The organism is Kitasatospora hibisci (genome assembly GCF_043950205.1).
GTDB classification, from domain to species: Bacteria; Actinomycetota; Actinomycetes; order Streptomycetales; family Streptomycetaceae; genus Kitasatospora; species Kitasatospora hibisci.
On record NZ_CP171642.1, the window covers coordinates 5,585,515 to 5,699,061 of the forward strand.

Consider the following 113,547-nt stretch of genomic DNA (forward strand, 5'->3'; position numbering starts at 1 on the left):
GCTGGTCCGTGCTGGGCCGGGGGGCGCGCGGCTGGCGGCTGCTGGAGCACAACGCCGGCACCCTGCCGCAGCCGGTGATCGGCGACGACACCTGAGACGACACCCGGGTGGAGCGGTCGGCGGCACCCGGGCGGGCCGCCGAGGGCACCCGCACCGGGAGGCCGAAGGCGGCCCCCGAGGGGCCCACGGGGGCGGATTTCGCAGTTCCGGGCCTGACCGGCTAGAGTCTTCCTCGTTCGCACGGAGGGAACGCGGCCCGAAAGGGAAGCGGGAGATCCGGTGAGTGCGGGGCTGTAGCTCAGTTGGTAGAGCGCTTGCATGGCATGCAAGAGGTCCGGGGTTCAATTCCCCGTAGCTCCACTCCGCACCTGCGGTCCGCGAGGGCCGTGCGTGTCGCGGGGCTGTAGCTCAGTTGGTAGAGCGCTTGCATGGCATGCAAGAGGTCCGGGGTTCAATTCCCCGTAGCTCCACAGACCGTATGAAGGCCGTCACCCACCGGGTGACGGCCTTCGGCGTTACAGGTCCGGCGTGTCCGGTCTTCCCGGCGTAACCGGCCCTCGGCGTCCCCGGCCCGAGCCCTGCGGGAGGCCGGGGACGGCTCAGGCCCCGCCGCGCCCGGTGGCCTCGGCGGGCCCGTCCGGGCCCGGGCTGCGACCGTCCGGGTCCGGGTGGCCGCACTCGTGGCAGGGGTCCAGCCAGCCGCCGGGCGGCAGGGCGGCGAGCTGCTCGATCCGCTCCTGGTCCTGCGGCCCCTCCGGGAGGTAGACCACCACGTAGGTCTCCGGCACCCCGGGCATCGTCAGGTACGAGGCGTTCAGCCGCAGCGCCCCGACCTTCGGGTGCTTGAACACCCGCAGCCAGATCTCCGGCGGCGCCACCTCCTGGCGCTCCCACAGCTCCCGGAACAGCTCGCTGCGCGCCGACAGCTGCTGGACGTGCTCCTCCCAGGCCGGTTCGCCGACGTGCTTGCCGTACGCGGACCGCAGCACCGCCACCATCCGCGGCAGCGCCTCGGCCCGGTTCACGAACGGGTTGCAGCAGGGCGGCGCGAGCACCGTGCACCAGATGCTGTTGAACGATCCGCTGTCCGTCGTGACCCGGGCGGCGCCGAACAGCGACTCGTACGGCCGGTTGTACATCAGCACGTCGAACCGGGTGTTGGAGACCGCCGCGGGCAGCGGCGCCAGTGCGTCCAGGATGACCTGGGTGGACGGGTCGAGCACCGGCGGGTCCGGCTCCGAGAAGTCGGGGGACAGCCCGGCGAGCCGGAACAGGTGCTCCCGCTCGGTGCCGTCCAGCCGCAGCGCCCGGGCCACCGCCGCCAGCACCTGCTCGCTCGCGTTGATCGGCCGCCCCTGCTCCAGCCACGTGTACCAGGTGACGCCGACCCCGGCGAGCTGCGCCACCTCCTCCCGGCGCAGCCCCGGGGTGCGTCGGCGCAGCCCGGGCGGCAGACCGACGTCCTCCGGGGTCACCCGGGCCCGGCAGGCTTTCAGGAACCTGGCCAGCTCGGTCCGGCGGCGGTCCCTCTGCTCCCTGCGGCCCGGCCCGGCGTCGGCGGCGGTGAGGTCGTCCAGGACGGTCATGACACCAGCCTGCCGCAGAGCGCGGCGCGGAAACAGGTGCTGCCGGTACCAGGATCACCAGGCTCTAACCACCAGTACCAGCCCCGGGCGAGCCTGGGCTCCATGACGGACCTTCAGACCCGGCCCGGCGCGGTCGGCAGCAGTACCGGAGCCCGGGCGGTGCGCCCCGGACTGCTCCTCGCCCTCGTCCTCTGCGGCCAGTTCATGGCCATCCTGGACGTCTCCATCGTCAACGTCGCGGTGCCGACCATCCGCACCGACCTGCACGCCTCCGGCGCCGCCCTCCAACTGGTCATCGCCGGCTACACCATCGCCTACGCGGTGCTGCTCATCACCGGGGCCCGGCTGGGCGCCCGCCACGGCTACAGCCGGCTCTTCCAGATCGGCCTGGCCGGCTTCACCGCCGCCTCGCTGGCCTGCGGCCTCGCCCCCGCCACCGGCTGGCTGATCGCCTTCCGGCTGCTCCAGGGGGCCGGCTCGGCCCTGATGGTGCCCCAGGTGATGAGCCTGCTGCAGCGGACCTTCACCGGCGCGGCCCGGACCAGGGCGCTCGGCCTCTACTCGGCGGTCATCGCCGGGGGCATGGCGATCGGCCAGGTGCTGGGCGGGGTCCTGGTCGGCGCAGACCTGTTCGGCACGGGCTGGCGCCCGGTGTTCCTGGTCAACGTGCCGATCGGGCTCGCCCTGCTGGCGGCCGGAGCCCGGCTGCTGCCGAACCTGCCCGGCGACCGGAACCGCGGCTTCGACGTACCCGGCCTGGTGGTGCTCGGCGCGGCCCTCGGCCTGCTGGTGGTGCCGCTCGTGCTCGGCCGCGAACTGGGCTGGCCGGCCTGGGGCTGGGCGATGCTGGCGGCCAGCGCGGCCCTGTTCGCCCTGTTCGTGGTGGTCGAGCGCCGGATCGCCCGGCGCGGCGGACAGCCGCTGATCTCCGGCCGGGTGCTGCGGGCGCCCAGCCTGCGCCCGGCGGCCCTCTCCCTCTTCATGATCATGGCGGCCTTCGCGGGCTTCCTGTTCGCCTTCGCCCTGCACCAGCAGGCCGGCCTCGGCCACGAGGCGCTGCGGGCCGGCCTCTGCTCGGTGCCGGTCGCGCTCGGCTTCGGCCTCTCCAGCCTGCACTGGCACCGGCTGCCCGCGCGGCTGCACGGGGTGCTGCCGGTGCTCGCCGCCGCCCTGCTCGCCCCCGGCTACCTGCTGCTCGGCGTGGTGCTGCGGGACGGCGCGGACATCGGCGCACCGGCGCTGACCCTGACGGCGGTGCTCGGGCTGATCGCGGGCTGCGCGTACTCGCCGCTGTTCGCCCGGGCGCTGGCCGGGGTGGACCCGGTCGACGCGGCCGACGCCAGCGGGGTGATGGTGACGGTCGTCCAGCTCGGCCAGGTGATCGGGGTGGCGGTGCTGGGTTCGGTGTTCCTCGGCGGGGTCGACCTGCCGGCGCCCCCCGGGGAGTCCGGCCACGCGCTCCTGGTGACCACGGCCGCGATCGCGGCTGCCGTCGCGGTGGCCGCCGTCGCCGCCGGCCGGATCCGCAGGCCGGCGCGGGGGTAGCGGGGCGCCGGGCCGTGCAGGTGCCGCCGGGCTCCCGGCGGCACCTGCACGGTGCGGGGTGGGGCGGCCGGGCGGTCTCCGCCGAGGGGCGGCCGGTCTGCGCCGAGGGGCATCCGAATACGGATTCGTGGAGCACCCCTTCGACCGTGTAAAGTAGTCGATGTCGCCGAGGGAAACCGCAGGAAACCTCCGGTGACACTGCAGGTCAAGGGGCTGTAGCTCAGTTGGTAGAGCGCTTGCATGGCATGCAAGAGGTCCGGGGTTCAATTCCCCGTAGCTCCACAGGAATCGAGGGCCGCCTCCCGCTTCGGGAGGCGGCCCTCGGCGTTGTGACCGGTAGTCGGCCGGATGCGTGGGGCCGGTCGCGGCGGGCGGGTGGCGGCGGGGGCCCGGTCGGCGCGCCGCGGCCACGTCCCGGCCCCGGCCCGTTTCCCGGAGGCCCGGGCGGTCGGCCCCGGCGGACCGCTACCGTCGACCCATGGCCGACCTGGAGCGCAGACGCAACGAGGAACTGGCCCGGATACTGCACCAGCTCGGCTGGAGCCCGGAGCGCCTCGCCCGTGAGGTGAACCACGCCCTGCCGCCCGGCCTGGCGATCAGCTCCACCGCCCCCTACAAGTGGCGCGACCGCGGCATGGTGCCGCGCAGCCCGCACGACCAGACCGTCTGCGAGGTGCTCGGCCGCACCCTCGGCATCGCCGTCACCTACGCGCAGCTCTGGGGCCGGATGGGCGGCAACCGGGGCGCCAAGATCCTCTCCCCGCACCTGCTCACCGATCCGTGGACGGCCGACACCGCCCAGACCGCCCTGCGCGACGCGGCCGCCGACGCGGGTCCGGTCCGTCTGACCGACCTCTTCCGCGGCGCCGACCTCGACCGGGCCGCCGGCCGGCTGGCCACCCCGCCGCCCCCGGTCGGAGGGGGCGAGGGCGCGCTGAAGATCGCCCCGGCGCTGGTCCAGGAGCTCCGGCTCTCCCACCTGAGCAAGCTGCGGCTGGAGCAGGCCTGCGGCGGCGGGCTGGTGCTCGGCCCCGCCCGGGCCGAGCTGGCCCTCGTCGCCAAGCTGCTGGAGCTCGGCGCCTACGACGAGCCGCTCGGCCGTGCGCTGTACGGCACGGCCGGCCGGTTCGCCCGGCTGGCCGGCTGGGCGGCCTACGACCTCGGACACGACGCGGCCGCCCAGCGGGCCTTCGTCGCGGCGTTGCGGGCCGCCCACCTCAGTGGGGACCGGCGGCTGGGGGTCGGCGTGGTCGGCGGCCTGGTGGTGCTGGCCACCCAGAGCGCCGGCGGGCGGGGGCTGGACGCCGTCACCGCGCTGGCCGCCGCACTGGAGGCGGTCGGGGACGCCCTCGACCCGACCGACCGGGCGCTGCAGCTCGGGCGGATCGCACGTGCGCACGGGCGGCGGGGCGAGAAGGACGCGGTCCGGGAGGCTGCGGAGCGCGCGTTCGCGGAGCTGGACGCGGGAGCGGGCACGGCGGGCGGGACCGGGGCTGCCGGATCCGCCGGGGCCGGCGTCGAGGCGGGCGGCGGTGGAGGTGCCGAGGCGGGGGCCGCCGGATCCGCCGGGGCCGGCGGAGGTGTCGCGCCCGGGACCGACGCCGCGGACGTGGCCGGGGACCGCGGGGAGGTGCGGGCGGATCTCGCCGGCATGGTGGGGGAGGGCTACCTCTTCCTCGGCGACCACCGGCGAGCCCAGGCACTGCTCGCCGAGGCGGTGGCCGGCCTCGGCCCCGGGCGGGCCCGGGCGCGGGCCCTGCTGATGGTCCGGCTCGCCGACTCCCAGCGCCGCACCGGCCGCGACCGCGAGGCGGCCGCCACCGCCGACCGCGCCCGGGCGCTGGCCGCCGGCATGCAGTCCGAGCGGGTCGCCCGGGCCCTGCGCGACTTCGACGCGGCCTCCCGGACGGTATTGCCGGGAGGGGCCTGACGGCCTTGCGGTACCCTGAGCCCATGCGAACCGTGCGCCTGCTCCTTAGCCGGCCGCGCTGACCAGGACCGGCCCCGCTCTCGGGCGGCTGCCGGAGTCGGCGTGGCGTCCCCTCCTGCGAGGGGCTTTTTTGTTTTCCACCGCTTTCGCCGCCGCCCTCCCGGTCCGGCCGGCCGAGCGCGCGGTTCGCCCCCTACATCGACGGAGCCAGAAGGACCATGAGCGAGACGACCCCTGCTTCCGGCGCGGCCGAGGCCGCAACCGAGCCGTTCCGGTACAGCGCCACCCTGGCGGCGGAGATCGAGTCCCGCTGGCAGGACGTCTGGGAGAAGGAGGGCACCTTCCACGCCCCCAACCCCACCGGTGACCTGGCCGACCCGGCCGCCGGCGACGTCTCCGCGAAGCCGCACAGCTTCATCATGGACATGTTCCCGTACCCCTCGGGTGCGGGTCTGCACGTCGGCCACCCGCTGGGCTACATCGCCACCGACGTCTACGCCCGCTACCAGCGGATGACCGGCCACAACGTGCTGCACACCCTGGGCTACGACGCCTTCGGCCTGCCCGCCGAGCAGCACGCCGTCGCCACCGGCCAGCACCCGCGGATCACCACCGAGGCGGCCGTCGCCAACATGAGGCGCCAGCTGCGCCGGCTGGGCCTGGGCCACGACCCGCGCCGCTCGATCTCCACGATCGATCCGGAGTACTACCGCTGGACCCAGTGGATCTTCCTGCAGATCTTCAACTCCTGGTACGACGAGGCCGCGCAGAAGGCCCGTCCGATCGACGAGCTGATCGCCCAGTTCGCCGACGGCTCGCGGCCGACCCCGGACGGCCGCGCCTGGGCGGCGCTGAACGCCGCCGAGCGCGACGAGCTGCTGGGCGAGTACCGCCTGGCCTATGCCAAGGAGGTGCCGGTCAACTGGTGCCCCGGCCTGGGCACCGTGCTGGCCAACGAGGAGGTCACCGCGGACGGCCGCTCCGAGCGCGGTAACTTCCCGGTGTTCAAGTCCAACCTGCGCCAGTGGATGATGCGGATCACCGCCTACGCGGACCGCCTGATCTCCGACCTGGACCTGCTGGACTGGCCCGAGGCCATCAAGCTGCAGCAGCGCAACTGGATCGGCCGCTCCGAGGGCGCCCGGGTCGACTTCGCCGTCGACGGCGAGAAGATCACCGTCTTCACCACCCGCCCCGACACCCTGTTCGGCGCCACCTACATGGTGCTGGCCCCCGAGCACGGCCTGGTCGACTCGATCGTCCCGGCCGCCTGGCCGGAGGGCACCCGCTCGGAGTGGACCGGCGGCGCCGCCACCCCCGGTGAGGCCGTCGCCGCGTACCGCGCCGCGGCCGCCGCCAAGTCCGACGTCGAGCGCCAGGTGGAGGCCAAGGTCAAGACCGGTGTCTTCACCGGCGCCCACGCCGTCAACCCGGTCAGCGGCGAGCCCGTGCCGGTCTTCATCGCCGACTACGTGCTGATGGGCTACGGCACCGGCGCCATCATGGCCGTCCCCGCCCACGACCACCGCGACTTCGCGTTCGCCCGCGCCTTCGAGCTGCCGATGCGCTGCGTCGTGCGCCCGACCGACGGCCGCGGCGGCGACCCGGCCGCGTGGGACGACGCGTTCGACACCTACGACTCCGTCATCGTCAACTCGGCGCACGACGAGGGCACCGCCGACGGCATCTCGCTGGACGGCCTGAGCGTCGTCGACGCCAAGGCCGCCGTCACCGCCTGGCTGGCCGAGCGCGGCATCGGCGAGGGCACCGTCAACTACCGCCTGCGCGACTGGCTGTTCAGCCGTCAGCGCTACTGGGGCGAGCCCTTCCCGATCGTCTACGACGAGGACGGCGTCATGCACGCGCTGCCCGAGTCGATGCTGCCGGTGCAGGTGCCCGAGGTCGACGACTACTCCCCGCACACCTACGACCCGTACGACTCCACCTCCTCGCCGAAGACCCCGCTGTCGCGGAACGAGGACTGGGTCAACGTCGAGCTGGACCTGGGCGACGGGACGAAGACGTACCGCCGCGAGACCAACACCATGCCCAACTGGGCCGGTTCCTGCTGGTACGAGCTGCGCTACATCGACCCGACCAACGGCGCCGCCGTGGTCGACCCCGCCAACGAGCAGTACTGGCTGGGCCCGACGGCCGGCAAGCCGGGCGGCGGCGCCGACCTGTACGTCGGCGGGGCCGAGCACGCCGTGCTGCACCTGCTGTACGCCCGGTTCTGGCACAAGGTGCTGCACGACCTGGGCCACGTCGCCTCGGTCGAGCCGTTCCACAAGCTGTTCAACCAGGGCATGATCACCGCGGACGTCTACCGCGACGAGCGGGGCTTCCCGGTCCCGGCCGCCGAGGTCGAGGAGCGCGACGGCGGGTACTTCTGGCAGGGCGAGCGGGTCAAGCGCGAGGCCGGCAAGATGGGCAAGTCCCTGAAGAACGCCGTCGCCCCGGACGAGATCGCCGACGAGTACGGTGCCGACACGCTGCGCCTGTACGAGATGTCGATGGGCCCGCTGGACGTCTCCCGCCCTTGGGACACGCGTGCGGTGGTCGGTTCCTACCGCTTCCTGCAGCGCCTGTGGCGCAACATCGTCTCGGAGGCCACCGGCGAGCTGGTGGTCACGGACGAGGAGCCGGACGAGGCGACGCTGCGCGCGCTGCACAAGGCCATCGACGGCATCCGCGGTGACATGGCCGGGCTGCGCTTCAACACGGCCGTCGCCAAGGCGATCGAGCTGAACAACTACCTGGTGAAGCGCGGCTCCACCCCGCGCGCGGTGGCCGAGCAGCTGGTGCTGATGGTCGCCCCGCTGGCCCCGCACATCGCCGAGGAGCTGTGGCGCCGGCTGGGCCACGTCGACTCGCTGGCCCACACCGACTACCCGGTGGCGGACCCGGCGTACGTCGTCGACGAGGCCGTGATCTGCGTCGTGCAGATCAAGGGCAAGGTCAAGGCCCGGCTGGAGGTCGCGCCGTCGATCTCCGACGCCGAGCTGGAGTCGCTGGCGCTGGCCGACCCGGCGGTCGTCGCCGCGATCGGGGACGCGCCGGTGCGCAAGGTGATCGCGCGGGCGCCCAAGCTGGTCAACATCGTGACCGGCTGACGGTCGGCCGTTCACGGCTGACGGCTGACGGCTGACGGTCGGTGGCTGGTGGCTGGTGGCTGGTGGTCGGCGGTCTGCTGGGCGGGCGTTCCTCGGGGCGCCCGCCCTTCGGCGCTTCCGGGGGCAGACCGGCCGTGTACCGGCCCGGGCGGCCCTTGAGCGCGGCCCGCCGAGGCTCGGGGATTCCTCCGGGGCTCCCGGGGGAGATCCCCGATCTGTCCCTGATCTCGGGCGCCCGCGCCCGTCTGGCGATGCCGGAGGCCCGGTGGGGCGGATACCGTGGAACCCAAGGCGGTCCGGCCCGCGTTGGGCCCGGTGGGGGCCGGTTCGGCTGGCGGAAGGTGGCTCGTGATGGACGTGCTCGGCGTGATGGTCGGCCTCGCCCTGCTCTTCGGACTCGCGATGGTGGCGCTGGTGGTGGTCGGCGTCGTCAAGGCGGCGAAGGCGGTCGGCGAGAAGATGGAGCGCCACGAGGCCAACGCCCGGCGTGCGGTGGAGAACGCCACGCTCAAGGCGAAGACCTTCACCAAGCCGGGCCCGCAGGGCCAGATCTCATCGGTCCGGCTGGGCCTGCGCACCTCGCTCGACGGCACCCGGCAGGTCCTGGAGAGCGGCCTCGTCCAGGACAGCCAGCTCGGTGAGTCGCTCGCCCTGCTGCGCCGGCTGGACGCCCATGCGGCCGAGCTGGACGGTGAGCTGCGCATCCTGGAGCGCGAGCCGGACACCGGTCGGATCGCCGCCAAGCTGCCCGAGCTGCGGGAGCGGGCCGAGCGGATCAAGCACTCCGCCGAGACGATGCGCTGGGCCGCCCAGGACCGGATGCACCGCTTCGCGGACGACGAGCTGAACCGGCTCAGCCAGGAGTGCGAGAACGAGGCCGGGGCACTGCGGCACTGGGACGCCCCGGGCGGGGAAGGTGCTTCCCGTGGTGACGGGGCCGGTGGCGGGGCTGCTGGTGGGTCCGCGGCCGACGCTGCCGCATCCGGCCGGCCGTCGCCGCAGCGGGCCGGACTGACCGACGGGAAGAGCGGGCGGGCGAGCGCCGAGGAACTGCTGGGCCTGGGGGACCCGCTGGTGAAGCTGGCGGACCGGCTGCGGAAGCCGTCGGCGGGTCCGTCGGCCGGCTGAGCGCTCGGGGGCGGGGCGGTGGGGCGGTGAACCGCCCGCGCGCGCAACGCCGCCGGTGGGCCCGGGGTGACGCGGTCGGTGCGCTGTCATCCGGCCCGGACACGGAGTAACCTCCGCCTCATGCCCGCCGACCTCGCTCTCGTCACCGATTCCACGGCCTACCTGCCGCAGGAAGCCGTCGACCGCCACGGTGTCGCCGTGGTCCCGCTGAGCGTCGTGGTCGGCGACGTCGTGCTCACCGAGGGCGTGGAGATCTCGCCCAAGGACGTCGCCGAGGCCCTGCGCGGCAAGCAGCGCGTGACGACCTCCCGGCCCAACCCGGAGTCCTTCGCCGCCGCGTACCGGGCTGCCGCCGAAGCGGGTGCGCGGGGCATCGTCTCGGTGCACATCTCGGGCGAGCTCTCGGGTACGGCGGAGGCGGCCCGGCTGGCGGCCGCGGAGTCGCCCGTCCCGGTGCGGGTGGTGGACAGCCGGCTGGTCGGCATGGCCCTCGGGTACGGGGTGCTGGCGGCGGCCGAGGCGATCGCGGCCGGCGCGGAGCTCGACGAGGTGGCCGCTGCCGCCGCACGGCGGGCGGAGGCGACCACCGGGTTCTTCTACGTGGACACCCTGGAGTACCTGCGCCGGGGCGGCCGGATCGGTGCGGCCCGTGCGCTGCTCGGCTCGGCCTTGGCGGTGAAGCCGCTGCTGCACCTCGACGGGGGACGGATCGAGCCGCTGGAGAAGGTGCGCACGGCGTCGCGGGCGATCGCCCGGCTGGAGGAGATCGCCGTCGAGGAGGCGGGCGGTCGGGAGGTCGACATCGCCGTCCACCACCTGGCGGCGGAGGATCGGGCCGAGCCGCTCGCGGAGCGCCTGCGGGCCCGGGTGCCGGGGCTTCGCGAGCTGTACGTCGGCGAGGTCGGCGCGGTGATCGGTGCGCACGTCGGTCCGGGGCTGCTGGCGGTGGTGGTCTCGCCGCGCTGAGCGGCGCTCGCGTTGCGCCGGGTGCGGGTGCGGGTGCGGGTGCCGTCGCGGTGCGGTTCGTGGTGTCGTCGCCGTCGCCGTCGCCGTCGCCGTCGCCGGTGCCGCGTCCGTGATGACGGCCGGTCACCTTGCCGGGCGACCAGGTCAACCCCGGGTCGTTCTCCTCGCTCGTGTGAGTGACCTGAGTTATCCACAATCCCCGGGTTGTCCACAGAGCTTAGGCAATTCTTCCACCTGCCCTGGACGGCCTCCTAGCGTGCTCCGCATGACGAGCACGAGATTCAGCACGAGCAGGCGCCAGGCGATCAGCCGCACCGCCCGGGCGCGGATGGCAGTCCTGCTGCCGGGGGCCGAGAGCACCGAAGAGGGGCGGTCCACGGGGCCGGACACCACACCTGTTCCGTCGGCGGCCGGGGGAGTGCCCGGGGCGGGGTTGGACGTTCCGGCGGTGCCTGGCCCGGCGTCGGAGGGCCCGGCGGCGGGGGCTTCGGTGTCGCTCGCGCCGGTCCTGGGCGCGCCGTCGGCCGGAGGGTCGGCCGTCGGCGCAGGTACGGCGGGCGAGCCGTCCGCCACCGGGCCGCCGGGTCCTGGCCGGGAGTCCGCGCCTGGGACCGCGCCCGGCTCGGCGCCGGCCCCGGACGACCCGGTGTCCGGCCATCACGCCGAGCCGCTGCCGGGGCTGCCGTCCGACGAGGGCGCCGCGGTCGGGCCGCACGGTCGCGCACGGTTCCGCCTGGGAGCTGTGTTCGTGCCGGACCGCCGGGCCGTGGCGGGGCTGGCCGTCCTGGTGCTGCTGGCCGTCGCCTACGGCGCGCAGCACTTCTGGCTGGCCCGCCCCCGGCCCGTCGAGGTCCCGGCCGTGGCGATCGCAACGGCGGAGCCCGGTGCCGGCGGTCCGCGGTCGGACGCGGTTCCCGGTACCCGGTCGGCTGACGGCGCCGCCGAGCCGGCAGGCACGGTCGTCGTGGACGTCGGTGGCCGGGTACCCGCTCCCGGGCTCCACACGCTTCCCGGCGGGTCGCGGGTGGCCGATGCCCTGCACGCGGCCGGTGGCCCGCTGTCCGGGACGGAGACCAGGAACCTCAACCTGGCTCGGCTGCTCACCGACGGTGAGCAGATCCTGGTCGGGGAGTCCGGAGGGGCCCCGCCCATCGGTGGGCCCGCGGCGGTGACGCCGAAGCAGCCGGTCAGCCTGAACCACGCCACCCTCGAACAGCTCGACACCCTGCCGGGCGTCGGCCCGACGCTCGCCCAACGCATCATCGCCTTCCGCATGTCCCACGGTTCCTTCCGCTCCGTCGACCAGCTCCGCCAGGTCAACGGCATCGGCGAGCGCACCTACGCGGAGATCAGATCGCTGCTGACCCTCTGACCCGTCCGGGCCCGGCCCGGAATCCCCCGAGCCCACCGGCTCACCCCGTTCAACCGAGCCGGCCGACCCGCTGCGTGGACCGCCGGCCGGCCGCCCTCCGGACGTCCGCCGACCGCTGCCGACCGCTGCCGACCGCCCGCCGGCCGCCCGCCGTGAAGGGAGGTGCCGTCATCACCGGCCCGGCCGTGACCACGAAGCCGATCGCTCACCCGACCTCAACTCCGTTGACCGCCAACGACCTCCGGCTGTTGCTCCCCGCCGTCGCGGCGTGGGCCGTGACGGCGGCGGTGCTCGGGCTGGGCCCCGGCCATGGCGCTGTGCTGCTCGCCGCCGCGGCTGCCGCGGTACTCCTCGCAGCCGTCCTGCTCACCCGCCGTCCGGGCGGACGCCCCACCAGGGAAGGGGCCCGACGTCCCGAAATCGGCGTCACCGTGGGCGCCGTGCTGCTCGTCGCCGCCGCGGCGGCCATCGTGACCCTGCTGCACACGGCCGACCTCCACCGGGGGCCGGTGCCCGCGCTCGCCCGGGCCGGGGGCAGCGCGTCCGAGACGGCCGTAGAACTGACCGTCGCCGGCGACCCGAGGACGCGCACCTCCCGGCCCGGCGGGACGACTGCCGGGCAGACCGTCCTCACCGTGGACGCCGTGGTGGACCGGGTCACCTTCCCCGACGCGCCGGCATCCGTGCCCCGTGTGGCGTCAACCCGGACGCACACGCCGGTGACCGTGCTCGCCCGCGGTCCGGACATCGACCGGTGGCAGCGGGTGCTCCCGTCGACCCGGGTGGCCGTCGAGGCCGACGTCCGCCCGCCCGGGGCGGGGCACGACGACGAAAGCGCCGCGTTGCTGGTCGTGCACGGCCCGCCCCGTGAGCTTGAGCCGCCGAGCCTGCCCCAACGGATCGCCGGGCGGCTGCGCGAGGGCCTGCGGTCAGCCGCCGACGCGTTGCCGGCGGATGCGCGGGGGCTGCTGCCGGGCCTGGTGGTCGGCGACACCTCGCGCCTGCCCGTTGACCTCCTGGAGGCCTTCCGGGCCACCGACATGGCCCATCTGGTCGCGGTGAGCGGCGCCAACCTGGCGATCGTCCTGGGCGTCCTGCTCGGTGCGCCGGGCCAGGCCGCCACCCCTGAACGGCGCGGCCTGGCCGGGTTCCTCGGACTCCCCCTGCGCACGACGGCGCTGCTCGGCACCGGGATCACGCTGGCCTTCGTCACCGTCTGCCGGCCCGAGCCCAGCGTGCTGCGGGCGGCCGGCACCGGGCTGATCGGGCTGCTCGCACTGGCCACCGGCCGTCCGCGCCGGGCGTTGCCGGCCCTGTCGGGGACGGTGCTGCTCCTGGTGCTGCTCGACCCCTACCTGTCGCGCTCCTTGGGCTTCCTGCTCTCGGTGCTGGCCACCCTCGGGCTGCTGGTTCTCGGTCCGCACTGGACGGCGGCGTTGCGGGCGCGGGGCTGGCCGCACCACCTGGCGGGTGCCGTCGGGGCCACGGCCGCCGCCCAGGCGCTCTGCGCCCCGGTGACGGTGGTGCTGTCCGGACACATCAGCCTGGTCGCCGTTCCGTGCAACCTGCTGGCCGAGCTGGCGGTGGCTCCGGCGACCCTGCTCGGATTCTCGGTGCTGATGCTGGAGCCGCTCTTCCCGGCACCGGCCCGGCTGCTCGCCGAGGTGGCGGGGGTCCCGGTTGGCTGGCTGGCGGCGGTGGCCCGGCACGGGGCGGATCTGCCCGGGGCCCAACTGTCATGGCCGGGTGGGTTGCTCGGCACGGTGACGCTCGCCCTGGGGACGGTGGCGCTCTGTTGGACGCTGCCCCTGCTGGTGCCCCGGCGGGTCGCGGCGGACGGGCAGCGCCGCGGCGGGCGCCGGGCCAGGGCAGCGGTGGCTGGGCTGCTCTTCCTGGTGCTGCTGGCCGTGCTGCTGCGGCCGCCCGTGCTCACGCGGTTGGCCACGGGCTGGCCGCCGCAGGGATGGCAGCTGGTCATGTGCGACGTGGGGCAGGGCGACATGGTGGTTCTGCCGGCGAAGGGCTCGGTGGGTGATCCACCTGACAGCGCGGTCGTGGTCGACGCCGGGCCGGACCCGCACGCGGCCGATCGGTGCCTGCGGGAGCTCGGGATCACCCGGGTGCCGCTGCTGCTGGTGACGCACTTCCATGCCGACCATGTGGAGGGCGTGCCGGGGGTGCTGCGGGGCCGGACGGTGGGGGCGATCCAGGGGACCACGGTGGACGACCCACCGGGTGAGGCGGCCCGGGTGTCCGAGTGGGCAGCGGCTGCCGGAGTCCCGCTGCTGCGGGCTCGGCGGGGCGAGCGCCGGTCGGTCGGGCCGTGGCTGTCGTGGGAGGTGGTGTGGCCGGACGCCGTGCCGTCGCCGGAGGCGGCGGGCGCCAACAACGCCAGTGTGGCGCTGCTTGCGACGCTGGCGGGCGGGCTGCGGCTGGCGCTGTTGGGTGATCTTGAGCCACCGGCCCAGTCGGCGTTGCTGGGGAGATCGCGAGGTGGGGTGAAGGTCGACGTGTTGAAGGTGGCACACCACGGTTCGGCGCATCAGGACTGGGGCTTGGCCGCGCTGTTGGGCCCCCGGTTGGCTCTGATCTCGTGTGGTGAGGGCAATCCGTACGGGCATCCGTCGGCGCGGACGGTGGATCGTCTGCGCTCTCTCGGGGCCACGGTGCTGCGGACGGACACGGCCGGTGACATCGCGGTGACGGGCGACAGCCCGGCCCACCTCGGCGCGTCGGTGCACCCGCACGCCGTCCACGGCCCGCACGGTGCCCGTGCCGGCCGTGGTGTGGCAGGAGTCGGCGGGCCGCGTGGCCCGCCGGCCTGAGTGAGCCGGTCCGGCTCACTCGCCCGCCCTCCCCGCCGGGAGGAGGAGACGAGGTGGGGAGGGCGGGCGAGGGGATGCGGCCGGCGCAGGGCGCGATGAGGTCCGTGCATGCCGCTGCGCTCCGGGCCGGCACCCACGCACGAGAAGCCGGACCGGCCGACTTCTCGTGCACACGCCGTCAGCTCTCCTCGCGCCAGCCGTCGTACTCGGCGGCGACGGCGTCCAGGGCGCCCAGCAGGGCGGCGGTCCAGCCCTCCTCGGGCGGCTCGACGACCACGAGCCACTGGGCGTCCTCGGCGTCGTCCTCGCCGGCGAGGGCGTCCCGGACGATCTCCAGCTCGCCGAGGTCGGTGTGGTCGGCGCTGAGCTGCTCGGCGGCCTCCTCGGCGGCATCGCGGTCGGGCAGGACGAGCAGCTGCCGGGCGTTCGGGTCGAAGGCGTCCGGCTGGTTGGTGGTCTGGTCTTCGGTCACCTGGCCATTCTCCAGGGAGCGATCTTCCTCCTCACGCAGACCCCCGGGCCCGCGGCCGGCTCCAGGCACCCCACGGGCGCCGCACCGAGCAGGGCTGTCCGTGCCGCGTGGGATGCTGGTAGGCGATGGCCAGGAAGAGTGCACCCGACGACCTGCTCGCCCCGCTGACCCTCGCGGTCGGCCAGGAGGAGCTGCTGCTGGACCGCGCGGTAGCCCAGGTGGTGGCGGCCGCGAAGGCCGCGGACCCCGACACCGACGTGCGGGACCTCGCGCCCGGCGGCCTCCAGCCGGGCAGCCTGGCCGAGCTGACCACGCCCTCGCTGTTCGCCGAGCGCAAGGTGATCGTGGTCAGGGCCGCTCAGGACCTCTCGGCCGACTCCGTCAAGGAGGTCAAGGCGTACATCGAGGCCCCGGCCGAGGAAGTGATCATGGTGCTGGTCCACGCGGGCGGCGCCAAGGGCAAGGGGCTGCTGGACACCGGGCGCAAGGCCGGCGGCCGGGAGGTGGCCTGTGCCAAGCTGGCCAAGGCGTCGGAGCGGCTGGCCTTCGTCAAGGGCGAGTTCCGCACGCTCGGACGGTCCGCGACGCCGGAGGCCTGCCAGACGCTGCTGGACGCGCTCGGCAGCGACCTGCGCGAGCTGGCGGCCGCCTGCAGCCAGCTCACCTCCGACGTCGAGGGGACCATCGACGAGACCGTGGTGGCCCGCTACTACAGCGGCCGGGCCGAGGCGACCGGCTTCGAGGTGGCGGACCTCGCCGTCACCGGCCGGGCCGCCGAGGCGCTGGAGCGGCTGCGCTGGGCGCTGGCCGTGGGGCAGCCGCCGACCGGCATCACCTACGCCCTGGCCTCGGGGGTCCGCAGCATCGGCCGACTGGCGACCACCGGGCGGAACATGCGGCCCGCCGACCTGGCGCGCGAGCTGGGCATGCCGCCGTGGAAGGTGGACCGGGTCCGCCAGCAGATGCGTGGTTGGACGGGTGACGGCGTGGCCGCCGCACTGACCGCGATCGCCCAGGCGGACGCCGCCGTCAAGGGCGGATCCGACGACCCGGCCTTTGCGCTGGAGCGGGCCGTGGTCGCCGTTGCCCGCGCGGCCCGAGCCGGCTCCCGCCCGTACTGAGCCGGGACGGCAGGGAGCTCCGGCCGTACGGAGCCACGGCCGTACGGAGCCGTGGTCGCACGGAGCCACGGCCGCACGGAGCCACGGCGGTACGGCGAGCTCCGGTGGCCCGGAGCCCGGAGCTCCTACCCGCCCCACGCCGGCTACTTCCCGCCGATCGCCTTCAGGATGTCCCGGGTGTCGTCGAGCATGGCCCGGCGGACGCTGTCGCGGTCCAGGGTGTGGTCCTCGCCGACCTGGTAGTTGTCCGTCCAGTACAGCGAGTAGGTCATGCCCCCGTCGCGGACCTGCAGGTAGTGGTTGATGTCGTGGAAGCTCTTGTCGGAGCTGGTCGGCTCGTCGCCGTAGGCGTAGTAGGCCTCCTGGCCGAGGTTCGGCACATCGGCGATCTCGTACTTCTGCTGCTCGAAGTAGTGCCGGGTGGCGGCGTACTCGGGTGAGGAATCGACGGTTTTGTGCAGCTCGATGCGGATGTCCAGGGTGGCGTAGTCCGGGGAGTCGCTCCCGTTGACGGTCCGCTTCATCAGGGCGTAGCAGCGCATCATGTCCATCGAGTCGCTGCGGCCGGTGTGCTCCAGCGGATAGTTGTCGACCATCTTGTACTTCGCCCGGAACGCGGTGAGCCCGCCGGTGTCGCAGATCCGGTCGACGGCGTGGTAGCCGTGGAGGCTCTGCGCCGATGAGCGGCCGTGCACCAGGTCCGGGACGAGGGCCACCGCGCCGGACCAGACGATCGAGGCGAGGACGGCGCCGACGAACGCCCAGACGGCGTTCCGGCGCAGGCTTCGACCCTTCCGGCGGGGCTCGCCCGGCCCGCCGGGCGTCCCGCTGCCGCCGACCGGCGGCCGTCCCGGTGCCGGCGGCAGTCCCGGAGCGGTGGGCAGCCCTGGTGGCGGGCCGAATCCGGGGGTGTTCCCGGGCGGCGGCTGTTGCTGCTGCGGAAGTCCGGTGAAACCGGATCCGCTCCGGGACGGTGGTGGCGGTGGCGTAGCCATGGGTGATCCCCCCTCGGTCTTCGAGCCTCGGTCTTCGAGCCTCGGCCCTCGAACCGTAGCCTTCGACGAACGTCGCCGGTGAACGCGGCCGCGACCACCGGCACCGTGCCCACGCCCACCCGTCGGCGCGCGCCCAGCTGCCCGCTCGCGTACCCTCCCGCAGACGCGCCCGTCTGCCCGGGCCCACCGGTACGTGACCGGCGGCCGTGATCAGCGGCCGTGACCGACCATAGCGGTCGGAGCACGGAACGCGACAGGCGCCGCAGCAGCCTCCGGGGAAGAGGTCCGCTACGGCGCCTGCCGTACTGCCTGTGCACCGCACCCGCGTGGCGAACGCAGGCCGCGTGCGGTGCGAGTCTCGATCTCGCCTCGGGGGTCCGGGTAGAGGGCCGGTTCGTCCCGAGGGGGTGGGGCCGGAGCCCCGGTGGCGTCAGGCCTGGACGGCGTTGACGCGCTTGGTGATGGCCGACTTCTTGTTGGCGGCCTGGTTGGCGTGGATGATGCCCTTGCTCACGGCCTTGTCCAGCGCCTTAGAGGCGGCACGGGCCAGCACGACGGCCTTCTCGGTCTCGCCGGCGGCGGCGGCCTCACGGGCCTTGCGCAGAGCGGTCTTCAGCGAGGACTTGACGGCCTTGTTGCGCAGGCGCGCCTTCTCGTTGGTCTTGTTGCGCTTGATCTGGGACTTGATGTTCGCCACGAAAGTGCCTCAGTCTGTGTCATTTGGTTTGGAACGGGCTGCACCGGGCGGCCGTCGGACCAGCTGAGAGGGCATGCCGAGGCCAGGTGCAGCGCCCCACGCTACCAGGGGCGCGCCGTCCGCCCCAAACCGACCGGGCGCCGAGCGCGCGCCTGAAGGCGCCCGCTCAGGCGCTGAGCACCGGCTCGCCGTAGTGCTCCACCTCGGGGAACGGCGCGTAGTAGCGGTGCAGCAGTTCGCGCCAGCGCCGGTACTCGGCGGAGCGGCGGAAGCCCTCGGTGTGGTCGGCCAGATTCTCCCACTCCACCTGGAGCAGGAACCGCGAGCCGCGCCCCGCGTCCAGGCAGCGGCGCAGTTCCAGGGAGCGGAAGCCGCGTTGGACCGTGATCAGCGGTCGGGCCTCGGCGAAGGCGGCGAGGAACGCCTCCTCCTGGCCGGGGACGACGTCGAGCAGGGCGCTTTCCAGGATCATGCGACGGCATCCTGCCGCAGCGGCGGCGCCGGCGGCCCTTCCGGCTGCCCGCGGGGGGCGCCGGAGGGGCCGCCCGCGGACCCTCCGGCGCCGGTCCGCGGCGGGTGCGGAGAGCTGACCGGCGGCGCACGCCGCGCTCGTGGGAAGATGGGAGGGACTATTTCGATCGGACGACTGTCCGGTCCCCGGGAGGCCGGTCAGCGATGACCCGGACACCCCGGCCCCCGGACCAACGGAGAATCGGACCAAGGTGCCCGCGACCCCCAGCAATGTGCCAGAGCCCAGCCGTACCGACCCGGCGCTGATCCGCAACTTCTGCATCATCGCCCACATCGACCACGGCAAGTCGACGCTCGCAGACCGGATGCTCCAGATCACCGGTGTGGTCGACCCGCGGCAGATGCGCGCCCAGTACCTCGACCGCATGGACATCGAGCGCGAGCGCGGTATCACCATCAAGTCGCAGGCCGTCCGCCTCCCGTGGGCGCCGAAGACCGGGTCGAACGCCGGCACGACGCACATCCTCAACATGATCGACACCCCGGGCCACGTGGACTTCACGTACGAGGTGTCCCGCTCCCTCGCCGCGTGCGAGGGCACCATCCTGGTGGTCGACGCGGCCCAGGGCATCGAGGCGCAGACCCTCGCCAACCTGTACCTGGCGCTGGAGAACGACCTCACGATCATCCCGGTGCTCAACAAGATCGACCTGCCGGCCGCCCAGCCGGAGAAGTACGCCGCGGAGATCGCGCACATCATCGGCTGCGACCCGTCCGACGTGCTCCAGGTCAGCGCCAAGACCGGCCTCGGCGTCGAGGACCTGCTGGACCACATCGTCAACACCATCCCGGCTCCGGTCGGCGTCAAGGACGCCCCGGCCCGCGCGATGATCTTCGACTCGGTGTACGACGCCTATCGCGGCGTGGTCACCTACGTCCGTGTCGTCGACGGCCAGCTCACCAAGCGCGAGCGGATCGCGATGATGTCCACCGGCGCGACCCACGAGCTGCTGGAGATCGGCGTCATCTCGCCGGAGCCCAAGGTCGCCGACGGCCTCGGCGTCGGTGAGGTCGGCTACATCATCACCGGTGTGAAGGACGTCCGGCAGTCCAAGGTCGGTGACACGATCACCTCGCAGAACAAGGGCGCCACCGAGCCGCTCGGCGGCTACAAGGACCCGCGCCCGATGGTGTTCTCCGGCCTCTACCCGCTGGACGGCTCGGACTACCCGCTGCTGCGCGACGCCCTCGACAAGCTGCGGCTGAACGACGCCGCGCTGGTCTACGAGCCGGAGACGTCCGTCGCGCTCGGCTTCGGCTACCGCTGCGGCTTCCTCGGCCTGCTCCACCTGGAGATCATCCGGGAGCGCCTGGAGCGCGAGTTCAACCTCGACCTGATCTCCACCGCCCCCAACGTGGTCTACCGCGTGGTGATGGAGGACGGCACCGAGCACACCGTCACCAACCCGAGCGAGTTCCCCTCCGGCAAGATCGCCGAGGTGTACGAGCCGATCGTGCGCGGCACCATCCTGGCGCCCAACGAGTTCGTCGGTGCGATCATGGAGCTCTGCCAGTCCCGCCGCGGCAGCCTCCAGGGCATGGACTACCTCTCCGAGGACCGTGTCGAGCTGCGTTACACCCTGCCGCTGGCCGAGATCGTCTTCGACTTCTTCGACCAGCTGAAGTCCAAGACCCGCGGCTACGCCTCGCTGGACTACGAGCCCATCGGCGAGCAGAGCGCCAACCTGGTCAAGGTCGACATCCTGCTGCACGGCGACGCGGTGGACGCCTTCTCCGCGATCGTTCACAAGGACAAGGCCTACAGCTACGGCGTGATGATGGCCGGCAAGCTGCAGAAGCTGATCCCGCGCCAGCAGTTCGAGGTGCCGATCCAGGCCGCCATCGGTTCCCGGGTGATCGCCCGTGAGACGGTCCGTGCGATCCGCAAGGACGTTCTCGCCAAGTGTTACGGCGGTGACATCTCGCGTAAGCGCAAGCTGCTGGAGAAGCAGAAGGAAGGCAAGAAGCGGATGAAGATGGTCGGCCGCGTGGAGGTCCCCCAGGAGGCCTTCATCGCCGCGCTGTCCACCGACGCCGAGCCGCCGAAGGACAAGAAGTAGCGTCGGGAGGCGACGGCGGGAGGGCCCGGGGCGAACGGCCCCGGGCCCTCCCGCGTTCCGGTGCCGCGTGACCGCGGCCCGCACGCGCGCATTCCCGCTTCCGCGTATTCCCGCTTCCGCGCATTCCCGCACGCGGGCTACCGCAGCGACCAGATCACGGCGTTCACGATGAGGGCCTTGGTGAGCCGCCCGGTCCGGCCGGTGAGCACCCCCGGCCGCATCGAGTCGTCCGCGTGGATGAGCTGCACCAGCCCCTCCCGCCGGCCCAGGCTCAGGCACTGCACCGCGTACCGGAACGCGAAGGGCTTGCCGGTGCGCCCGGCGAGCAGCCCGCCGACGTAGCGGCCCATCGGCAGGGCGGTGGCGCAGCCCATCCGCAGGGTGCCGTTGTCGGGAACGGTGACCTCGGCGGCGTCGCCGATCACGTGGACGTCGGGGTGCGAGACCGACCGCAGGTACCGGTCGACCACTGCCTGGCCGGCGGCGTTGACGGTGAGTCCGGCCTCGGCGGCGAGGGGGAGCGGCTCCATGGAGGCGGCCCAGACCACGATGTCGCCCGGGATCCGGCCGGCGGTGGTGTCCAGGCCCTCCGGGTCGACCGCGGTGACGGTGGCCTGCTCGTGCACCTCGACGCCGAGTCCGGTCATGACGGCCAGGACGTGGGCCCGGCCGCGGGCCGAGAACCAGCCGCCGACCTGGTCGGCGGCGACGATCCGCACCTTCCACGCCGGGTTCGCCTCGGCGATCTCGGTGGCCATCTCGATGCCTGTGGCGCCGCCGCCGACCACGGCCACGGTGCCGGGGCGGTCCGCGGTGCGCAGCCGCTCGCCGACCTCGGCGGCCCGTTCGGCGCCGTAGGCGTGCTCGGCGGCGCCGGGGACTCCGTGCCAGGCGGTGCGGCTGCCGAGGGCGTAGACCAGGGTGTCGTAGGCGAGGGTCTCGCCGGTGTCCAGGAGGACCTTGCGGCCGGTGAGGTCGAGCTCGGTGGCCCGGGCCTGGACGTGCCGGACGCCGCGGCCGCGCACCACCTCGGCGACGGCGGGCCGGCGTGCGGGGTGGCCGGCCGCGGTCTCGTGCTGGCGGACCCGGTGCCGGAATCGGCTCTCGGGGGCGACGAGGGTCACCCGGTTGTGCTTCCCGGCCCGGGTGGCCGCGCTGAGGCCCGCGTAGCCCGCGCCGAGTACGACGATGTGCCTGCCGTTCGCCTTGCTGGTCATGGAGCTCGTCTCCCCTTCGAAGGGCCCGCGAGGGGCGCCCTTTGCGCCTGCTCGGGAAGGGGACGACGTCACCGGTCAGGATGTGACGGTGACCGGCGTCACACGGGCGAGCTTCTCCGGGTTGACCACCACGTAGGCGTCGGTGATCCGGCCGCCGGGACTGACGTTGAAGCCGACCACGCCGTCCACGGCGCCCGTGCCGGCGCTGTGGAAGATCAGTCCGGGCAGGCCGTTGACCAGGGCGGAGGCGATGCGGGTGTCGGGGGTGAGCCACTTGGCGACCAGTCCGAGCACCAGGCGGGCGACCTTGTCGGCACCGAACACCGGGCGGGCCGCGGCGCGGACGATGCCGCCGCCGTCCGCGTGCCAGACCACGTCCGGGTCGAGGACGTTCATCAGGCCCAGGATGTCGCCCCGGGCGGTGGCGGCCGCGAAGGCCTCGACCGCCTGCCGGTGCTCGGCGGGGTCGGCGGTGCTGCGTCGGCCGCCCTCCTTGACCCGGCGGCGGGCCCGGGAGGCGAGTTGCCGGGTGGCGTCGGGGGAGCGGTCGAGAGTGGCGGCGATCTCGTCGAAGCCGACCGCGAACACGTCGTGCAGGACGAACGCGGCCCGCTCGGCGGGGGTGAGCTGCTCCAGCACGGTGAGCAGCGCCATCGAGACGGACTCGCCGAGCTCGGCCAGCTCGGCGGGCGAGGCCGGGGCGGCCGTGGTGGAGACGGACGGCTCGGGCAGCCACTCTCCGAAGTAGGACTCCCGGCGGGCCCGGGCCGAGCCCAGCTGGTCGTAGCAGAGCCGGGTGACCACGGTGGTCAGGAAGGCCCGCGGGTCGGCGACGTCCGTACGGTCGGCGGACTGCCAGCGCAGCCAGGCCTCCTGAAGGACGTCCTCGGCGTCGGTGAAGGAGCCGAGCAGCCGGTAGGCGACCGAGCCCAGGTAGCGCCGGTTCGCCTCGAAGGCGTCCGGGTCCGGGGCGGCGGGGGCTGACGGCTGGTCACTCACAGTCCTACCGTAGCGTCCGCGGCCACCGGGGCAGAAAAGCGGGCGCCGGGGCCGGGGGCGAGCCCGAGCGGTGGGACGGGGTGACCCCGCCCGAGCCGCGCCGGCCCGGCCCGCCGGCCCGCCGGCCCGGCCGGAACGCAGGAGCCGGAGCGGGAATCGAACGCCCCCGCTCCGGCTCCGCGTGTGTCCGCCGCCGCGCGCCGGTCAGTCGACCTCGGCCACGGCCTCGGCGAACTGCGCCTTGTACAGCCGGGCGTACGCGCCGTCGGCCGCGATCAGCTCGTCGTGCGTGCCCTGTTCGACGATCGAGCCGCTCTCCATCACCAGGATCACGTCGGCGTCCCGGATGGTGGAGAGCCGGTGGGCGATCACGAAGCTGGTGCGCCCGGTGCGCAGCCGGGCCATGGCGCGCTGGATCAGCACCTCGGTGCGGGTGTCGACGGAGCTGGTCGCCTCGTCGAGGACGAGGATCGAGGGCTGGGCGAGGAACGCCCGGGCGATGGTGATCAGCTGCTTCTCACCGGCGCTGACGCCGGTTCCCTCGTCGTCGATGACGGTGTCGTAGCCGTCCGGCAGGGTGCGCACGAAGCGGTCCACGTGCGCGGCCTTGGCCGCCTCGACCACCTGCTCGCGGGTGGCGCCGTCCGCGCCGTAGGCGATGTTGTCGGCGATGGTGCCACCGAACAGCCAGGTGTCCTGGAGCACCATGCCGATGCCGGAGCGCAGTTCCTCGCGGGCCATCGCGGCGATGTCCACCCCGTCGAGGGTGATCCGTCCGGAGCTGACCTCGTAGAACCGCATCAGCAGGTTGACCATGGTGGTCTTGCCTGCGCCGGTCGGGCCGACGATGGCGACGGTCTGCCCGGGTTCGACCTTGAGCGAGAGGTCCTCGATCAGCGGCTTCTCGGGGTCGTAGCGGAAGGAGACGTCCTGGAAGACGACCCGGCCGCGGATGGCGTCGGGCCGCTCCGGCATGGCCGGCTCGGGGGTCTGCTCGGGCGCGTCGAGCAGTTCGAAGACGCGCTCGGCGGAGGCGACGCCGGACTGCACCAGGTTGGCCATGCTGGCGACCTGGGTGAGCGGCTGGCTGAACTGCCGCGAGTACTGGATGAAGGCCTGGACGTCACCGATGGACAGCGCGCCGGAGGCGACCCGCAGGCCGCCGACGACGGCGACCAGCACGTACTGGAGGTTGCCGATCAGCATCATCGCGGGCTGGATGATCCCGGAGATGAACTGGGCCCGGTAGCTCGCCTGGTAGAGGGCCTCGTTGTGCTCGCGGAAGGTCGCGGCGGACTCCTTCTGCCGGCCGAACACCTTCACCAGGGTGTGGCCGGTGTACATCTCCTCGATGTGCGCGTTCAGCTGCCCGGTGGACTTCCACTGCTGGACGAACTGCGGCTGCGCCCGCTTGCCGACCCGGGTGGCCACGACCACCGACAGCGGGACCGAGACCAGGGCGATGAGCGCCAGCAGCGGGGAGATCCAGAACATCATCGCCAGCACGCCGACGACGGTGAGCAGCGAGTTCACCACCTGTCCCAGGGTCTGCTGCATGGACTGGCTGATGTTGTCGATGTCGTTGGTGACGCGGCTGAGCACCTCGCCGCGGGGCTGCTTGTCGAAGTAGCTGAGCGGCAGCCGGGTCAGTTTGGCCTCGACGTCCTGGCGCAGCCGGTAGCCGGCCCGCTGGATGGCCTTGGTGGCGAGCCGGCCCTGGAGGACGCCGAAGACGGCGGCGGCGACGTAGATGGCGAGCACCCAGAGCAGGACGGTGCCGATGGCGCCGAAGTCCATGCTCTGGCCGGGGGTGAAGTCCGTGGCGGAGAGGAGGTCGGCGACGCCGCCGTTGCCCTGGGCGCGCAGGCCGTCGACCACCTGCTCCTTGGTGGTCCCGGGCGGGGTCTGCCGGCCGACCACGCCGGCGAAGATCAGGTCGGTGGCGTCGCCGAGGACCTTGGGGCCGGTGACGGCGCAGCCGATGCTGAGCACGCCGAGTGCGAGGACGCCGGCGAGCAGGGGGCGTTCGGGGCGCAGCAGGCCGAGCAGCCGCTTGCCGGAGCCCTTGAAGTCCATGGACTTCTCGACGCCCTGGCCGCCCATGAACCGGCCGGGGCCGGCCGGGCCGCGCCGGGCGGCGGCGGCCTGGGAGTCGCTGGGCAGCCTGCCGGGGCCGGTGGCGGGCTTCGCCGGTGCCTTCTTGTCCGCGGTGGTCACGCCGCCTCCTGCTCGGTGAGCTGGGAGAGCACGATCTCCCGGTACGTCGGGTTGTCGGCCATGAGCTCGCGGTGGGTGCCGCTGCCGACGACGGCGCCCTCGTCGAGGACGATGATCCGGTCGGCGTCGCGGATGGTGGAGACCCGCTGGGCGACGATCAGCACGGTGGCGTCGGCGGTCTCGCGGGTGAGGGCCTTGCGCAGCCTGGCGTCGGTGGCGTAGTCGAGGGCGGAGAACGAGTCGTCGAAGAGGTAGACGTCGGGTCGGCGGACCAGGGCGCGGGCGATCGCGAGGCGCTGGCGCTGGCCGCCGGAGACGTTGCCGCCGCCCTGGGAGATGGGCGCGTCGAGGCCTTCGGCGAGCTGTTCGACGAACTCCTTGGCCTGGGCGACCTCCAGGGCGTGCCAGAGTTCCTCGTCGGTGGCGTCGGGCCGGCCGTAGCGGAGGTTGCTGGCGACGGTGCCGGTGAAGAGGTAGGGCTTCTGCGGGACGAGGCCGACGGTTTCGGCGATCGCCTCGGGGGCGAGTTCGCGGACGTCGACGCCGTCGAGCAGGACGCGGCCGGAGGTGGCGTCGAAGAGCCGGGGGACGAGGCCGAGCAGGGTGGACTTGCCGCTGCCGGTGGAGCCGATGACGGCGGTGGTCTGGCCGGGGCGGGCGGTGATGTCGATGCCGCGCAGCACGGGGGCCTCGGCGCCGGGGTAGCGGAACTCGACGTCGCGCAGTTCGAGGTTGCCGCGGCGCAGCACCTCGGTGACGGGGGCGGCGGGCGGGACGACGCTGGAGCGGGTGTCGAGGACCTCGTGGATGCGTTCGGCGCAGACCTCGGCGCGCGGCACCATCATGAACATGAAGGTGGCCATCATGACGCTCATCAGGATCTGCAGCAGGTAGGAGAGGAACGCGGTGAGCGCGCCGATCTCCATGCCGCCGCTGTCGATGCGGTGGGCGCCGAACCAGAGCACGGCGACGCTGGAGATGTTGACCACCAGCATGACGGTGGGGAACATCAGGGCCATCAGCCGGCCGACCTGGAGGCCGACGTCGGTGAGGTCGTGGTTGGCGCCGGCGAAGCGGTGCTGCTCGTGGTCGTCCTTGACGAAGGCGCGGATGACCCGGATACCGGTGATCTGCTCGCGCAGCACGCGGTTCATGGTGTCGATCCGCACCTGCATGGCGCGGAACTTCGGGCGCAGCGCGCGGACCAGCAGCACGACGACGACGCCGAGGACGGGGACGACGGCGAGCAGGAGCGCGGAGAGCGGCACGTCCTGGTTGAGCGCCATGATGATGCCGCCGACGCACATGATGGGGGCGGCGACCATCAGGGTGAAGGACATCAGGACCAGCATCTGGACCTGCTGGACGTCGTTGGTGGTCCGGGTGATCAGGGAGGGGGCGCCGAACTGCCCGACCTCGCGGGCCGAGAAGCCCTGCACCCGGTCGAAGACGGCGGCCCGGACGTCCCGGCCGACGGCCATCGCGGTGCGGGCGCCGTAGTAGACGGCGCAGATGGAGCAGAGCGCCTGGAGGACGGTGACGCCGATCATCACGCCGCCGACGCGCAGGATGTAGCCGGTGTCGCCCTTGATCACGCCGTCGTCGATGATGTCGGCGTTGAGGGTCGGCAGGTAGAGCGAGGCGAGCGTCGCGACCAGCTGGAGCAGGACCAGCAGGGTGATCGGTCGGGAGTACGGGCGCAGGTACGCCCTGAGCAATCTGATCAGCACTGGCACACTCTTGTCGTCGGCGGTGGGATTCGCACCCCAATTCTCGGTCTTTGGTGGACTTCTCCAGGCCATTGGGCATGCGGCGACCGGAGGTTTGTCCAGTCCTTTGCCGAATGTTTCGGCGGGGGCGGAACGGGCCTGCACCGGGGGTACGGGTGTGTGCCAGCTGGCTCTGCCCCCTTACGCATCGACCGGTTTCCCCCTAGGCTGCTGGTGGCCCCTTTGTTACTCGCTGGTATCGAACCGGTGAACCCGGGGCCCGGCGACCGCCCCCACGGGCGCCGCGACCACCCCTCAGACGGCCACCCGCCACCGGAGGTCCTCGTTGAGTTCCGCGCAGTCCCTGATCGGCTCCGGCAGCGCCGACATCGTCACCGGGCGTCCGGCCTCCGTCGCCCACCTGTTCCTTGAGCGGGTCGCCGCCACTCCCGGCGCCGAGGCCTACCGCTACCCCGCCCCGGTGGACGAGCAGGCGGCCGACGGAGCCCCGGGCGCCGAGCAGTGGCGCTCGCTGACCTGGGCGCAGACCGCCGTCCGGGTGAAAGCGGTGGCCGCCGGGCTGATGGCGCTCGGCATCCGGCCCGAGGACCGGGTCGCCCTGGCCTCCTCCACCCGGGTGGAGTGGATCATCGCGGACCTCGGCAACATGTGCGCGGGCGCCGCGACCACCACCGTCTACCCGAGCACCAACGCGGACGAGACGGCGTTCATCCTCGCCAACTCCGGATCGAAGGCGCTGTTCGCGGAGAACGCCGCGCAGCTCGCCAAGGCCGTCGAGCAGATCGAGCAGCTGCCCGAGCTGCGCACCGTGATCCTCTTCGACGCCCCCGGAGAGGCCCCCGAGACGGCCGGCCTCGACCTGCTGACCCTCGCCGAGCTGGAGCAGCGCGGCGCGGAGTACCTGGAGCAGCACCCGGACGCGATCGAGAAGGCCGTCGCCGGGCTCGACAAGGAGCAGCTGGCCACCCTGATCTACACCTCGGGCACCACCGGCCGACCCAAGGGCGTGCGCCTGGTGCACGACTGCTGGGCGTACGAGGGCCGGGCGCAGGAGGCCAGCGGGCTGCTGCGCGCCGACGACGTGCAGTTCATGTGGCTGCCGCTGTCGCACGTGTTCGGCAAGACGCTGATCTCCGGCCAGATCTCGACCGGCCACGTGATGGCGGTGGACGGCCGGGTGGACCGGATCATCCACAACCTGCCGACGATCCGGCCGACCGTCATGGCGTCGGCGCCGCGCATCTTCGAGAAGGTCTACAACGGCATCGCCGGCCGGGCCAGGGCCGAGGGCGGGGCCAAGTACAAGATCTTCCTCTGGGCCGCCAAGGTCGCCCGCGACTACGCCCGGACGACCCAGGCCAACCGGATCGCCACCGGCCGCGACGGCGTCCCTGCCGCGCTGCGGCTGCAGCACGCGCTCGCCGACAAGCTGGTGTACGCGAAGATCCGGGCCGCGTTCGGCGGGCGGCTGCGCGGCGCGGTCTCCGGCAGTGCGGCGCTCGCCCCCGAGATCGGCTACTTCTTCCTGGGCGCCGGGGTGCCGATCCTGGAGGGCTACGGCCTCAGCGAGACCAGCGCCGGCTCGACCGTCAACCGCGCGGAGGACATCCGGATCGGCACCGTCGGCCGACCGCTGCCCGGCACCGAGGTGCGGATCGCCGGGGACGGCGAGATCCTGCTGCGCGGCCCCGGCATCATGCGCGGCTACCACGACCTGCCGGAGAAGACCGCGGAGGTGCTTGAGCCGGACGGCTGGTTCCACACCGAGGACATCGGCGAGCTCAGCCCGGACGGCTTCCTGCGGATCACCGACCGCAAGAAGGACCTGTTCAAGACCTCCGGCGGCAAGTACGTCGCGCCGAGCGAGGTCGAGGGCAAGTTCAAGGCGGTCTGCCCCTTCGTCAGCAACGTCCTGGTGATCGGCAACGGCCGCAACTACTGCACCGCGCTGATCGGCCTGGACGAGGCCGTGATCATGCCGTGGGCCGCCGAGCACGGACTGGCCGGCAGGTCCTACGCCGAGCTGGCCGTCGAGCCGCAGGTGCACCAGCTGATCGAGGGCTTCGTCAAGCGGCTCAACGCCGATCTGCAGCGCTGGCAGACGATCAAGAAGTTCCACCTGCTGCCGCGCGACCTCGACGTGGAGCACGGCGAGCTCACCCCGAGCCTGAAGATCAAGCGCCCGGTGGTCGAGAGGACCTACGCGGACGCCGTCACCGCCATGTACGCGGGGGCCAACGAGGCCTGATCCGCATTGCTCCGGTACGGCCCGCGGGCTTCCGCGGGCCGTACGGGACAATGGGGTCATGCCCTCCGCACTTCCCGACGGCGAACCCGTGCCGTCCGACGGTTCCCTGCCCGCGCACGCCCTCGCCGGGCTCGGGCCGCGGCCGTTCGGCTTCTACCTGCACGTGCCGTACTGCGCGAGCCGCTGCGGCTACTGCGACTTCAACACCTACACCGCCACCGAGCTGCGCTCCTCGGGCGCGGTCGCCTCGCAGGAGACCTACGCGGACAACGTGGTCGCCGAGATCCGGCTGGCCCGGAAGGTGCTCGGCTCCGCCGAGCTGCCGGTGCGGACGGTCTTCCTCGGCGGCGGCACGCCCACCCTGCTGCCCGCCCGCGACCTGGTCCGGATGCTGGCCGCGATCCGGGAGGAGTTCGGGCTCGCCGAGGACGCCGAGGTCACCACCGAGGCCAACCCCGAGTCCGTCGACCCGGCCTACCTGGCCGAGCTGCGGGAGGGCGGCTACAACCGGATCTCCTTCGGCATGCAGTCGGCCCGCCCGCACGTGCTGCAGCTGCTGGACCGCCACCACACCCCCGGCCGCCCCGAGGCCTGCGTCGCCGAGGCCCGCGCGGCCGGCTTCGAGCACGTCAACCTCGACCTGATCTACGGCACCCCCGGCGAGTCCGACGACGACTGGCGGGCCTCCCTGGACGCCGCGATCGGCGCCGGACCGGACCACGTCTCGGCCTACTCGCTGATCGTCGAGGACGGCACCCGGCTCGCCGCCCGGGTCAAGCGCGGCGAGCTGCCGATGATCGACGACGACGTGCACGCCGACCGCTACCTGATCGCCGAGGAGGCGCTCGCCGACGCCGGCTACTCCTGGTACGAGGTCTCCAACTGGGCCACCACCCCCGAGGGCCGCTGCCGCCACAACGAGCTCTACTGGACCGGGGCCGACTGGTGGGGCGCCGGTCCCGGCGCGCACAGCCACGTCGGCGGCGTCCGCTGGTGGAACGCCAAGCACCCCGCCGCCTACGCGCAGGCGCTCGCCGAGGGCCGCACGCCCGCGCAGGGGCGCGAGCTCCTCTCCGCCGAGGACCGCCGGGTCGAGCGCATCCTGCTCGAACTGCGCCTCGCCGAGGGCGTCCCGCTCGACCTGCTCACCGGCACCGGCCGGGAGGCCGCCGACCGGGCCCTCGCCGACGGTCTGCTGGCCCCCGGCCCGTACGCCGCCGGCCGCGCCGCCCTCACCCTCCAGGGCCGCCTGCTGGCCGACGCCGTGGTGCGTGACCTGGTGGACTGACGTTCGTTGGCGTGGTGTCAGCCGTCGGAGCGAGCGTGCGATGACCGCCGTCGATGAGCGGACGACCGGGATCTCCCGGAACCTGGAGGTACCGGAAGGCGTCAAGGCCGAGCTCATCCACCGTGACTACCACGTCGAGCGGGAGCTGTACGCGGGCGGGGCGGTCCCGGCCTGCCTGATCGTGGACCCGATCAAGGGGGGTGTGCGTGCTGCTCACCGAGCCGAGCCGGACGACGGCTTCCGGCCTGCCGGACGACCTGTCCGAGCGGACGAGCAAGTTCGGCGAGCCGGTCCCGATCGATCCGCTCGGCGTGACGCTGGACACCGTCGGGTTCCGCTTCTTCGGCCGACCGGGGTCACTCCGGCAGGGTGACGAAGTCGATCAGCTCCTCGACCCGGCCCAGCAGCTCGGGCTCCAGGTCCTTGTAGGAGTCGACCCCCGAGAGGACCCGCTTCCACGCGGCGGGGGTGTCGACCGGCCAGCCGAGGCGGCGGCAGGTGCCCTCCTTCCAGTCCTCCCCGCGCGGGACGGCGGGCCAGGCCGGGATGCCGACGCTGGCCGGCTTCACCGCCTGCCAGATGTCGATGTAGGGGTGGCCGACCACCAGGACGGCCTCGCCGGTGACCCGGGCCGCGATCCGGTGCTCCTTGGTGCCGGGCAGCAGGTGGTCGACCAGGACGCCGAGGCGGCGGCCCGGGCCGGGGGCGAACTCGGCGACGATCGCCGGCAGGTCGTCCACGCCCTCCAGGTACTCGACCACCACGCCCTCGATCCGCAGGTCGTCACCCCAGACCCGCTCGACCAGCTCGGCGTCGTGCCGGCCCTCGACGTAGATCCGGGACTCGCGGGCCACCCGGGCACGGGCCCCGGGTACGGCCACCGAGCCGGAGGCCGTGCGCCCGGGAGTCCGGGCGGGGGCCGGCCCGGCGGGGCGCACCAGGGTGACGGTGCGGCCCTCCAGCAGGAAGCCGCGCGGCACCAGCGGGAAGACCCGGTGCTTGCCGAAACGGTCCTCCAGGGTGACGGTGAAGCCCTCGGCGGTCTTCTCGCAGCGCACCACCGCGCCGCAGAAGCCGGTCGCCGCCTCCTCCACCACCAGGTCCCGTTCGGCCGGTACCTCGGGGGCGGGCTGCTGCTTCTTCCACGGCGGGGTCAGGTCGGGTCCGTACTGGCGGCTTCGCATGCAGGCGACTATAGGCAGCGCCGCCGCGCCGCGCCGACGGCCCGTCACAGGCCCGGCGCGCCCCAGACCGGGAACCAGCGGGTGAGGTCCTTCTCCAGCCGCAGGTCGTTCCCGAGCGAGGCGCTGACCTGCAGCTCCAGCGGGCTGTTGCGCTTCTCGCCGCCGCCAGGCATCGGCGCGAACGGGTAGAAGGTGCCGCGCTTGTAGAGGTAGACCAGCGCCAGCGAGCGGCCCTGTTCGTCCCGGAACCCGACCATCGAGCAGAGCAACTGCGGGCCGAAGCCGTTCCCCTCCAGCTCGCTGTTGACCGCGTGCAGGTCGGTGACCAGCTCCGGCAGCTCCCCCGGCGGGTGCCGCACCAGCAGCCAGGAGTAGCCGTACGCGTCCGTGGAGGCCTCCACCGGGACGCCGCCGCGCCCGGTGTCGGCGTCCAGCAGCGCCCGCACCTGCCGCTCGACCTCGACGAAGGCGCCGCCCTCGACGGAGGCGAAGCAGACCGAGCCGAGCCCGGTCGGGCGGAAGCCGGAGGCCGCCTCCAGGGTCAGCGCGGCCGACGGCACGCCGAACAGCTGGTCGAGGTCGGGCTTGACCGGCTTGGTGCGGCCGAACAGCGCGTCCAGGATTCCCACGGCGGTCCCTTCCGAGGCGGCGGTCAGCGGCCGAGCCGGGCCGAGATCCGGGCCAGCTGCTCCAGCCGCCGCTCCAGCGAGGGGTGGGTGGAGAACAGCTGGGTGGCGGTCTCCCGGGCGCTCAGCGCGGGGGCGAAGTAGAAGGCGTTGTAGGGCTGCGCCTGGCGCAGGTCCTTGGTGGGGATCGCGGCGATCTGCCCGGTCACCTTGGTCAGCGCCGAGGCGAGCGCGCTGGGCCGGCCGGTGAGCTGGGCGGCGGCACGGTCGGCGGCCAGCTCCCGGTAGCGGGAGAGCAGCCTGGTCAGCAGGAAGCTGATCGCGTAGACCACCACCGACACCAGCGGGATGATCAGTGCGACGATCGCGGCGTTGGAGTCGTTGTTGCTCCGGCCGCCGGCGAACCCGCCGTACACCGCGATCCGGGTCATCGCCCCGGCCAGTACCCCGAGGAAGCCGGCGACGGTCATCACCGCGACGTCCCGGTGGGCGACGTGCGACAGCTCGTGCGCGAGGACGCCCTCCAGCTCCTCCGGCTCCAGTCGCCGCAGCAGGCCGGTGGTGACGCACACCACCGCGTTCTGCGGGTTGCGGCCGGTGGCGAAGGCGTTCGGCATGTCGTTGTCGGCGACCGCCACCCGGGGCTTGGGCATGTCGGCGAGCGCGCAGAGCCGGTCGACGGCGCCGTGCAGCTGGGGGTACTGCTCGGGGGTCACCCGGTGGGCGCCCATCGCCCGCTCGGTGATCTTGTCGCTGAACCAGAACTGGGCGACGAACAGGCCGCCGGAGATCAGCACGATCAGCGGCCAGGCGCCGCGCAACAGCGCGATCAGCAGTCCGGTGAAGCCGACGTAGAGCAGGCCGATGAAGAACATCGTGGCGACCATCCGGCCGGTGAGGCCGCGGTCCGGTGCGAAGCGGGTGGGCTGGCCCGAGGTCGACATCGCTGTCCTCCGTTCGCCGTCTGTTGTCGATGCTCCCACTCGGACCGGCGCGGGGCATCATCCGGCGCGCGGCCCGCCGTCGCGGACTGCGGGCAGGATCACCCCGGCCGGGCCGTTCCTGCGGTGGGACCCGGGCCTTACACTGGCAGATACGGTTCTGGCACTCGTGTGTTCAGAGTGCCAGGAGCGGGGTCGCCCGGTTCGGCCCGGAACGTGCAGGTACGGAACACATGTCACAACGGACAACGTGCGAAGACGGAGGTGCGTGCCCCATGGCCGGTGAGGTCCGCCAGCTGGACGACCGCAAGCTCGCGGTGCTTCGCGCCATCGTCCAGGACTACGTGGGCACCGAGGAGCCGGTCGGTTCCAAGGCCCTGGTCGAGCGGCACAACCTCGGTGTGTCACCGGCGACGGTCCGCAACGACATGTCGGCGCTGGAGGAGGACGGCTACATCCATCAGCCGCACACCAGCGCGGGGCGGATCCCCACCGACAAGGGGTACCGCCTCTTCGTCGACAAGCTGGCCGAGGTCAAGCCGATGAGCGCGCCCGAGCGGCGGGCGATCCGGCACTTCCTGGACGGTGCCGTCGACCTCGACGACGTGGTCGCCCGCACGGTCCGGCTGCTCGCCCAGCTGACCCGCCAGGTCGCGGTGGTCCAGTACCCCTCGCTGTCCCGTTCCACCGTGCGGCACATCGAGCTGGTGGCCCTGGGCCCGGGCAAGGTGATGCTGGTGCTGATCACCAACACCGGCCGGGTCGAGCAGCGGATGGTCGACTGCCCCGGTGCCGTCGGCGAGGCGGTCCTCGCGGACCTGCGCGCCAAGGTCAACACGCGGGCCGTCGGCCGGCGGCTGCCGGAGGTCCCGGGGCTGCTGGAGGACCTGCCGGCGCTGTTCGAGGCGGCCGACCGGCCGACCGTCACCACCATCCTGGCGACGCTGTTCGAGGCGCTCGCCGAGCAGAACGAGGAGCGGATCATGCTGGCCGGCACGGCCAACCTGACCCGTTTCGGCCACGACTTCCCGCTGACCATCCAGCCGGTGCTCGAAGCGCTGGAGGAGCAGGTCGTCCTGCTCCGCCTCCTGGGTGAGACCGCGGACGCCGGGATGACGGTGCGGATCGGCCGCGAGAACGCCTACGAAGGGCTCAATTCCACTTCGGTCGTCTCGGTCGGTTACGGTTCGGGCGACGAGAGCGTGGCCAAACTGGGTGTGATCGGTCCGACCCGGATGGACTATCCGGGCACAATGGGGGCGGTGCGAGCGGTGGCACGGTACCTCGGCCAGATCCTGGCCGAGTCGTAGGAACGGCCGCCGTCGGGAATTCCGGCGGTGGTCCCAGTCGCAGGCACTTCTACAGGCGGAACAAGCGGAGCATTTGGTGGCCACGGACTACTACGCGGTACTCGGCGTCCGACGGGATGCGGGGCAGGACGAGATCAAGAAGGCGTTCCGGCGCCTGGCACGCGAACTGCACCCGGACGTCAACCCGGACCCGAAGACGCAGGAGCGGTTCAAGGAGATCAACGCCGCCTACGAGGTGCTCTCCGACCCGCAGAAGCGGCAGGTCTACGACCTCGGCGGGGACCCGCTCTCCCCGAACGGCGGCGCGGGAGCGGGAGGCTTCGGCGCCGGCGCGGCGGGCTTCGGCTTCTCCGACATCATGGACGCCTTCTTCGGCGCCGCCTCCGGCCAGCGCGGCCCGCGCTCGCGGACCCGGCGCGGCCAGGACGCCATGATCCGCCTGGAGATCACCCTGGAGGAGGCCGCGTTCGGCACCACCAAGGAGCTCCAGGTCGACACCGCCGTCACCTGCACCACCTGCAGCGGTGAGGGCGCCGCGCCCGGCACCTCCGCGCAGACCTGCGACATGTGCCGCGGCAAGGGCGAGGTCTCCCAGGTCACCCGGTCCTTCCTGGGCCAGGTCATGACCTCCCGCCCCTGCCCGCAGTGCCAGGGCTTCGGCACCGTCGTGCCGACCCCGTGCCCCGAGTGCGCCGGCGACGGCCGGGTCCGCGCCCGCCGGACCCTGACCGTCAAGATCCCGGCCGGTGTCGACAACGGCACCCGGATCCAGCTGGCCGGCGAGGGCGAGGTCGGCCCCGGCGGCGGCCCCGCCGGCGACCTCTACGTCGAGATCGCCGAGAGCACCCACACCGTCTTCCAGCGCCGCGGGGACGACCTGCACTGCACGGTGACCATCCCGATGACGGCCGCCGCGCTGGGCACCCAGGTGCCGCTGCAGACGCTGGACGGCCTGGAGGAGGTCGACATCCGGCCCGGCACCCAGTCCGGCCAGTCGATCCCGCTGCACGGCCGCGGCATCACCCATCTGCGCGGCACCGGCCGGGGCGACCTGATAGTGCATGTCGAGGTGCAGACGCCCACCAAGCTCGACCCCGAGCAGGAGGAGCTGCTGCGCCGCCTGGCGGTGCTGCGCGGCGAGGAACGGCCGGCCGGCCAGTTCGCGCCGGGCCAGCAGGGGCTGTTCTCCCGGCTGAAGGACGCCTTCAACGGCCGCTGACCCCGGTCCGACGGACGGTCGCCGACCGGGCCGTCGCCCGCACCGCCGGTGCCCGGTGATCCGCGAGGGTCGCCGGGCGCCGTCGTTCCCCCGCCCGTCCCACCTCCAGGAACCGCCATGACCGCGCCCGTGTTCGTCGTCGAGACCGCGCAGCTCGCCACCGCCGCACCCGGCGCGGTGGTCCGGCTGGACGGCCCGGAGGGGCGGCACGCCGCGGCCGTCAAGCGGCTGGAGCCGGGCGAGGCGGTGACCCTCGCGGACGGCCTCGGCCTCGGCGTGGACGGCACGGTCGCCGCGGTGCACGGCAAGGACGCCGTGGACGTGGCGGTGGCCGCCGTCCGCCGGGAGCCCGAGCCGGCCCCTCGGATCGTCGTCGTCCAGGCGCTGCCCAAGGGCGACCGGGGTGAGCTGGCCGTGGAGACCATGACCGAGGTCGGCGTGGACGCGGTGATCCCGTGGTCGGCCTCCCGCTGCATCACCCAGTGGAAGGGCGAGCGCGGCGCCAAGGCGCTCGCCAAGTGGCGGTCCACCGCGCGCGAGGCCGGCAAGCAGTCCCGCCGGCTGCGCTTCCCCGAGGTCCGCGAGCCGATGACGACCCGCCAGCTGGCCCCGGTGCTGGCCGCCGCCGCGTTCGCCGGGGTGCTGCACGAGGAGGGCGCCGAGCCGCTGGCCGGCGCCGCCCTGCCCGCCGCGGGGGACATCGTGCTGGTGGTCGGCCCCGAGGGCGGCGTCTCGCCGGAGGAGCTGGCCGCCTTCGCCGAGGCCGGCGCCAAGCCCTACCGGCTCGGCGCCTCGGTGCTGCGCACCTCGACCGCCGGGGTGGCCGCCGGCGCCCTGCTGCTGGGCCGCACCGGCCGCTGGGGCTGACCCGACGCCCCGGGGCGACGGCCGCCTCCCCGGCCACCGCCGTCGCCCGCAGGAGTCGGCTGTTGCCGAAAAGCCGGTGTGCCGTGCGCGTACGTGCCTAGGCTGGCGGCGTGAGCGAATCCCCGAGCACCTCCGCCGGCGCCTACCTGCGCCACCCGCACCTGCACGGTGACCTGGTCACCTTCGTGGCCGAGAACGACGTCTGGCTGGCTCCGGTGGACGGTGGCCGGGCCTGGCGGCTGACCGCCGACCACGCCCCGGTCCGCTACCCGCGCTTCTCCCCGGACGGCCGGCACATCGCCTTCACCTCCACCCGGGACGGCGCCCCCGAGGTGCACGTCGCCCCGGTGGACGGCGGCCCGTCCCGGCGGCTGACCTACTGGGGCAGCGGCCAGACCCGGCTGGAGGGGTGGACGGCCGACGGCCGGCCGGTCGCCACCACCACCGCCGGGCAGTCCACGCTGCGCCGCACCTGGGCGCACGCGGTGCCGCTGGACGGCGGCGAGCCGGTCCGGTTGCCGTACGGGCCGATCGGCGGGCTGGCGTTCGAACCGGACGGCGACCGGGTGCTGCTCTCCACCGTGAACAACCGGGAGCCGGCCTGGTGGAAGCGGTACCGGGGTGGCCGGGCCGGCAAGCTCTGGATCGGCCGCGAGGAGTTCGTCCGGGTCCACGAGGACCTCGACGGCCAGCTGTCCTCGCCGCTCTGGGTCGGCGACCGGATCGCCTTCCTCGCCGACCACGAGGGCGTCGGCGAGCTCTACTCCAGCCTCCCCGACGGCTCCGACCTGCGCCGCCACACCACCTCGCCGGACGGTTTCTACGCCCGCAACGCGAGCACCGACGGCACCCGGGTGGTCTGGCACGGCGCCGGCGACCTCTGGCTGCTGGACGACCTGGCCGGCGCCGAGCCGCGCCGCCTGGACATCCGCCCGGCCGGCCAGCGGGCCGGGCGCCGCCCCCGACCGGTGCACGCCGCGCACTGGCTGGAGACCGCCGCCCCCGACCGCACCGGCCGGGCCGGAGCCGTCGTCGTGCGCGGCACCGTGCACTGGCTGACCCACCGGGAGGGCCCGGCCCGGGTGCTGGACGAGACACCCGGCGTCCGTGGCCGGCAGGCCCGGGTGGTGCCGGGCGAGGACGGCGGGCAGGGCGTGCTCTGGGTGACCGACGCGGACGGCGACGACGCACTGGAGTACGCCCCCGCCGTGCTCGGCGCCGAGCGCCGCCGGCTGGCCGGCGGCCGGCTCGGCCGGGTCCGCTCGCTGGTCGTCTCGCCGGACGGCAAGCAGGCGGCGGTCGGCTCGCACGACGGCCGGGTGCTGCTGGTCGCGCTCGCCGACGGCACCGTGCACGAGCTGGAGCGCAGCACCGACGGCGAGGTCAGCGGCCTGGCGTTCAGCCCCGACTCGGCCTGGCTGGCCTGGTCCCGTCCGGCCCCCGGCATGGGCCCCTTCTCGCTGCGCCAGATCGTGCTCGCCAACCTGGCCACCCGCACGGTCAGCGAGGTCACCCCGCAGCGGTTCGTCGACACCTCGCCGGCCTTCACCTCCGACGGCCGCCACCTGGCGTTCCTCTCGGTGCGCAACTTCGACCCGGTCTACGACTCGCACGTCTTCGACCTGTCGTTCCCCAACGGCTGCCGCCCGTACCTGGTCACGCTGGCCGCCGACACCCCGTCCCCGTTCGGGCCGCAGCGGGCCGGGCGGCCGGTCGGCGGGGAGGACGAGGACTCCAAGGGCCGGAAGGCCGACGGCGAGGAGTCCGCCGGGGACGCGCCGCCGGTCACCCGGGTCGACCTGGACGGCATCGCCGACCGGATCATCCCGTTCCCGGTCGAGGGCGGCCGGTTCGGCGCCCTGCGCGCAGCCAAGGACGCCGTGCTCTGGACGAGGGTCCCGCTGATCGGTGAGCTCGGCGACGAGGCGGCCTCGCTGGAGGACGAGCGGCCGCGCCCGGCGCTGGAGCGGTTCGACCTGCGCAAGCGCCGGGCCGAGCAGCTGGTCGACGGCCTCGACGGGTTCGCGGTGAGCGGTGACGGCAGCCGGATCGCCGTGCTGGACGAGGGCGGGCTGCGGATCGTCCCGGCCGACCACAAGGCGGGCGAGGACGACGAGGTCGACGTCGACCTCACCCGGCTGCGGGTGACCGTCGACCCGGCGGCGGAGTGGCGGCAGATGTACGAGGAGAACGGCCGCCTGATGCGCGACAACTTCTGGCGCCCCGACCTCGACGGGGTGGACTGGGCCGGCGTGCTGGACCGCTACCGGCCGCTGGTCGACCGGGTCGGCTCGCACGACGACCTGGTGGACGTGCTCTGGGAGGTGCACGGCGAGCTCGGCACCTCGCACGCCTACGTGCTGCCGCACGGCGTCCACACCGAGGCCGCCCGCCGGCAGGGTCTGCTCGGCGCGGACCTCGTCAGGGACGGGGACGTCTGGCGGATCGCCCGCATCCTGCCGGGCGAGTCCTCCGACCCGCGGGCCCGCTCGCCGCTGGCCGCGCCCGGCGCCGCGATCCGGCCGGGCGACGCGATCCTCGCCGTCAACGGCCGCCCGGTGGACCGGGTCACCGGTCCGGCGCCGCTGCTGGCCGGCACCGCCGGGCAGCCGGTCGAGCTGACCGTGGCCGGCAAGGACGGCACCGACCAGCGCCACCCGGTGGTCGTCCCGCTGGCCGACGACGAGCCGCTGCGCTACCACGACTGGGTGTCCGGCCGGCGGGCCGCCGTGCGCGAGCTGTCCGGCGGCCGGCTCGGCTACCTGCACATCCCCGACATGCAGACCACCGGCTGGGCGCAGATCCACCGGGACCTGCGCTCCGAGATGGCCAAGGAGGGCGTGATCGTCGACATCCGGGAGAACCGGGGCGGCCACACCTCCCAGCTGGTGATCGAGAAGCTGGCCCGCCGGATCGTCGGCTGGGACGTCGCCCGGGACATCACCAGCCCGGTGCCCTACCCCGGCGACGCCCCGCGCGGGCCGGTGGTGGCGCTCGCCGACGAGTACTCCGGCTCGGACGGCGACATCGTCAACGCCGCCATCCAGGCGCTCAAGCTCGGCCCGGTGGTCGGCACCCGGACGTGGGGCGGGGTGATCGGCATCGACAGCCGCTACAGCCTGGTCGACGGCACGCTGGTGACCCAGCCCAAGTACGCCTTCTGGCTGGAGGGCTACGGCTGGGGTGTGGAGAACCACGGCGTCGACCCGGACGTCGAGGTGCCGTTCGCACCGCACCACTGGGCCGCGGGGGAGGACCCGCAGCTGGCGGAGGGCGTCCGGATCGCGCTGGCCGCCCTGGCCGAGACCCCGGCCAAGACGCCGCCGCCGATGCCCTGGCAGTAGCCGTGGGGGAACGGGGGGTCGGCCGGTCCGACCTCCCGCTCCGGGCCTGGGTAGGATGCGGGGCTGTTCTTGATCATCGGTAGGTACGGGGGCGGTCGTGGCACAGGGATATCCACCGGGTTTGTACGGTTCACAGCAGTACGCCCCGCAGCAGTACGCCCAGCAGCCGTACCCGCCCCAGCAGCAGTACGGCGGGCAGCCCCAGTCCTACGGGCACCCGCAGCAGTACGCGCAGGCCCAGCCGTACGGCCACCCGCAGTCCTACGGGCAGGAGCCGCAGCAGCCGCCCCACGCCCGGGTGCCCCGGCCGAAGGAGGCGAGCGGCTTCCGCCGCTACCCGGCGATCATCCTCGACTGGCTGCTCGCCGTCGTCCTGGGCGTCATCGCCGCCAAGGCCGTCGGCGGTCCGAAGAGCGACCACCCCGGCTCGTACTTCATGGCCCTGCTCGCCGTCGGCTTCGGCGTCTCCTACGTCAACCAGGTGCTGTTCGCCCGGCTCACCGGCTTCAGCGTGGGCAAGGGGCTGATGGCGCTCCGGGTGATCCGCAAGAAGGACGGCAGCCGCCCGCACACCTGGCGGCTCACCAAGCGCTGGGCGATCGGCTTCGTGATCATCGCGGTCTCGCTGATCACCGAGGACTTCGAGGACGGGGAGGTCTTCGGCGTCCGCGTGGTGCGCCGGAAGCATCTGAGCGACTACCAGCAGGCCGCGGCGCGGCTCGGCTAGCATGCGGCCGTACACCCCGACCGACACCGTGCGACACCGCGAGGAGACCCCGATGGCCGGCGAGCCGCAGTCCGACTGCCTGTTCTGCAAGATCGTGGCGGGCGAGATCCCGGCCACCGTGGTGCGCAAGACCGAGCGCACCCTCGCCTTCCGCGACATCGCCCCGAAGGCCCCGACGCACGTCCTGGTCATCCCGCACGTCCACTACCCGAACGCCGCCGCGCTCGCCGCGGCCGAGCCGGAGATCGCCGGCGAGCTGCTCGCCGAGGCCGGCCGGGTCGCCGAGGACGAGGGCATCCGGGACTATCGTCTGATCTTCAACACCGGTGCCGGCGCGGGACAGACCATCTTCCACGCGCACGTCCACGTGCTCGGCGGCATCCCGATGAACGAGCGCATGGTCTGACCGACGTGTCACAGCGCGAACTCGTCGTCCTCGGCACCGCCAGCCAGGTGCCGACCCGCCACCGCAACCACAACGGCTACCTGCTGCGCTGGGACGGCGAGGGCCTGCTGTTCGACCCGGGCGAGGGCACCCAGCGGCAGATGCTGCACGCAGGGGTCTCCGCCACCCAGCTGACCCGGATCGCCGTGACGCACTTCCACGGCGACCACAGCCTGGGCCTCGCCGGGGTGATCCAGCGGATCAACCTGGACCGCGTGCCGCACCCGGTGGACGTCTACTTCCCGGCCTCCGGCGAGGTCTACTTCGAGCGGCTGCGGCACGCCACCGCCTTCCACGAGACGGCCGTGCTGCGCCCCCGCCCGATCGACGAGCCCGGCCCGCTGCCGGCTCCCGGCGCCCGCTTCGCGCTGGACGCCGTCCGGCTCTCGCACCCGGTCGAGTCCTTCGGCTACCGGCTCACCGAGCCGGACGGCCGCCGGCTGGTGCCGGAGCGGCTCGCCGCCCTCGGCATCGCCGGGCCGGACGTCGGCCGGCTGCAGCACCTCGGGGCGATCGAGGTGGGCGGCCGGCAGGTGACCCTGGACCAGGTCAGCGAGCCCCGGCCCGGCCAGAGCTTCGCCTTCGTGATGGACACCCGGCTCTGCGACGGCGTCCACGAGCTCGCCGAGCGGACCGACCTGCTGGTCATCGAGGCGACCTTCACCGACGCCGACGCCCGGCTCGCCGAGGAGCACGGCCACCTCACCGCGGGCCAGGCCGCCAAGGTGGCCGCCGAGGCAGGCGTCCGGACCCTGGTGCTGACCCACTTCTCGCAGCGCTACCCGGACCTCGGCCAGCACCTCGCCGACGCCCGCAAGCACTTCGACGGCACGGTGGTGCTCGCCGAGGACCTCGCCCGGGTGCCCGTGCCGCCCCGGCGCCGGCCGTGACCGTCCGCCGCGGCCCGGGCCGGGACCGGGCGGCGACCGGGGCGCGGCCGACCGGCGGACCGGCCGCGGGCGGCCCGGAAAACCGCTCGCGCCGCCCCGCGATCTGCCGCAGCATCGTCGGGTGCGGCCCCGCCGCCCGCCGCGGCGATCACGCGCGCGGCGTACCCTGGTGCCCCGGAGAGAACCGAGCGGCCCACGAGAGACGGATGGGATGAGGCAGGCCTCAGCGCCGACCTATGAGTGACACATCGCAGACCCGTACCAACGGACAGTCGCGCCCCGAGACGGCCGGCGACGGCCGCGTCAGCGCCCGGATCGTCGTCCCCGAGAAGCACCCGATGGTCACCCTGCTCGGCACCGCCGACTCGCTGCTGCGGGTGATCGAACGGGGCTTCCCCGCCGCCGACATCCACGTCCGCGGCAACGAGGTGACCGCCACCGGAGAGCGCGCCGAGGTGGCCCTCGTCCAGCAGCTCTTCAACGAGATGATGCTGGTGCTGCGCACTGGCCAGCCCCTGACGGAGGACTCCGTGGAGCGCTCCATCGCGATGCTCCGGAGCGCCGTCGACGACCCTGACAGCCCGGCGCCGTCCCAGGTGTTCACCGCGAACATCCTGTCCAACCGGGGCCGCACCATCCGCCCCAAGACCCTCAACCAGCAGCGCTACGTCGACGCGATCGACAGGCACACGATCGTCTTCGGCCTCGGCCCGGCCGGTACCGGCAAGACCTACCTCGCGATGGCCAAGGCCGTCCAGGCCCTCCAGGCCAAGGAGGTCAACCGGATCATCCTGACCCGCCCGGCCGTCGAGGCGGGGGAACGGCTGGGCTTCCTGCCCGGCACCCTCTTCGAGAAGATCGACCCGTATCTGCGCCCGCTCTACGACGCGCTGCACGACATGATGGACCCGGACTCCATCCCGCGGCTGATGGCGGCCGGCACCATCGAGGTGGCCCCGCTCGCCTACATGCGCGGCCGCACCCTCAACGACGCCTTCATCATCCTGGACGAGGCCCAGAACACCTCGCCCGAGCAGATGAAGATGTTCCTCACCCGCCTCGGGTTCAACTCCCGGGTGGTCGTCACCGGCGACACCAGCCAGATCGACCTCCCGGGCGGCACCCGCAGCGGCCTCAAGGTCGTCCAGGAGATCCTGGCCGACGTGCCCGACATCCACTTCTCCGTCCTCACCAGCACCGACGTGGTCCGCCACAAGCTGGTCGGCCGGATCGTGGACGCCTACGAGCGCTGGGACGCCCGCCAGGAGGCCGAGGACACCGCTCCGACGGCCGCCCGCAAGCCCGCCCAGCGGCGTACCGGCAAGGCGACCGCGCCCCGCGCACCCCGACAGTCCCATCGCACCGAAAGCTGAGTAACCAGCCCGTCATGTCGATCGACATCGCCAACGAGTCCGGTTGGGACGCCGACGAGGAAGCCATCCTCGACGTCGCCCGCTACGCACTGGACAAGATGCGGATCCACCCGCAGTCCGAACTGTCCGTGATCCTGGTGGACGGTGCGGCGATGGAGGAGCTGCACATCCAGTGGATGGACCTCCCGGGCCCGACGGACGTGATGTCCTTCCCGATGGACGAGCTGCGCCCCGGCAAGGAGGGCGAGGAGCTGCCGCAGGGCCTGCTCGGCGACATCGTGCTCTGCCCCGAGGTCGCCGAGCAGCAGGGCAAGGCGGCGCCGTCCAAGCACTCGATGGACGAGGAGCTGCAGCTGCTGACCGTCCACGGCGTGCTGCACGTGCTCGGCTACGACCACGAGGAGCCGGACGAGGAGGAGGAGATGTTCGGCCTCCAGAAGGCCATCCTGGACGGCTGGCGGGCCGGCCGCGGCCTCGGCGGCATCTCCCCGGCCCCCACCACCCACTGAGCGCGGAGCCCGAACCCCTGTGAGTGGTGAGAGTACGAGCTTCATCCTCGGTGCCGTGCTGCTCGTCGTGCTCGGCTGGCTGGCCGCGTGCGCCGAAGCGGGCATCTCCCGCGTGTCGAGGTTCCGTGCGGAGGAGGCCGTCCGGGCCGGGCGGCGCGGGTCGGCCCGGCTGCTGACGGTGGCCTCCGACCCGATCCGCTACCTCAACCTGGCCACCCTGATCCGGGTGGCCAGCGAGATGGCGGCCGCGGTGCTGGTCACCGTGGTCTGCGTGCGCAACCTCGACGAGACCTGGCAGGCCGTGCTGCTGGCGTTCGGCGTGATGGTGCTGGTGTCGTTCGTGGCGGTCGGCGTCTCGCCGCGCACGATCGGCCGCCAGCACCCGCTGACCACCGCGACGGCGGCCTCCTTCGTGCTGCTTCCGCTGGCCGCCGTGCTCGGCCCGATCCCGAAGCTGCTGATCCTGCTCGGCAACGCGCTGACCCCCGGCAAGGGCTACAAGGAGGGTCCGTTCGCCTCCGAGGCGGAGCTGCGGGCCCTGGTCGACCTCGCCGAGAAGAACGACGTGATCGAGGACGAGGAGCGCCGGATGGTGCACTCCGTCTTCGAGCTGGGCGACACCATCGTCCGCGAGGTGATGGTGCCGCGCACCGACCTGGTGATGATCGAGCGGCACAAGACCGTCCGGCAGGCGCTCACCCTGGCGCTGCGCTCGGGCTTCTCGCGGATCCCGGTGGTCGGCGACAACGAGGACGACGTGGTCGGCATCGTCTACCTCAAGGACCTCGTCCGCCGCACCCACGTGAACCGGGAGTCCGAGTCGGACGAGGTCGGCAGCGTGATGCGGCCGGCCGTGTTCGTCCCGGACTCCAAGCCGGCCGCCGACCTGCTGCGCGAGATGCAGCAGATCCGCTCGCACGTCGCGATCGTGATCGACGAGTACGGCGGCACGGCCGGGCTGGTCACCATCGAGGACATCCTGGAGGAGATCGTCGGCGAGATCACCGACGAGTACGACCGCGAGATCGCGCCGGTGGAGGACCTCGGGGACGGCTCGTACCGGATCACCGCCCGGCTGCTGGTCGAGGACCTGGGCGAGCTGTTCGGGATCGAGCTGGAGGACGAGGACGTCGAGACCGTCGGCGGCCTGCTGGCCAAGCACCTCGGCCGGGTGCCGATCCCGGGCTCGTCCTGCGAGATCCCGCTCCCGGAGGACACCACCTCCACGCTGTCCGGCATCCGGCTCACCGCGGAGAGCTCGGCCGGCCGGCGCAACCGGATCGGCTCGATGGTCGCCCTCCCGGTCCGCCGGGCCGCCGACCGGCCCGTCGAGGAGGTCGGCGAGTAGCGCCCGGGCGGCGGCGGGGCGACGATGGCGTCATGAGTCATCTACTGCGTGCGGAGTACGGCCCGCAGGGTCGGTCGGCCGGGGCGAGGACCTGGCACGTCGTCCGGGCCTCCGATCCCGCGACGGCCCTCTGCGGCCGCACGATGGACACCGACGCCGAGACCCGGGCGGAGGAGGAGTGGGGCACCGGGCTGCGCTGCTGCCAGCAGTGCGGCTCGCTCTACATGCACGAGGTGCCGCACATGGAGGGGAGCCACCCCTACAGCTAGCCCCGGCCGGGCGCTCCCGGGATTCCGGAGTAGCGTGGACAAGGCCGTCCGACGTCCCCTGCGGAGGTCACCATGAAGCTGAAAGACGAACTGCCCGTCGACCGCAAGCTCGCCACGGTGTGGCGGATCGGAGCGGGGCTCGGGGGAGTCTTCCTGATCGTGTTCGGCTGCCTCGGGCTGGCGGACCACCCGGGCTTCCTGTCCACGGAGGGGAACGACGTCGCCGGGATGTCCACCAACGGTGCGCTGAGCATCCTCTCCATCGTGGTGGGCGGCGTCCTCGTGATCGGCGCCTTCATCGGCGGGAACGTCGCCGCCAACCTGAACATGGCGGCCGGGGTGCTGTTCGTGCTCTCCGGCTTCTACGGCCTGACGGTGCTCGGCAGGCCGGACGCCAACATCCTGAACTTCCGGATGGCCAACGTGCTGTTCGCCTTCATCTTCGGGCTGGTGCTCACCACCTTCGGGATGTACGGGCGGGTCAGCAGCCACCTGCCGCACGACAATCCGTACTGGCAGCGGCGCGCCGGCCACGAGGAGCCGCTGCCGTCAGGCCCCAAGACCTTCGTCAAGGTCATGCGGCCCGGCCCGCCGAACCCGATCGGCCACTGAGGCCGGCGCCGGCCGGCGGCCGGGACGGAACGTCTGGACGGCCGACCGGAGCGGCGTCCTATGCTCGGCGGCATGAGTGACATCGTCGAGATCGACCCCGAAGACAAGAAGATCATCACCCTGGCCCGCTCCGCCCGCGCCCGCAACGGCGTCCCGGAGGGGGCCGCGGTGCGCGACGAGACCGGGCGCACCTACGTGGCCGGGACGGTCGCGCTGGAGTCGCTGCGGCTGAGCGCGCTGCAGACGGCGGTCGCGATGGCGGTGGCCAGCGGTGCGAAGTCGCTGGAGGCGGCGGCCGTGGTGACCGAGGCCGGGGAGCCTGCCGAGGTCGACCTGGCCGCCGTGCGGGACCTCGGCGGGGCCGGGACGCCGGTGCTGCTGGCCGGTCCGGACGGCGCGCTTCGGCTCTCGGTCGGGGCCCGCTGACCGGCGACGCACCTCCGGGCGCCCGGGGCCGTGACCCGGGGCGCCCGGCCCGCGCTGTGTGGGCGCCTTCGTTCAGCCGATAATCTCACCGGAAGTTGGCGCGGTGAGAGGGCTGGAGAGATGGGGCCGTACGCGTTCTTCGCAGGGCTGCTGCTGGGCGTGATGGGCATGGGCAAGTGGCAGGAGACCGGCTCGCCGTTCTGGCTCTGGGGCTCGGTGGCCTTCCTGCTGATGGTGCTGATCATGGGGATCTCCTCGCTGGGCGGCGGCAAGAAGGGCTGACCCCGGCGGCGCGTCCGTCCCGGCTCGGGTGATCAGGGAGAATGGAGCCCATGAATGCCCCTTCCTCCTCGTACCGCTCCGGCTTCGCGTGCTTCGTCGGCCGTCCCAATGCGGGCAAGTCGACCCTGACCAACGCCCTGGTGGGGACGAAGGTCGCGATCACCTCCGACCGCCCGCAGACCACCCGGCACACCGTCCGCGGCATCGTGCACCGCCCGGACGCCCAGCTCGTCCTGGTCGACACCCCCGGCCTGCACAAGCCGCGCACCCTGCTCGGCGAGCGCCTCAACGACCTGGTCCGCACCACCTGGGCCGAGGTCGACGTGATCGGCTTCTGCCTGCCCGCCGACCAGAAGCTCGGCCCCGGCGACAAGTTCATCGCCAAGGAGCTCGCCGAGATCAAGAAGACCCCCAAGGTGGCCGTCGTCACCAAGACCGACCTGGTCGACTCCAAGCGGCTCGCCGAGCAGCTGATCGCGGTCCAGCAGCTCGGTGTCGAGCTGGGCATCGAGTGGGCCGAGATCATCCCGGTCTCCGCCGTCGGCGACAAGCAGGTCGACCTGGTCGCCGAGCTGATCACCAAGCTGCTCCCGGAGGGCATGCCGCTCTACCCGGACGGCGACCTCACCGACGAGCCCGAGCAGATCATGGTCGCCGAGCTGATCCGCGAGGCGGCCCTGGAGGGCGTCCGGGACGAACTGCCGCACTCGCTGGCGGTCGTGGTCGAGGAGATGCTCCCGCGCGAGGGCCGCCCGGCGGACCGCCCGCTGCTGGACATCCACGCCAACGTCTACATCGAGCGCCAGAGCCAGAAGGCGATCGTGATCGGCGCCAAGGGCTCGCGGCTCAAGCACGTCGGCACCACCGCCCGCAAGCACATCGAGGCGCTGCTCGGCACGCCGGTCTACCTGGACCTGCACGTCAAGGTGGCCAAGGACTGGCAGCGGGACCCGAAGCAGCTGCGCAAGCTCGGTTTCTGACCCGGGGCGGCACGCTCGGCTTCCGGTCCGGAGCCGCGACGGCGGCCCGCCCGGACGCTCCGGACGGGCCGCCGTTCCGCGTTGTCGGTCGGTCGCCCTAGGCACCCTCGCGCAGCACCAGCGAGACCAGCTCGCGCTGCGAGTCGGTGAGCTTGGGGTCGGCGCAGTGGACCGTCCGGCCGTCGACGGTGATCTCGTAGTGGAAGCCGTCCGGCACCCCGTACGAGGGTGCCCGCAGCCCGCCCGCGACGGCCTCGCGGGCGAGCGCGTGCACGTGCGGGGCGTCGATCCGCTCGGTGGTGTCGAGTTCCGCATGGCGGACCTGCCCCGCTAGGCCGCCGGTCCGGGTCACCTGGATACGCATGGTGTCCATGGTGATACGCAGGGATGGTGTTTGCCGGGGTTTTCCCGGACCTTGACCTTGCGGGATCCACCGCCCGCCCGGCGGATCCCGCCGGTCAGCCGGTGCTGACGCCGACCTGCGCCCAGGCCGCCGTCACGGTGTCGGCCACCGAGGGCTCGGGGTAGCGGGCCCCGGCGGCCGCGACGGTGGCCCGGGCGAAGGCGGTGAATCCGGCGTCGGAGGGGAGCCGCCGGCCGGTCAGCGCGTCGTACCAGATCCGCCCCGCCCGCTCCCAGGCGGGCCCGCCGAGTGCGGTGGCGAGCAGGTAGAACGCATGGTTGGGGATGCCGGAGTTGATGTGCACCCCGCCGTTGTCCCGGGCGGTGCGGACGTAGTCCCGCAGGTGGGCCGGTTGCGGGTCCTTGCCGAGCCGGGGGTCGTCGTACGCGGTGCCGGGGGCCTTCATCGAGCGCAGCGCGACGCCCTGTACGCCCGGGGCGAGCAGACCGGCGCCGATCAGCCAGTCCGCGTCGGCGGCGTCCTGGCGCAGCGCGTACTGCTTGACCAGGGAGCCGAACACGTCGGAGACGGACTCGTTGAGCGCACCGGGCTGGCCGCGGTACTCCAGGCCGGCGGTGAACTGGGTGACGCCGTGGGCGAGTTCGTGGCCGATCACGTCGATGCAGGCGGCGAAGTCGCCGAACACCTCGCCGTCGCCGTCCCCGAAGACCATCTGCCGGCCGTCCCAGAAGGCGTTGTCGTAGAGCACCCCGTAGTGCACGGTGGCGTCCAGTCGCAGGCCCTCGTCGTCGATCGAGCGGCGTCCGTAGACGTCTGCGAAGAGCGCGTAGGTCGCGCCGAGGCCGTCGTAGGCGTGGTTGACGGACTCGTCGTCGACGGGGTCCTCGCCCTCCCGGCGGACGGTGCGTCCGGGCAGGCGTTCGGTGTGCTCGGCGTCGCCGATCACCCGGTCGAGCCGGTCGGAGCCCGGCCGGGGCGGGGCGGCGGTGAGGCGGGCCGTGCGGTGCGCGGCGTCGAGGGCGAGGGAGCGGGCGGCGGGCTCGTGACCGTCCTCGGCGAGGCGGTCCAGGACGTACGGCGGAACGATCGCGCAGAGCGCCGGTTCAGCGGTCATGCGGCCAAGAGTGAGGCAAGCGTGACGTGTTGTCACCGGCGCGGACGAAATCGCGCGCCGTCTCAAGGAGTGGAATGTCCGCCCGGCCCGCTTCGGGGGCGCGCTCCGCTCGGTTACGCTGGAGCACATCATGCGCAACGGGCTGCTTCTTCTTAGCTGCCGCGTCGAGGGCCTGTAGTCCACCAAAGGGCCGGCTCCCTCGCCGCGGGGACTGTGCTGCGCTTAGGAATCGGGCGATCCAACGACGGGTCGCGAGCGGCAGCAGGCCGGCCAGTCGGGTGTCCACCTCACCCCGACACGCCCCGCATCCACAGGAAGCCGAGAGTCACCTCCATGACCGAGCAGAGCTCCGCCGCGTCCGTCCCCGCCGGTCGGGCCTTCACCGACCGTCCCACCCCGATCACCGCCGCGAGCGTCCGCCAGCAGTCCGCGGGCATGCGTCACGGCCGTTACCTGCCGTTCGGCACCGTCGACCTGCCGGACCGCACCTGGCCGTCGAAGGTGATCACCAAGGCGCCGCGCTGGCTCTCCACCGACCTGCGGGACGGCAACCAGGCGCTGATCGACCCGATGTCCCCGGCCCGCAAGCGGAAGATGTTCGACCTGCTGGTCGCGATGGGCTACAAGGAGATCGAGGTCGGCTTCCCGTCCTCCGGCGCCACCGACCACGCCTTCGTGCGGTCGCTGATCGAGGAGGGCGCGATCCCGGAGGACGTGACCATCTCGGTGCTGACCCAGGCGCGCGAGGAGCTGATCGAGAAGACGGTGGAGTCGCTGGTGGGCGCCCCGCGGGCGACCGTCCACCTGTACAACGCGACCGCGCCGCTGTTCCGCCGGGTGGTGTTCCGCAACGACAAGGAAGCCACCAAGGCGATCGCCACCGACGGGACCCGGCTGGTGATGGAGTACGCGGACAAGCTGCTGGGGGACGACACCGTCTTCGGCTTCCAGTACTCGCCGGAGATCTTCGTCGACACCGAGCTGGACTTCGCGCTGGAGGTCTGCGAGGCGGTCATGGACGTCTGGCAGCCGGGCGAGGGCCGCGAGATCATCCTGAACCTGCCGGCCACCATCGAGCGGGCCACCCCGAACGTCCAGGCCGACCAGTTCGAGTGGATGTCGCGCAACCTGTCCCGCCGCGAGTACGTCTGCCTGTCGGTGCACCCGCACAACGACCGCGGCACCGCCGTCGCCTCCGCCGAGCTGGCCTACATGGCCGGCGCCGACCGGATCGAGGGCTGCCTGTTCGGGCAGGGCGAGCGGACCGGCAACGTCGACCTGGTCACGCTGGGCATGAACCTGTTCTCGCAGGGCATCGACCCGCAGATCGACTTCTCCGACATCGACGAGGTGCGCCGCACCGCCGAGTACTGCAACCAGATGGAGGTGCACCCGCGCCACCCGTACGCCGGCGACCTGGTGTACACCTCCTTCTCCGGCTCGCACCAGGACGCCATCAAGAAGGGCTTCGACGCGCTGGAGGCGGACGCGAAGGCGGCCGGCGTACCGGTGGAGGAGCACACCTGGGGCGTGCCGTACCTGCCGATCGACCCGAAGGACGTCGGCCGCACCTACGAGGCGGTCATCCGGGTCAACAGCCAGTCCGGCAAGGGCGGTGTCGCCTACGTCCTGAAGAACGACCACAAGCTGGACCTGCCGCGCCGGATGCAGATCGAGTTCTCCCGGATCATCCAGGCCAAGACCGACGCCGAGGGCGGCGAGGTCACCCCGGCCGACATCTGGGCGGTCTTCGAGGACGAGTACCTGCCGACCACGGCCAACCCGTGGGGCCGGATCTCGCTGAGCGGCTCGCGGACCCTGACCACCGAGGACGGCCGGGACGCGCTGACCGCCGAGGCCGTCGTCGAGGGCGCGCCGGTCACCCTGACCGGTGCCGGCAACGGCCCGGTCTCCGCGTTCGCCGACGCGCTGGCCCGGATCGGCGTGGACGTCCGGGTGCTGGACTACGCCGAGCACGCGCTGAGCGAGGGCGGCGACGCCCAGGCCGCCGCGTACGTCGAGTGCGCGGTGGACGGCAAGGTGCTGTGGGGCGTCGGCATCGACGGCAACACCGTGCTGGCCTCGCTGAAGGCGATGATCAGCGCCGTCAACCGCGCGCAGCGCGGGTAGTTCGTACGAGTGGTAGTCGCCGGGCCGTCCTTCGGGGCGGCCCGGCGCCGTTCCGGTCGGCCCGGGCCGGGCGGGGCGCCGCGGGGTGTGGCCTGCGCCACACTTTTTCGGATTCCGGGCCGTTCGAGGTGCTGACACGTGCCGGTAACCGTGGCAACATCGACGCACCGGAAAGCCGGGTCGGTGGGACGGCCTCGGTGTCCGGTCGCGTGACCTGCCCATGGTTGTGCAGGCCGCCTGCCGTGTCTGGGGAGTGGCACCGTGACAGGGTTGTGGGGTGTTCGCCCGCGGTGGCGGACTGACGTTCTCGGTGACTTCTTCTGCCCGGGCTGCGGTGGCGACCGCAACTACCGCCGGCAACACGGCCGGCGGTGGCTGCGGTTGCTCGGCACCCCGGTGCTGCCGCTCGGCCCCGTCCTCGGCAGCGTGCAGTGCACCACCTGCCACGGCCGGTACGGGGTGGAGAGCCTGGAACAGCCCACCTGCGTCCGCCTGGGCGGGATGCTGCGCGACGCGCAGTACACCGTCGCGCTGGCCCTGCTCGCCGCCGGCGGCACCGCTCACCGGGCGGCCCGTGAGGCGGCCTGCGCGGCCGTGCGGGAGGCCGGCTTCGAGGACTGCGGCGAGGCCCAGGTGCTGGCGGCGCTGGCCGCGCTCTCCGGCCTCGGCGGGGAGCTGCACGACGCCCACGGCGTGGCCGGCGGTCTGGCCGCCGAGCTGCACGCGGTGCTCGAACCGCTCGCCGTGCACCTGGCCCAGCAGGGCCGGGAGCGGCTCCTGCTCCAGGGCGCCGCGATCGCCCTGGCCGACGGGCGCTACCTGCCGCAGGAGCGCGAGGCGCTGGCGGCGGTCGGGCGCTGCCTGGACCTGCCGCAGAGCACGGTCGGGGCGCTGCTGGAGGCGGCCACCCGGGCCTCCCGCTAGGGCTCCCGGCCGAACGGCGCCGCCACCTGTTCCGAGACCCCCACAGAACCGGGCCCGGCCCCTCCCGGGTCCGCCGTGACCCGCACCGACCGGCACACCCCCACGGCCCCGGTGCGGGCACACGGCTGCCCCCCGCTCCGTGCGCCGGCCGCCCGCCGTCCTGCGCGACAATGGTGGGATGTCCACACTGTTCGACGCCGGCCGCGGGGCCGCGGCATGAGCCTCTTCCGCGACGACGGCGTGGTGCTCCGGGCGCAGAAGCTCGGCGAGGCCGACCGGATCATCACCCTGCTCACCCGCCAGCACGGCAAGGTGCGCGCGGTGGCCCGCGGGGTGCGCAAGACCAAGTCCAAGTTCGGTGCCCGGCTGGAGCCGTTCTCACACGTGGACGTGCAGTTCTTCAGCCGGGGGAGTGAGCTGGTCGGCCGCGGGTTGCCGCTCTGCACCCAGGTGGAGACGTACGCCCCGTACGGCGGCTCGATCGTCACCGACTACGGGCGCTACACCGCCGGGACGGCCATGCTGGAGACGGCGGAGCGGTTCGCCGAGAACGAGGGCGAGCCGGCCGTCCAGCAGTACCTGCTGCTGGTCGGCGGGCTGCGTACGCTGGCCGCCGGAACGCACGAGTCGCACCTGGTGCTGGACGCCTTCCTGCTGCGCTCGCTGGCGGTCAACGGGTACGGCGCGAGCTTCACCGACTGCGCCAAGTGCGGTCTGGAGGGCCCGAACCGGTTCTTCTCGCTCCAGGCGGGCGGCGTGCTCTGCGCGGACTGCCGAGTGCCCGGATGTGCCGTACCCTCCCCTGAGACACTGGTACTGCTCGGGGCGCTGCTGTCAGGGGACTGGCGGACGGCCGACACCTGCGAGCCGAGGTACTGGCGGGAGGGCAGCGGCCTGGTCGCGGCCTATCTGCAGTGGCACCTGGAGCGGGGCATCCGCTCGATGAGATACGTGGAGAAGTGAGCACATGGCAGCGCGACGGCTCTTCGGCGGCGGCAAGCAGCGGGCGTACGTCCCCCCGACCCCGCACCCCAGTGGCGCCCAGCCCCCGAAGATCCCCGGCGAGCTGGTGCCCGACCACGTCGCCATCGTGATGGACGGCAACGGCCGCTGGGCCAAGGAGCGCGGGCTGCCGCGCACCGAGGGCCACAAGGTCGGCGAGAGCGTCGTGCTGGACGTCCTCAAGGGCGCGATCGAGCTCGGGGTGAAGAACATCTCGCTGTACGCGTTCTCGACCGAGAACTGGAAGCGCTCGCCCGACGAGGTGAAGTTCCTGATGAACTTCAACCGGGACGTCATCCGCCGCCGCCGCGACGAGATGGACGCGATGGGCGTGCGGATCCGCTGGGCCGGCCGGATGCCGAAGCTGTGGAAGAGCGTCGTCCAGGAGCTCCAGGTCGCCGAGGAGCAGACCAAGGGCAACGACGCCGTGACGCTCTACATGTGCGTCAACTACGGCGGCCGGGCCGAGCTGGCGGACGCGGCGCAGGCCATCGCGGCCGATGTCGCGGCCGGAAAGCTGGACCCGCGGAAGGTCAACGAGAAGACCATCGCCAAGTACCTGTACCACCCGGACATGCCGGACGTGGACCTCTTCCTGCGCCCGAGCGGCGAGCAGCGGACGTCCAACTTCCTGCTCTGGCAGTCCGCGTACGCCGAGTTCGTGTTCCAGGACGTGCTCTGGCCGGACTTCGACCGCCGGGACCTCTGGCGGGCCTGCGAGCAGTACGCGATGCGCGACCGCCGCTTCGGCGGGGCGATCCCCAACGAGGTGGCCGCCCAGTCGGTGGTGGCGGAGGTGCCCTCGCAGCGCTGACGCGCCGGAGACGACGGCGCCGACGCCGGGAACGGTGTGGCGCTGACGCCGGGACAGCCGGAAGGGCCCTGCGGGACGCGTCCCGCAGGGCCCTTCCGGCTCCCGTACCGGTCTGCTGCCGGCTCAGGCCTGCTTCTTGGCGCACTCCGCGCAGGTGCCGAAGATCTCCAGCGTGTGCGCGATGTCGCTGAACCCGTGCTCGGCGGCGACCGAGTTGGCCCAGCGCTCGACGGCCGGGCCCTCGACCTCGACGGTGGCGCCGCAGTGCCGGCAGACCAGGTGGTGGTGGTGCCCGCTGCTGCAGCGGCGGTACACGGCCTCGCCGTCGGCGGTGCGCAGGACGTCGACCTCGCCCGCGTCGGCGAGCGACTGCAGTGTGCGGTAGACCGTGGTCAGGCCGACCGAGTCGCCGCGGTGCTTGAGCATGTCGTGGAGCTCCTGCGCGCTGCGGAAGTCCGCGATCTCGTCCAGGGCCGCCGAGACGGCGGCACGCTGCCGGGTCGATCGGGCGCGCGGCGACGGGCCTGCGGTGGTCACCGTGGGTCCTCCTGGGGGTGTTGGCGTCTCGCCCCTCATTGTGCCAGCCCCGCCCTCCGCTCCGGAGTGATCGCGTCGGACGGGCCCCGACCGGACGAGCCCCGGCCCGACGAACCCTGGCCGGGCAGGCGCACGTCGCAGACCGCCGGGCCGGTGTCGGCGGCCGGCCGGTGCCGACGGCGGGCCAGCGGGCCGGCGATCGCGCTGAAGACCGCGAAGACGACGATGGCCAGCAGCACGATGGCGGGGCCGGGGGGCAGCTCGGCCTCGAAGGAGGTGGTGACGCCGGCGAGCGAGACCACCACGCCGAGCGCGATCGAGGCCGCCTGGGTGACGGCGAAGGAGCGGGTGAGCTGCTGGGCGGCCACCACCGGGACCACCATCAGCGCGCTGACCAGCAGCAGGCCGACCACCCGCATGGCCACGGTGACGGTGACGGCCGCCATCACGGCGAGCAGCAGGTTGAGCAGGCGCACCGGCACGCCGGTGACCCGGGCGAAGTCCTCGTCCTGGCAGATCGCGAAGAGCTGGCGCCGCAGGCCGACGGTGACGGCGATGACCACCGCGCCGAGGACGGCGATGGTGACGAGGTCGGCCGGGTCCACGGTCAGGATCGAGCCCCAGAGGTAGCTCTCCAGGGCGGTGGCCCCGCCCTGGGCGGACGTGGAGACCAGCAGCTTGCCGCAGGCCATGCCGCCGTAGAAGAGCAGGGCGAGGGCGATGTCGCCGCGCTGGTTGCCGCGCGAGCGGACCAGCTCCATGGTGACGGCGCCGAGCACGCAGACCAGCACGGCCATCCAGACCGGGCTGGTGTTGAAGACGAAGCCGAGGCCGACGCCGGTCATCGCGACGTGTCCCATGCCGTCGCCCATCAGTGCCTGTCGCCGCTGCACCAGGTAGATGCCGACGGCGGGCGCGGTGAAGCCGACCAGCACGGCGGCGAGCAGGGCGCGCTGCATGAAGTCGTAGCTGAGCATCTCGGTCAGGTCGATCATGCGAGCAGCCTCGGCGGGGTGTGGTCGGCGTGCGGGTGGACGTGGTCGTGGCCGGGCAGGGCGTGCAGGCCGGTGTTGGGGACGGGCGGCCCGTCGTGGGCCACGCAGCCGTCGCGGAGCACCACCGTGCGGTCGATCAGCGGTTCCAGCGGCCCGAGTTCGTGCAGCACCAGCAGGACGGCGGCGCCGCGCGCGACCTCGCTGCGCAGGGTGTCGGCGAGCACCTGCTGGCTGGCGGCGTCCACCCCGGCCATCGGCTCGTCCATGATGAGCAGGTCGGGCGAGCCGACCAGGGCGCGGGCGATCAGGACCCGCTGCTGCTGGCCTCCGGAGAGGTCGGCGACGCCGTCCGAGGCCCGGTCGAGCATGCCGACGGCGGTCAGTGCGCGGTCCACCGCCTCCCGGTCCCGGCGCCGGAACGGCAGCAGCCGGTGCTGCGGCAGCCGTCCGGTGGAGACCACCTCGCGGACGGTGGCCGGGACGCCGGAGGCGGCGGTGGTGCGCTGCGGCACGTAGCCGATCCGCTGCCAGGCGCGGAACTTGGCGAACGGCGTGCCGAACAGCTCCAGCTCGCCGTGTTCCAGGGGCACGGCCCCGGTCACGGCCTTGACGGTGGTGGACTTGCCGGAGCCGTTGGCGCCGAGCAGGGCGACGACCTCGCCGGCGGCCACGGTCAGGTCGACGCCGCGCAGCACCGGCCGGCCGCCGCGGGAGGCGACGGCGGCACGCAGGTGCACGGCCGGGGGTGTCGGGTGGGTCATCGCTTCTGCCGTCCTGTCAGCTGGTGGTGGCGCCGAGTGCGGCCCGGAGGTTGGCCAGGTTCTGGCGCATGACCGTCAGGTAGTCGTCCTTGGCCGGGTCCTTGACGCCCTCCAGCGGGTCCAGGACGGCGGTCTTGAGGCCGAGGTCCTTGGCGACGGTCTCGGCGAGCTTGGGGCTGACCAGGGTCTCGAAGAAGATCGTGGTGACGCCGTTGTCCTTGGCGGCCTTCTGGACGTCGGCGAGGCGGGCCGGGGTGGGCTCGGACTCCGGGTCGACGCCGTTGATGGCGACCTGGGTGAGGCCGTAGTGCTCGGCGAGGTAGCCGAAGGCGGCGTGGCTGGTGACGAAGGTCCTGCTCCCGGCGTCCTTCAGACCGGCCTTGAACTCCTCGTCCAGGGCGGTGAGCCGGGCGACCAGGTCGTCGGTGTTCTTCCGGTAGTCCTCGGCGTGCGCCGGGTCGGCCTTGGCGAACTCGGCGCCGACGCTCTTGGCGACCGTCGCGTAGCGGGTCGGGTCGAGCCAGATGTGCGGGTCGCCGGCGGCCCCGTCGTGGTCGTGGCCGTCGCCCTCGGTGTGGCCCTCCGCGAGGTGGTGGTCCTCCAGCGGGCTGGCCGCGGCGGCGTCGACCACGTGCTTGGTGGAGGAGCCGGCGACCGCCTTGTCCACGGTGGGCTGCAGGCCCTTGAGGTAGACCACCGCGCCGGCCTTCTTGACGGCGGCCACCTGCTTGGCGGTGAGCTCCAGGTCGTGCGGTTCGACGCGGGGGGCGGTGAGGTCGGTGACCTTGACGTGCTCGCCGCCGATCTGCGCGGCGAGGTACTCCATCGGGTAGAAGGAGGCGACGACGTCCAGCTTGCCGTCCGTGCCCTTGGCGCTGCTGTCCCCGCCGCAGGCGGTGAGGAGGAGGGCGGCCGCGAGGGTGGTGGCGGCCAAGGCTATGGAAGTGCTGGCAGGTCGTCGGATCATCATGACAACCATTCTCAGGTTAATTGGAAATGATTGTCAAATCACTCGGGCGGGTGAACGGTCGGTGGGGGTGGCCGGGACGGGCCGGGCGATACCGATTTGAACCTCCTACCCGGATGGCCGGTAACCTGAGGTATTCGGGAACGTGCAACCAGCCGTGCCCTGACCGTGCCGTCGTACTGAAGAGAGCACTGTGGCCGCCGACAAGATCGACACGATCGTCAGCCTGAGCAAGCGCCGTGGCTTCGTCTACCCCTGCAGCGAGATCTACGGCGGCACGCGTGCCGCCTGGGACTACGGGCCGCTGGGCGTCGAGCTGAAGGAGAACATCAAGCGCCAGTGGTGGCGCGCGATGGTCCAGGCCCGTGAGGACGTCGTCGGACTCGACTCGTCGGTGATCCTGGCCCGCGAGGTCTGGGAGGCCTCCGGCCACGTCGCGACCTTCAACGACCCGCTGACCGAGTGCCTCTCCTGCCACAAGCGCCACCGGGCCGACCACCTGGAGGAGAAGTACGAGGCCAAGCACGGCTTCCCGCCGCCGAACGGCCTCCAGGACATCAACTGCCCGGACTGCGGCACCAAGGGCTCCTTCACCGAGCCCAAGGACTTCTCCGGCATGCTGAAGACCCACCTCGGCGTCACCGAGGAGGCGAGTGGCCTGGCCTACCTGCGCCCGGAGACCGCCCAGGGCATCTTCACCAACTTCAAGGCCGTCCAGACCACGTCGCGCAAGAAGCCGCCGTTCGGCATCGCCCAGACCGGCAAGAGCTTCCGCAACGAGATCACCCCCGGCAACTTCATCTTCCGCACCCGTGAGTTCGAGCAGATGGAGATGGAGTTCTTCGTCAAGCCGGGCGAGGACGAGCAGTGGCACGAGTACTGGCTCCAGCAGCGCTGGGACTGGTACGTCGACCTCGGCCTGCGCACCGAGAACATGCGCTTCTTCGAGCACCCGAAGGAGAAGCTCTCCCACTACGCCAAGCGCACGGTGGACATCGAGTACCGCTTCAACTTCGGTGGCAGCGAGTTCTCCGAGCTGGAGGGCATCGCCAACCGCACCGACTACGACCTCACGGTGCACAGCGAGGCCTCCGGCCAGGACCTCAAGTACTTCGACCAGGAGTCCGGCGAGCGGTACTTCCCGTACGTCATCGAGCCGGCAGCGGGCCTCAACCGCGCCATGCTGGCCTTCCTGATCGACGCCTACTTCGAGGACGAGGCGCCGAACGCCAAGGGCGTCATGGAGAAGCGCGTCGGCATGCGGCTCGACCCGCGCCTGGCCCCGGTCAAGGTCGCGGTGCTGCCGCTGTCGCGCAACGCCGACCTCTCGCCGAAGGCCCGCGGCCTGGCCGCAGACCTGCGCACCGCGTGGAACGTCGAGTTCGACGACGCCGGCGCGATCGGCAAGCGCTACCGCCGGCAGGACGAGATCGGCACGCCGTTCTGCGTCACCGTCGACTTCGACACCCTTGAGGACAACGCGGTGACCGTGCGCGACCGCGACAGCATGTCGCAGGAGCGCGTCTCGCTGGACCAGGTGAAGTCGTACCTGGCGGCGCGGCTGATCGGCTGCTGAGGCCCTTCCGTCCGACCGGAGCCCCCGTTCGCCCTTCCGGGCGGGCGGGGGCTCCGGCGTTGCCGCCGGCGGCGCTGGCCAACGGTTCGGTGGCGCGGTCGGTCGGCGGTGGCTCAGCGGCCGGGCGGCGGCTCGGTGGCTTGCGCGGCGCCGTCCGCTCGGCGCCGTCCCCAGCGGGACCGGGGCCGGGCGGCGGGGGTGGTGGGCAGCCCGGCCGTCCGGAGTGCGGCGAGCGTGGTGCGGTGGCGGCCCTCGTCCGCGGTCAGTGCGGCCAGCAGCCCGTCGTAGAGCTCTCGGCGGTCCTTCAACGCGGAGGCCAGCCGGACCAGTTCGGTGGACGGGCGGAGTGCGGCGAGCTCGTGCAGCAGGGCGGTGGGCAGCGGCGCGGGCAGCGTGCCGACCAGGGCGGCGAGGTCGGCCGTGGGCCGGCCGGCCGCCTGGCGCAGCAGGGTCCGGACGTCGCCGGTGCGGCCCGCCCGCTCCAGGGCGGCGGCGAGGGCGGACAGTTCGGCGGTCGGCGCGGAGCCCCAGTGCCAGAGCAGAGTGGCGCCGTCGGCGGGCTGTCCGGTCTGCTCCAGGGCGGCGAGCAGGGCCGGCAGGGTGTCGACCGGGAGGCCCCAGAGGGCGTGAAACAGCTCGGTGGCCTCCTCGGCGAGGCCGGCCTGGCGCAGCTCGGCGAGGGTGGCGGCGGCCTGTTCCGGCTCGCCGTCGGCGGCGCCGCGGGCCAGCCGGACGGAGGCGCCGTCCGGACCGCTCCGGATCAGCAGCGCGGCGAGGCGGGCGGTGTCGGGAGGCAGGAGGAGGGCGGCGGCCTGGTCGAGCAGTGCCGCGCTCTCCCGGGCGGCGCCCCGGTGGTGCAGGGTGGCGATCCGCTCGGCGAGGGCGGCGAGTTCGCCGGGGGAGCGGCGGCGGGGCGGCTTGGGTGCGGGCGGTGGCGAGGGTGCCGCTCGGGCTGCGGGCTCCTCGGGGCGGGCCTGCGTGCTGCCGGACCGGCTCTGTGCGTTCTCGGGCCGGGTGTCGGTGCCGGGCGGGGTGTCGGTGGCGGGCGGGGGAGCGGGTTGTGGCGCCGAGGGCGCGAACGGATCGTCGTACGCGCCCCAGAACCGGGCGTCGGTGTCCGGCTGGGGGGCCGGCCCCGGGCCGGGTGCCGCCCGGCGGGGGGCGGGCTGGCGCAGGCGCTGCTCCACGTCCAGGAGCTGCTCGCTCAGTTCCAGGCAGCGCGCGCCGATCTCCTCGCGCAGTGTCCGGGCCCTGGTGAGCTGCCGCAGCAGCTCCGCGTCCGGCCGCTGCCGCTCCGGGAGGGCCCGCACCGCATCGGCGAGCCGGCGCTCGCGCTGGTCGGCGTACTGCCGCGCGCGGAGTAACTCGTCCAGCTCCGAACGTAGTTCGATGGCGTCCTGCTCGCTCTCAGCTGTGTGTTCGGCTCTGGGTTGTTCCGTGTGCCGTATCCGCATGATCGCCGCACCCTGTCCATCTCGACCCTGACTGCGGGCCATCCTGGCTTCGGCAAAAGGCGTTCACGTTACGAGAGTGCGTCGAGCGGCTTGCGGCTGGCGTCCAGGAGGGCGCAGACGGCGCCCGTGGTGCCGAGCGCGACGACGGCCGCCCGGAGGAGTGCGGCCTCGTAGTAGGGATCCGTGAAGCAGAGGACGGTCAGGCAGCCCGTGGCCGCGCCCGCCGCGGCGGGGAGCGCGGGCGTGCCGAAGTTCCCGGCGTACCGGACGGCGAGCGCGGGGACGAAGAACAGCACGAGCCCCGGCCCAGGGCCTCCGTGAGCGCGGCGACGCGTGGGCCCGGTGGACGGCCGGACCGCGGCAGGAAGCGGGTCGCGGCGAGCACGGAGAGCGCGACGAACGAGCGCTCCAGCCGCTGTTCGTCCAGCCGGGCGAGGTCGTAGAGCAGCAGCGGTGTGACGAGCGCCGAGACGACCCGCAGGACGATGTCGTCCACCGTGTACGGATTGCGCAGGTCCCACTCCACGGCGCAGAACGCCGCGGTGTACGAAGCGGCGGCGAGCGGCATTGACTTCCGCTCCCCGCCCTAAAGGGCGGGGATTCCTACCACGGTCGTCTGACCGTCTCGGTGGGTTCCTGCTTCTTCGCGCTGTGCGGGGACGGGTCCCCGGCTTACCCGCGCTCGACAGGCTGACACCGCCAGTCCGGCGGCCGTGGCTATGTTGACGGCGGCGTTGACGTCCCGGTCCAGCCAGACGCCGCACGCCTGGCACTGCCAGACGCGGATGTTCAGCGGCTTGGGGCCGTCCTTGACGCCGCAGTGGGAGCAAACCTGGGAGGTCGGCTCGAAGCGGCCGATCTTGATCAGGTTCCGGCCGTACTTCGCGGCCTTGTACTCCAGCATGGTGACGAACGCCGACCATCCGGCGTCGTGCACGGACTTGGCGAGCCGTGTGCGGGCGAGTCCCTTGACCGCCAGGTCTTCCACCGCGATTGCTTGGTTCTCGCGAATCAGTCCGGTGGAGACCTGGTGGTGGAACTCGCGCCGGGCGTCGGCCACCCGTGCGTGGTTGCGAGCGACCTTGTGACGGGCCTTCTCGCGGTTCTTGCTGCCCTTGGCCTTACGGGACAGGGCTTGCTGTGCGCGTTTGAGCTTCTTCTCTGCGCGCCGGAGGAACTTCGGGGCGTCGATCTTCCGCCCGTCCGAGAGGACGGCGAAGTGTCCGAGGCCGAGATCGAGACCGGTGACCGGCTCGGTCTCGGGAAGGATCTCGGGGTCCGTCTCGACAACGAAGCCGGCGAAGTACCGGCCTGCGCTGTCCTTGATCACCGTCACCGAGGATGGCACGGACGGCAAGGCGCGGGACCACTTCACCCGCACGTCGCCGATCTTCGGCAGCGATAGGTCGCCGCCCGGTGTGATCTTCCATCGGGCGTTCGCGGTGAAGCGGATCGCCTGCCGGGTGTCCTTGCGGGACTTGAACCGGGGCGGTCCCATCTTCGGGCGCATGCCCTTGAGGCCGTCGAAGAAGTTCCGGTAGGCGGTGTCCAGGTCCCGGAGGGACTGTTGCAGCACCACGGCGGACACCTCGCCGAGCCATGCCCGTTCGGGGGTGTTCTTCGCGGCCGTGAGCTGCTTGGACAGCTCGCCGGACGGGATGAACGGCAGCCCGGCGGCGCGGGCGGTCTCACGTGCCCGGAGGGCATCATTGAAGGCCACCCGTGCACACCCGAACGCCCTGGCCAGCGCGGAACGCTGAGGCCCGTTCGGGTACACGCGGAAGCTGTACCTGAGCTGCACGGTCAGCACCGTACCATTTTGGTTTATGGCTGAGTATCAGAACATCCGCACTGGTCGGCACTGCGCTTTCGCCCTGCATGCGCACTTGGTTTTCGTGACGAAGTACCGTCACAAGGTGTTCGCCGAGCGGCATCTGACCCGGCTCGAAGAGATCATGCGGGACGTGTGCGCCGACTTCGAGGTGGAGTTGGTCGAGTTCAACGGCGAGAACAACCACGTCCACCTGCTGGTGAACTTCCCGCCGAAGGTCGCCCTGTCCAAGCTGGTCAACTCGCTCAAAGGCGTCAGCTCGCGCCGGCTGCGGCAGGAGTACCCCGAGCTGGTCAAGCACTACTGGCGCGCACAGCGTCTGTGGTCCGGTTCGTACTTCGCCGGATCAGTCGGCGGCGCGCCGCTGTCGATAGTCCGGCAGTACATCGAGCAGCAGAACCGTCCGGCTTGACGGTCTGCGGTGGGCACCGTCCACAGTGCGGGAGGGTGCCCACCGCACAGGTCAGAGCAGGGTTCAGAATCGCTTCACCACCGGGCTGAAGCCCGGTGCACTGCGATTAGTCCAGGTAGCGGCGAGGCGGCAACCCGGACGTACAGCGAGCGGTCCAGCCGGCGCAGCACCGCGGCGAACGCCAGGAGGACGAGCGGCAGTTCGAGGAACGCCTGGACGCGCAGGACGGACGGCGCGAGCAGTTCCGGCGCGGGCGTGTGCGCGGCGAGCCAGTCGATCGGCCGGCTGTCGCGCGGCACGGCGAACCACCCGGGCGGCAGATGGCGCGCGATGAACGCGGTGCTCCCGCCGTGCACCCGCCGGACGTGGACGGCGAAGGCCAGTTGGTTGAGGAGGAACAACGCCCCGACGAGCGCGAGCAGCGCCTCCGGCCCGGGCGCACGCCTGGGCCGGGGCTTTGCGCCGGGCTGGGTGTCGGGCCCGGGCCGGGTCTTGTGCCCCGGCTGGGCCCCGGGCCGCAGGACCCGGGGTGCGAGGGCGAGTGCGGCTCCCGTCGACAGCGCAACCGTGCCCCAGTACGGGCGCGACCGTGCTCACCGCGCCAGCCGGGTGCGGGCCTCCATCAGGGCGAAGCCGAGCAGGTTCTCGCCCCGCCAGCAGGCCGGCCGCTGCGCCCGCTCGTCGTCGGCGGCGAGTCCGATGCCCCAGATCCGGTCCACCGGGCTGGCCTCGACCAGGACGCGCCGATCGGTGCCGAGCAGGTACTCCCCGAGCGCTTCGTCCTGCCCGAACTTGGCGAGGTTGCCCTGGACGACCAGCTCGAACCGGCCGGCCGTCCAGACCGCGGCGTCGAAGCCCTTGACCATCCGTCCGAGCTTCTTCGCCTGGGCGGGGGTGGCGGCCCCGAGGATCCGGGGCACGATCGCCTCGTCCCCGAACATCCGTGCCTTGCCGGCCATCATCCAGTGCTCGGCGGAGGCGTACTCGACGCCGTCGACGGTGAACGCGCACGGCCACCACTGGCTCAGCGCCCCCGGTCCGACCGACCCGTCCCGCTGCGGCCGGTGCCCCCAGAACAGCAGCCACTTCGGCTCCGCACCGCCGGCGACCGCGGCCACCAGCTCCGCGCGGCTGCGGGCGTCGAGCGGGTTCCCGGTGAATTCCTTACTCATATCGTCATGCTGACACAAAGGGGTGGTGGTCGGCCAACGGCTTTCGGGCGACGCCGTGGCACCCGACCCGCGCGGACCGGTCGGAACAGCAGGGCGCGCCGGAGGAGGCGCGGGGCCGGGTCGGACGACGCAGCGGCCCCCGCCGCTGTGGTGAGCGGTGGGGGCCGGGTGCTCGGTCGTGACCCGAGGACGGACCGTCAGCCGATCGAGCGGGGGAGACGGAGGGTCAGGCCGAGGACGGTCAGCGCGCCCAGCAGCTGGACGCCGAGGCAGAGGGCCAGCGCCCGGTCCATGCCGAGGGAGGGGGAGAGGGCCAGGAAGAGGGAGCCCAGGGTGGCCACGCCCAGGGCGAGGCTGGACTGCTGGCCGGTGGCGAGGACGCCGCTGCCCACGCCCGCCCGGTCGGCCGGCACCTTGGAGAGGACCACCCGGAACAGCGGGGTACCGATCAGGCCCTGGCCGATGCCGGCGAGGGCGACGCCCGGCACCATCCGGAGCGGGGAGAAGTGCGCCCAGTCGGCGAGGACGGTCGCCGCCAGGCCGGCCAGGCCGATCGCCTGGACCAGTGCGCCCGCGGTGAGCACCCGGCTGCCGAAGCGGCCGATCAGCCGGGGGCCGGCGAGCGAGGCGGCGAAGTAGCCGACGGCCATCGGGACCAGCGCCCACCCGGCCGTCACCGGGCCGAGGTGGAGGCCCTGCTGGAGTGCGACGGCGATGACGAACATGAACCCGCCGAACCCGGCGAAGAAGGGCAGCGCGATACCGAGCCCGCGCCGCATCTCGGGGATCCGCAGCATGGTGGGCGGCACCAGCGGGGAGCCGCCGCTGCGCTCGGTGCGGCGCTCGACCAGGACGAACGCGGTGGCGAGGGCCGGGAACAGCGCGAGCAGCACCCAGGACCAGAGCGGCCAGCCGGCCGCGCGGCCCTCCATCAGCGGGACCAGAAGGGACAGCAGGGCGGCGGCGAGCAGCGCGGTGCCGGGGACGTCGACCCGGGCGGCCCGCTCGGCGCGGCTCTCCGGTACGTACCGGACGGCGAGGACGAGGGCGATCAGCGCGCACGGCACGTTGATCAGGAAGACCGAGCGCCAGCCGGTGCCGAAGACGTCGGCGGCCACGAGGATGCCGCCGAGCACCTGCCCGATCACCACCGAGATGCCGCCTACCGCACCGTAGAGGCTGAGCGCGCGGCCGCGCCGGGCGCCGTGGGTGGCGGCCGTGACGGTGCCGAGCACCTGCGGGATCAGCAGCGCGGCCGAGGCGCCCTGCGCGGCGCGGGCGGCGACCAGCGTCCAGGCGTCCGGGGCGAGCCCGCAGGCGAGCGAGGTCAGGGCGAACGCGGCGGCGCCGGCGGTGAAGAGGCGGCGGCGCCCGAAGATGTCGCCGAGCCGGCCGCCGAGCACCAGGAGGACGGCGAAGGCGATGCCGTACCCGGCGGCCACCAGCTCCAGCACGGCGGGGCCGGCGGCCAGGTCCCGGTCGATGGTGGGCAGGGCGACGTTGACGATGAAGAAGTCGAGCATCGTCAGGAAGGCCCCGAGCAGCAGGGTGGCGAGCCCGGCGGTGCCGAGCGGGGCGACGCCCGCCGGGCCGGCACCGGTGGTGGCGGTGGCGGATCCTGCCGGCTCGGGGGACGCGGTGACGGTGGTCTTGGCGGCGGTGGGCCTGGCGGCGGCGAGTTGTTGGGTCACGGGTCATACGATCCGCCGCCCGACAACCTGGTACCAGAGTGTGGTTATCCAGGTATAAGAAGTACCTGGCAATAGGCTCCGCGCTGGCGCATGCTGGGGCCATGAGCCTGACGACAGCCCCCGCCCCCATCCCCGGGAACGCCGCCCCCGTCGCGCCCGCCGAGGCCCGGCGGCACGAGCTGGCCGCCTTCCTGCGCAGCCGCCGGGAACGGATCGCACCGGAGCAGGTGGGCTTGCCGATGACCGGCCGCCGCCGGACGCCGGGGCTGCGCCGCGAGGAGGTGGCGCAGCTCGCCGCGGTCGGCGTCACCTGGTACACGTGGCTCGAACAGGGCCGGGACATCCAGGTCTCCGCCCAGGTCCTGGACGCGGTGGCCCGCGCGCTGCTGCTGGACCCGGCCGAGCGGGGCCACCTGTTCGTGCTGGCCGGGGCGGAGGACCCGGCGCCGGTGCGGGAGTGCCTGACGGTGACGCCGGCGATCCGGCTGGTCCTGGAGCAGATGTCGCCGATGCCCGCCGCGGTGGTCAACGCCCGGTTCGACGTGCTGGCGCTCAACCGGCCCTACACGCACATCGTCGGGGACATCGACGAGCTGCCGTTCGAGGACCGGAACCTGATGTGGATGGCGTTCACGCCCTCCCGCTTCCGGGAGGTGCTGGTGGACCACGAGAACGAGCGGGAGACCATGGTGGCCCGGTTCCGTGCGGCGATGGCCGATCACAGCGCCGAGCCGGCCTGGAAGGCACTGCTCGCCCGGCTGCGCAAGGCCTCGCCGGACTTCGAGGAGGCCTGGCAGCGGCACGACGTGATGACCCCGGGCAACGGGCTGAAGCGGTTCATGGTGCCGGGCGTCGGGCTGCTGCACTTCGACTACACCAGCTTCTGGCTGGGGCCGCGGCCCAGCGCCCGCCTGGTGGCCTACACGCCCCGGGACGAGGAGACCCGGGCGCGGCTGGACCTGATGACCGACGGGCTGTAGCGGGCGGAACGCCCGGGCGCGGGCCGGTCGGCAGGTGGGCCCGAGCGGGTGGGCCCAGGCAGGTGGGCCGGCCGGAGCGGGTTGGCCGCTGCTCGCGGGCGGAACGCTCAGGCGCGGGCCGCCTCGAGTCGGCCGAGCGCCAGGCAGAGGGCCGCCAGCGGCAGTTCGACGCAGCCGGCCATCACCAAGGCGGCGAGCAGCGGCAGGCCGTGGCCGGCGGTGCCGACATCGGCCAGGGCGTCGCCGGTGAGCAGTACCGCCACCGCGCAGGCCGCGGGGAACGCGGCCGGGCTCCGGCGCCGCAGCAGCGCGTCCAGCCGCAGCAGGGCGGCCAGTTCGCCGAGGTCCAGCGCGACCCAGGCGGTCTCGTGGCAGACCGCCAGCACCACCAGCCAGGGCAGCAGCGCGGCGGCGGCCACGGCGGGGAGCCGCCAGGCCCAGGCCGGCAGAGAGCCGGCGGGGCGGGCTGGGGAGCCGGCCTGGCCGGCCGGTGCGAGGGCGCGGGGCCTGGGTACCGGACGCGCCCCCAGGACGGCGGTGCTCACAGCGCGCTCCCGGCCTGCAGCGGGAACCGCAGCCAGGGGCGGACCCGCTCCAGATTCTGTCGCTCACAGCCGCCCGCGTGCCGGACCAGCACTCCGTCGAACCGCCCCTCGGCCCAGGCGAGCCAGAACGCGCCGGCCACCGTGACGACTTCGGGCACGGCGGTGATCCGGCCCGGGTGCCCCGGCCGCCGCAGCCGCCCGCCGGTGAACCCGACGACGGGCACGGCGCCGCCGTGCGGCAGCCGGCCCCAGGCCAGCGCGGAGGACCCGCGGGCCCCGCGGAGCGTGCAGCGCCGGGCGCCCCGCAGCAGCGGCAGGCCGAGCCGGACGGCGACCAGGACGTCCGCCAACTCGCCGTACTCGTAGACCTCCAGGGCCCGGCGCCCGCGTGTCGCCCGGGCGCTGCGCACCGACCACGGCCCGTGCGGCCCGGTCGGGCCCGAGGGCCCGACCGGCAGCGGACCCTCGGGGTCGTCGGCGGCCTCGGCGGGGTGCCCGGAAGGCGGGGTGGCGGAGTGCGATGCAGTGCTCGTCATGCCGTCAGACTCCCGTCCGGCAGGGCCCCGCGTCGGTAGTGCGCCGCACCGAATCGGGGGTGTAGCCAGGTACACCCCTACTCGGCAGCCCCCTCCATGGCAGTTGTCGATCACCGCCCTCTACGCTGTCGGCCGTGCCCACCACGACGCTGCGCCGCGCGCTCGCCAGGGGCGCCGCCCGGCCGCCGTGGTCGGCGGCGCCCTGGCGCGACACGCGCTTCCTCGCGGCCGGAATCCCGCCGGCCCTGCCGATCTGGTTCGCCGTCATGTCGCCGCGGCTGTCCCTGGTGATCCTCGGCCTGGTCCTGCTCTGCCTGCGCCCGCTCACGGCCCTCCAGCGCAGCCGCCTCCGTGCCCTGCGCGGGATCGAGGTGCCCCCGCTGCTGCGGGCGGACGACGCCCCGAGCGGCCTGCTGCCCCGGATCCGCACCGGCGTGAGCTGGCGCCAGGTCGGCTACCACCTGCTGGCCGGGCCGCTGCTGGCGCTCTGCGCGCTGGTGGTCGTCTACGCCTGGGGCGCCGCCCTGGCGGGCACCACCGTCTGGGCGTGGGCCTGGCTGATGCCGCTCTCCAGTCCGGTGCGCCACCAGTGGTACCAGCTGGACGTCCCGCTCGCGGTCGGCGGCGCCGCGCTGCTGGCGGTGCTGCCGTGGGCGGCGGCCCTGCTGTCCCGGCTGGAGGAGCGGGCGGCCGTGCGGCTGCTCGGCCCGGGGCTGGCGGAGACGCTGGAGCACCGGATCGAGGAGGTCGTGGAGAGCCGGGCGGGTCTGGTCGACGCCGTCGACGCCGAGCGCCGCCGGATCGAACGCGACCTGCACGACGGCGCCCAGCAGCGGCTCACCTCGCTGGCGATGAACCTCGGCCTCGCCCGGCGCACCCTCAAGGACGTGCCGCCGAAGGCCATGCAGGTGATCGTCGAGGCGCACGAGGAGGCCCAGGCCGCCATCGACGAGCTGCGCGACCTGGTCCGCGGCCTGCACCCGGCGGTCCTGGAGGACCGCGGTCTGGACGCGGCGCTCTCCGGCATCGCGGCCCGCGCGCCGCTGCCGGTCCGGCTCGACGTCCGGCTGGCCGAGCGCATAGCCCCGACCGTCGAGGCGGTCGCCTACTTCACCGTCTCCGAGGCACTGACCAACGTCGCCAAGCACGCCCGGGCCTCCCGGGTGGACCTCTCGGTGCGGACGGCGGGCGGCCGGCTGCGCCTGGTCATCAGCGACGACGGCGTGGGCGGCGCGGACGCCGCGCGCGGCACCGGGCTCACCGGTCTGCGCAAGCGCGCCGCCTCGGTCGACGGCACGCTGTCCGTTCTCAGCCCCCTGGGGGGCCCGACCACCATCACCGTGGAGTTGCCGTGCGCGCTGTGATCGCCGAGGACTCGGTCCTGCTCAGGGTCGGCCTGGTCAAGGTCCTGGAGGCGGTGGGCTTCGAGGTGGCCGCCGCGGTCGGGGACGCCGAGGCGTTGCTCGCCGCGGTCGAGGAGCACCGCCCGCAGGTGGTGGTGGCCGACGTCCGGATGCCGCCGGGCTTCACCGACGAGGGCGTCCGGGCCGCGCTGCTGATCCGTCGGCAGTGGCCGGAGATCGCGGTGCTGCTGCTCTCCCAGTACGTCGAGGAGCGGTACGCCGCCGACCTGCTGGCCACCAACACCAGCGGGGTCGGCTACCTGCTCAAGCAGCGGGTGGCCAATGTGGACGACTTCGTGGACGCGCTGCAGCGGGTCGCCGAGGGTGGCACGGCGCTCGACCCGGAGGTCGTCGCCCAGCTGCTGGTCCGCCGCCACCGGGACCCGCTGGAGAAGCTGACCCCGCGCGAGCGGGACGTGCTCGGCCTGATGGCGGAGGGCCGGTCGAACGCCGCGATCGCCGCCGCCCTGGTGGTCAGTGACAGCGCGGTGGCCAAGCACATCAACTCGATCTTCACCAAGCTCGACCTGCCCCCGGCCGACGACAGCCACCGCCGGGTGCTGGCGGTGCTGCGCTTCCTGGAGGTCGGATAGCCGTGCGGGAGGGTCGGGTCTGGCGGACGGTCGGGGCGCTGTCCCTGGCGGCGGTGCTGGTCGTCGGGGCGGTGCAGACCTGGGCCGTGGCGGTGCAGCAGCAGACGGTGTCGGAGCGGACGTACCCGGTCGCGGCGACCAGGGTGGTGCTGGACACCGGCCCCGCGGCGGTCGTGGTCAGGCCCGGTGCCGAGGGCCAGGTGGTGGTCCGGCGGCGGCTGGACTGGACGGTGCGCAAGCCGGTCGTCTCGGCGGAGTTCCTGGGCAGCACGCTGACCGTCGCGATGCGGTGCAACCAGCTGCTCCCCGGGGTGGACGTCAGCTGCGGCGCGCTGATCGAGCTGGAGGTGCCGCCCTCGGTCGCGGTGGAGGGCCAGGGCTCCTCCGGCAGCCTGCAGGTGTCGGGCCTGAGCGGGGAGGTGCGGCTCTCCTCCACCTCGGGGGAGATCCTGATGAACGGGATCTCCGGGTCGGTGGTCGCGCGGACCACCTCCGGCTCGGTGCGGGGCAAGGACCTCTCCTCCTCCCGGGTGGAGGTCGGGGCGACCTCGGGATCGGTGTTCCTGGACTTCGCCAGGCCGCCGCACGCGGTGGACGTGGGCGCGACCTCCGGCTCGGTGGAGCTGGTCGTGCCGAAGGGGTCCCGGTACGCCTTCACGGGCGAGGCGGGCTCGGGCAGCCGGCACGTCGACCCGCTGCTGGCGGACTCCTCCAGCCCCGACCGGATCCGGGTCGCGGTGACCTCCGGTTCGGTGAGCGCCACCTCTTCGGACGACTGACCGGGGCGGCCTCAGGGGACGACCGGGCGGACCGGGGCCCGTCGGGACGGCCGACGCCGCCCCGGGGCGGCCGATTCCGACGCCCCGGGGGCCCGTCCGCCGAGTGGGGGACAATGAAGAGTCCCGCATCCCCGTCCCCGAGGTCAGCCGCGCATGACAGCCACGCCCGCACCCACCGCGACCACCGACGAGTTCGCACCGCTGACCATCGGACCGATGCAGGTCTGGCCGCCCGTCGTGCTGGCGCCGATGGCCGGCATCACCAATGCGCCGTTCCGCACCCTCTGCCGCGAGCAGAGCGGTGGCAAGGGCCTGTACGTCTCGGAGATGATCACTACCCGGGCGCTGGTCGAACGCAACGCCAAGACCATGCAGCTGATCAAGTTCGACGCGAGCGAGAAGCCCCGCTCGATCCAGCTCTACGGGGTCGATCCGGTCACCGTCGGCAAGGCGGCCCGGATGATCGCGGACGAGAACCTGGCCGACCACATCGACCTGAACTTCGGCTGCCCCGTCCCCAAGGTGACCCGGAAGGGCGGCGGCTCGGCCCTGCCCTACAAGCGGAACCTGCTCCGCGAGATCCTCCGGGAGGCCGTGGCCAACGCCGGGGACCTCCCGGTCACGATGAAGATGCGCAAGGGCATCGACGACGACCACCTCACCTACCTGGACGCCGGCCGGATCGGTGCCGAGGAGGGCGTGGCCGCGATCGCCCTGCACGGGCGTACCGCCGCCCAGCACTACGGCGGCACCGCGGACTGGTCGGCGATCGCCCGGCTGCGGGAGTCCGTCCCGGCGCACATCCCGGTGCTCGGCAACGGGGACATCTGGTCGGCCGACGACGCGGTGCGGATGATGCGGGAGACCGGCTGCGACGGCGTGGTGGTCGGGCGCGGCTGTCTGGGCCGGCCCTGGCTGTTCAAGGACCTGGTGGCGATCTTCGAGGGCGAGGTCGACTACGCCCGCCCCAGCTTCGCCGACGTGTCCCGGGCGATGGTGCGCCATGCGCAGCTGCTCGGCGAGTGGCTGGGCGACGAGGCCCGAGGCGTGATCGATTTCCGCAAGCACGTGGCCTGGTACACGAAGGGTTTCTCGGTCGGTTCCGAACTGCGGGTGAAGCTGGCCAACTCCTCCTCCTTGGCCGAATTGGCCGAAACCCTGTCCCTGGTGGAGCAGTCCCAGCTCTGGCCGGCCGGTGCGGACGGCCCGCGCGGCCGGACGAGCGGCAACAACCGGGTGGTTCTGCCCGAGGGGTGGTTGGACGATCCGTACGATTGCGCGCTGCCGAGCGTAGACGCCGAATCGGACACCTCTGGCGGATGACCTGTCCATAGTGGCGAAATTGCCCTCAGTGAGGTCATGGACGCCGCGGCCCAGCCCTCTTGTCCAATCCGGCCAAGAGGGCTCCCTTTTGGCGCGCCGATGTCACGAAGCGAGCACGGTTCTGGACGGAGTGCGACGATCGACGCAGGTGGCCTACGCCCGATCGGCGAGATGCGCTCGTGACGCTTGCCACATACGGTGGCTGCTGACGGTTGCTCAGGGGACGAATTGGCCAGTTCGGCCGGGAATCGCTTCCCGAAGGGGAGTGGTGCGGGATCGGCCGGTCCGGGTGCAGGAAATCAAGCCGGGGCGACCCACTCGACCGTCGGTCACTACCCTGCGTCCCGCTCGTGTGATCTTCCGGTTTCCTTGACTTCAAGACTTGAACGCTAGCTAGCGTCATCCGGACGATTTCACCAACAGAGGTGAACGCCTTTATGTGCATTCGATCTGTTGGGTTACCGCTCCGTACTGGCCACGTACGGCCTATCGGGGACGCAAAAGTGCCTTCGAAATGGGTATGTTCTCCGGCGTCAGGGCAACCGCGTACGAGGAGACCGACCCGTGCCGTCCCAGCAGAAGTTTGTTTACTCCTTCACCGAAGGAAACAAGGACCTCAAGGATCTTCTTGGCGGCAAGGGCGCGAACCTGGCCGAGATGACCAACCTGGGCCTCCCCGTCCCTCCGGGGTTCACCATCACCACCGAGGCCTGCAAGGTCTTCCTGGAGACCGGCAGCGAGCCGGCCTCGCTCCACGAGGAGATCAGCGCGCACCTTGAGTCGCTTGAGCGGGAGATGGGCAAGAAGCTCGGCCAGGCCGACAACCCGCTCCTCGTCTCGGTGCGCTCGGGTGCCAAGTTCTCCATGCCCGGCATGATGGATACCGTCCTGAACATCGGTCTCTCCGACGCCTCGGTCGTCGGTCTGGTCGCGCAGTCCGGCAACGAGCGCTTCGCCTGGGACTCCTACCGCCGCCTGGTCCAGATGTTCGGCAAGACCGTGCTGGGCGTCGACGGCGAGCTGTTCGAGGAGGCCCTGGACGAGGCCAAGCACGCCAAGGGCACCACCAACGACCTGGACCTGGATGCTTCCGACCTCCAGGAACTGGTCGAGGTGTTCAAGGGCATCGTCGAGCGCGAGACCGGCCGGGCCTTCCCGCAGGACCCGCGCGAGCAGATGGACCTCGCCGTCCACGCCGTCTTCCACTCCTGGAACGGCGACCGCGCCCGGCTGTACCGCCGCCAGGAGCGCATCCCGAACGACCTGGGCACCGCGGTCAACGTCTGCACCATGGTCTTCGGCAACCTCGGCGAGGACTCCGGCACCGGTGTCGCCTTCACCCGTGACCCCTCCACGGGTGCCCAGGGCGTCTACGGCGACTACCTGTCCAACGCCCAGGGCGAGGACGTCGTCGCCGGCATCCGCAACACCCTGCCGCTGTCCGAGCTCGAAAACCTCGACAAGAAGTCGTACGACGAGCTGATGGCGATCATGCAGAAGCTTGAGAACCACTACCGCGACCTCTGCGACATCGAGTTCACCATCGAGCGCGGCAAGCTCTGGATGCTGCAGACCCGTGTCGGCAAGCGCACCGCTGCCGCGGCCTTCCGGATCGCCGTCCAGCTGGTCGACCAGGGCCTGATCGACCTGGACGAGGCCCTGATGCGGGTCACCGGTGGCCAGCTCTCGCAGCTGATGTTCCCGCGCTTCGCCCCGAACACCGAGTCGAAGCAGATCGCCTGGGGCCTCGCCGCCTCCCCCGGTGCGGCCATCGGCAAGATCGTTTTCGACTCGTACACCGCCGTCAAGTGGTCCCGCTCCGGCGAGAAGGTCATCCTGGTCCGCCGCGAGACCAACCCGGACGACCTGGACGGCATGATCGCCGCCGAGGGCATCCTCACCTCGCGCGGCGGCAAGACCTCGCACGCCGCCGTCGTCGCCCGCGGCATGGGCAAGACCTGTGTCTGCGGTGCCGAGGAGCTGGAGGTCGACACCAAGCGCCGCCGGATGACCACCGCCGACGGCATGGTGTTGGAGGAGGGCGACGTCGTCTCGATCGACGGCGCCACCGGCAAGGTCTACCTGGGCGAGGTGCCCGTACTGCCGTCCCCGGTGGTCGAGTACTTCGAGGGCACCCTGCACGCCGGCGCCGACGTCCAGGGCGGCCTGGTCCAGGCCGTGCACCGCCTGATGTCGCACGCCGACGGCCGCCGCCGGCTCGCCGTCCGCGCCAACGCCGACAACGCCGAGGACGGCGGGCGCGCCCGCCGCTACGGTGCCCAGGGCATCGGCCTGTGCCGCACCGAGCACATGTTCCTCGGCGAGGAGCGCCGCAAGGAGGTCGAGCACCTGATCCTGGCGGACAACGACAAGGACCGGGAGCTGGCACTCTCCACCCTGCTGCCGCTGCAGAAGGGCGACTTCCTGGAGCTCTTCCAGGCGATGGACGGCCTCCCGGTGACGGTCCGCCTGCTCGACCCGCCGCTGCACGAGTTCCTGCCGGACATCACCGAGCTGTCGGTGCGCGTCGCCCTCGCCGAGGCCCGCAAGGACCCGAACGAGAACGACCTGCGCCTGCTCCAGGCCGTGCACAAGCTGCACGAGCAGAACCCGATGCTGGGCCTGCGCGGCGTCCGCCTCGGCCTGGTCATCCCCGGCCTGTTCGGCATGCAGGTCCGTGCCATCGCCGAGGCCGCCGCCGAGCGGAAGCTGGCCGGCGGGGACCCGCGCCCCGAGGTGATGATCCCGCTGGTCGGCACCGTCCAGGAGCTGGAGCTGGTCCGCGACGAGTGCGAGCGCGTGCTCGCCGAGGTCGCGCAGTCCACCGGCGTCCAGCTGGACATCAAGCTCGGCACCATGATCGAGCTGCCGCGCGCCGCGGTGACCGCGGGCCAGATCGCAGAGGCCGCCGAGTTCTTCTCCTTCGGCACCAACGACCTCACCCAGACCGTCTGGGGCTTCTCCCGGGACGACGTGGAGGCCTCGTTCTTCACGGCCTACCTGGAGAAGGGCATCTTCGGGGTCTCGCCGTTCGAGACCATCGACCGCGACGGTGTCGGTTCGCTGGTGAAGCACGCCGTCGAGGCCGGCCGGGCCACCCGCCCCGACCTCAAGCTCGGCGTCTGCGGCGAGCACGGCGGCGACCCCGACTCGGTCCACTTCTTCCACGAGGTGGGGCTGGACTACGTCTCCTGCTCCCCCTTCCGGATCCCGGTGGCGCGCCTGGAGGCCGGCCGCGCCGCCATCGAGTCTGCGGGCAGCGACTCGCGCTGAGGAAGGCATCCCTCCAGCGCGGTTCCATTCGCTGACCGCTATCCCTCCCGTCGGGAGGGCGTACACCGGAGCTCGGCGCAGGAGAACCGGCGTACGTAACGCAGCCGGGGCGGGAACGGACAACGGCGTCCGTTCCCGCCCCGGCCGCCTGCTTTCCCGGGCCGCGGCCGAGCCGGCCGTCGCTCCCGCCGCCCACCCGGCTGCCAAGCTGGGGCCCATGACCAGCAGAACCCGCCTGCCCGCCAGCCTGCCCGCCCGTCTGGCCGTCCGTCTGGCCGTCCTGCTCTGCGCCCTGGCGGCGGCCGGTTGCACCGGCGCGGACCACGGCGCCACCACCACTGCGACCACCGCCACTGCGACCGCCACCGGTGCAGCCTCCGCCGGCACGGCCACCGTGCCCCGTACGAGCACCCCCAGGCCCTCCGCGCCCGGGGCGACCGCCGCCGCCCCTGCCCCGGCCGGCACCTGGGTGCCCACCGACCCCGCGCTCGCCGACGTCTGCCGCACCAGGCTGCCCGCTCAGGCCCTCGACACCCTCGGCCTGATCGCCAAGCGCGGGCCGTACCCGTACCGCTCGGACGGCATCGTCTTCGAGAACCGGGAGAACCGGCTCCCGCGCAAGGCCTCCGGCTACTACCACGAGTACACCGTCGTCACCCCCGGCTCCGCCGACCGTGGCGCCCGACGGGTCGTCACCGGTGGTTCCGGTGAGCAGTACTGGACGGCCGACCACTACGACAGCTTCCAGGAGATCGACGCCCGTTGCTGACGGACCCCGAGCCCCGGCAGAACTTTCGAACCAGCAGAACTCTCCCCCCTGGAAGTACTTTCCACATCGGAAAGTAGATGCCATAGTGGAAGCACGAGGCGCCCCGTCGGGGCGCCGAACTCCAGGGGGATTCCATGAACGACACCGCTCCGGCCGGCCTTCCCGCGGTGGAGGCGCTGCGCGTCGCCGAGCAGGCCCGCGCCGCCGCACAGGCCCCGCGCTCGCTGCCGGGCTGGTTCGGCCCGGTGCACGCCGTGGCCTTCACGCTCTACGGGGCCGGGGTCGGCTATGCCGCCTACTCCCACACGGGCTGGCTGAGCGGTGTGCTGGCCGTGGTCTTCGCCGCCGTGATCGGGGCCCTGGCCGCGGCCTCCGCCCGCTCCGGAGGGATCGTGCAGTGGCCGGCCAGCGGCTACCGGCACCTGATCTGGCGCGCGTTCGGGCAGGTGGCCGGGGCGGCACTGGCGGCGGCCGGGCTGGCCTACGCCGCCGGTGCCGACGCCCGCGGGCTCGGAGTGGCGATCGGCGCCGTGGCGGGCGCGGCCTTCTGGGTGACGGCCCGCTGGCTGAACACCCGTATCCGGCGCGAGTTCGAGGCCCGCTGATGCCCGCCGGACTCGACCCGCTCCTGCAGCACCCGACCAGGCTCGCCGTGCTCGCCTTCCTGAGCGCCTGCCAGGAGGCCGAGTTCGGCGCCGTCCGGGACCACTGCGGGGTCTCCGACTCGGTGCTCAGCAAGGCCGCGACCGCTCTGGAGGAGGCCGGCTACGTCAAGGTGAAGAAGGGCTACGTCGGCAAGCGCCCGCGCACCTGGCTCGCCGCTACCAAGTCCGGCCGTGCCACGCTGGCCGGGCACATCACCGAGCTCCAGCGCCTGGTGGCCGCCGCCGAGGCGGCCGGTGCGGAGCACGACCGCGAGTAGCCCGGCCGGGCCCGGCAGACCGGGCTCACCGGGCCCTGCGCCAGCTGACGCGGGCGTGCGGCCCGGAGGCGATCAGGATGGCCAACTCCCGCAGGGCGGGGGCGGGATCGCGGCGCAGCCGGACGGAGGTGACCCGGACGACCGGGAGTGCCGCCGCGGTCGCCCGGGCGGCCGCGGTGCTCCGGAGCCCGTCGTCCCGCTCGGAGCCGCCCGGCCGCTGCGGGTGTGCGATCGGCCCGGGCGGCACGCCGAGACGGCGCGACTGCGCCCGGGTGACGATGTGCTGTCGGTCGCCGCCGAGCGGCAGCAGTGGGGCGATCGGCTCGGCTCATGCCCGGGTGCTTCCCGACCGGGTCGGAAGTGTGCGGAACATCGCCCGCCGGGGGAGCGGGCCGGTATCGGAGTTGACGCGGGGCAGCCCGTCCGCTGAGCCTGGGCGCGATGACGAGTCCTCACTCCGGCCCTGCGCTCGACGCACTGAACGGCCTTTCCGTCGGTGACGCCCTCGGCGCCCAGTTCTTCGTCCCGGCCGTCGCCGCGGCCCACTTCGCCGCCCGCACCGTTCCGCCCGGCCCCTGGCCGTGGACCGACGACACCGAGATGGCCTGCTCGGTGTACGCGGTGCGGGCCGAGCGAGGCGCGGTCGACACCTTCGACCTCACGCACTCCTTCGCCCGCCGCCACGACTTCGACCGCGGCTACGGCCCGGCCGCCAACCGCCTGCTCCGGCTGGTCCGCGAGGGCGGTGACGCCAGGGCGCTCGCCGCAGAGCTCTTCGACGGCCAGGGCTCCTACGGCAACGGTGCCGCGATGCGGGTGGCCCCACTGGGCGCGCTGTACGGCGCCGATCCCACCAAGGCGATCCGGCCGGCCGCCGAGACGGCGCTGATCACCCACACCCATCCGCAGGCCGTGGACGGCGCGATCGCCGTCGCGGTGGCCGCCGCCTTCGCGGTGCAGGTGGGCCAGCAGGTCCGGATGACCCCGACCACGTTCCTGGACCGGGTCCGGTCCCACACGCCGGCCGGCGCCGTGCGGGACGGCCTGACCGAGGCGATCGCCCTGCTGGGGGAGCCCGATCCCGCGGTCGCCGCGCGTGTGCTCGGCAACGGCAGCCGGACCAGCGCCGCCGACACCGTGCCGTACGCGCTCTGGTGCGCGGCCCGTCGGCTCACCGACTACCCGGCCGCGATCTGGGAGGCGATCTGCGCGGGCGGGGACATGGACACCGTCGCGGCCATCACCGGCGGCGTGGTCGCCGCGTGCACCGGTACCGCCGGTATCCCGGCCGCCTGGACGGCCGCCCGCGAGCCGCTCCCGGCCTGGGCGTTCCCCGAACCGGGGAGCGTACCCGGCGGCCGCGGCCGGGCCGCGATGCTGGTGCCGCGCCCCCAGCCCGTCCCCGACCTGCGGTGGAACGACGAGGAGTGGCAGCGGATCCGGAGCGGGCCGCAGGAGATCGGGCCGGATCGCCGGTGGTCCGTGCACACCCACGAGGGCACGGTCCGGATCTGCCGCTCGCAGCGAGACCCGGTCTGGGAGCTGACCGTCGTCCGAGGCCGGGACGGCTGGCGCCCGGTCTCCGCGGTGGCCGAGGCGATCGACCGCCGGTGGTCGCTGTCGAAGGGGGGCGAGCGCGATCCCGCCCTGCTCGTGCAGGTGCTGCGGTCCGCCGCCGCCGGCGAGCGGCCCTGACCCCGTCCGGTGGGCCGCGGCGCGAGCCCTGGCCCACCGGCCGAGCGGAAGCCGGTCGGGACGCGAGCGCCCGCCGCGGAGCCGGCGGGGACGCAAGCCCCCGGTGCGCAACGGTCGGGCCTGCTGCCCGCAGGCCCGCCGTGACCGTCAGGCCGTGATCAGCTGCCCGGCGCCGCCGCCGTGTCTAAGGCACTCCTGGTTGATCGCCCGTTCCGGGGCGCTCGGCGAGGTGGCGGCGGCGATCCGCAGTTCGATGATGTCCCGCACCGCGGGCCACTCGGCGTCGAGGATCGAGTAGAACGCGGTCGAGCGCACCACGCCGTCCAGGCCGCGCGAGTGCGCCCGGCGGACGCCCTCGGAGGTCGCGCCGAGCCGCTCGATCGCCGCCCGGGACCGCATGTTCCGGGCGTCCGCGCGCATCGAGATCCGCTGCACGCCCCACTCCTCGAAGGCGTACCGCAGCATCAGCAGCTTCGCCTCGGTGTTGATGCCGGTGCCCTGGGCGCGCGGGGAGAGCCAGGAGTTGCCGATCTCGGCGGCGTCCGGAACGGCCGTGGCCGGATCGCCGAACGGCACGCCGGGCACCGGCGGCCAGACGACCGGGCCCTGCCAGTAGTCCAGTTCCAGGAACCGGGTGGAGCCGACCACCCGGCCGTCCGCGAGGTTCACCGTCGCGAACGGCAGCGACCGGCCCGCGGCCTGGTCGGCGAGGGCGCGCGCGATGTAGTCGCGGGCCGCTTCCGGGCCGTGCGGGACGGGGGTGAAGGCGTAGGTCGTACGGTCCTCGGCGCCGGCCTCGGCGATGGCCTCGGCGTGGTGCGCGGCAAGGGGCTCCAGCCGCACGGTGCGGCCGGTGAGGATGACAGGTACGGGCACGGAACCTTCGGTCCTTCATCGGTCGTAGGGTGCGTCCCGCGCCGGGGTGCGGCACGGGATGCAGTGGACGTTCGCCCCGGTCCGGGGTCCGCCCGCCGTTACCCGTGCACGCCGGAGGTCCGGTCGAGCGGGGCGGGGGCGACGGCCCGGAGGCGGGCAGCGCGGTGCCGGAACGGACACGGGTCCACGGACCGGTCCGGCGGGATGAGCGAGGGGACAGTGTGCGTCCGCGAAATGGCCGATGAGGAAACGAGAGCGCGAAGGGAAGCAGGCGGCCAGGTGAAGGCAAGATGCGTCGTGGGTGGCTGGCCGAGCACCGGTCCGGGACGTGATCGACGGCGTTACGGTACGACGTGACGACGACGCGACGATGCGAGGCAGCGAGAGGACGATACCCGCCAGAAGGCGGTGCGTCACTTCGCAGCACACGAATGGGCGCGCCGCGCTTCCCGGCGCGGCCGCCGGAGGGTGTGCGGACGCCCGTGACCAGGGGTTTTCCGGGCGGGTGCGATCATGGTCGGGACGAGCCTCCGAAGGCGCTCCGCAGGTGCTCCGAAGGCACTTCGAGAGCGCCGCGCAGGCTCCCCGGCCTCCGACCGGGTCCGCGTCGCGGCGCCGCCGGCCGGCGGCGGGAATTCCGGCGCGTCCCGGCACGCTGGACACGAGGAGAAGCAGGTACGAGTCGACGATCAGGGAACGGGGTTGGGTTCGCGGTGCGTGATCCCCAGGCGCTGTACGAGCTGGATCAGCAGGGCGTGGCCGCCGTGGCCGCGGCGAACGCCGCGCTGGCCGACACCGGCGCCGGGTTGGTGCTGCTCAACCACTTCGAGGGCTTCATGGACGCCGGCGAGGCCGGTGGCCAGGTGGTGGCCCACCTGCTCGCGGAGGGCTCGCCCCAGGTGGTGGCCCGCTTCGACCACGACCGCCTGGTGGACTACCGGGCCCGGCGCCCCGCGATGGTCTTCGACCGCGAGAGCTGGACGTCCTACGCCCCTCCGGAGATCCTGCTCCAGCTGGTCCACGACGCGGCCGGCTCGCCGTTCCTCCTGCTCACGGGGCCGGAGCCGGACGTCGAGTGGGAGCGCTTCGTCGTCGCCGTGCGCGAGCTGGTCGAGCAGTTCGGGGTGCGGCTGACGCTGGACTTCCACGGCATCCCGATGGGCGTGCCGCACACCCGCCCGGTCGGCCTGACGCCGCACGGCAACCGGCTCGACCTCGCGGCCGGCTACCCGCAGTGGTTCGAGCAGGCGCAGGTCCCCGGCAGCGCCCAGGCCCTGCTGGAGTACCGGCTCGCCGAGGCCGGGCACGACGTCCTGGGCTTCGCGGTGCACGTGCCGCACTACGTGGCCCGCTCGGAGTACCCGGCCGCGGCGGTGCTGATCCTGGAGGCGGTGCAGTCGGCCACCGGCCTGGTCCTGCCGGGCACCGGGCTGCGCACCCGGGTCGGCGAGGTCTACGCGGACATCGAGGAGCAACTGGCCCAGGGCGACGGTGAGCTGCGCTCGGCGATCCGCGGCATGGAGGGCCAGTACGACGCGGTCGCGGGCGCGGAGGGCCGGGAGAGCCTGCTGGCCGAGCCGGTGGACCTGCCCTCGGCGGACGAGCTGGGCCGGCGCTTCGAGCAGTTCCTCGCCGAGCACGAGCGCGGCCCCGAGTAGCCGCCCCCGAAGAGGCCGCACCCGGGTGGCGGGGGCGCGGGCCCAGGGGGAGCGGGGCGGAGAATCCCCGCCCGGGGCGGGAGTCATCCGGCGCTGTCCGTTCGTTGGGGGCAGAGGTGCCCGGGGGACGGGCCGCCGCAGGGAGAGACGTCACCGTTCCGACCCCCGGGGGGATCCATGCCTGTGCCCGCACGCCCGACGACGACCGCCGTCCTGTCCGCCGCCCTCGCCGCGCTGCTGCTGGCCGGCTGCAGCGGCGGCTCCGAGGGCTCCGCCGCCGGGGCGTCGGACGGCCCGCGCCCGCTGCGGGCCACGCCCACCCCGACCCCGACCCCCACCGGCCCCTACGTCGCCCTCGGCGACTCCTACACCTCGGGCCTGAAGATCGCCCCGCAGGTGGGCGAGCCCGCCGGCTGCGCCCGCTCGGCGGTCAACTACCCGTCCCTGGTAGCCAAGGCGCTGGGCCTGGCGGCCGGGCAGTTCAAGGACGTCAGCTGCAGCGGCGCCCGTACCGGGGACCTCACCGGCTCCCAGGAGACCGACGGCGGCGCCAACCCGCCGCAGCTCGAAGCGCTCACTCCGGCGACCCGGCTGGTCACGGTGGGGATCGGCGGCAACGACGCGGGGTTCATGGAGGTCGTCGGCGCCTGCGCCCGGGAGAACCTGGTCGACGCCGTGAAGGGGCTGGTCGGCGCCGGCCGGACGGAGGCGCCCTGCCGCGAGCACTACACCTCGGCCGGCGGCGCCGCCGACCAGGTGCAGCGCAAGGTGGACGCGACCGGCGAACGGCTGGGCCGGATCCTGACGGACATCGGGCAGCGTTCCCCGCAGGCCAGGGTCTACGTGGTCGGTTACCCGACGCTGCTGCCCGCCGATCCGGCGAGCTGCCTCCCGGTGCTCGGCAGCGCCGTCGCCCCGGGCGACCTGGCCTTCCTGGTGGAGAAGGAGCAGCAGCTGAACGCCATGCTCAGGCACCGGGCCGAGGCCGCCGGCGCGGTGTTCGTCGACGCGGCCGCGCCCTCGGCCGGCCACGACATGTGCGCCGGCGAGGCCGCCCGCTGGGTCGAGCCGCCCTTCCCGGCGCCCGGCCTGGCGGCGATCCACCCCAACGCCAGGGGGCAGGAGGGCGTGGCCGCGGCGGTGCTGAAGGCGGTGCGCGGGGCGGGGATTCACGTCCCGGCCCGCGCCCCTTCGCGCGCGGCACACTTCCGGTGTCGGACGTCCGGCGTACCGTGAAGGTCATATGGACGACACCGCGCAGAGCCTCATCGCCGCCCCGAGCCCGTACGACCACGCTGCCGAGGCCCGCTGGGTGCCCGAGCCGGACAAGCGCCCCGGCCGGACGGCGTTCCAGCGCGACCGTGCCCGCGTGCTCCACTCCGCCGCCCTGCGCCGGCTGGCCGGAACCACCCAGGTGGTGGCGCCGATGCGCAGCGACTTCCCCCGCACCCGGCTCACCCACTCGCTCGAATGCGCCCAGGTCGGGCGCGAGTTGGGCGCCGCGCTGGGCTGTGACCCGGACCTCGTGGAGACCGCCTGCCTCGCCCACGACATCGGCCACCCGCCGTTCGGCCACACCGGCGAGGAGGCCCTCGACCAGGCCGCCGAGGCCTGCGGCGGCTTCGAGGGCAACGCACAGTCGCTGCGCATCCTCACCCGCCTGGAGCCGAAGCGCTTCGCACCGCAGGACGACCCGCCGGGCCGGCTCGCACCCCGGCCCGGCCGCAGCGTGGGCCTCAACCTGACCCGCGCCGCGCTCGACGCGGCCACCAAGTACCCCTGGACGCACGGCTCCCACCCGGTCGAACCGGCCTCCCACAAGTACGGCGTCTACGCCGACGACCTCCCGGTCTTCCGCTGGTTGCGGGCCGGCTCCCCGGCCGGGCGCAAGTGCTTCGAGGCGACCGTCATGGACTGGGCCGACGACGTCGCCTACTCCACCCACGACGTCGAGGACGGCCTCCAGGCCGGCCACATCGACCCGGCCGCGCTGCGCGCCCCGAGCGAGCGGGCCGAACTGTTCAAGGTGGCCGAGCGCTACGCGCCGGACGCCGAGCCGGAGGAGCTGGCCGCCGCGCTGGACCGGCTGCTCGCCCAGGAGTGGTGGCCCGGCTCGTACGACGGCTCGGCCCGGGCCCGGGCCGGCCTGAAGGACCTCACCAGCCAGCTGATCGGCCGCTTCTGCCTGGCGGCCGAGCAGGCCACCCGCGCCCGCTACGGCCCCGGCCGGCTCACCCGGTACGCGGCCGAACTGGTGGTGCCGCGCGACGTCCGGCTGGAGTGCGCCGTGCTCAAGGCGGTCGCCGTCCGGTTCGTCATGCAGCGCGACGAACAGGCCCAGCTGCGGGCCCGCCAGCGGATCGTGATCGCCGAGCTCGCCTACGTGCTCAACCAGCGCGCTCCGGAGGGGCTGGACCCGGTCTTCGCGGCCCTCTACCGGGAGGCGGAGGACGACCGCGCCGCCCTCCGCGCGGTGATCGACCAGATCGCCACCCTCACCGACGCCTCCGCCCTGGCCCTCCACGCCAAGTTGGTCGGCGCCGCCTGGACGTGATCCCCGGGGCGGCGGCCCGCCGGTGAGGCGCCGGTCACGCCGTCCCCGCCAGCCCCCGGGAAAGTCCGGCCGCCCCAGTAGACTTCCGGGGTGGCCGGGCGGATCAGGGACGAAGACGTACAGGCGGTGCGCAGCGCACTGCCGATCGACGTGGTGGTCGGCGACTACGTTCAGCTGACCAACGGCGGCGGAGGCGAGTACAAGGGCGTCTGCCCCTTCCATGACGAGAAGTCCGCCTCCTTCTACGTGAACCCCGCCAAGGGCGTCTTCCACTGCTTCGGCTGCCAGGAGAACGGCGACACCATCGCCTTCCTGATGAAGATCGAGCACTTCACCTTCGCCGAGGCCGTCGAGCGGATGGCCGCCCAGGCCAACATCACGCTCCGCTACGAGGAGGGCGGCTACAGCCCCCGCCACCAGCAGGGCGAGCGGACCCGGCTGGTCGAGGCGCACAAGGTGGCCGCCGCCTTCTACCAGGAGCAGCTCGCCTCGGCGGAGGCGGAGATCGGCCGCCGTTTCCTGGCCGAGCGCGGCTTCGACGAGGAGGCCGCCCGGACCTTCGGCGTCGGCTACGCCCCGGCCGGCTGGGAGCACCTGGTCCGCTACCTGCGGGGCAAGGGCTTCAGCGACAAGGAGATCCTGCTCGGCGGCCTGGCCTCGCAGGGCCAGCGCGGCGGCCTGATCGACCGCTTCCGGGGCCGGCTGGTCTGGCCGATCCGCGACATCGCGGGCGAGGTGGTCGGCTTCGGCGCCCGCCGCCTGCGCGAGGACGACAACGGCCCGAAGTACCTGAACACCCCCGAGACGCCGATCTACAAGAAGTCCCACGTGCTGTACGGCATCGACCTGGCGAAGAGGGAGATCGCCAAGTCCGGCCGGGCCGTGGTGGTGGAGGGCTACACCGACGTGATGGCCTGCCATCTGGCGGGCGTCACCTCGGCGGTGGCCACCTGCGGCACCGCCTTCGCCGAGGACCACATCAAGATCATCCGTCGGCTGATGATGGACAACGCCAGCTACCGGGGCGAGACGGTCTTCACCTTCGACGGCGACGCGGCCGGCCAGAAGGCCGCCCTGCGCGCCTTCCAGGACGACCAGAAGTTCGCCGCCCGGACGTCCATCGCGGTCAGCCCCGGCGGCATGGACCCGTGTGACCTGCGCCTGGCCAAGGGGGACGAGGCCGTCCGCGAGCTGATCGACAACCCGGTGCCGCTGTTCGAGTTCGCGCTGCGCTCGGCCGTCGCCCGGCACCGGGTGGAGAACCCGGAGGGCCGGTCGGCGGCGCTGGAGGAGGCCGCGCCGATCGTCGCCCGGATCAAGGACCGCTCGATCCAGCACGAGTACGCCGTCCGGTTGGCCGGGATGCTCGGCATCCTGGACGAGCAGTTCGTGGTGCGCCGCATCTCCCAGCTCGCCCGCTGGGAACGCGAGCGCCAGCAGAACCCGCGGGCCAACGGCCAGCAGCGCCGCCCCGACCCCGCCCAGCCGGTCCGGCCCGCCCGTCCGGCCTTCGTGCTCAACCCGCGCGACCCGGCCCAGTTCGTCGAGCGCGAGCTGCTCAAGCTCGCCCTCCAGCACCCGGAGCTGGTCTCGCCGGCCTTCGACCACTACGGCGAGGACGAGTTCCCGACCCCGCCGTACACCGCCGTGCGCCGCGCCATCGCCCAGGCCGGCGGTGCCGCGTACGGAGCCGGCCTGGCCGACTTCACCAGCGCGGTGCGCGAGGCCGCGCCGGACGACCAGGTCCGCTCACTGGTCACCGAGCTGACCGTCGAGCCGGTGCGCTCGCGCCGCAAGGCGGACGCGGTCTACGCGGGGGAGTTCCTGGTGAAGCTGCGCCTCCAGGCGGTCGACCAGCGGATCGCGGAGGGTCGCGCGTACCTCAACCAACTCCACGCCCGGGGCGCGAGTGAGGAGTGGCACGCCGTGAGCAACGAGCTCTGGCAGCTGCAGCAGTACAAGGAACGACTGCGCAGCCAGGGCGCGGCGGGGCTGTAGGGCCCGTCCCCCGGCCGCCGCCGCGACCCCCCGCCGGGAGAAAAGTCCGCGCAGGAGTCTCGGCCACGGAGTGTGGCGTGCCGCACACTGGAGGGCGTCCCAGCTCCGTACAGCGCGGGTCCGCCAGAGTCGCGCCCGCCCCGAGGGGATGCCCGTGGACCAAGGCTCTGCCACGACCGCCCGCCCGACCACCGACCAGCTCGCCCCCCACGACGACCACGGCCGGGCCGGGGCTCCGCCCCCGGACGGGGCCCGGGCGCCGTCCCAGGGCCCCCGGGAGGGCCACCCCGAGGCACGCGACGGCGACGAGGAGTCCGGCGGGCTCAGACCCGGGCCCGACCCGGAGGCCGAAGCCGACGCCTACGACGCCGGTCCCGGCCCCGCGGCCGCCGACGCGAGCGGCCCGGCCGCCGACCTGCTCCGCCAGTACCTGCGCGAGATCGGCCGGATCCGGCTGCTGACCGCCGTCGAGGAGGTGGAGCTGGCCCGCCGGATCGAGGCCGGCCTGTTCGCCGAGGAGCGGCTGCACCGCGAACCCGCGCCGTCCGACCCGCTGGCCGGCGAACTGGACACCCTGGTGGTGATCGGCCGGATCGCCAAGCGGCGGCTGATCGAGGCCAACCTGCGCCTGGTGGTCTCGGTGGCCAAGCGCTACGTCGGCCGTGGGCTGACCCTCCTCGACCTGATCCAGGAGGGCAACCTCGGGCTGATCCGGGCGGTGGAGAAGTTCGACTACGCACGGGGCTACAAGTTCTCCACCTACGCGACGTGGTGGATCCGGCAGGCGATGAGCCGGGCGTTGGCCGACCAGGCCCGGACGATCCGGGTGCCGGTGCACGTGGTCGAGCTGATCAACCGGGTGATCCGGGTCCAGCGCGCACTGCTCCAGGAACGCGGCCTGGAACCGACCGCGGCCGACATCGGCGCCGCCCTGGAACTGACCGAGGAGCGGGTGCGCGAGCTGCTGCGGCTCGCCCAGGAACCGATCTCGCTGCACACCCCGGTCGGTGAGGAGGACGACGTGGCGCTCGGCGACCTGATCGAGGACGCCGACGCCGCCTCACCCGCCGAGTCGGCCGCCTTCCTGCTGCTGCGTCAGCACCTGGAGGCCGTGCTGGCCACCCTCGGCGAGCGCGAGCGCCAGGTCGTCCAGCTCCGCTACGGTCTGGACGACGGGCGCCCGCGCACCCTGGAGGAGATCGGCGTGCTGTTCGGGGTGACCAGGGAGCGGATCCGCCAGATCGAGTCCAAGACTCTGGTGAAGCTCCGCGACCACGCCTTCGCCGAACAGCTCCGCGGCTACCTCGACTAGACCGGGGAGGCTAGGGTGCGGCCGACTCGGAAGGGTCGGCGGTCGCCGGGGGTGCCGGGGCCGAGGGACTTGCGGCGGCGGGGGGCGGAGAGGCCTGGGGCGGGGAGGCCGGACCGATCGGGATCGGGGTGGAGGCGACCAGCTGGGCGAGGTGCGAGACGCTCGCCGTGCAGGCGTCCCCGGCCGGCTGGTGTCCGCAGACCCGGAAGGTGGTGGCCGGATCGCCGGCGTTCACCATCATCGAGTAGTTGTCGTAGCCCCAGTGGATCAGGGCTGTCTCCTCCTCGCCGGTGCTGCTGGTGACGGTCGCGCTGTCGCCCGGCTCGCCCTCGGTGATGGCGGCCCAGGCGGCCTGGCACTTCTGGCTGTAGCGGAGGTAGATGACCACCTTGCCGATGTTGCCGGTCTGCACCGTGCGGGCGTCGGCGCCGCAGCCGGTGGTCTTGGGGTCCTTGTGCGCGCAGCCCATCGCCTGGCAGCTCGGCCCGGGCGGGGCCGGGGAGACGGGCTTGGCGGGCGGGGCCGTACCGGCCGTCGCGGTCGGAGCGGGCTGCGCGTCGGCGGTCTGCTCCTCCGCGCCGTCGCGGCTGTACCGGAATCCGGCCGCGCCCAGGAGCACCGTCAGCACCAGGCCGCCGGCCACGAGCGCGACCGGCCGCCGCCACCACGGCGCGGCCGCCCGGGTGGACGGCCCCGGCTCGGCCGCGGGCTCCTCGGCGGACGGCTGCCCGGTGGACGTCTGCTCGCCCGACGGTTCCTCGACCGGGTCCGCCTCGGCGCCGGGCTGCTCGGCCTCGGCGGCTGCGGCGAGGGGCCCGGCGGCGCCCGCGGACGGCTCGGCGGACCCCTCCGCACCCGAGGCGGCCGTCACGGCCTCGGGCGCCTCCGCCCCGCCCGCCGCGTCCGGCTCGGCGCAGGCCTCGGCCGCGACGACGGCCGCCGGGGCCGAGGCCTGCGCCCAGAGCGCCCGAAGCGCGGGCCCGTCGCACTCGACGGTGCCGATCAGTGCCTCCAGCGCCTGCTCGGTGATGACCCGTTTGCCGTTCAGCCAGCGCTCCCAGGAGGCCCGGCTGTAGTGGGTCCGGGCGGCCAGCTCGGACAGCGAGAGTCCGGTCGCGTCCTTGACGGCGCGCAGCCGCTCCGTCAGGCGCGCAGCGGGCTCGGACAGTTCGTCCGGCAGTTCTTTCCAGGCGGATGCCATGCGGTCTTCCCAACACGAGAGACGGGGGGACGCGGGGAGCGAACTGGGGTCGGGAGGTGCACCGGCCCGGCCCAGGGGCGGCTTCGCGTCTCCAACCTCACCGACCAGCCGTCTCAAACCCCAGGTCACCGCTCTGAGACGGACGGAAGTGTCTCACAACCCCGGTCGCGGCTCGAACATTCACTGGTCAGTCGTGCAGAGTTCTCGCGTCGGCCCACTGCGGAGCCCGGATTCTTCGTCCGGAGACCGTCGTGGACCTGGCTCCCTGCCGTCCCGAATCCCCCACCGGCCGGGGCAGCCTCGCGGGGGGAGGCTGCCCCGGATCGCAGGGACGCGCGGCGGGGAGGGCGTTTCGTGCCGCCCTCCCCGCCGCGACTTCCTTTCCGCCTCCGCGGCGGCGGGCCGTCAGGGCCGGAGCGTCGTCTGGCCCGGCAGACCGGTCTCTTCCGCCGGGACGGTTCGGCCCCGAGCTCCCGCGGCCGCCGTGACGGCCCGAAGACGCCGGTCGCGACGCCGATCCCTTAGAACGCGCCACACCCGTCGATCGCGGCGATCACGTCGCCCGGGGCCGTCCCACGCACCCAGGCCCGGCTCAGCCGGCCGTCTCCGGGTGGATCTGCTCTCGGGCGGCCCGGAACTGCTGGCGCACCGCGGAACCGACCGGCAGGTCCTGCTCGGCGTCCGGCGTGACGGTCTCGGCCCCCGGCAGCTCCCAGCGCGGCGGCTCCGGGGTGCCGGCCAGCGCCCAGGCGGCCTGCCGGGCCGCGCCGCGCGCCGCGTGGGCGCCGGGCGGCGGCACCACGACCGGAACGCCGAAGACCAGCGGGGCGATCTGCCGGACGGCCGGGAGCCGACCGGCAGCGCCGAGCAGGAAGACCCGGTTCACCGGCACGCCCCGGGCGCGCAGGACGTCCAGCGCGTCCGCGAGGTTGCAGAGCATGCCCTCGACGGCGGCCCGGGCGACGTGCTGCGGGGCCATCGACTCGGCCCGCATCCCGGTCAGGGTGCCGGCCGCGTGCGGCAGTGCGGGCGTCCGCTCGCCGTCCAGGTAGGGCAGCAGCACCAGCCCGTACGCGCCGGGGCTGGACTGCAGGGCGAGGTCGCTCAGGCCCTCCAGGTCCTGCCCGAGCAGCGCGGCGGTGGAGCGGAGCACCTGGGCGGCGTTCAGGGTGGCGACCATCGGCAGGTGGCGGCCGGTGGCGTCGGCGAACGAGGAGACCAGGCCGGTGGCGTCCACCACGGCGTCCTCGTGCACGGCGAAGATCGTCCCGGAGCTGCCGAGCGAGACCGCCGCGTCACCGGGCCCGAGGCCGAGGCCGAGCGCGGCGGCCATGTTGTCACCGGTGCCGGCGGAGATCAGCAGGCCCTCGGGGGTCTGCCCGGCCGGTTCGGCGGGGCCGAGCACGTCGGGGAGCCTCAGGCCGTGGCCGAGCGCCAGCTCGATCAGGTCCTGGCGGTACTCGCCGGTGATCGGCGACCAGTAGCCGGTGCCGGAGGCGTCGCCGCGGTCGGTGGTGCGCCGCTTGGGGTGGCCGAGCAGTTGCCAGACCAGCCAGTCGTGCGGCAGCAGCACCTCGGCGATCCGGCGGGCGTTGGCCGGCTCGAACTCGGCCAGCCAGCGCAGCTTGGCGATGGTGTACGTGGGGCCGGGGACGGCGCCGATCGCGGCCGTCCAGGCCGCCGGGCCGCCGAGGGCGTCCACCAGTGCGGCGGCGGCGCCGCTGGAGCGCGGGTCGTTCCAGAGGATCGCGGGCCGCACCAGCACGCCTCCGGCGTCCAGGCCGATCATGCCGTGCTGCTGCGCGCTGACGCCGATCGCCCGGACGCCCTCCAGCAGGCCGCCCGCCGCGGCGTCGCCGAGCGAGTGCAGCCAGAGTTGCGGGTCGGCCTCGCCGGCCCGGGTCTCCGCCTGCTCCGGCGCGGGGTGCGGGGCCTTGCCGGACCTCAGCACCGCGCCGGTCCCGGTGTCGCACGCGACGATCCGGGTGCGACCGGTCGAGCTGTCTATCCCCGCGACGATGGCCATGCCGAGATCATGCCTCAGCGGGCGCGCCGACGCTGGCGACCCGGGCAAGTGTTGCCCGTTCGGTTCCGTCCCGCAGGCGCGGTGTACGGCCGGCCGTCACCTGCGCGTCACGGACGGAAGGTACCCCAGCCGTCGTCCTCCGTCCGGGGGCGGTTGAAGTACGGCACCCGGTCCGTCACCCGGTTCGGCAGCCGGTCCCCGACCTTGTCCGCCACGGCGCCGGCGGCCTTCCCGGCGACCGCCCCGGCCTGGTGCTTGGCCTTGTCGGCGGCGCCCTGCACCTTGGGGTTCTGGGCGACCTGCCGGGTGACCTTGGCGATCTGCTCGTACCGCTGGCGCCCGGCCCGCGAGCCCAGGACGTAGCCCGCCGCGAGTCCGACGATCAACGACAGCTTCCACATGATCGGATTCCACCCTCTCCTGGCGGCCTCTGCCGCATTGCCCTACCCGTCCGTCGGGGCGGCGAACCGTCCGTGCCCCCAGCATCCCCGGGGGGTGAGCCGGGCGCGCGGGGGGCGCGCCGGACGGGCCCCGGGGCGGCCGGGGAAAGCGATTGGCGGACCACCCCCCCGAGTGCGCTAATGTATGTCCCGCAGCGAGCGCCGAGGAGCCCGGGAGACCGGGGGCCGAAGCGGAAGCTCGATCCCCCATAGCTCAATTGGCAGAGCAGCCGACTGTTAATCGGCAGGTTATTGGTTCGAGTCCAATTGGGGGAGCTCAGGTGGGCGGCCGTCAGGCCGGTTCTCCTGTCCGTGGTGAGGCGGTTGCCCACCGCGATCCCGCATAGCTCAATTGGCAGAGCAGCCGGCTGTTAACCGGCAGGTTTTTGGTTCGAGTCCAAATGCGGGAGCTGCGCCGGGTGCTCCCGGTGACTGCTCAGAGCGAAGGCCCCTCGGACGACCGGGGGGCCTTCGTGTTGTGCCGGGCCGCCGCTCCCGCACGGCCGGGTGTCGCGTCCGTCACGTCCTCGTCTCCGGGGCTGCCCCGCACGACGGGCCCCGGGCGGACGCGCGGCGGTCCGGCTCAGGCGGTGGCCCTGCGGTAGAGCTCGGCGACCCGGTCGTCGAAGGCGACGCTGTAGGAGGTGCCGTCGGTCTCGCCGCCCTCCTGGTAGCCGCCGATCACGCCGACGACCGCACCGGCCGGGGTGACCCAGGGGCTGCCGCTCGTGCCGTTGGTGTAGCCGCCGCAGTCGAAGCGCTCCTGGGTGGGGCTCTGCGAGCTGGTCCGGGCCGAACAGGTGATCGGCTCGTCGCTCTCGTTGGGGTAGCCGGTCACCGAGACGGCGAGACCGACGCCCTGCCCGGTGGCGAGCGGGTTGCCGCCGACCGCGTCCTCGACCTCCCGGCCGCCGATCGCCCGGACCGTGACGAACGCCACGTCGTACTCGGGGTCGTCCTCGGCCGCCCAGCGCGGGTCGACGGTGATCGACTGCACCGGCCAACTCCCGTAGGGGGAGTAACCGTTGCGGTAGCCGGGGGTGAACACCAGGCCGTCCAGCAGGCCGACCCGGCGGCTCTGCACGCAGTGCGCGGCGGTCACCAGCAGATTCCGCCGCGGGCTGTGCACCACGCTGGCCGTGCAGGCCCGCGGGCCCTGGGCGTCGCGGATCGAGAGGGTGCCCACCCGGTCGCCGGCCGGGCTCGGCGGTGCCACCGCGGCGCTCGGCGGCTGATCCTCCCCACCGCCGCAGGCGCCGGCGGCCAGCAGCAGGGCCGCCAGCACGGCCGCGGGGGCCATGCGTGCGGGCCGTACCGGGCGGGAGGCCATCCGGGCTCCGTCTCGTCCTCTGGGGCGGGGTCTGCGGGTCGTGCGTTCCGCCGTTCGTGAGGAAGATCTACCAGGCCCGGCCCGGGGACGCCACCGCCGGGTCCCCGGCCACCGGGTTCACCCGGTGGCACGGTCGTACAGGGCCTGGGCGCGGGCGCCGAAGTAGCTGCTGTAGGAGGTGTCCGGGGTGTTGCCGCCCTCCTGGTGGCCGCCGATCACGCCCACCACGGTCCCGGTCCGGGTGTCCGGGTCGAAGTCGGTCACCCAGGGGCTGCCGCTGGTGCCGCCGGTCCAGTCCGGGCAGTCGATCCGCAGCTGGGTGGGGCTCTGCTCGGAGGTGGTGTTGCTGCAGGTGATCGGCACCTCGCTGGTTCCGGGGTAGCCGGTGACCTTGACCGGCAGCCGGTAGCCGCAGTCGACGCCCAGCCGGTTGGCGCCGAGCACCTGCTGCACCTGCTGCCCGTTCCGGGACTGCACGACCGCGAAGGCGACGTCCACGTCCGGGTCGCCGCCGTCCTTCCAGGCCTGGTCGACGGTGACCGACAGCAGCGGCCAGACACCGCTCGGGGTCTCGCCGTCCCGGTAGCCGGGGACGAAGACCAGGTCTGAGCGCTGGCCGAGCTTCGGGTCCCAGACGCAGTGCGCGGCGGTGACGATCAGGTCGAGCCCGGCGCTGTCGACCACGCTGGCGGTGCAGAAGTGGTCGCCGTCCGCGTTGCGGGTGAACACCGCGCCGACCAGTCCGTTGAGCACGGTGGGCTTGGCGGTCCGGGTGACGCCGGGGTGCCGGCCGAGCGCTTCGCGCAGCCGTTCGCGGCTCCAGCCGTGGCTCTCCGCGGCGGCGGAGGCGGCCGAGGCGGGCCGCGAGCTCACCGTCGGGGTGGCGCCGCCGGGGCCCGCCGCCGTGGTGCAGCCCGCGGCCGTCAGGACCGCAAGGGCGGCGCCGAGCACCGCCGGCTCACGTGCCGTCATCCGCCCAGGCTGGCCGGAGGCCGGGCCTGGCCGCCACCGGGGCTGCGCCGCGCGGGGAGGCGTGCGTCCGCGCGTACCCATGTGCGCCCCCGGCGCGCACCACGGGTGATCGACCGGCTATGCTGCCCGGGACGGCCTCGCGGGGCCGTCTGCTGCTGCCGGACCGGGTCACCGGTGCGGGCGGCGAACCGGGGCGGTAGCTCAGCCGGTTAGAGCAGGGGACTCATAATCCCTTGGTCGTGGGTTCGAGTCCCACCCGCCCCACCCTTCGCCCGGACGTCCGGGTTTGACCAGGTGTGGTCATCTGCACGAACTCTAGTGACCGCGGGCCCCGGCGGACGTGCCGACAGGCCGGATGTCACTCGAACAGGTCCGCGCTGAGGGCGCGTTGACGCCGGCACGGCCCGGTGCCACGGTGCCCGGCCCGCCGCCGGGGCGCTCGCGCGGGCGCGACCGCCCGGCCGCTCCGTATCCTGGCCCGATGCTCGAACCCGCACTGCTGCCGACCCCCCTGCTGGACTGCACCGACGAGGTGCTGGAGCGGGCCGGGGTGGAGCTGCGGCTCAAGCGGGACGACCTGCTGCACCCGACCGTGCCGGGCAACAAGTGGCGCAAGCTCGGGCCCAACCTGGCGGCCGCGCGGGAGCAGGGGCACACCCGGCTGCTGACCTTCGGCGGGGCCTACTCCACCCACCTGCGCGCCGTCGCGGTGGCCGCCGGGGCGCTCGGCCTGGAGAGCGTCGGGCTGGTCCGGGGCGAGGAGCTGGCCGGTGCACCGCGCAACTGGTCGCTCCGGGCTGCCGAGGCGGCAGGGATGGAGCTGGTCTTCCTCTCCCGGTCGGCGTACCGGGAGACGGCTGCCCGCTGCGCCGCCGACGCCGCGGTGACGGCGCAGCTGCAGCGGCGCTGGGGGCCCTGCCTGGTCCTGCCGGAGGGCGGCTCCAACGCGTTGGCGGCGATCGGCGCGGCGGCGATCCCGGGTGAACTCCCCGACCTCGGCGAGCGGGACGTGGTCTGCTGCCCGGTGGGCACCGGCGGGACGCTGGCCGGCATCGCGGCCGGGCTGCCACCGGGTGCACGGGCACTCGGCATCGCGGTGCTGCGCGGCGGCGAGGGCTACCTGGAGGGCGAGGTGGCCGGGCTGCACCGGGCCGCCTACGGGCGCGAGTTCGGCAACTGGCGGATCGACCACGGGCACCACGGTGGCGGCTACGGCCGGGTGCCGGTCGAGCTCGCCGCCTTCGCCGAGGGGTTCGAGCGGCGCCACGGTGTCGCGCTGGAGCGCCGGTACGTCGCCAAGCTGCTCGCCGGCCTGTACGCCGGGGCACGGGCCGGGGCCTTCCCGGCGGGCACCCGGCTGACCGCGGTGGTCACCGGCCTGCCGGACCCGGACCCGGACAACGGCCCGGGCCCGGTCGTCTGAGCGGACCGGGTGCCGGGTGCCGGGCGCCGCTACCGGGGACGGGCCGGGCCGGCCCGCCCGGGTGTCAGCCGAAGGTCAGGTCGGCGCAGGGGTCGGTGTCCGCCCCGCGGGCGTTCTCGGCGATGCCGGTGGGCACCCCGCTCGGCGTCGCCGAGGGGCCGCCGGACGGGGCGTCGGACGGCCCTTCGGTGGGGCCGGCGGCGGCCGCGCCGAGGGAGTCGAGCCCGGTGGACGGTGCCGGCCGGTAGTCGCGGCCGAGCGTCACGGTGATCCCGTCCGAGCCGGGCTCCTCGACCAGCCGTGCCCCCGGGAAGAGCGGGGCCAGCTGGTCGGCGGCCGCCTTCTGCGCCGGGTCGTAGGCGATTTCGGTGGTCAGCCGGCTGCCGTTGACGGCGCCCAGCTCGACGTCGGTGAAGCCCTTGCCGCGCACCGCCTTCGCCGCGCTGCCGGCCAGCCCGGGGGTGCCGACGCCGTTGACCACGGTGACCGGTACGGCCGCCTCCTCCGGGCCGAGCGCCGTCGGCGAGGCGGTGGGGGCGTCCGACGGGGAGGCGGCCGACGCGGCGCCGGACTGGCCGGTGCTCCGGCCGTCCAGGGTGCGGTCCTCGCGCAGCAGCTTCCAGAGGGTGTCCACGTCCGGGTGGACCAGGGCGACCCGGTCCCCGGCGAAGCGCCAGGGGGTGGTGACGAAGGTGATGTCGGAGAGCTTGATGCCCTGCAGCGACTGGGCGAAGTCCACCAGCTTCATCGCGGTGCCGAGGCCCTCGTCCACGGTGAGCGAGCGGGTGGCCGCGTCGGCCAGCGGGAGCAGGGTCGGCAGCGAGAAGCCGAGGCCCTGGATCTTACTGATCATCGAGGAGAGGAAGGCCTGCTGGCGCTTCATCCGTCCGATGTCGGAGTTGTCGCCGAACCCGTAGCGGGCCCGCAGGTAGTCCACGGCCGGCTGGCCGGAGAGCCGCTGCATGCCCTTCTTGAGCTGGATGTTGTGCGAGTTCACGTCGTTGGGGACGCAGACGTCCACGCCGTTGATCGCCTCGGTCATCGCGGCGACGCCCTTGAAGTCCACCACGATGGTGTGGTCGATCCGCAGGCCGGTCAGCGTCTCGACGGTGTTCTGCGTGCAGGCCGGGTTCCCCTTGGGGAACTCGCCTATGGTGAAGGCGGAGTTGAACATCTGGCTGGCCTTGGGCTTCGTCCAGCTGCCGTCCGGCAGGCGGCAGGACGGGACGGTCACCAGGGCGTCGCGGGGTATGGAGACCCCGACGGCGTGCTTGTGGTCGGCGTAGACGTGCAGCAGGATCGCGGTGTCGGAGTGGCCGACGCCGAGGTCGCCGCCGCCGAGGTCGGCGTTGCCGTCGTCCCGGGTGTCCGAGCCGAGCACCAGGACGTTGACAGGGACGGAGGCGCCCGGGGTGACCGGGACGGGGGCCGGCGGCCGCTCGGTGGCGACGCCGCCCGCGTCGAAGGTGGTGATGTTGCTGTCCAGCCGGTGGTAGAACCAGGCTCCGGCTCCCGCGACGGACAGCACCAGAACGGCGGCGAGGCCCACAGCGATCCGTATGATGCGCCGACGTCGTGAGCTGCTGCTCATCCTGCCCCGGCCCCCCGTCCTCTGGTGTCGTTCTCCACACGCACCGGGCCTAGGGCAGGCCGGTGCCAAGTCTCGAACCTTAGACGTTTCGCGGGAGTGTTCGGTTACAGCCCCGGCCCGGTCAATTGCGCCGGAGCGGTCCGGAGGGCTGTGATGCTGCTCACGCGGGGGTCGCGGACACTCACGCTCCGGGGCCGGAGGCGCCCGCGAGCATCCTGCGGAGCAGGTCGCGCAGCATCGTCCGCTCCTCCGGTCCGAGCGCGGCCAGCGGCTCCCGGGCGAAGTTCAGCGACTCGCGCAGTTCCTCGGAGGCGGCCGCGCCGGTCTGGGTCGCGGCGACCAGCTTGACCCGGCGGTCCTGCCGGTCGGCCTCCCGGGTGACGAAGCCGCGCGACTCCAGCCGGTCGACGATGCCGGTGATGTTGGACGGCTCGCAGCTGAGCGTCTGGGCGATGTGGCGCATCGGCATCGGCCCGCGCCGCAGCAGGGCGAGGACCTTGGCCTGGGCGCCGGTGAGCGAGCGGGCGGCGGCGGCCTCCTCGTACTCGCGGTGGAAGAGCCCGACCAGGTTGGCCATCAGGTCGACGACCTCGCGGGTGATCTCGTCGGGCTGGGAGGCGACGGTCGGGGCGGGCTGGGTGTCCATGCCTCCGAGTCTACCTGAACAGTTGACAACATGAACCTTTCATGCCCATGGTTACTTCAGTAAGTCAACCTTTCATGCACAAGGAGCATCACCGATGGCCGAGCAGGAAGCGCCCGTCACCGCCCGCGAATGGCACCTCGCCGCCCGCCCGCAGGGCTGGCCGGTGCCGACCGACTTCGCGCTGGTCGAGGCCCCGGTCCGGACCCCGGGGCCGGGCGAGATCCTGGTCCGCAACACCCACCTCTCGGTCGACCCGTACATGCGCGGCCGGATGTCGGCCCGCAAGTCCTACGCAGAACCGTACGAACTGGACAAGCCGATGCTGGGCGGCGCGGTCGGCCGGGTCGTCGCCTCGCAGGCGGAGGGCTTCGCCGAGGGTGACTATGTCCTGCACTTCTTCGGCTGGCGTGAGTACGCCACGTTCGACGCCAAGACGTCCGTCAAGGTGGATCCGAACGCCGCGCCGCTCTCCACCTACCTGGGCGTGCTGGGCATGCCGGGTCTGACCGCCTATGCGGGTCTGACGCGGATCGCGGAGATCAAGGCCGGCGACGTCGTGTTCGTGTCCGGAGCTGCCGGCGCCGTGGGTGGCATCGTCGGTCAGATCGCCAAGCTGAAGGGCGCGGCCCGAGTGATCGGCTCCGCCGGCTCGGACGAGAAGGTCAAGCTCCTCGTGGAGGAGTACGGATTCGATGCTGCGTTCAACTACAAGAACGGTCCGGTTGCCGAGCAGCTTCAGGCGGCGGCTCCCGATGGCATCGACGTGTACTTCGACAACGTGGGCGGCGAGCACCTCGAAGCGGCGATCGAGGTGATGAACCTGCACGGGCGCATCGTGGTCTGCGGCATGATCTCGCAGTACAACGCCACCGAGCCCACCGCGGCCCCGCGCAACCTGGCACAGATCATCGCCAAGCGCTTCCGCATGGAGGGACTGCTCGTCGGCGACCACTACGACCTCCAGCCGAAGTTCGTCGAGGAGGTCTCGGCGTGGGTGCGCTCGGGTGAACTGAAGTACCGCGAGACGGTGACCCAGGGCATCGACAGTGCGGTGGACGCTTTCCTCGGCCTGCTCAGCGGTGACAACGTCGGCAAGATGCTGATCAAGCTCCCGGAGTAGGGCCGGTCTCGCCGTCCGGGAGGCGATCCGGCGGGGAGGGTCGGCTACTGTCGCCTCGGAGGTGCACATGTCCTGGCCGTCCGTGGTCATCCTTGCCCCCGGGGCAGAGCGTCCGTCGCTCGAACGGCGGATCCGTTCGTTCGAGCTCGTGCCGGACGCGGCGTTGGGCGGTGAAAGGCTGCACTGGCAGGGGTACTCCTACCGCATCGACCTGTCGGGCGGGATCCTGTCCGACTTCGAGCCGGAGGAGTTGGAGTGGATCGCCGCCCGAATCGGCGAACCGTACGGCGTCGACGTGTCGTGCCAGTCCATGGACGCGGCGCGCGCTGTTGAAGCAGGTCCTTCCGGGCTTCGAAGGGCTCGTCGACACCAACCACGATGACGTCCTCCCGGCCGGCGAGTTCCTGGCGCTGCTGGCCCGCCACCCGCAATGGGACTGGCGGCGCGTACCGAGCGCGGATCTCCAGTAGCGGGGCGCTCACGTAGGACCGGGCCCGCCGACCTCTCCACGAGGTCGGCGGGCCTGCCGGCTTCGGTCAAAAGCCCGGTATCCGAGGCCGGATGAACGACGCGAAGTCCTACGTCCCGCCGTTCCAGCTGGACCGGCCGACGGACGGCGGCGCCGTCGGTTACGTGGTGGCCTCGGCGGCCGAGGGCTTCGCGCCGGGCGACGCCGTCCTGCACGGGCTCGGCTGGCGCGAGTACGCCACCGTGGCGGCCGGGCGCGCGGTGAAGGTCGGCCCGTCCGTGCCGCTCTCCGCCTACCTCGGCGTGCTCGGCATGACCGGCCTGACCGCCTACGCGGGCCTGCTGGAGGTCGGCCGCCTCAAGGAGGGCGACAGGGTCTTCGTCTCCGGTGCGGCCGGGGCCGTCGGGTCGATGGTCGGCCAGATCGCCAAGCTCAAGGGCGCTGCGCTGGTGGTCGGATCGGCCGGCTCGGCGGAGAGGGTCTCCAGGCTGGTCGGCGAGTACGGCTTCGACGCCGCGTTCGACTACAAGGACGGACCGGTCGCCGAGCAACTGGCCGAGGCGGCCCGGGAGGGCGTCGACCTCTACTTCGACAGCGTCGGCGGCGAGCACCTGGAGGCCGCGATCGGTGCGCTCGGCGTGCACGGCCGGGCGGTGCTCTGTGGCGCGATCGCCCAGTACAACGAGACCTCCGCCCCGGCGGCCCCGCGCAACCTCGCGATGGTCATCGGCAAGCGGCTGCGGCTGGAGGGCGTGCTGGTGAGCGACCACTCCGCCCTGCAGCCGAAGTCCGTCGCCGAGGTGGGCGGCTGGCTGCGCGAGGACCGGCTGCGCAACGAGGAGACCGTGGTGGACGGCTTCGAGAACACCGCCGGGGCCTTCCTCGACCTGCTGCGCGGTGCCAACACCGGCAAGATGGCGGTCCGTCTCGCCGGCTGACGGAGGGTCGGATCCGTCGCGAACCGCCCGCGGCCCCCTCGGGCCGGCGGGGCGGTTTGCGTACCGGGCGCAGGGGATTCGGCCGCACTACCGCATTCCGGCCGGATCCGAAAGTGCGTCAGTCGCGGTGCGGCGCGGCGCGGTACGGTGGTCCCGCCCGGTGATGGGGCCGTTCGGGGGAGAGATCCGACCGAGGGGTGGACCTCGTTGGGGATTCGACTAGCATTGAGCGAAAGCCTGTCCGTTTTGCTCAATTTAGTGGCTTAATGTCGGCTAACGTGGGTAACTGTGGATCAACTACAGGCACGAACGCGAGGCAGCTGGGGAAGGCGACCCTCGTCCACAGCCTGGAGGTCCCGGTGACGACACGTGGAGTCCTGTACATCCACTCCGCGCCCCGCGCCCTGTGCCCGCACGTCGAGTGGGCCGTTGCGGGGGTGCTCGGTGTGCGGGTGAGCCTGGACTGGATCCGCCAGCCGGCTGCGCCCGGACACTGGCGTGCCGAGCTCTCCTGGCAGGGTGAGCCCGGTACGGCCTCGAAGCTCGCCTCCGCGCTGCGCGGCTGGCAGCTGATGCGGTACGAGGTCACCAGCGAGCCCTGCGCCACGGCCGAGGGCGAGAGGTACAGCAGCACCCCCACGCTCGGCATCTTCCATGCCGTCACGGGGATCCACGGCGACATCCTGATCCCCGAGGACCGGCTGCGGGCCGTTCTGCTGCGCGCCCGCAGCGAGGGCGCGGACCTGGAGGCGGAGATCTCCCGGCTGCTCGGCAAGCCCTGGGACGACGAGTTGGAGCCCTTCCGCTACGCGGGCGAGGGTGCCCCGGTGCGCTGGCTGCACCAGGTGGTCTGAGCCGGGCACTCCGAAATACCCGAAGGGGCCGGCGCTCGTCACGAGCGCCGGCCCCTTCGCGTGCGGGGTCAGACGGTGCGGAAGGCCAGCACCACGTTGTGGCCGCCGAAACCGAACGAGTTGTTCAGCGCGGCGATCCGGCCCTCGGGCAGCGCCCGGGCCTCGTCCCGGACGATGTCCGCGTCCACGTCCTCGTCGAGCTCGTCGACGTTGATGGTCGGCGGGGCGACCCGGTGGTGCAGCGCCAGCACGGTGGCGACGGTCTCGATGCCGCCGGCGCCGCCCAGCAGGTGGCCGGTCATCGACTTGGTGGCTGAGACGGCGATGTGGTCCAGGTGCTCGCCGAGCTCCTTGCGCAGCGCCTTCAGCTCGGCCGTGTCACCCTGCGGGGTCGAGGTGGCGTGCGCGTTGACGTGCACGATCTCGGCCTTGTCCAGCGGGTTGCGGTCGAACAGGTCGGCCAGCGCGCGGGCCACGCCGGCGCCGGTCGGCTCCGGCTGGGCGATGTGGTGGGCGTCCGAGGAGAGGCCCTGCCCCACCGCCTCGCAGTAGATCCGGGCGCCGCGGGCCTCGGCGTGCTCGATCGACTCCAGCACGACCACGCCGGCGCCCTCGCCGAGCACGAAGCCGTCGCGGCCCTTGTCGTACGGGCGCGAGGCGCGCTCGGGCTCGTCGTTGTTCTTGGACATCGCCATCATGTTGGCGAACGCGGCGATCGGCAGCGGGTGGATCGCGGCCTCGGTGCCGCCGGCCACCACGACGTCGGCGCGGCCGCTGCGGATCATCTCGATCGCGTAGCCGATCGCCTCGGCGCCGGAGGCGCAGGCGGAGACGGGGGTGTGCACGCCGGCGCGGGCACCGACCTCCAGACCGACGTTGGCCGCCGGGGAGTTGGGCATCAGCATCGGCACGGTGTGCGGGGAGACCTTGCGGGCGCCCTTCTCGCGCAGCACGTCGTACTGGTCGAGCAGGGTGGTGACGCCGCCGATGCCGGAGGCGATCACGGCGCCCAGGCGCTCGGGCACGAGCTTGGAGGACTCGTCGGTGGCCGGGGTCTCGTAGCCGGCGTCGGCCCACGCCTCGCGGGCGGCGATCAGCGCGAACTGCGCCGAGCGGTCCAGCTTGCGGGCGACCGGACGGGGGAGGACGTCGGCCGGGTCGACGGCGGTGCGCGCGGCGATCCGGACGGGCAGGTCGGCGGCCCACTCCTCGGTCAGGGCAGCCACCCCGGAGCGCCCGGCGACCAGGTTCTCCCAGGTGGTGGCGGCGTCGCCGCCCAGCGGCGTGAAGGCGCCGATACCCGTGACGACCACGGTACGGTTTTCAACGGTCACTGGATCTTCTTCTCTCACGTTCGTGCGGGGCAACGGCGGCGGGCCGGGGGGTGGGCCCGGCCGGGCGCCCGGTGGGGCGTCCGGCCGGCGGGTCGGCCGACTCGGGGAGCCGGCCGACGACGGGCGTCGAACGGATCGGACGCTCAGGCGTTGGCGATGATGTAGTCCACCGCGTCGCCGACGGTCTTCAGGTTCTTGACCTCGTCGTCCGGGATCTTCACGTCGAAGCGCTCCTCGGCGGCCACGACGACCTCGACCATGGACAGCGAGTCGACGTCCAGGTCGTCGGTGAAGGACTTGTCGAACTCGACGTCCTCGGTCGGGATGCCGGCGATCTCGTTGACGATCTCAGCGAGACCTTCCAGGACCTCGTCCTTGGTAGCCATACTGGCTGCTCCTCTTCGGTGTTGAATGCGCTCGCCCGGCGGACGGACGCAGGTTTGTGATGAGTGGGGCGGAAGTGCCTAGGGGAGCGTAACGACTGCCGCCGCGTAGACCAGACCCGCCCCGAACCCGATAATCAGGGCGAGGTCGCCGCTGCGGGCCTCGCCGCTCTCCAGCATGCGCTCCATCGCCAGCGGGATGGAGGCGGCGGAGGTGTTGCCGGTCTCGGTGATGTCGCGGGCGACCGGCACCGTCTCGGGCAGCTTCAGCGCCTTGATCATGGCATCGGTGATGCGCATGTTGGCCTGGTGCGGGATGAACGCGCCCAGCTGGTCGGCGGTGACCCCGGCGGCGTCCAGCGCCTGCTGGGCCACCTTGGCCATCTCCCAGACCGCCCAGCGGAAGACCGTCTGACCCTCCATCCGCAGGGTCGGCCACTTGACCTCCTCGCCGGCGCCGTTGACGGCGTCCTCCTTGGCGAAGGCGGTGTCCCAGGCCTGGGTCTGCGAGATGACCTCCTTCTGGGAGCCGTCGGAGCCCCAGATGACCTTGCCGATGCCGGGCGTGTCGGACGGGCCGACGATCGCGGCGCCGGCGCCGTCGCCGAAGATGAACGCGGTCGAGCGGTCCGACTGGTCGGTCAAGTCGCTGAGTCGCTCCACGCCGATGACCAGCACGTACTCGGCGCTGCCGCCGCGGATCATGCCGTCGGCCAGGCTCAGGCCGTAGCCGAAGCCGGCGCAGGCGGCCGAGATGTCGAAGGCGGGGGCGGTGCCGCAGCCGAGCCGCTCGGCGATCTCGGTGGCGATCGCGGGGGTCTGCTTGAGGTGCGAGACGGTCGCGACGATCACGCCGCCGATCTGCGAGGCGTCGATCCCGGCCTGGGCGATGGCCTTGCCGGCAGCCTGCACCGACATCTCGGCGACGGTCTCCTCGGGGCCGGCCCAGCGGCGCTCGGCGATCCCGCTGCGGGTGCGGATCCACTCGTCCGAGGAGTCGATCCAGTTCAGCACCTCGGCGTTGGGAATCACCCGAACCGGGCGGTATCCGCCGACACCGTGGATGCGCGCGTACTGCGCGCCGGTGACCGGCTTGATCTGGGGGGCGCTCATGCCTTGGTCTCCTGACCGCCGTGCTCCGCGACGATCTCGCGGGCCTTGTCCAGGTCGGCGGGGGTCTTGAGGGCAAGCGTCGCCACACCCTTGAGGTTGCGCTTGACCAGTCCGGTGAGGGTGCCCGCGGGGGCGAGCTCGATGACGGCGGTCGTGCCCAGCCGCTCCAGGGTCTCCATGCAGAGGTCCCAGCGGACCGGGTTGGAGACCTGTGACACCAGGCGGTCCAGCACCTCGGGGCCGGAGGCGACGACGCCGCCGTCCTTGTTGGAGACGTAGGCGACCTTCGGGTCCGCGACCGCGAGGGTCGGGGCCAGCTTGGCCAGGCGCTCGACGCCGGGCGCCATGTGCTCGGTGTGGAACGCGCCCGCGACCTTGAGCGCGATCAGGCGGGCGCCGGCCGGCGGGTCGGCCCGCAGGGCGTCCAGCTGGGGCAGTGTGCCGGCGGCGACGATCTGGCCGCCGCCGTTGTTGTTCGCCGGGGTCAGCCCGTGCTCGGCCAGCTTGGCCGCGACGACCTCCGGCTCGCCGCCGAGGACGGCGATCATGCCGGTCTCGGTGGCGGCGGCGGCCTCGGCCATCGCCAGGCTGCGCTCGCGGACGAAGGTCAGCGCGTCGTGGGCGGAGAGCACCCCGGCGCCGGCGGCGGCGGTGATCTCGCCGACGCTGTGGCCTGCCACGGCGCCGACCAGCTCACGGGCGTGGTCCTCGTCCGGGAACAGCGCGCGGGCGGTCACCAGACCGGCCGCGACCAGCAGCGGCTGGGCGACGGCGGTGTCCTTGATCTCCTCGGCGGACGCCTCGGTGCCGGCGTGCACCAGGTCGAGCCCGGCGACCTCCGACCAGCCGCGCAGGCGGTCGGCGACGCCGTCGAGCTCCAGCCAGGGGCTGAGGAAACCGGGGGTCTGGGCACCCTGTCCAGGGGCGACGATTACGAGCACGGTTCAACCCTCTCTCGCCGGACGCCCGGGGGCGGGTAGGCGACGGTAACGAAGAAAAGCATTGGGGATTGTAAGTTCCCTACATCGGGCTCAGCTCTGCTCGCCGGCCGCCGTGAGTCGCCCCAGCGCCAGTGCGATACGCAGCGTGAACGCCGAACGCACGTCCGACGGAGCGTAGCCCGTGACGTCTGTCACACGTCGGAGCCGGTAGCGCACCGTGTTGGGGTGGACGAAGAGCATTCGGGCGGCACCCTCCAACGAGGATGCCTGTTCCAGGTAGACACTCAAGGTCTCCAGCAGCGCCGAGCCGGCCTCGTCCAGCGGTGTGTAGATCTCCTCCACCAGCTGACGGCGGGCCGCCTGGTCCCCGGCGAGCGCCCGCTCCGGGAGCAGGTCGTCGGCCAGCACTGGCCGCGGCGCGTCCGGCCAGGCGGCGCAGGCCCGCAGGCCGGCCGCGGCGGCGTGCGCCGAGCGGGTCGCCGACAGCAGGTCGGGCACGGTGGGGCCGACCACCACCGGGCCGGGCGCGAACTGGCCGATCAGCGCCCGGGCGGCGTGCACCGGCTCCTTGTCGCCGCCGACCACGACCACCAGCCGCTTGCCCAGCACCCCGGTCAGCACGTGCAGCTTGGCGTAGCGGGCGGCCCGGCGGATCGCCTCCACCACCAGCTCGCTGTCGCCGTCCGGGGCGCTGCCCATCACCACCCGGACCTGGCTCGGCTGGCCCCAGCCGAGCGCGGCGGCGCGCGAGAGCACGCCCTCGTCGGCGTCGCCGGAGAGCAGCGAGTTGACGACCAGCGCCTCCAGCCGCGCGTCCCACGCGCCGCGCGCCTCCGCGGCCTGGGCGTACACCTGGGCGGTGGCGAAGGCGATCTCGCGGGCGTAGACCAGCACGGACTCGCGCATGTCCGCCTCGTCGCCGGGGGCGGCCACCTCCTCGATGGCCTCCTCCATCACCTCGATCGTGGTGCGGATCAGCTCGACGGTCTGGCGCAGCGTGATGGCCCGGGTCAGCTCGCGCGGCGCGGTGCCGAACACGTCGGTGGAGATCGCCTGCGGGGCGTCGGGGTGGCGGTACCACTCGGTGAAGGCGGCGATACCGGCCTGGGCGACCAGGCCGATCCAGGAGCGGTGCTCCGGCGGCATCCGCCGGTACCAGCCGAGCTGGTCGTCCATCCGCGCGATCGCGTTGGTGGCCAGCTTGCCCGAGGACTTCTCCAGCCGCTTGAGCGTCGCGGCCCGGCGCTCGGCCCGCTCGGCGGCGAGTCTGCGCTCCTGTGCGGTCAGCCGCGGCGCCGCGCGGCCGGGCCGGTCGCGGCCGGCCCCGGGGGTCGGGCCCGGACCGCTCTGGTCGGGCTTGGCGGTGGGTTCGCTCTGGGAGTTCGCGGAAGCGGCTGGCACAAGGACAAGACTGCCTCACCGGAGTGACTGCTCGTGCACAACCCCCCGGCGCAGCGACGCGGTGGCGACCGTCACACCCGTACCCCGGAGGGCGCGCCGGGGTCGGGCCGGGAGCGCCCGGAACGCGTCCGGGGGCGCGCTACCGTGGGCCCGTGACCGATGCTCCCGCCCGCCCCCGCGCCGACCTGCGCCGCACCGCCGAGCGCTACCTCTCCACCCCGGCCGAGGGCGTCGAGACCAGACACGCGTTCTCGTTCTCGGGCCACTACGACCCGAGGAACACGCACTTCGGCGCGCTGCTCGCGTGCAACGAGGAGCAGCTCGCACCGGGTGCGGGGTTCGACGAGCACAGGCACCGGGACACCGAGATCCTCACCTGGGTGCTGGAGGGCGCGCTGGCGCACCGGGACTCCCGCGGCCACAGCGGCGTGGTCCGCCCCGGCATGCTCCAGCACCTGAGCGCGGGCACCGGCGTCACCCACACCGAGCGCAACGTCGGCGGTGCCGAGGGCCCGGTCCGCTTCGTCCAGATGTGGCTCCAACCGGACGCCTTCGACGCGCCCCCGGCGTACGGACTGCGCCGGGTGGAGCGCGCGCCCGGCGGGTTGACGCTGCTCGCCTCCGGGTTGGAGCGGGACGCCGGCACGGACGCGCTGCGGCTGCGCCGCAGCGACGCCGCGCTCTGGCTGGCGACCGCCGGCCCCTGGCAGCCGCTGCCCGAACTCCCCGCCGCTCCCTGGCGCTACGCGCACCTGACGGCCGGTTCGCTCGGCTACCGGACGGTGCCCGGGCCGCAGGGCGGCGGGCGCTCGATGGTGCCGGGCGACAGCGTCCGGATCACCGGTGGCGCCTTCGCCGACCCGACGGCCGGCGGGACCGGCGCCGAGCTCCTGCTCTGGGAGATGCACTCGCCGGTCTCGTACGGCTGACGCGCGGGCGGACCGGCCGGCCGGTGCGGCGAGACGCCCGCCCCGGGCCTCATCCGCGCAGTTCGGCCAGGACCGCGTCGCTGAGCTGCGGCCAGACCTCGGCGGCCCACGGCCCGAAGTCCCGGTCGGTGAGCGCGACGCAGGCCGCGCCGGCCTCCGGGTCGACCCAGAGGAAGGTCCCGGACTGGCCGAAGTGGCCGAAGGTGGCGGGGGAGTTGGCGGTGCCGGTCCAGTGCGGGGCCTTGCCGTCGCGGATCTCGAAACCGAGCCCCCAGTCGTTCGGCCGGCGGTGGCCGAAGCCGGGCAGCACGCCGCTGGTGCCCGGGAAGGCGACCTCGCGGGTGGCGGCGCGCACGGTGGACGGGTCGAGCAGCTTGGGCGACTGCAGCTCGGCGGCGAACAGCGCGAGGTCCGTGACCGTGGAGAGGCCGCCGGCCCCGGCGGGGGACTTGTGCGCGGTGTTGATGAGCGTGTCGCGCATGCCGAGCGGCTCGAACAGCGCCTCGGCCGCGTACCGGCCGAACTCGATGCCGGAGGCCTGCTGGAGGGCCTGCGCCAGCACGTCGAAGCCGGCGTTGGAGTAGAGCCGGCGGTTGCCAGGCTCGGCCATCACCCGGTGCTCGTCGAAGGCGAGGCCCGAGGTGTGCGCGAGCAGGTGGCGGACGGTCGACCCCTCGGGGCCGGCCGGGTCGTCCAGCTCGAAGACACCCTCCTCGACCGCGATCAGCACGGCGTACGAGGTGAGCAGCTTGGTCACCGACGCCAACGGGAACAGGTGGTCCTGCGGACCGTGCCCGCCCAGCACCGCGCCGTCCGCACCCCGCACCACGGCCGCCGCCGCACGGGGGGCGGGCCAGGTCTCGATCATCCGCAAGCTCTCCATGGGCCCGACTCTAACCGGCCGCCACCGGCCGGGTGCCGGGAGCACCGGGCTGGCAGGCTTGCTTTGAGTGCACTCCAACTCGCTAGCGTCTTGAACCGGCCCACCGGGACGTGGGCCGCTCACCACTGGGGGTTTCGACCATGGCCACGCTCGCGTCGATCGACATCGACCTGAGGACCTGCTCCGAGGTGTTCAACGCGCCCGTCGGCGTGCCCGACCGGACGCCCCGGCACAGCATCAGCGAGGTGTCGGCGGCCAGCGGGCTGACCGCGCACACGCTGCGCTGGTACGAGCGGATCGGCCTGCTCGACCCGGTCGACCGCGCCGCCTCCGGTCAGCGCCGCTACTGCGACGCCGACCTGCACCGGCTGGCCTTCCTCGGCCGGCTGCGGCTGACCAGCATGCCGGTGGCCGACATGCTCCGCTACGTGGAGCTGGCCCGCGAGGGCGAGCGGACCGCCGAGGACCGGCGCGAGCTGCTGGTCGCGCACCGCGAGGTGGTCCGGCAGCAGATCGCCGATCTGCACGCCACCCTCGCCGTCCTCGACCTCAAGATCGATATCTACGCCGGGAGGCACGCCGACTGCGGCGTGCCGGCTGATGCCGTACGGACCCCGCGGACCCCGCGGACCCCGCGGACCCCGCGGACTTCGCGGACGACACAGACCCCGCAGACGTCACAGACTTCGCACAGGAAGCAGCAGAGCGCATGACGAACCCCATTCTCCCCACCGTCCGGCTCGGCGACGACGGCCCGGCCGTCGGCGTCCAGGGCCTCGGCTGCATGGGCATGAGCGAGTTCTACGGCCCGACCGACACCGCCGAGGCCCTCGCCACCCTGGACGCGGCCCTGGAGGCCGGCGTCACCCTCTTCGACACCGCCGACGCGTACGGCTCCGGCCACAACGAGGAGCTGATCGGCCCCTTCGTCCGAGCGAACCGGGACCGGGTCGTGGTGGCGACCAAGTTCGCCCTCGAACGACGCTTGGACGACCCGGCGTACCGGGGCATCCGCAACGACCCGGCCTACATCCGCTCCGCCGTGGACGCCTCGCTGCGCCGGCTCGGCGTGGACGTGATCGACGTCTACTACATGCACCGGCGCGACCCGGCCGTACCGCTCGCCGAGTCGGTCGGCGCGATGGCCGAGCTGGTGGCGGCCGGCAAGGTGCGCCACCTCGGTCTCTCCGAGGTGACCGGGAGCGAGCTGCGCGAGGCGTACGCGGTGCACCCGATCGCCGCCCTGCAGTCCGAGTGGTCGGTCTTCGCCCGGGACGTCGAGAGCTCGGTGGTGCCGGCGGCGGCCGAGCTGGGGGTCGCCTTCGTGCCGTACTCGCCGCTCGGGCGCGGCTTCCTGACCGGCTCGTTCGCCGCCGCGGAGGAGCTGGCCGCGGACGACTTCCGCCGGAGCCAGCCCCGGTTCCGCGGGGAGAACGCCGCGGCCAACCTCGCGCTGGTCGAGCCGATCCGGGAGATCGCCGCGGCGCGCGGGGCGAGCGCCGCGCAGGTGGCCCTGGCCTGGGTGCACCAGCGGGCGGAGGTGCACGGCCTGACCGTCGTGCCGATCCCGGGCACCCGCAAGCGCAGCCGGCTCGCCGAGAACACCGCGGCCGCGACGCTGCGGCTCACCGCCGAGGAGCTGGCGGTGCTGGAGCCGATCGCCGGCCGGGTGACCGGCGACCGCTACACGGACATGACCTTCACCTCGGCCGGCCGGGACTAGCGGCCGCGGGCCCCGGGATGCGGAGCGGGCGGCGGGAGCGGGCCCGGCCCCGCTCCCGCCGGGGCGTCAGACCTCGCGGCCCAGGTAGGCGGCCAGCCGGGTGGTGGCGTCGGCGTCGGCCGGTGCGGGCCGCACCGCGCCGAACGGGACCGGTCCGCCGCGGTTCTCGGCCGGCAGCACGAACTCGGCGACGGCCAGCGCGGCCCGGCCCAGCTCCTCGTCCAGGGTGAGGCCGCTGCCGAGGGCGCGTGCGATGTCCCAGGAGTGGGTGACCGCCTCCATCACGTAGCCGCCGACGGCGGCCCGCCCGGGGACCTCGCCCCAGGGCGCGAAGGACGGGCGGTCCAGCTTGGCGTCGTCCGACCAGGCGGCCGTGACCCGGGCCCGGGCCCGCTCGAACGCCGCCGGCCAGGCGTCGTCGGCCAGGTCGCCGGTGGCCGCCACGACGTCCTCCGCCCGGCCGCCCTCGCCGATGTAGGCGAGCCGGTGCACGCCGCCGACCACGTGGCTCAGCAGCTGCCGCAGGTCGTACTCCTCGCACGGGGTCGGCCGGTCCAGCGTGGCCGGGGTGACCTCGGTGATCAGCTTCTCCAGCTGGCCGAGCGCGAGCAGGTACAGCGGGCGGGGGTCCTGGGTGGTGTCCATGCGGGATCAACTCCGTCGTCGGAAGGGGGTTTTCGCTTCGGAGGCAATCTCCCGGCAAAACCTGACAACGAGCGTCATGATTTCTGTCATCCTCGTGGGCATGAAGGCCGACCGCCTGCTCTCGATCCTGCTGCTGCTCCAGACCCGTGGGCGGGTGCCCGCCACCGAACTGGCCGAGCGCCTGGAGGTGTCGGTCCGCACCATCTACCGCGACGTCGAGGCGCTCTCGGCGGCCGGCGTCCCGGTCTACACCGAGCGCGGGCGGCACGGCGGCATCGCTCTGCTGCCCGGCTACCGCACCGACGTCAGCGGCCTGACCGCCGACGAGGCGCGGGCCCTGTTCGTGCTCTCCACGCAGGGCGCGCACAGCGACCTCGGGCTGGACGGCGCGCTCGGCTCGGCGCTGCGCAAGGTGATGGCCGCGCTGCCCGCCCCGCACCGGCCCGCGGCCGAGCGGATCAGCGAGCGCATCCTGGTCGACCCGGTCCGTTGGCTCCAGCCCGGCGGGAGTGCCTCCGGACCGGACCTCGGCGAGCTGCAGCACGCCGTCTTCACCGACCGCCGGCTGCGGCTGCGGTACCGGCACAGCGGAGCTCCCGTTCCCGCGGAGTACACCGTCGACCCGTACGGCCTGGTCAGCAAGGCCGGGGTCTGGTACCTGGTGGCCGACCTGAACGGCGGGCCGCGACTGTTCCGGGCGGAGCGGGTGCTCGCCGCCGAGACCGGGGAGGAGCCCGTGCGGCGGCGTCCGGGGGTGGGGCTCGGCGCGGTCTGGGCGGTGCTGCGCGACCAGGTCGAGCGGCTGCCGAAGGAGGTCCAGGTCAGGGTGCGGGTCCGGCGCGGGCGTCTGGACATGTTCGTCCGGATCCACTCCACCCGGCTCACCGCCCCGCCGCCCGAGTCGGGCGCCGGGGCCGCCGACGACTGGGTGGAGCTGACGATGGGATTCCAGGCGCTGCCGGCCGTCCGCGCGCTGCTAGCCTTCGGCGCGGACGCCGAGGTGCTCTCGCCGCCCGCGGCCCGCCGGGAGCTGGCCCGCGCCGCGGCGGAGGCCGCCCGGCTCTACCGGGACTGACCGCCGGGCCGGGACCCGCCCTACGGAGTGTCCGCGGGCGGGCGGACCACGTTCTCGTAGCGGCCGAGCGCGACGGCCGCGAAGTTGTGCAGGCTGTCGGTGCCCTCGGCGAAGTAGCCGTTGTGGCCGGAGGAGCGGGCCGAGGAGATCTGCTCGGCCCCGAAGTCGGCCGAGGTCGGGTCGGCGCCGTGGCCGAGCCCGCCGACCTCCAGGTACGGCACGTTGCCGATCCAGTCGCTGCCGTTGCGGGTGGCCCAGACGTGCACCCCGGTGCCCAGCTCGGCCTTGCTCTGCACCCCCATGCCGGGGCTGCCGAACACCATCAGGTCGGTGATCCCCGACGTGTCGGACGGCGAGGCGGCCGCCCGCGGGATCTCGGGGGCGGCGCTGCCGCAGACCACCGAGCCGTAGGAGTGGCAGAGCAGGGACGGCGGCGCGTCCGGCCGGGTGGTCTCCCTGAGCCCGGCGAGCAGCCGCTCCAGCCGGGGCGCGCCGACGTCGGCGAGCCGGGAGGTGACGGCGTCCGGCCCGAGGCCGGAGGGGGTGACGTAGCCGGTCCAGGCGATCACCGCGGTCCGGGTGCGGGGCGCCTGGCGGTGCTCCTCGGCGTACAGCGCGCGGGCCATGCCGGCGGGGGAGCGCAGCGGCTCGACCGCCTGGTCGAAGTGGCCGAGGTCGGCGTCCGAGCCGGGTACCAGCACGGCGATCCGGTCGGCGTCGCCGAGGTCGCCCCAGACCTCGGTGACCAGGCCGCGCCCACGCGGGTCGAAGGCCAGGATCTGGCGCTCGGGCGCCAGCAGGTGCTCGACGTCGTTGGCGCGGGAGACGGCCAGCGCGCGCTGCTCGGAGTCCAGCTTCCGGTCTGTGGCACGGGCCCCGGCGCGGTCGCGTTCGGCGGCCAGCGCGATCCGGTTGGCGCGGTAGCGCAGGTCGACCGGGGCGCCGTCGAAGTTGCCGACCACCAGCGGGTAGTCCTGGATCAGCCGGTCCAGCTCGGTGGGCGCGAGTGAGGCGAAGAACTCGGCCGCAGCGGCCGGGGTGGTGGTGGCCGGGTCCGGCAGCGACCGCCCGAAGGAGTGGTCCTCGACCCAGGCGGCGCTTCCGGCCGGGGGCGTGGAGATCGCCAGCTGCTCGGTGGAGGCGGCGGCCTGGGCCGCGGCGGCCCCGGCATCGGCGAGCACGGCGCAGCCCGCGAACGCGCCGATCAGAACACGCTTCCACCGGCGACGGCGCATCGCGTCAACTCCCTTGGGGCCCGTGACCGTTCCACGGGCGGGGCCCGGAGGGTGGTACGACTGCCAACTTCCTTGCGCAAGCCTAGAGGCCCGGAGAACTGTCGGCGCCGCACCAAACTGTGGGATGGATCACATGAACCGCGGGTGTCCGGTCGGCGTCATCCGCCCGTGGCCGCGTCGAACTCGCGGACCATGCGCGCGGGGGCGGTCCGCCGCCAGGCCTCGGTGAGCAGCTCCCGCAGCTCAGCGGGGTCGACGCGGTCGAGCCGGACGCCGATCCAGCCGTGCCGGCCGACGTACCCGGGGTAGCTGAACACCTCGGGCTCGGCCGCGAGCAGCTCCGCCTGCTCCTCCTTGGAGGCCTTCACGCTGACGCTCCCGCCCTCCGGCGAGCCCATCGCGAAGATCTTCGTGCGGACCCGTAGGGTCTCGATCTCCCAGGTGGGTTGCTGCTCCGCCGCGGGCAGGGCGAGAGCCATCGCCAGGAACTCCTCGAACGTCACCATGGGGGCAGCCTAGGGCCGGCCCCGGACAGCCGGCCGCTCCCGGTGCGCGCCGGTCAGGCCGGCCGTCGCCAGTCGCCGGCCAGGGCGGGCTCCAGCTGGTCGAAGTAGCGTCCGATCAGGGCGATCATGCCCTCCGGGCCGGACTCCTCCTGGTCGGCGTTCCAGGACAGGTGGGCGGCGCGCAGCACGCTGCCGAAGACGGCCGCGATCACGGTGGGGCGCAGGTCCTCGGCCGGGTCGAGCCCCTCGCGGGCCGCGATCAGTCCGGCCACCACCCGCTCCTGCTCGGCGGCCCGGCGCAGGTGGGCGGCGAGCAGGGTGGGGGTGTCCTCGATGATCTGGAGCAGCTCCAGCGCACTGGTGACCGAGCCGGGACCGGTCCGGTGCTCGGCGCCGAGATCGCGCCAGGACTCGACGATCGCCGCACGCATGGCCTGCAGCGGGTTCTCCTCGGCGGGGCGCCGGCGCAGCCGGTCGATGAAGTAGTCCTCCGCGATGGCCAGGACGGCGAGCGCGACCTCGTCCTTGTTGGCGAAGTAGCGGAAGAAGGTGCGCTGCGAGACGTCGACGGCGGAGGCGATCTCGTCGACCGTCGTCTGTGCGAATCCCTGGCGGAGGAAGAGTCGGTGGGCGGCCTCGATCAGCGCCGCCCTGGTCCGCTGCTTCTTTCGCTCGCGCAGGCCGGGGCCGGTGCCGCCGGCGGCTGCAGTGTCGGCGGGCGGGAGCTGAGCGGCCATGGCGGGGCCCTCCGGGCGGTGGTGCGGGTGGGGTGCAGGAGGACCACTGTAGCGTCCTGACAAATGTCAGTTCGGGCCAGAAGTCAGTGTTTGCCGAATGGCAGTGGCTGACATAATCTTCCCGAGTGGCGCCCGCGGGCCGGGTAACTCGTGGGGACGGGTGGGCCGGGGCGCCACGCCCATGCCTGTCCGCCGCATCGACCCGGAGCCCAGATGAGCCAGTCCGTCGTCAAGAGCGCCAAGGCGGACCCCCCGCCGCAGCGCAAGACCCCGTCCGGGAGAAGCCTTCAGGGCCATCCCTGGCTGACCCTGCTGACCGTCGCCGTCGGCGTGATGATGGTCGCCCTGGACGGCACGATCGTCGCGATCGCCAACCCGGTGATCCAGGAGAAGCTGCACGCCGCGCCCTCCGAGATCCAGTGGGTGACCAGCGGCTACCTGCTGGCTCTTGCGGTCTTCCTGATCACCGCGGGCAAGATCGGCGACCGGTTCGGCCACAAGTCGACCTTCCTGGTCGGCGCGGTCGGCTTCGCCGCCACGTCGGCCGCGATCGGCTTCGCCGGCAACATCGGGATGGTGATCGCCTTCCGGGTCCTCCAGGGCCTGTTCGGCGCGCTGCTCCAGCCGGCCGCGCTCGGCCTGCTGCGCGGGGCGTTCCCGGTGGAGCGGCTCAACATGGCCATCGGCATCTGGGGCGGCGTGATCGGCGCCTCCACCGCGGCCGGGCCGATCGTCGGCGGTCTCCTGGTCGAGCACGTCAACTGGGAGTCTGTCTTCTTCATCAACATCCCGGTCGGCCTGATCGCCCTCGCCCTCGGTATCTGGGTCCTGAAGGACGTCCGGGCCGAGAACGCGGCCAAGTCCTTCGACCTCCCCGGCATCGCGCTGCTCTCGGCGGCGATGTTCGCGCTGGTCTTCGGCATCATCAAGGCGCCCGCGTGGGGCTGGGGCGACGTCTCCACGCTGCTCTTCCTCGGCGGCGCGGCGGTCCTGATGACGGCCTTCGCCTTCTGGCAGCGGGTGGCCCGCGAGCCGCTGATCCCGCTCAGCCTGTTCCGCTCGGTACCGCTGTCGGCCGGCACCCTGCTGATGGTGCTGATGGCCTTCTCGTTCTTCGGCGCGATCTTCTTCGTGACCTTCTACCTGCAGAACGTGCACGGGATGTCGCCGGTCTCGGCCGGCGTCCACCTGCTCCCGATGACCGGCATGATGATCGTCGGCTCGCCGCTGGCCGGTCTGGCCATCGGCAGGCTCGGCCCGCGCATCCCGATCGTGACCGG

101 protein-coding genes, 6 tRNA genes and 2 pseudogenes (2 of these 109 cut by a window edge) are annotated in these 113,547 nt (G+C 73.3%); 64 read left to right on the forward strand and 45 right to left on the reverse strand.

Annotated elements, in window-relative coordinates; genetic code table 11:
• From ACF9IK_RS24405 to ACF9IK_RS24415, 3 genes are all read left to right on the forward strand, one after another.
• Positions 1–95, forward strand: the 3' portion of a protein-coding gene (locus ACF9IK_RS24405) for a histidine phosphatase family protein (protein ID WP_395298671.1). 553 nt of this gene lie to the left of the window's left edge; the window shows 95 of its 648 coding nt (coding positions 554–648); its start codon lies off the left edge, out of view; its stop codon occupies positions 93–95.
• Between the two features lie 192 nt (positions 96–287).
• A tRNA-Ala gene (locus tag ACF9IK_RS24410) sits at positions 288–360 on the forward strand.
• Between the two features lie 37 nt (positions 361–397).
• Positions 398–470 (forward strand) — tRNA-Ala (locus ACF9IK_RS24415).
• Positions 471–599: 129 nt separating this feature from the next.
• Here ACF9IK_RS24415 and ACF9IK_RS24420 read toward each other — a convergent pair.
• Positions 600–1,586 (reverse strand): helix-turn-helix transcriptional regulator, encoded by a 987-nt coding sequence (locus ACF9IK_RS24420; RefSeq protein ID WP_395296234.1) that lies wholly within the window; start codon positions 1,584–1,586, stop codon positions 600–602.
• Between the two features lie 102 nt (positions 1,587–1,688).
• On the opposite strand from ACF9IK_RS24420, the gene ACF9IK_RS24425 reads away from it, so the two are divergent.
• From ACF9IK_RS24425 to ACF9IK_RS24460, 8 genes are all read left to right on the forward strand, one after another.
• Positions 1,689–3,131 (forward strand): MFS transporter, encoded by a 1,443-nt coding sequence (locus ACF9IK_RS24425; protein WP_395296235.1) that lies wholly within the window; start codon positions 1,689–1,691, stop codon positions 3,129–3,131.
• Positions 3,132–3,340: 209 nt separating this feature from the next.
• Positions 3,341–3,413, forward strand: a tRNA-Ala gene (locus ACF9IK_RS24430).
• A 196-nt stretch (positions 3,414–3,609) separates the two neighbouring features.
• Complete coding sequence (locus tag ACF9IK_RS24435; protein ID WP_395296236.1) at positions 3,610–5,061, forward strand: hypothetical protein; 1,452 nt, start codon at positions 3,610–3,612, stop codon at positions 5,059–5,061.
• A gap of 218 nt (positions 5,062–5,279) precedes the next feature.
• The gene (gene leuS, locus ACF9IK_RS24440) at positions 5,280–8,174 is read left to right on the forward strand and encodes a leucine--tRNA ligase (protein WP_395296237.1); all 2,895 of its coding nucleotides are present in this window, start codon (positions 5,280–5,282) and stop codon (positions 8,172–8,174) included.
• Positions 8,175–8,525: 351 nt separating this feature from the next.
• Positions 8,526–9,302: a hypothetical protein gene (locus tag ACF9IK_RS24445; RefSeq protein WP_395296238.1), complete on the forward strand. Its 777-nt coding sequence runs from the start codon at positions 8,526–8,528 to the stop codon at positions 9,300–9,302.
• A gap of 120 nt (positions 9,303–9,422) precedes the next feature.
• On the forward strand, positions 9,423–10,268 hold the full coding sequence (locus ACF9IK_RS24450; RefSeq protein WP_395296239.1) for a DegV family protein: 846 nt from the start codon (positions 9,423–9,425) through the stop codon (positions 10,266–10,268).
• Between the two features lie 646 nt (positions 10,269–10,914).
• A complete protein-coding gene (locus tag ACF9IK_RS24455) occupies positions 10,915–11,640 on the forward strand; it encodes a helix-hairpin-helix domain-containing protein (protein WP_395296240.1) in 726 nt (241 codons plus the stop codon).
• A 185-nt stretch (positions 11,641–11,825) separates the two neighbouring features.
• Positions 11,826–14,465, forward strand: a complete 2,640-nt coding sequence (locus tag ACF9IK_RS24460; protein ID WP_395296241.1) for a ComEC/Rec2 family competence protein — start codon at positions 11,826–11,828, stop codon at positions 14,463–14,465.
• Positions 14,466–14,643: 178 nt separating this feature from the next.
• On the opposite strand, the gene ACF9IK_RS24465 is transcribed toward ACF9IK_RS24460, so the two are convergent.
• Positions 14,644–14,880, reverse strand: a complete 237-nt coding sequence (locus tag ACF9IK_RS24465) for a hypothetical protein (protein WP_395298672.1) — start codon at positions 14,878–14,880, stop codon at positions 14,644–14,646.
• Between the two features lie 182 nt (positions 14,881–15,062).
• Here ACF9IK_RS24465 and holA point away from each other — a divergent pair, with 182 nt between their 5' ends.
• Positions 15,063–16,058: a DNA polymerase III subunit delta gene (gene holA / locus ACF9IK_RS24470; RefSeq protein ID WP_395296242.1), complete on the forward strand. Its 996-nt coding sequence runs from the start codon at positions 15,063–15,065 to the stop codon at positions 16,056–16,058.
• Between the two features lie 143 nt (positions 16,059–16,201).
• Here the strand turns inward: holA and ACF9IK_RS24475 are convergent, their stop codons facing one another.
• The 3 genes from ACF9IK_RS24475 to ACF9IK_RS24485 form a co-directional block, all read right to left on the reverse strand.
• Positions 16,202–17,053 carry a hypothetical protein gene (locus ACF9IK_RS24475; protein ID WP_395296243.1) on the reverse strand — a complete coding sequence of 284 codons (852 nt, stop codon included), beginning with the start codon at positions 17,051–17,053 and terminating at the stop codon, positions 16,202–16,204.
• Positions 17,054–17,483: 430 nt separating this feature from the next.
• The gene (gene rpsT, locus ACF9IK_RS24480; protein ID WP_395296244.1) at positions 17,484–17,750 is read right to left on the reverse strand and encodes a 30S ribosomal protein S20; all 267 of its coding nucleotides are present in this window, start codon (positions 17,748–17,750) and stop codon (positions 17,484–17,486) included.
• Between the two features lie 166 nt (positions 17,751–17,916).
• Positions 17,917–18,222 carry an antibiotic biosynthesis monooxygenase family protein gene (locus ACF9IK_RS24485; RefSeq protein WP_395296245.1) on the reverse strand — a complete coding sequence of 102 codons (306 nt, stop codon included), beginning with the start codon at positions 18,220–18,222 and terminating at the stop codon, positions 17,917–17,919.
• 250 nt (positions 18,223–18,472) lie between these two features.
• On the opposite strand from ACF9IK_RS24485, the gene lepA reads away from it, so the two are divergent.
• The gene (gene lepA, locus ACF9IK_RS24490; RefSeq protein ID WP_395296246.1) at positions 18,473–20,341 is read left to right on the forward strand and encodes a translation elongation factor 4; all 1,869 of its coding nucleotides are present in this window, start codon (positions 18,473–18,475) and stop codon (positions 20,339–20,341) included.
• Between the two features lie 137 nt (positions 20,342–20,478).
• Here the strand turns inward: lepA and ACF9IK_RS24495 are convergent, their stop codons facing one another.
• From ACF9IK_RS24495 to ACF9IK_RS24510, 4 genes are all read right to left on the reverse strand, one after another.
• Complete coding sequence (locus ACF9IK_RS24495; RefSeq protein WP_395296247.1) at positions 20,479–21,558, reverse strand: NAD(P)/FAD-dependent oxidoreductase; 1,080 nt, start codon at positions 21,556–21,558, stop codon at positions 20,479–20,481.
• A gap of 75 nt (positions 21,559–21,633) precedes the next feature.
• Complete coding sequence (sigJ, locus tag ACF9IK_RS24500; protein ID WP_395296248.1) at positions 21,634–22,557, reverse strand: RNA polymerase sigma factor SigJ; 924 nt, start codon at positions 22,555–22,557, stop codon at positions 21,634–21,636.
• A 204-nt stretch (positions 22,558–22,761) separates the two neighbouring features.
• Positions 22,762–24,774, reverse strand: coding sequence for an ABC transporter ATP-binding protein (locus tag ACF9IK_RS24505; RefSeq protein WP_395296249.1), 2,013 nt, complete (start codon positions 24,772–24,774; stop codon positions 22,762–22,764).
• A complete protein-coding gene (locus ACF9IK_RS24510; RefSeq protein ID WP_395296250.1) occupies positions 24,771–26,504 on the reverse strand; it encodes an ABC transporter ATP-binding protein in 1,734 nt (577 codons plus the stop codon). The genes ACF9IK_RS24505 and ACF9IK_RS24510 overlap by 4 nt, the downstream gene beginning before the upstream one ends.
• Positions 26,505–26,829: 325 nt before the next feature.
• Here ACF9IK_RS24510 and ACF9IK_RS24515 point away from each other — a divergent pair, with 325 nt between their 5' ends.
• Together ACF9IK_RS24515 and hemW are read left to right on the forward strand one after the other, a co-directional pair.
• Positions 26,830–28,752 (forward strand): AMP-dependent synthetase/ligase, encoded by a 1,923-nt coding sequence (locus tag ACF9IK_RS24515; protein ID WP_395296251.1) that lies wholly within the window; start codon positions 26,830–26,832, stop codon positions 28,750–28,752.
• 58 nt (positions 28,753–28,810) lie between these two features.
• Complete coding sequence (gene hemW / locus ACF9IK_RS24520) at positions 28,811–30,040, forward strand: radical SAM family heme chaperone HemW (protein WP_395296252.1); 1,230 nt, start codon at positions 28,811–28,813, stop codon at positions 30,038–30,040.
• Positions 30,041–30,396: 356 nt separating this feature from the next.
• On the opposite strand, the gene ACF9IK_RS24525 is transcribed toward hemW, so the two are convergent.
• The 3 genes from ACF9IK_RS24525 to htpX are packed head-to-tail and all read right to left on the reverse strand — an operon-like array spanning position 30,397 to position 32,794.
• Positions 30,397–31,224 (reverse strand): DUF3097 domain-containing protein, encoded by an 828-nt coding sequence (locus ACF9IK_RS24525; RefSeq protein WP_395296253.1) that lies wholly within the window; start codon positions 31,222–31,224, stop codon positions 30,397–30,399.
• A 44-nt stretch (positions 31,225–31,268) separates the two neighbouring features.
• Positions 31,269–31,853, reverse strand: a complete 585-nt coding sequence (gene pspAB / locus ACF9IK_RS24530; protein ID WP_395296254.1) for a PspA-associated protein PspAB — start codon at positions 31,851–31,853, stop codon at positions 31,269–31,271.
• 23 nt (positions 31,854–31,876) lie between these two features.
• Entirely contained in the window at positions 31,877–32,794 is a 918-nt protein-coding gene (htpX, locus tag ACF9IK_RS24535; RefSeq protein ID WP_238741080.1) for a zinc metalloprotease HtpX, read from the reverse strand.
• A gap of 272 nt (positions 32,795–33,066) precedes the next feature.
• Between htpX and hrcA the strand changes: the two genes are divergently transcribed.
• The 15 genes from hrcA to era all read left to right on the forward strand — a co-directional run bounded on the left by hrcA (position 33,067) and on the right by era (position 47,392).
• Positions 33,067–34,101, forward strand: coding sequence for a heat-inducible transcriptional repressor HrcA (gene hrcA, locus ACF9IK_RS24540; protein WP_395296255.1), 1,035 nt, complete (start codon positions 33,067–33,069; stop codon positions 34,099–34,101).
• Positions 34,102–34,177: 76 nt separating this feature from the next.
• Entirely contained in the window at positions 34,178–35,320 is a 1,143-nt protein-coding gene (gene dnaJ, locus ACF9IK_RS24545) for a molecular chaperone DnaJ (RefSeq protein WP_395296256.1), read from the forward strand.
• A 117-nt stretch (positions 35,321–35,437) separates the two neighbouring features.
• Positions 35,438–36,187 (forward strand): 16S rRNA (uracil(1498)-N(3))-methyltransferase, encoded by a 750-nt coding sequence (locus tag ACF9IK_RS24550; RefSeq protein ID WP_395296257.1) that lies wholly within the window; start codon positions 35,438–35,440, stop codon positions 36,185–36,187.
• A gap of 110 nt (positions 36,188–36,297) precedes the next feature.
• Positions 36,298–39,531, forward strand: coding sequence for a S41 family peptidase (locus ACF9IK_RS24555; RefSeq protein WP_395296258.1), 3,234 nt, complete (start codon positions 36,298–36,300; stop codon positions 39,529–39,531).
• A gap of 121 nt (positions 39,532–39,652) precedes the next feature.
• Positions 39,653–40,258, forward strand: a complete 606-nt coding sequence (locus ACF9IK_RS24560) for an RDD family protein (protein ID WP_395296259.1) — start codon at positions 39,653–39,655, stop codon at positions 40,256–40,258.
• A gap of 52 nt (positions 40,259–40,310) precedes the next feature.
• Positions 40,311–40,664, forward strand: coding sequence for a histidine triad nucleotide-binding protein (locus ACF9IK_RS24565; protein WP_395298673.1), 354 nt, complete (start codon positions 40,311–40,313; stop codon positions 40,662–40,664).
• Positions 40,665–40,669: 5 nt separating this feature from the next.
• A complete protein-coding gene (locus ACF9IK_RS24570) occupies positions 40,670–41,593 on the forward strand; it encodes a ribonuclease Z (protein ID WP_395296260.1) in 924 nt (307 codons plus the stop codon).
• 236 nt (positions 41,594–41,829) lie between these two features.
• Positions 41,830–42,966 carry a PhoH family protein gene (locus tag ACF9IK_RS24575; protein ID WP_395296261.1) on the forward strand — a complete coding sequence of 379 codons (1,137 nt, stop codon included), beginning with the start codon at positions 41,830–41,832 and terminating at the stop codon, positions 42,964–42,966.
• Positions 42,967–42,980: 14 nt separating this feature from the next.
• Positions 42,981–43,475 carry an rRNA maturation RNase YbeY gene (gene ybeY / locus ACF9IK_RS24580; protein WP_238741059.1) on the forward strand — a complete coding sequence of 165 codons (495 nt, stop codon included), beginning with the start codon at positions 42,981–42,983 and terminating at the stop codon, positions 43,473–43,475.
• 19 nt (positions 43,476–43,494) lie between these two features.
• On the forward strand, positions 43,495–44,823 hold the full coding sequence (locus ACF9IK_RS24585; protein WP_395296262.1) for a hemolysin family protein: 1,329 nt from the start codon (positions 43,495–43,497) through the stop codon (positions 44,821–44,823).
• 32 nt (positions 44,824–44,855) lie between these two features.
• Positions 44,856–45,092: a hypothetical protein gene (locus ACF9IK_RS24590; protein ID WP_395296263.1), complete on the forward strand. Its 237-nt coding sequence runs from the start codon at positions 44,856–44,858 to the stop codon at positions 45,090–45,092.
• Between the two features lie 72 nt (positions 45,093–45,164).
• Positions 45,165–45,704 carry a DUF4383 domain-containing protein gene (locus ACF9IK_RS24595; RefSeq protein ID WP_395296264.1) on the forward strand — a complete coding sequence of 180 codons (540 nt, stop codon included), beginning with the start codon at positions 45,165–45,167 and terminating at the stop codon, positions 45,702–45,704.
• A gap of 60 nt (positions 45,705–45,764) precedes the next feature.
• Positions 45,765–46,130, forward strand: a complete 366-nt coding sequence (locus tag ACF9IK_RS24600; protein WP_395296265.1) for a cytidine deaminase — start codon at positions 45,765–45,767, stop codon at positions 46,128–46,130.
• Positions 46,131–46,250: 120 nt separating this feature from the next.
• Positions 46,251–46,412, forward strand: a complete 162-nt coding sequence (locus ACF9IK_RS24605; RefSeq protein WP_395296266.1) for a hypothetical protein — start codon at positions 46,251–46,253, stop codon at positions 46,410–46,412.
• A gap of 50 nt (positions 46,413–46,462) precedes the next feature.
• Complete coding sequence (gene era / locus ACF9IK_RS24610; RefSeq protein WP_395296267.1) at positions 46,463–47,392, forward strand: GTPase Era; 930 nt, start codon at positions 46,463–46,465, stop codon at positions 47,390–47,392.
• 97 nt (positions 47,393–47,489) lie between these two features.
• Here era and ACF9IK_RS24615 read toward each other — a convergent pair whose 3' ends face one another.
• Positions 47,490–47,756, reverse strand: coding sequence for a protealysin inhibitor emfourin (locus ACF9IK_RS24615; protein ID WP_395296268.1), 267 nt, complete (start codon positions 47,754–47,756; stop codon positions 47,490–47,492).
• A gap of 94 nt (positions 47,757–47,850) precedes the next feature.
• Positions 47,851–48,870, reverse strand: coding sequence for a M4 family metallopeptidase (locus ACF9IK_RS24620; protein WP_395296269.1), 1,020 nt, complete (start codon positions 48,868–48,870; stop codon positions 47,851–47,853).
• 333 nt (positions 48,871–49,203) lie between these two features.
• Between ACF9IK_RS24620 and leuA the strand changes: the two genes are divergently transcribed.
• The 4 genes from leuA (at position 49,204) to ACF9IK_RS24640 (ending at position 53,740) form a co-directional block, all read left to right on the forward strand.
• On the forward strand, positions 49,204–51,000 hold the full coding sequence (gene leuA, locus ACF9IK_RS24625) for a 2-isopropylmalate synthase (protein WP_395296270.1): 1,797 nt from the start codon (positions 49,204–49,206) through the stop codon (positions 50,998–51,000).
• A 261-nt stretch (positions 51,001–51,261) separates the two neighbouring features.
• The gene (locus ACF9IK_RS24630) at positions 51,262–51,924 is read left to right on the forward strand and encodes a TerB family tellurite resistance protein (protein ID WP_395296271.1); all 663 of its coding nucleotides are present in this window, start codon (positions 51,262–51,264) and stop codon (positions 51,922–51,924) included.
• 216 nt (positions 51,925–52,140) lie between these two features.
• Positions 52,141–52,887: a DNA repair protein RecO gene (gene recO, locus ACF9IK_RS24635; protein WP_395296272.1), complete on the forward strand. Its 747-nt coding sequence runs from the start codon at positions 52,141–52,143 to the stop codon at positions 52,885–52,887.
• A gap of 4 nt (positions 52,888–52,891) precedes the next feature.
• The gene (locus ACF9IK_RS24640; protein WP_395296273.1) at positions 52,892–53,740 is read left to right on the forward strand and encodes an isoprenyl transferase; all 849 of its coding nucleotides are present in this window, start codon (positions 52,892–52,894) and stop codon (positions 53,738–53,740) included.
• 123 nt (positions 53,741–53,863) lie between these two features.
• On the opposite strand, the gene ACF9IK_RS24645 is transcribed toward ACF9IK_RS24640, so the two are convergent.
• From ACF9IK_RS24645 to ACF9IK_RS24660, 4 genes are read right to left on the reverse strand one after another with little or no spacing between them, the layout of a single operon-like run.
• On the reverse strand, positions 53,864–54,277 hold the full coding sequence (locus tag ACF9IK_RS24645; protein ID WP_395296274.1) for a Fur family transcriptional regulator: 414 nt from the start codon (positions 54,275–54,277) through the stop codon (positions 53,864–53,866).
• Between the two features lie 35 nt (positions 54,278–54,312).
• Complete coding sequence (locus tag ACF9IK_RS24650) at positions 54,313–55,272, reverse strand: metal ABC transporter permease (protein ID WP_395296275.1); 960 nt, start codon at positions 55,270–55,272, stop codon at positions 54,313–54,315.
• Positions 55,269–56,033: a metal ABC transporter ATP-binding protein gene (locus tag ACF9IK_RS24655; RefSeq protein ID WP_395296276.1), complete on the reverse strand. Its 765-nt coding sequence runs from the start codon at positions 56,031–56,033 to the stop codon at positions 55,269–55,271. The genes ACF9IK_RS24650 and ACF9IK_RS24655 overlap by 4 nt, the downstream gene beginning before the upstream one ends.
• A 16-nt stretch (positions 56,034–56,049) precedes the next feature.
• Entirely contained in the window at positions 56,050–57,003 is a 954-nt protein-coding gene (locus ACF9IK_RS24660; RefSeq protein ID WP_395296277.1) for a metal ABC transporter substrate-binding protein, read from the reverse strand.
• A 190-nt stretch (positions 57,004–57,193) separates the two neighbouring features.
• Between ACF9IK_RS24660 and ACF9IK_RS24665 the strand changes: the two genes are divergently transcribed.
• Positions 57,194–58,576: a glycine--tRNA ligase gene (locus ACF9IK_RS24665; RefSeq protein WP_238741019.1), complete on the forward strand. Its 1,383-nt coding sequence runs from the start codon at positions 57,194–57,196 to the stop codon at positions 58,574–58,576.
• 113 nt (positions 58,577–58,689) lie between these two features.
• Here ACF9IK_RS24665 and ACF9IK_RS24670 read toward each other — a convergent pair whose 3' ends face one another.
• The 3 genes from ACF9IK_RS24670 to ACF9IK_RS24680 form a co-directional block, all read right to left on the reverse strand.
• Positions 58,690–60,030: a hypothetical protein gene (locus tag ACF9IK_RS24670; protein WP_395296278.1), complete on the reverse strand. Its 1,341-nt coding sequence runs from the start codon at positions 60,028–60,030 to the stop codon at positions 58,690–58,692.
• A gap of 68 nt (positions 60,031–60,098) precedes the next feature.
• On the reverse strand, positions 60,099–60,326 hold the full coding sequence (locus ACF9IK_RS24675; protein WP_395296279.1) for a hypothetical protein: 228 nt from the start codon (positions 60,324–60,326) through the stop codon (positions 60,099–60,101).
• Positions 60,327–60,616: 290 nt separating this feature from the next.
• Positions 60,617–61,831, reverse strand: a complete 1,215-nt coding sequence (locus ACF9IK_RS24680) for an RNA-guided endonuclease InsQ/TnpB family protein (protein ID WP_395298430.1) — start codon at positions 61,829–61,831, stop codon at positions 60,617–60,619.
• A gap of 25 nt (positions 61,832–61,856) precedes the next feature.
• Between ACF9IK_RS24680 and tnpA the strand changes: the two genes are divergently transcribed.
• Positions 61,857–62,273, forward strand: a complete 417-nt coding sequence (tnpA, locus tag ACF9IK_RS24685) for an IS200/IS605 family transposase (protein WP_395292292.1) — start codon at positions 61,857–61,859, stop codon at positions 62,271–62,273.
• Between the two features lie 74 nt (positions 62,274–62,347).
• Here the strand turns inward: tnpA and ACF9IK_RS24690 are convergent, their stop codons facing one another.
• The 3 genes from ACF9IK_RS24690 to ACF9IK_RS24700 all read right to left on the reverse strand — a co-directional run bounded on the left by ACF9IK_RS24690 (position 62,348) and on the right by ACF9IK_RS24700 (position 64,968).
• Positions 62,348–62,674, reverse strand: coding sequence for a hypothetical protein (locus ACF9IK_RS24690; protein WP_395296280.1), 327 nt, complete (start codon positions 62,672–62,674; stop codon positions 62,348–62,350).
• Between the two features lie 192 nt (positions 62,675–62,866).
• Positions 62,867–63,445 carry an NADAR family protein gene (locus ACF9IK_RS24695; RefSeq protein ID WP_395296281.1) on the reverse strand — a complete coding sequence of 193 codons (579 nt, stop codon included), beginning with the start codon at positions 63,443–63,445 and terminating at the stop codon, positions 62,867–62,869.
• 197 nt (positions 63,446–63,642) lie between these two features.
• Entirely contained in the window at positions 63,643–64,968 is a 1,326-nt protein-coding gene (locus ACF9IK_RS24700; protein ID WP_395298674.1) for an MFS transporter, read from the reverse strand.
• A 269-nt stretch (positions 64,969–65,237) separates the two neighbouring features.
• Between ACF9IK_RS24700 and ACF9IK_RS24705 the strand changes: the two genes are divergently transcribed.
• Positions 65,238–66,116 carry a helix-turn-helix transcriptional regulator gene (locus tag ACF9IK_RS24705; RefSeq protein ID WP_395296282.1) on the forward strand — a complete coding sequence of 293 codons (879 nt, stop codon included), beginning with the start codon at positions 65,238–65,240 and terminating at the stop codon, positions 66,114–66,116.
• A gap of 107 nt (positions 66,117–66,223) precedes the next feature.
• Here the strand turns inward: ACF9IK_RS24705 and ACF9IK_RS24710 are convergent, their stop codons facing one another.
• A complete protein-coding gene (locus ACF9IK_RS24710) occupies positions 66,224–66,661 on the reverse strand; it encodes a hypothetical protein (RefSeq protein WP_395296283.1) in 438 nt (145 codons plus the stop codon).
• On the reverse strand, positions 66,658–67,197 hold the full coding sequence (locus ACF9IK_RS24715) for a hypothetical protein (RefSeq protein ID WP_395296284.1): 540 nt from the start codon (positions 67,195–67,197) through the stop codon (positions 66,658–66,660). Before ACF9IK_RS24715 ends, ACF9IK_RS24710 begins: the two co-directional genes overlap by 4 nt.
• Before the next feature lie 134 nt (positions 67,198–67,331).
• Between ACF9IK_RS24715 and ACF9IK_RS24720 the strand changes: the two genes are divergently transcribed.
• From ACF9IK_RS24720 to ACF9IK_RS24755, 8 genes are all read left to right on the forward strand, one after another.
• Complete coding sequence (locus ACF9IK_RS24720) at positions 67,332–68,561, forward strand: sensor histidine kinase (protein WP_395296285.1); 1,230 nt, start codon at positions 67,332–67,334, stop codon at positions 68,559–68,561.
• The gene (locus ACF9IK_RS24725; protein WP_395296286.1) at positions 68,549–69,193 is read left to right on the forward strand and encodes a response regulator; all 645 of its coding nucleotides are present in this window, start codon (positions 68,549–68,551) and stop codon (positions 69,191–69,193) included. The genes ACF9IK_RS24720 and ACF9IK_RS24725 overlap by 13 nt, the downstream gene beginning before the upstream one ends.
• A 2-nt stretch (positions 69,194–69,195) precedes the next feature.
• Positions 69,196–69,972, forward strand: coding sequence for a DUF4097 family beta strand repeat-containing protein (locus ACF9IK_RS24730; RefSeq protein ID WP_395296287.1), 777 nt, complete (start codon positions 69,196–69,198; stop codon positions 69,970–69,972).
• A 153-nt stretch (positions 69,973–70,125) separates the two neighbouring features.
• Positions 70,126–71,295 (forward strand): tRNA dihydrouridine synthase DusB, encoded by a 1,170-nt coding sequence (dusB, locus tag ACF9IK_RS24735; RefSeq protein WP_395296288.1) that lies wholly within the window; start codon positions 70,126–70,128, stop codon positions 71,293–71,295.
• 564 nt (positions 71,296–71,859) lie between these two features.
• Positions 71,860–74,568 carry a pyruvate, phosphate dikinase gene (gene ppdK, locus ACF9IK_RS24740; RefSeq protein ID WP_395296289.1) on the forward strand — a complete coding sequence of 903 codons (2,709 nt, stop codon included), beginning with the start codon at positions 71,860–71,862 and terminating at the stop codon, positions 74,566–74,568.
• A gap of 217 nt (positions 74,569–74,785) precedes the next feature.
• Positions 74,786–75,337, forward strand: coding sequence for a ribonuclease domain-containing protein (locus ACF9IK_RS24745; RefSeq protein ID WP_395296290.1), 552 nt, complete (start codon positions 74,786–74,788; stop codon positions 75,335–75,337).
• Between the two features lie 134 nt (positions 75,338–75,471).
• A complete protein-coding gene (locus ACF9IK_RS24750; RefSeq protein ID WP_395296291.1) occupies positions 75,472–75,942 on the forward strand; it encodes a hypothetical protein in 471 nt (156 codons plus the stop codon).
• Positions 75,942–76,259 (forward strand): transcriptional regulator, encoded by a 318-nt coding sequence (locus ACF9IK_RS24755; protein WP_395296292.1) that lies wholly within the window; start codon positions 75,942–75,944, stop codon positions 76,257–76,259. The genes ACF9IK_RS24750 and ACF9IK_RS24755 overlap by 1 nt, the downstream gene beginning before the upstream one ends.
• 25 nt (positions 76,260–76,284) lie before the next feature.
• On the opposite strand, the gene ACF9IK_RS24760 is transcribed toward ACF9IK_RS24755, so the two are convergent.
• The gene (locus ACF9IK_RS24760; protein WP_395296293.1) at positions 76,285–76,506 is read right to left on the reverse strand and encodes a hypothetical protein; all 222 of its coding nucleotides are present in this window, start codon (positions 76,504–76,506) and stop codon (positions 76,285–76,287) included.
• Between the two features lie 194 nt (positions 76,507–76,700).
• On the opposite strand from ACF9IK_RS24760, the gene ACF9IK_RS24765 reads away from it, so the two are divergent.
• Positions 76,701–77,954: an ADP-ribosylglycohydrolase family protein gene (locus tag ACF9IK_RS24765; RefSeq protein ID WP_395296294.1), complete on the forward strand. Its 1,254-nt coding sequence runs from the start codon at positions 76,701–76,703 to the stop codon at positions 77,952–77,954.
• A gap of 147 nt (positions 77,955–78,101) precedes the next feature.
• On the opposite strand, the gene ACF9IK_RS24770 is transcribed toward ACF9IK_RS24765, so the two are convergent.
• The gene (locus ACF9IK_RS24770) at positions 78,102–78,830 is read right to left on the reverse strand and encodes a GNAT family N-acetyltransferase (RefSeq protein WP_395296295.1); all 729 of its coding nucleotides are present in this window, start codon (positions 78,828–78,830) and stop codon (positions 78,102–78,104) included.
• Between the two features lie 713 nt (positions 78,831–79,543).
• On the opposite strand from ACF9IK_RS24770, the gene ACF9IK_RS24775 reads away from it, so the two are divergent.
• From ACF9IK_RS24775 to ACF9IK_RS24795, 5 genes are all read left to right on the forward strand, one after another.
• Complete coding sequence (locus tag ACF9IK_RS24775) at positions 79,544–80,488, forward strand: PAC2 family protein (protein WP_395296296.1); 945 nt, start codon at positions 79,544–79,546, stop codon at positions 80,486–80,488.
• A 177-nt stretch (positions 80,489–80,665) separates the two neighbouring features.
• A complete protein-coding gene (locus tag ACF9IK_RS24780; protein ID WP_395296297.1) occupies positions 80,666–81,724 on the forward strand; it encodes an SGNH/GDSL hydrolase family protein in 1,059 nt (352 codons plus the stop codon).
• Between the two features lie 7 nt (positions 81,725–81,731).
• A complete protein-coding gene (locus ACF9IK_RS24785) occupies positions 81,732–83,042 on the forward strand; it encodes a deoxyguanosinetriphosphate triphosphohydrolase (protein WP_395296298.1) in 1,311 nt (436 codons plus the stop codon).
• Positions 83,043–83,132: 90 nt separating this feature from the next.
• Positions 83,133–85,040, forward strand: coding sequence for a DNA primase (gene dnaG / locus ACF9IK_RS24790; protein ID WP_395296299.1), 1,908 nt, complete (start codon positions 83,133–83,135; stop codon positions 85,038–85,040).
• 154 nt (positions 85,041–85,194) lie between these two features.
• Entirely contained in the window at positions 85,195–86,352 is a 1,158-nt protein-coding gene (locus tag ACF9IK_RS24795; RefSeq protein ID WP_395296300.1) for an RNA polymerase sigma factor, read from the forward strand.
• Positions 86,353–86,362: 10 nt separating this feature from the next.
• Here ACF9IK_RS24795 and ACF9IK_RS24800 read toward each other — a convergent pair whose 3' ends face one another.
• From ACF9IK_RS24800 to ACF9IK_RS24810, 3 genes are all read right to left on the reverse strand, one after another.
• Positions 86,363–87,553, reverse strand: a complete 1,191-nt coding sequence (locus tag ACF9IK_RS24800) for a helix-turn-helix domain-containing protein (protein WP_395296301.1) — start codon at positions 87,551–87,553, stop codon at positions 86,363–86,365.
• Positions 87,554–88,145: 592 nt separating this feature from the next.
• The gene (locus ACF9IK_RS24805) at positions 88,146–89,579 is read right to left on the reverse strand and encodes an FGGY family carbohydrate kinase (protein ID WP_395296302.1); all 1,434 of its coding nucleotides are present in this window, start codon (positions 89,577–89,579) and stop codon (positions 88,146–88,148) included.
• A 107-nt stretch (positions 89,580–89,686) separates the two neighbouring features.
• On the reverse strand, positions 89,687–89,983 hold the full coding sequence (locus ACF9IK_RS24810) for a hypothetical protein (RefSeq protein WP_395298675.1): 297 nt from the start codon (positions 89,981–89,983) through the stop codon (positions 89,687–89,689).
• A 239-nt stretch (positions 89,984–90,222) separates the two neighbouring features.
• Between ACF9IK_RS24810 and ACF9IK_RS24815 the strand changes: the two genes are divergently transcribed.
• Both ACF9IK_RS24815 and ACF9IK_RS24820 read left to right on the forward strand, forming a co-directional pair.
• A tRNA-Asn gene (locus ACF9IK_RS24815) sits at positions 90,223–90,295 on the forward strand.
• A 61-nt stretch (positions 90,296–90,356) separates the two neighbouring features.
• Positions 90,357–90,429 (forward strand) — tRNA-Asn (locus tag ACF9IK_RS24820).
• 173 nt (positions 90,430–90,602) lie between these two features.
• On the opposite strand, the gene ACF9IK_RS24825 is transcribed toward ACF9IK_RS24820, so the two are convergent.
• Positions 90,603–91,349, reverse strand: coding sequence for a trypsin-like serine peptidase (locus ACF9IK_RS24825; protein WP_395296303.1), 747 nt, complete (start codon positions 91,347–91,349; stop codon positions 90,603–90,605).
• A 117-nt stretch (positions 91,350–91,466) separates the two neighbouring features.
• A complete protein-coding gene (locus tag ACF9IK_RS24830) occupies positions 91,467–92,321 on the reverse strand; it encodes a trypsin-like serine peptidase (protein ID WP_395296304.1) in 855 nt (284 codons plus the stop codon).
• 190 nt (positions 92,322–92,511) lie between these two features.
• On the opposite strand from ACF9IK_RS24830, the gene ACF9IK_RS24835 reads away from it, so the two are divergent.
• A tRNA-Ile gene (locus ACF9IK_RS24835) sits at positions 92,512–92,585 on the forward strand.
• A 217-nt stretch (positions 92,586–92,802) separates the two neighbouring features.
• A complete protein-coding gene (locus ACF9IK_RS24840; RefSeq protein WP_395296305.1) occupies positions 92,803–93,744 on the forward strand; it encodes a 1-aminocyclopropane-1-carboxylate deaminase/D-cysteine desulfhydrase in 942 nt (313 codons plus the stop codon).
• 64 nt (positions 93,745–93,808) lie between these two features.
• On the opposite strand, the gene ACF9IK_RS24845 is transcribed toward ACF9IK_RS24840, so the two are convergent.
• On the reverse strand, positions 93,809–95,293 hold the full coding sequence (locus tag ACF9IK_RS24845; RefSeq protein WP_395296306.1) for an LCP family protein: 1,485 nt from the start codon (positions 95,291–95,293) through the stop codon (positions 93,809–93,811).
• 223 nt (positions 95,294–95,516) lie between these two features.
• The gene (locus ACF9IK_RS24850) at positions 95,517–95,981 is read right to left on the reverse strand and encodes a MarR family winged helix-turn-helix transcriptional regulator (protein WP_395296307.1); all 465 of its coding nucleotides are present in this window, start codon (positions 95,979–95,981) and stop codon (positions 95,517–95,519) included.
• A gap of 94 nt (positions 95,982–96,075) precedes the next feature.
• Here ACF9IK_RS24850 and ACF9IK_RS24855 point away from each other — a divergent pair, with 94 nt between their 5' ends.
• From ACF9IK_RS24855 to ACF9IK_RS24870, 4 genes and pseudogenes are all read left to right on the forward strand, one after another.
• Positions 96,076–97,101 carry an NADP-dependent oxidoreductase gene (locus ACF9IK_RS24855; RefSeq protein ID WP_395296308.1) on the forward strand — a complete coding sequence of 342 codons (1,026 nt, stop codon included), beginning with the start codon at positions 96,076–96,078 and terminating at the stop codon, positions 97,099–97,101.
• 329 nt (positions 97,102–97,430) lie between these two features.
• Positions 97,431–97,571, forward strand: a complete 141-nt coding sequence (locus tag ACF9IK_RS24860) for a hypothetical protein (protein ID WP_395296309.1) — start codon at positions 97,431–97,433, stop codon at positions 97,569–97,571.
• A 73-nt stretch (positions 97,572–97,644) separates the two neighbouring features.
• Positions 97,645–98,508 (forward strand): annotated as a pseudogene (locus ACF9IK_RS24865) (NADP-dependent oxidoreductase); the annotation flags it as partial.
• A gap of 359 nt (positions 98,509–98,867) precedes the next feature.
• The gene (locus ACF9IK_RS24870; RefSeq protein WP_270147090.1) at positions 98,868–99,362 is read left to right on the forward strand and encodes a DUF3145 domain-containing protein; all 495 of its coding nucleotides are present in this window, start codon (positions 98,868–98,870) and stop codon (positions 99,360–99,362) included.
• A gap of 68 nt (positions 99,363–99,430) precedes the next feature.
• Here the strand turns inward: ACF9IK_RS24870 and fabF are convergent, their stop codons facing one another.
• The 5 genes from fabF to ACF9IK_RS24895 all read right to left on the reverse strand — a co-directional run bounded on the left by fabF (position 99,431) and on the right by ACF9IK_RS24895 (position 104,420).
• Positions 99,431–100,696, reverse strand: coding sequence for a beta-ketoacyl-ACP synthase II (fabF, locus tag ACF9IK_RS24875; RefSeq protein WP_395296310.1), 1,266 nt, complete (start codon positions 100,694–100,696; stop codon positions 99,431–99,433).
• Between the two features lie 143 nt (positions 100,697–100,839).
• Positions 100,840–101,082 carry an acyl carrier protein gene (locus tag ACF9IK_RS24880; protein WP_238740950.1) on the reverse strand — a complete coding sequence of 81 codons (243 nt, stop codon included), beginning with the start codon at positions 101,080–101,082 and terminating at the stop codon, positions 100,840–100,842.
• Positions 101,083–101,160: 78 nt separating this feature from the next.
• Positions 101,161–102,192 (reverse strand): beta-ketoacyl-ACP synthase III, encoded by a 1,032-nt coding sequence (locus ACF9IK_RS24885; RefSeq protein ID WP_395296311.1) that lies wholly within the window; start codon positions 102,190–102,192, stop codon positions 101,161–101,163.
• Positions 102,189–103,133, reverse strand: a complete 945-nt coding sequence (locus ACF9IK_RS24890; protein WP_395296312.1) for an ACP S-malonyltransferase — start codon at positions 103,131–103,133, stop codon at positions 102,189–102,191. The genes ACF9IK_RS24885 and ACF9IK_RS24890 overlap by 4 nt, the downstream gene beginning before the upstream one ends.
• Before the next feature lie 90 nt (positions 103,134–103,223).
• Positions 103,224–104,420, reverse strand: coding sequence for a PucR family transcriptional regulator (locus ACF9IK_RS24895; protein ID WP_238741507.1), 1,197 nt, complete (start codon positions 104,418–104,420; stop codon positions 103,224–103,226).
• A 266-nt stretch (positions 104,421–104,686) separates the two neighbouring features.
• Between ACF9IK_RS24895 and ACF9IK_RS24900 the strand changes: the two genes are divergently transcribed.
• Positions 104,687–105,463, forward strand: a complete 777-nt coding sequence (locus ACF9IK_RS24900) for a pirin family protein (RefSeq protein WP_395296313.1) — start codon at positions 104,687–104,689, stop codon at positions 105,461–105,463.
• Positions 105,464–105,512: 49 nt separating this feature from the next.
• Here the strand turns inward: ACF9IK_RS24900 and ACF9IK_RS24905 are convergent, their stop codons facing one another.
• Entirely contained in the window at positions 105,513–106,346 is an 834-nt protein-coding gene (locus ACF9IK_RS24905) for a serine hydrolase domain-containing protein (protein WP_395296314.1), read from the reverse strand.
• Between the two features lie 140 nt (positions 106,347–106,486).
• Between ACF9IK_RS24905 and ACF9IK_RS24910 the strand changes: the two are divergent.
• Positions 106,487–106,927 (forward strand): annotated as a pseudogene (locus ACF9IK_RS24910) (MerR family transcriptional regulator); the annotation flags it as partial.
• Positions 106,928–107,055: 128 nt separating this feature from the next.
• The gene (locus ACF9IK_RS24915; RefSeq protein ID WP_395296315.1) at positions 107,056–108,069 is read left to right on the forward strand and encodes an aldo/keto reductase; all 1,014 of its coding nucleotides are present in this window, start codon (positions 107,056–107,058) and stop codon (positions 108,067–108,069) included.
• Between the two features lie 66 nt (positions 108,070–108,135).
• Here ACF9IK_RS24915 and ACF9IK_RS24920 read toward each other — a convergent pair whose 3' ends face one another.
• Complete coding sequence (locus ACF9IK_RS24920) at positions 108,136–108,714, reverse strand: TIGR03086 family metal-binding protein (RefSeq protein ID WP_395296316.1); 579 nt, start codon at positions 108,712–108,714, stop codon at positions 108,136–108,138.
• A gap of 100 nt (positions 108,715–108,814) precedes the next feature.
• Between ACF9IK_RS24920 and ACF9IK_RS24925 the strand changes: the two genes are divergently transcribed.
• Entirely contained in the window at positions 108,815–109,789 is a 975-nt protein-coding gene (locus ACF9IK_RS24925) for a helix-turn-helix transcriptional regulator (protein ID WP_395296317.1), read from the forward strand.
• Between the two features lie 20 nt (positions 109,790–109,809).
• Here ACF9IK_RS24925 and ACF9IK_RS24930 read toward each other — a convergent pair whose 3' ends face one another.
• The 3 genes from ACF9IK_RS24930 to ACF9IK_RS24940 all read right to left on the reverse strand — a co-directional run bounded on the left by ACF9IK_RS24930 (position 109,810) and on the right by ACF9IK_RS24940 (position 112,267).
• The gene (locus tag ACF9IK_RS24930) at positions 109,810–111,024 is read right to left on the reverse strand and encodes an alpha/beta hydrolase (RefSeq protein WP_395296318.1); all 1,215 of its coding nucleotides are present in this window, start codon (positions 111,022–111,024) and stop codon (positions 109,810–109,812) included.
• A gap of 158 nt (positions 111,025–111,182) precedes the next feature.
• Positions 111,183–111,530, reverse strand: a complete 348-nt coding sequence (locus ACF9IK_RS24935; RefSeq protein WP_395296319.1) for an MmcQ/YjbR family DNA-binding protein — start codon at positions 111,528–111,530, stop codon at positions 111,183–111,185.
• Between the two features lie 53 nt (positions 111,531–111,583).
• Positions 111,584–112,267 carry a TetR family transcriptional regulator gene (locus ACF9IK_RS24940; protein ID WP_395296320.1) on the reverse strand — a complete coding sequence of 228 codons (684 nt, stop codon included), beginning with the start codon at positions 112,265–112,267 and terminating at the stop codon, positions 111,584–111,586.
• A gap of 213 nt (positions 112,268–112,480) precedes the next feature.
• On the opposite strand from ACF9IK_RS24940, the gene ACF9IK_RS24945 reads away from it, so the two are divergent.
• Positions 112,481–113,547: the 5' portion of an MFS transporter gene (locus ACF9IK_RS24945; RefSeq protein WP_395296321.1), read on the forward strand. 538 nt of this gene lie beyond the right edge of the window; only the first 1,067 of its 1,605 coding nucleotides appear in the window; it begins with the start codon at positions 112,481–112,483; the stop codon falls past the right edge of the window.

Coding starts and splice junctions, on each gene's coding strand:
- ACF9IK_RS24420 (WP_395296234.1), bottom strand. CDS start 1,586: ATGACCGTCCTGGACGACCTCACCGCCGCCGACGCCGGGCCGGGCCGC.
- ACF9IK_RS24425 (WP_395296235.1), top strand. CDS start 1,689: ATGACGGACCTTCAGACCCGGCCCGGCGCGGTCGGCAGCAGTACCGGA.
- ACF9IK_RS24435 (WP_395296236.1), top strand. CDS start 3,610: ATGGCCGACCTGGAGCGCAGACGCAACGAGGAACTGGCCCGGATACTG.
- leuS (WP_395296237.1), top strand. CDS start 5,280: ATGAGCGAGACGACCCCTGCTTCCGGCGCGGCCGAGGCCGCAACCGAG.
- ACF9IK_RS24445 (WP_395296238.1), top strand. CDS start 8,526: ATGGACGTGCTCGGCGTGATGGTCGGCCTCGCCCTGCTCTTCGGACTC.
- ACF9IK_RS24450 (WP_395296239.1), top strand. CDS start 9,423: ATGCCCGCCGACCTCGCTCTCGTCACCGATTCCACGGCCTACCTGCCG.
- holA (WP_395296242.1), top strand. CDS start 15,063: ATGGCCAGGAAGAGTGCACCCGACGACCTGCTCGCCCCGCTGACCCTC.
- ACF9IK_RS24475 (WP_395296243.1), bottom strand. CDS start 17,053: ATGGCTACGCCACCGCCACCACCGTCCCGGAGCGGATCCGGTTTCACC.
- ACF9IK_RS24485 (WP_395296245.1), bottom strand. CDS start 18,222: ATGATCCTGGAAAGCGCCCTGCTCGACGTCGTCCCCGGCCAGGAGGAG.
- ACF9IK_RS24495 (WP_395296247.1), bottom strand. CDS start 21,558: ATGACCAGCAAGGCGAACGGCAGGCACATCGTCGTACTCGGCGCGGGC.
- hemW (WP_395296252.1), top strand. CDS start 28,811: ATGCCCTCCGCACTTCCCGACGGCGAACCCGTGCCGTCCGACGGTTCC.
- ACF9IK_RS24525 (WP_395296253.1), bottom strand. CDS start 31,224: ATGCGAAGCCGCCAGTACGGACCCGACCTGACCCCGCCGTGGAAGAAG.
- htpX (WP_238741080.1), bottom strand. CDS start 32,794: ATGTCGACCTCGGGCCAGCCCACCCGCTTCGCACCGGACCGCGGCCTC.
- hrcA (WP_395296255.1), top strand. CDS start 33,067: ATGGCCGGTGAGGTCCGCCAGCTGGACGACCGCAAGCTCGCGGTGCTT.
- ACF9IK_RS24550 (WP_395296257.1), top strand. CDS start 35,438: ATGACCGCGCCCGTGTTCGTCGTCGAGACCGCGCAGCTCGCCACCGCC.
- ACF9IK_RS24565 (WP_395298673.1), top strand. CDS start 40,311: ATGGCCGGCGAGCCGCAGTCCGACTGCCTGTTCTGCAAGATCGTGGCG.
- ACF9IK_RS24575 (WP_395296261.1), top strand. CDS start 41,830: ATGAGTGACACATCGCAGACCCGTACCAACGGACAGTCGCGCCCCGAG.
- ybeY (WP_238741059.1), top strand. CDS start 42,981: ATGTCGATCGACATCGCCAACGAGTCCGGTTGGGACGCCGACGAGGAA.
- ACF9IK_RS24590 (WP_395296263.1), top strand. CDS start 44,856: ATGAGTCATCTACTGCGTGCGGAGTACGGCCCGCAGGGTCGGTCGGCC.
- ACF9IK_RS24595 (WP_395296264.1), top strand. CDS start 45,165: ATGAAGCTGAAAGACGAACTGCCCGTCGACCGCAAGCTCGCCACGGTG.
- ACF9IK_RS24600 (WP_395296265.1), top strand. CDS start 45,765: ATGCTCGGCGGCATGAGTGACATCGTCGAGATCGACCCCGAAGACAAG.
- ACF9IK_RS24605 (WP_395296266.1), top strand. CDS start 46,251: ATGGGGCCGTACGCGTTCTTCGCAGGGCTGCTGCTGGGCGTGATGGGC.
- era (WP_395296267.1), top strand. CDS start 46,463: ATGAATGCCCCTTCCTCCTCGTACCGCTCCGGCTTCGCGTGCTTCGTC.
- ACF9IK_RS24615 (WP_395296268.1), bottom strand. CDS start 47,756: ATGCGTATCCAGGTGACCCGGACCGGCGGCCTAGCGGGGCAGGTCCGC.
- ACF9IK_RS24620 (WP_395296269.1), bottom strand. CDS start 48,870: ATGACCGCTGAACCGGCGCTCTGCGCGATCGTTCCGCCGTACGTCCTG.
- leuA (WP_395296270.1), top strand. CDS start 49,204: ATGACCGAGCAGAGCTCCGCCGCGTCCGTCCCCGCCGGTCGGGCCTTC.
- recO (WP_395296272.1), top strand. CDS start 52,141: ATGAGCCTCTTCCGCGACGACGGCGTGGTGCTCCGGGCGCAGAAGCTC.
- ACF9IK_RS24640 (WP_395296273.1), top strand. CDS start 52,892: ATGGCAGCGCGACGGCTCTTCGGCGGCGGCAAGCAGCGGGCGTACGTC.
- ACF9IK_RS24650 (WP_395296275.1), bottom strand. CDS start 55,272: ATGATCGACCTGACCGAGATGCTCAGCTACGACTTCATGCAGCGCGCC.
- ACF9IK_RS24655 (WP_395296276.1), bottom strand. CDS start 56,033: ATGACCCACCCGACACCCCCGGCCGTGCACCTGCGTGCCGCCGTCGCC.
- ACF9IK_RS24660 (WP_395296277.1), bottom strand. CDS start 57,003: ATGATGATCCGACGACCTGCCAGCACTTCCATAGCCTTGGCCGCCACC.
- ACF9IK_RS24670 (WP_395296278.1), bottom strand. CDS start 60,030: ATGCGGATACGGCACACGGAACAACCCAGAGCCGAACACACAGCTGAG.
- tnpA (WP_395292292.1), top strand. CDS start 61,857: ATGGCTGAGTATCAGAACATCCGCACTGGTCGGCACTGCGCTTTCGCC.
- ACF9IK_RS24695 (WP_395296281.1), bottom strand. CDS start 63,445: ATGAGTAAGGAATTCACCGGGAACCCGCTCGACGCCCGCAGCCGCGCG.
- ACF9IK_RS24700 (WP_395298674.1), bottom strand. CDS start 64,968: ATGCTCGACTTCTTCATCGTCAACGTCGCCCTGCCCACCATCGACCGG.
- ACF9IK_RS24705 (WP_395296282.1), top strand. CDS start 65,238: ATGAGCCTGACGACAGCCCCCGCCCCCATCCCCGGGAACGCCGCCCCC.
- ACF9IK_RS24715 (WP_395296284.1), bottom strand. CDS start 67,197: ATGACGAGCACTGCATCGCACTCCGCCACCCCGCCTTCCGGGCACCCC.
- dusB (WP_395296288.1), top strand. CDS start 70,126: ATGACAGCCACGCCCGCACCCACCGCGACCACCGACGAGTTCGCACCG.
- ACF9IK_RS24745 (WP_395296290.1), top strand. CDS start 74,786: ATGACCAGCAGAACCCGCCTGCCCGCCAGCCTGCCCGCCCGTCTGGCC.
- ACF9IK_RS24750 (WP_395296291.1), top strand. CDS start 75,472: ATGAACGACACCGCTCCGGCCGGCCTTCCCGCGGTGGAGGCGCTGCGC.
- ACF9IK_RS24755 (WP_395296292.1), top strand. CDS start 75,942: ATGCCCGCCGGACTCGACCCGCTCCTGCAGCACCCGACCAGGCTCGCC.
- ACF9IK_RS24765 (WP_395296294.1), top strand. CDS start 76,701: ATGACGAGTCCTCACTCCGGCCCTGCGCTCGACGCACTGAACGGCCTT.
- ACF9IK_RS24780 (WP_395296297.1), top strand. CDS start 80,666: ATGCCTGTGCCCGCACGCCCGACGACGACCGCCGTCCTGTCCGCCGCC.
- ACF9IK_RS24785 (WP_395296298.1), top strand. CDS start 81,732: ATGGACGACACCGCGCAGAGCCTCATCGCCGCCCCGAGCCCGTACGAC.
- ACF9IK_RS24800 (WP_395296301.1), bottom strand. CDS start 87,553: ATGGCATCCGCCTGGAAAGAACTGCCGGACGAACTGTCCGAGCCCGCT.
- ACF9IK_RS24805 (WP_395296302.1), bottom strand. CDS start 89,579: ATGGCCATCGTCGCGGGGATAGACAGCTCGACCGGTCGCACCCGGATC.
- ACF9IK_RS24825 (WP_395296303.1), bottom strand. CDS start 91,349: ATGGCCTCCCGCCCGGTACGGCCCGCACGCATGGCCCCCGCGGCCGTG.
- ACF9IK_RS24830 (WP_395296304.1), bottom strand. CDS start 92,321: ATGACGGCACGTGAGCCGGCGGTGCTCGGCGCCGCCCTTGCGGTCCTG.
- ACF9IK_RS24840 (WP_395296305.1), top strand. CDS start 92,803: ATGCTCGAACCCGCACTGCTGCCGACCCCCCTGCTGGACTGCACCGAC.
- ACF9IK_RS24850 (WP_395296307.1), bottom strand. CDS start 95,981: ATGGACACCCAGCCCGCCCCGACCGTCGCCTCCCAGCCCGACGAGATC.
- ACF9IK_RS24855 (WP_395296308.1), top strand. CDS start 96,076: ATGGCCGAGCAGGAAGCGCCCGTCACCGCCCGCGAATGGCACCTCGCC.
- ACF9IK_RS24880 (WP_238740950.1), bottom strand. CDS start 101,082: ATGGCTACCAAGGACGAGGTCCTGGAAGGTCTCGCTGAGATCGTCAAC.
- ACF9IK_RS24885 (WP_395296311.1), bottom strand. CDS start 102,192: ATGAGCGCCCCCCAGATCAAGCCGGTCACCGGCGCGCAGTACGCGCGC.
- ACF9IK_RS24905 (WP_395296314.1), bottom strand. CDS start 106,346: ATGGAGAGCTTGCGGATGATCGAGACCTGGCCCGCCCCCCGTGCGGCG.
- ACF9IK_RS24915 (WP_395296315.1), top strand. CDS start 107,056: ATGACGAACCCCATTCTCCCCACCGTCCGGCTCGGCGACGACGGCCCG.
- ACF9IK_RS24920 (WP_395296316.1), bottom strand. CDS start 108,714: ATGGACACCACCCAGGACCCCCGCCCGCTGTACCTGCTCGCGCTCGGC.
- ACF9IK_RS24925 (WP_395296317.1), top strand. CDS start 108,815: ATGAAGGCCGACCGCCTGCTCTCGATCCTGCTGCTGCTCCAGACCCGT.
- ACF9IK_RS24930 (WP_395296318.1), bottom strand. CDS start 111,024: ATGCGCCGTCGCCGGTGGAAGCGTGTTCTGATCGGCGCGTTCGCGGGC.
- ACF9IK_RS24935 (WP_395296319.1), bottom strand. CDS start 111,530: ATGGTGACGTTCGAGGAGTTCCTGGCGATGGCTCTCGCCCTGCCCGCG.
- ACF9IK_RS24940 (WP_395296320.1), bottom strand. CDS start 112,267: ATGGCCGCTCAGCTCCCGCCCGCCGACACTGCAGCCGCCGGCGGCACC.